The organism is Kribbella sp. NPDC051620 (assembly GCF_044453825.1).
Taxonomy (GTDB): Bacteria; Actinomycetota; Actinomycetes; order Propionibacteriales; family Kribbellaceae; genus Kribbella.
This window is the reverse complement of record NZ_JBITDB010000003.1, coordinates 1,000,714-1,113,935: the sequence shown is the minus strand read 5'-3', so window position 1 is coordinate 1,113,935 and position 113,222 is coordinate 1,000,714. Positions and strand designations below refer to the sequence as shown.

The following is a 113,222-nucleotide window of genomic DNA, read 5'->3' as shown; positions in this document are numbered from 1 at the left end:
GGGCCGCCCGCGGGAAGTGCAGGGTACGGATCAGCGACATGTTGAGGGCCAGTGATCGCGACCCCTCGGTCATCGAGCGCTGCGTGTAGGTGAAGACGAACATCCCGCAGATCAGGAAGGCGGCGTAGTTGTGGATGCCGTTCTTGGTGCCGAGCAGGACGCCGAAGGCCAGGTAGTACACAGCCGCGTTCATCAACGGCGTGAGTACCTGCCAGACGGAGCCGAGGCGCGCACCGGCGTACAGGGCATAGGTGCGCGCTCGCGCATAGCTGACGATGAACTGCCGGCGTCCCCACAGTTCCCGCAGGTACCCGCCGAGTGGTGGTCTGGCGGAGCTTCTGGTCAGGCCATGTCGCTCTGCCAGCGCCGCCAGATCGACGGTCTCGGCCGGCCCGGCCGCGTTAGACATGCGGGCCAATCTAGCGGCCCCGGTTGTCGGCCCTCACATCGGCGGGCCGGTAGCTGTCGCGGTGCGCCCGGTTGGGCCATAGCGTAGGCGGGTGAAGCAGAGCCGCCCTTCTGATCTTTCCGAGGAAGAACTCGGATTCCGCATCCGTGGCCCAGTGCGCTGGCTGCTGCCGTCGGTGCTCGGCAGCATCGGCGTCAAGGCTGTCCTGTCAGGCATCTTCGGCGCGTACGCCGACAAGCGCGAGCTGCAGAGCTCCTTGCCCGCGGACTTCTACCAGCACGGTACCGACGAGTTGTGGTTCGACTTCGTCGCCGATCTCGGGGACGGGTTCGACGCGACGTACACGGTCGCGTCGTTGCTGGCCGCCCCCGTCCTGGAGCCGGTCGACGGGCTGCGCCTGCCGCGCGCGTCGCTGCTCGTGATGGGTGGCGACGAGGTCTACCCGGCGGCGTCGTCGACGGCGTACGAGGACCGTACGAAGGGCCCGTACGGCGCCGCGCTGCCGGACCCCGTCGACCCGCCAACACTGTTCGCCTTGCCGGGCAACCATGACTGGTACGACGGGCTGACCGCCTTCCTCCGCGTCTTCGCCCAGCAACGCGCCGTCGGCGGCTGGAAGACCGAGCAGGGCCGCAGCTACTTCGCGATCGAGCTCCCGCAGCACTGGTGGCTCGTTGCCATCGACACCCAGTTCGGCAGCTACATCGACGCGCCGCAGCTCGCGTACTTCCGGGCCGCGCTGGCCGGGATGCAGGCCGGCGACGGTGTGATCCTCTGTACGCCGACGCCCGCGTGGGTTCATGCCGGCGCCGGCGGGGACACGCACGAGTACGACACCATCCGCTTCTTCGATCGCGAGATCATCCAGCCGCTCGGTGGAGTGACGCGCGTGATGCTGTCGGGCGACTCGCACCACTACGCCCGGTACGCCGAACGCGACGGCAGCGGTCAACGCATCACCAGCGGTGGGGGAGGGGCGTTCCTCTCGGCGACCCATCTGCTGCCGGAGTCGCTGACCCTGCCGCCGAAGGTCTCCCGGGTCGCCGATGTCAACGAGGTCGCGACCTTCGATCAAGTTGCTCTGTACCCGACCGCGCGCGAGTCGAAGAAGCTGGCGAAGGGCATCTACCAGCTTCCGTTCCGCAACGTCGGCTTCTGGGGACTCACGGCCGGTCTGCAGACCGTACTCGCCTTGCTGGTGCAGTTCGGCCTGGCGTGGTCGCCGCCGGATGGCGTCTTCGCGGTGATGGCCGTCTGGACTCCGGCTGCTTTCGGCGTGGTCTTCACGATCTTCGCCGGAATCCTCTTCGCCCGCTTCGGCCTGAAACGCAGCGGCCGAGCCGCCGGCGTCGCCGGCTTCCTGCATTCCCTGGCCCACTTGGCGTTGATGGTCGCCTGGGCCGCCGTCCTTTATCGTCTCAGCCAATCCGCGGCCGACTGGATAACCGTCGTGGTCACCCTCGTCGTGACGCCGGTCGTCGTCGGCTTCATCGATGCCGAACTGGTCGCCGCGTACCTCCTCATCGCCGGCAAGTTCGGCTTCAACATGAACGAACTCTTCGCCGGCCAGAGCATCGAGGACTACAAGGGTTTCCTCCGCCTCCACATCTCCCGCAACGGCGACCTGACCATCTACCCCCTGAAGGTCCCCAAGGTCTGCCACACCTGGAAAGCCGCCCCCGACGCCGCCCCGGAAACCCCCTGGCTCATCCCCACCCGAGGCACCCTCCACACCTCCCTGATCGAACCCCCCATCTCCGTCCCCCGCAAACGCAACCCCACCACCGCCGTCCTGTAAAAAGCACCCCACGCCAGCTCAGACGTCGTCGCAGGCTGCAGATCGCCACCCGCCAAACGGTTGCCACTCCGGGGTCGGATCGCTACAGTCAGGTTCTGTTAGGAAGGTTTCCTAATAGTTGCTGTTCACCGAGCCCCGCCCCTCAGGCCGGAAGGAGCGCGACATGTTGCAGGTTCGTCGTACTGCCGTGTACGCCGCGGTTGCCGCGGTACTGATCTCATCCCTGGTGTCCGCCTCGGCCGGAGCCGCGAGCCGGGCCGCTTGGCCGGGTGGGTCCGGAGTGTCTGTTGCTGATGGCAAGAACGTGTTCGGGGAGAATCTCAGCGGGCTGTCGTTCGAGAGCCCCGATGTGTTGTGGGCGGTGAAGAACGGGCCGGGTACGTTGTACCGGCTCGTTCGGGACGGTGCTCTCTGGAAGCCGGACTCGGTCGGCGGTCGTGCGCTGAATTATCGCAACGGCAGTGGTGATCCTGACGCCGAGGGTGTGGTCCGTACGCCGGACGGATTGCTAGTGGCAACCGAGCGCGACGGTGACGACAGCGGTACCAGTCTTGCGAAGGTACTCCGGTACGACCCGGCGTCCACCGCGAACTCGATCAACGCGACCGCCGAGTGGGATCTCACCGATGACCTGCCGGAGGTGGAGGACAACAGCGGTCCCGAGGCGATCTCGTGGATCCCGGACTCGTTCCTCACCGCGAAAGGCTTCCGGGACGAGCGGACGAAGGCCGCCTACAACCCCAGCTCCTACCCCAACCACGGCACCGGCCTGTACTTCGTCGGGCTCGAGGACAACGGGATGGTCTACGCCTACGCGCTGAACCAGTCCGGCGGGTCGTTCACCCGCGTTGCCGCCTTCGCCGGCGGGTTCGCCGCGATCATGGACCTCGAGTTCGACCCGGAGACAGGCCTGCTGTGGTCGACCTGCGACGACACCTGCCACGGGCGCAGCGCGACGCTGTCGATCGCGGCCGGCAGGTTCACCGTCGCCAAGACCTACGACCGGCCGGCGCAACTGCCCGACTACAACAACGAGGGCTTCGCGATCGCGCCGCAATCCACCTGTACTTCGGGACGCAAACAGGTCGTCTGGGCCGACGACGACAACGACGGCGGCCATGCTCTGCGGGCCGGGACGCTGGCCTGCACAGCCGTCGCCATCGGACAGGCTAAGGGGCCGGAGGCAACGAGTGCCCGGCTCGCCAAGAACATCATCTACATCCAAGGCGATGGCATGGGGCTGGGCCAGCGTGACCTGATCCGGCTCGCCCTCAAGGGCCGGTACGGCGAACTGGAACTCAACAAGCTGCCGGTCGCCGGACTGGTCCGCACGACCTCGGAGGACCCGGAAGAGATCGTGACCGACTCGGCGGCCTCGGCGACAGCGCTGGCGACCGGGCACAAGACCCGCAACGGCGTCGTCGGTATGGACTCCAAGGGTCGCCCGGTCGAGACGATCCTGGAGCGCGCGAAGCGGGCGGGGAAGTCGACCGGCCTCGTCACCACGGCCCAGGTGACCGGTGCCTCGCCGGCGGCGTTCGCGGCGCATGTGCCGAGCCGGGATCTGCAGAGCGACATCGCCAGGCAGTACATCGAGAACAGCCGGCCGGACGTCCTGCTCGGGGGCGGCGAGGACTGGTGGTACCCGAAAGGCAACCCCGGGCTGTGGCCGGACAAGCCCGGTGAGGAGGAGAGCCGGAGCCCGTACGGCAATCTGGTCGAGAAGGCGCAACGTACGGGGTACACGTATGTGCGCAACGCAGACGAGCTGCGCGCTACCCGCTCGAGCCTGCTCCTTGGGCTGTTCTCGAACGAGGACATGGTCGACTACGGCCCAGATGGTGTCGGTCGCTACGCGCCGCGGGTGCCGCTGCAGTTGATGGCGCGCAAGGCGCTGGACGTGCTCTCTCGCAAACCGCGCGGTTTCTTCCTCTTCCTCGAAGAAGAGGGCATCGACGGCCTGTCGCACGAGAACAACGCCCATGGGGTGATCGACGCGGGCCGGGCGCTGGACAGTACGGTCGCCGAGGTGATGCGCTTCGTCGCCGCCCATCCGGACACGCTGGTGATCATCAACGGCGACCACGAGACCGGCGGCCTCAGCATCGAGAACTACGACAGCGACGAGACCGACCCTCGCCAGGACGGCCCGTTCCCGATCCCGGGCTCGAAACTGCGCTTCACCGTCGACTGGACCACCAACAGCCACAGCGGCTCCGACACTCCGCTGACCGCCAGCGGTCCGGGTTCGGCTCGGCTGGGCCGGGTTCAGGACAACACCGAGGTGTACTACGCGATGCGCGCCGCCTCCGGGCTGTGACGGCCGGCCGGTCGACAGCTATCACCTTGAGTAGTTCATCTCATGCGCCGACGCCACGCCCGCGCCGACGATAAGCGCATGACGAAACCCATCCAGCCCTCACAGACCTCAGCGTTCTACCTCCAGGCGATCCTGTCCTTCGCCCTCTCGATGACCGCCATGACGATCGCGATCGTGTACCTCCCCGCCGCAGGCTGGATCCGCGCCTTCCTGGGCCTCGGCCTCCTGTACCTGGTCACGTCAACCGTCACGCTCTGCAAGGTGGTCCGCGACCGCCAAGAGCTCTCCGAAGTCACCAACCGGGTGGACCAGGCCCGCCTCGACAAGCTGCTCTCCGAACACGACCCCTTCAAGGTCGACGCCTGACTGGGGCCGTACCGTTGGGGGGTGAATACCTTGGCGGGGCGCGTCGACTCCGTTCAGCGCCGGCGTCGGGGGCTGGGGTTTCCGTTGGCCGTGGTCTACAAGTTCTTCGACGACCAGGGCAGCTATCTGGCGGTGATCGTCACGTACTACGCGTTCGCGGCGATCTTTCCGATGTTGCTGATCTCGTCGTCGGTACTCGGCTTCGTGCTGCAGGGGAACGAGGATCTGCAGAAGGCCGTGTTGCAGTCGGCGCTCAAGGAGTTCCCGATCGTCGGGACTCAGTTGGCGACGCCGCAGGGGCTGCAGGGGAGTACGGCGGCGGTGGTCATCGGAACGCTGGCCGCGCTGTACGGCATCATCGGGCTCGGACAGGCGGTACAGAATGCTGTCAACGTGACCTGGGGAGTACCGCGCAACGGCCGGCCTGATCCGTTCCGCGGGCGGCTCCGATCCGGGGCGTTGCTCACGCTGGCCGGTTTGACAGTGCTCAGCTTCGCGACGCTCACCGTACTGGCCTCAGGTAGGGCGCCGCTTCCTGGCGGCGTGGCCGAAGGTATGGGGTGGCTGGTCTCGATCGCCTCGGTGCTGGTCCTGACGGCCATGCTGACGCTGGTCCTGCGCCCCGGCGCCCGGCCCCGGCCGCCGCTCCGGAAGGTCGTTCCCGGAGCGTTCTTCACCGCGATCGGCTGGCACGTGCTCGAACGACTCGGTGGCATCTACGTCGACGACGTCCTCGCCAAGGCCAGCGAAGTGAACAGCGTCTTCGCCCTCACCCTCGGCCTGATCGGCCTCATCTACGCGGCATCGGTCATCGCCGTCATCGGCGCCGAACTCAACTCGGTGATCGTCCACCGCCTGTACCCGCGCTCGCTCCTGGCCCTCTTCACCGACTCCGCCGTCAACCTGACGCCGGCCGACCACCGCGCCTACGCCATGTACGCCCAAGCCCAACGCCACAAATCCACCGAAACGATCGACGTAACCTTCAACCACCCCGACGTAGACCCACCCCACAACCCAGACCCCTCAGCCGACTGAATCCGCTTCCCACGCGATTCCCCCACGCGGCCTGGCTACGCCGGCTCCTTCGTCGCCCGCTCCGCATACCGCTCCCACCCACCCAGAATCGCGTGCTGCGCCCGCTCGGTACGCGTGCTGCGCCCGCTGAGGTGCGCGTGCTGCGCCCGCTTGGGAATGCGTGCTGCGCCCGCCCGGCGACGCGTGCTGCGCCCTGCACAACTGTTGCCTGGGCGGGCTCGGTGAGGGGACTGTAGCGTCGGTCTTCTAATCCGTTGGTCGTAGGTTTGGATCCTGCCGGGCGCAGTCTGAAAGCTGAACCCGATCAGCTGATTTGTCAGGGGTCAGCGTCACCAGCTCGAAGCCATCGGTGGCTCAGCCACGCAGTGTCAGCTCAACCCTTCGATCGTCTCGAAGATGTCAGCGTCGGTTTCTTGCTGCCAGGTTGGCATTTCATCCCAGTCCGCTACGTAGCTGGGCTTGGGCTCAGGAATATGGCGGTAGATCTGGGCAATCCAGCACAGCGCCACGAAGCGTCCCTTCTGCTCTCGGCTGAGCTTGGCCGTGCTGCCGTCCGAGAGCTCAATGAACGTCCGAACCTGCCTGTAGACGGCGGCTGCGCTCTCCCGCTCCCAATCCGGGGTGCTCTCCCACGGAGTGACGTAGCCCGGCTTCGGGTCGCCAGGGTAATGCCTGGTCACGCCTGCAATCCAAGCCTCGCGGAAGATCCGGCCTTGTTCGTTCGACAACAGTTCACTCCTCAGCAGGTCGGACGGAAGATCACAGCGGAGAACGTTCGACGGCCAAAGATGCCGAGATGTCTTGACGCAACTCCGACAGACGCAGCTCGCCATCCAAAGCACTCAACTGCTGGTTCAGGCCGGCCAACTTTCGAGCGATGACGCCGGAGCCAGACTCTCCCGTAAGTTCCAGGGCGGCCGTCGCATAGCGCACTGTTTGCTCCACATCTCGCCGCATCACGCCCACCCTGGCTAGATCCACCAGCACACTACCCCGGCGCCGAAGCGACACCGGTAGACGTAGCGCCTCTTGCAACGCCGTCTCGGCCTGGTCCGGTTTGCGCAGGAGGGTGTAGCAAGTACCCCGTTGCTCCGGGAGCCTCGATCCGTCGAAGCGCAGCCATCCACCGGTCTGACTGTTAGCGCCCAGGACACGCACATGTTCCGCCTGGTCGAGGGCTCGCTCGCAGCCTGTGAGGTCACCGAGCCCGGCCAAGGCTTCCGCCTGTACCGCGCTCACCCAATACCGAGTGGCTAGAGCGCTGTCACCGCGGATAGCCAGGTCGGCGGCTGAGGCCAGCATCGGGACAGTGTCCGCGAATTGACGCTCGTACACGCTAATGAAGGCGTGCCGGGTCAAGGCACAAGCCCACAGATCCCGAGAGCTTGCCTCGCGAGCCGCTTGAGCCGCCAGGGTGTAGCAGTGAGCGGCGGAGGTGTACTGGTCGTTGTCAAAGAAGACCTCGCCTGCCATCTGGAACAGGTCACAGGTCAGCTCGCACAGCGCCTTGCGCGTCGCCGCATGATGGGTCCGCTTCAGTCGCTCTACCAGAACGCCAAGCTGTCCTGTCACCAGTGGATACACCGCCTGTTTGGCCGTAGCCATAACGAAGATCCGCCATAGCTGCTTGTTGAAGCTATGCAGCTCGGCCACGGCTCGGTCATCAGCCGGGCCGCCGGCTGGCGCGGACTCACTCCACTCTCCGCCTAGTTCCGTTCCGGCAATGACTGTGCCCGCCAAGCTCAAGAGGCGTAGTAGATCCCGACGCGGCAGATCGACTTCCGCCAACTGTCCAAAGGCCGCAGCCCTCGTAGCCGGCCCCACTCCTGCTGTCTCGGAGTCGCCCAACGCTGCGTTCAGCTCTGCGCCGGATACTCCCAACGCCTCGGCCAAGCGAGGGCGGGCAAACGGTACCGGCGCAGTCCCGCCGGATTCCCAGCGCGCCACGGTCGAGCGATCCACGCCCAGGTGCTCAGCCAAGCGTTCCTGGCTGTATCCAGCGGCGCGGCGCCACTGTGCCAAACGGGTCCGCTTGCCTGTCACCGTCGTTCCCCATCTCTACCGATCGCCCGGGCGGGGTGCGCCTCCGGGCGGTATCCGTCATGGATGCGCCAAAGATGCGTCAAACGTGCCATGTCGTGTACCCAGCGTAAGCGATGCAATTGGGTCTAGGCCGGACCACCCGGCACGTCTCGGGGCCCATCCGCCCCGGCGGTCGTCCCGAACGTAGGAGTTGGAAGCATCATGACCGGTACATGGGTCCTCACGCTCATAGCGGAAGCTCCGTTGCCCACTGACCGGTGCGTGCGGGTCTGGTTCGGCGAGCATGTCATCGCCGAGTACACCGCTGAGCCCGAGACAGCAATCCGGTACCAGGCTGCCATGACTCGGCGCTTTGCCAGCCTGCGCGTGACCATCGAGCCGGTGGTGGTGGCAGATGAGCAGCCGTGAAGGGGAAGCGTCGTCGGCGCTGGTGGATGGTGCTGTGGGAGCGACTGGTCAACGCTTTCCGGCGCTGGCGGGTCGAGGAGATGGAGTGACCGACTACACCCGTCCCTTGCTGCTGGGCTATGTGGTCAAGCACTTGCTCATGACCGACGGCGAACTGGCCGACATCAAGGTCCAGCTAGAGGAGTTCGCTCGGGTTGAGGGCTATGCGATGGGGACGATTTACGTGGAGGACAACTCCAGCAGCCCGGCTGCTTTCGAGGCCCTGATTGAGGCGGTCAACCGTTACGAGGTGACGACGGTCATCATCCCCAGCCGCCTCCACTTTGCAGCGCTGGCAGTGACCCATGACGTCAAGGACACCTTCGAGCGCACAACTGGCGCGCGGGTCGTCGTCGGGAGTACCTCTCCCTAAAGCTGGCGGGACCGGTGAGGAGTCGTCCTCAGCCTCTCAGTGCGGTGGATCGCCGCACACCTCACCGGTTCCGTCACCAATCGTCCCTGTCTGAGCCAGTCCCGAGTCCCCTGGCTCCCTCCCGGCTCAGACAGGGACCTCAAAGACCGGCTGGCGCGGAACACCCGAGCGAGGCTGCCTGCGCCAGCCGTTCCACCTCTTCGGCACGGCATGGACGGATGCCACCGAAGTGAGCCAGCCAACTCACGCCTAACCGACAAGAGTGAGGCTTACATATGTCCGACATCCAGCGCCTGAAGGCTCAGCTCTACCAGCTCATGACCGAAGCCCAGCAGGGCGCAGGCAGCCTCGGCGGTTTCCGCCAGAAGTTCGGCCAGACCAGCGGTCCCTCGAGCAGGCGGCCGAATCCTTGCAGATAGCGGCGCAAGGCTGCCGCAGCTACGCCGACCAGATCTAGACCACCCACTCATACATATGCCGTCCGAGCTGCAACGTGTCGCGCAAGGACTGGTCGCCGCCCTCGATGAGATACCCCGCGTCATTGGCTACCTGCAACGCACCGCTCAGAAATGCCGCGAGCAGGCGGGACTCGTAGGCGGGATGTCGGGCAACCCCGCCGCCCAGCGGGCGGCCATGCAACTAGACGACGCCGCCCGCCACTGTGACGAGGCCGTTCACTACCTCAGCCAGGCCCCGCCCAAGGCCCGCGACTGGGCCGAGCAGATGGTCAGCGGTGTACGTACAGCCGAACCTAACAACCGACCCGCCGGCGCCAGACCAACTACAGGAGGTGGCAGCCCGCCAGCGCCGGGAGGCCGGCGTGGGGACGACTCCGAGAAGCCGGAAGGCGAGAAGGCGTCCAAGGCCGCGAGGCCGGCGAACGATCAGAGTCCCGAGCCGCCCGACGACTTCGACCCATATGCTCGCGAGATCCTGGAGCGCCTGCCCGAACGTAAGGTCAGTCGGGGCTACAGCCCCAAAACCCGAGGCATCTGGCACGACGATGAGGGCATAGACCACGACTTGATCAGTGGCCGCCACGATCCCGAGTTCGGGGAGGCCCAGCGCCACGCCGAACGGCTCGGCCTGGTCGAGCCGCCCTACATGCTGTCCACCGCCGCCGATGTCGAACTCAAGTTCGCCATGCGCATGCGCCGCGACGGTATCCGCAAAGCTTGCATCATCTTGAACAACCGCCCATGCCCCGGTGATCTGGGCTGCAACAAACTTCTGCCAAGCTTCTTGCCACCTGGTAGTCAGCTCACGGTCTACGGACCTAACAACTTCAAGCGCACCTATTACGGAGAGACGGACCAGCAATGAGCATCGTCAAGGCCTACTACAAGCATGAGCACGACGCCGAGCCCTTGCGCCTCGAGACGGCCGCCGACGTCGACCGTCTCATCGACGGGCTGCTCGCTGAGGATTATGAGCACTCCGTGGCAGCGCTTTACGTCGAAGGCCAGATCAACGCCGCCGGAGCTCCCGACCATGAGCTACTGGTCGCCATCAACAACGAGGACGGCGACGTCGGGGCGCTGCGCTATATGGGGGGCGGTGGCAACTACTTCAGCCGCGGCCAGGCCGGTGGCGACAAGGAGGTTACCTACTACTACACCGGCAGCGACCGCGAGTTCCCGGCTGACGCCGAACTACCCCTGCCGCAGATTCGAGAGGCTGTGAAGGAGTTCCTGGACACCAGCGAGCGGCCGACTGTGGTGGAGTGGCAGGACGAGGTAACGAGCTGACCGGACATCGCCCGTGACCACGCCGGGTAACTGACCGCCTGAAGCATGGGCTCCGGCTTCGGTCGAAATGCCCAGCTTCGCCAGCAGTTCAGGATCAGGAGCGGCGGGCCGGCTGCGAGCCACCTCTCCATCGCGGTGACGCCCGGCCGTTCCCGCGGGGCTGAGACGAAAGCGTCGAGCACCTTGTCGAAGGCCGTCGCCTCGCAGGGGCTGGCGTGCGGCATCCGCTGGGGACGCATGTCCACGCCCCGCGCGACCCTCGCAGGCATCCTCCGCCTACGCCGTGCGGTCAAGCGGTGGGGTCAGGACTCAATGGGGTTGTCGCCACGCGTCCACGGAGCAGGAGTTCGACCGCTGCCGGTGAATGGCCGCTGGGGTCGCTCGCGAGCCGGGTGTTCTCGCAAAAGTGCGCGACGCAGGAGCGCGCGCTCAGGGTGGGTGGGAGCTGCCGAACGTGGTCGCGGCGTAGGAGCGGCCGGCGGAGGCTGCGTGGGGAGTGACGGAGCGCCCGCCGAACGAGTCGGCGGGCGCCCGGCGTACCAGGTGCGGGGTTAGGGGACCCAGTGGTTGTGGGTGACGGTGATCATTACCTGGAGTTGGATGCTGGCGGCGTAGTAGCTGTTGGTGGATATCGGGGTGGCCAGCATCTTGTTCCAGATGGCGTCGAGCCAGGCTTGGCTGGAGGAGTCGGTCATGGCGGGGACGGCGAACGGGGCGAAGAAGGCGGCGTCGCTGCTGGGGTCGATCGCGGTGCCGTTGAGTTTGTAGCCGGTGGCGATGGAGTTGGCGTTGCCACCGGTCTTGGACTTGATCCAGGTGTTGAGTTTGCGGGCGGCGGTGAGGGAGGCGCTGTCGCCGCTGGTGACGGCGTCGGCGCCGATTCGCCATGGGTCGCGGCACGCGTTCCACCAGAATGCGCCGTCGTTCGGGTCTTCGAGGACCTGGCCGGTGGCCGGCTTCGGGGTGGTGTTGGTGTTGATCACGAAGTCGGGCAGCAGGCCGGTGTTCGGGGCATACCCCGACTGCAGGGAGGCGGTGACGCTCTGGTGCTTGGTGCGGATGGTGTCCCAGACCGAGTTGCCGGTGGCGGCCCGGAAGGCGCGGAAGTGGTCGATCATCCAGTCCGACGTACGGGACATGTTGTACGTCGAGTCGCCCGAGGTGCTCCAGTCGCCGAAGGTGAGCAGGTTGGTGTTCGGGTTGAGCTCGCTGGCCTTGATCGCGTTGATGTGCCTGATCGCGAGCTGCTTGTAGTTGTACGTGCCGGCGCTGCCCCATTGGCGGTCGGCGAGCAGCAGGCCGAAGGCGACGTCCATGTCGCCGTCGGTCGCGCTGTCGGAGCCGTTGACGCTCTTGCACGAGGTGTCCTGCTCGGCGGCCAGCAGGTCGGCGTTGTTCACCGAGGGGTGGGCGAGCATGTACTTGACCAGCCCGTCGAAGATCGTCTTCGCGGCCGGGTCGGCGCCGGCCATGGTCGCGGTGATGACCATGCCGTAGCCCTGCGCCTCAGCGACGTACGGGTGGTCGGCGTCGGGGGAGATGATCTGGTACCAGCCGTTGCCGCAGTTCTGCTTGACGAACGCCGACTTCCACTGCTGGTAGTAGTCGATCACCTTCTGGTCGAGTACCGACTGGCTGCCCGACGGCGTCAGCATCCCAGCCGCGTAAGGGATGGTGTGGCTGCCGAACGGAACGGCCGGTCCGCTGCCACCGGCCTGCGTGGTCGCGGTGACCGTGTTGCTCGCACCGGACGTGTTGCCGGCCGCGTCGCGCGCCTTGACCGTGTAGGTGTAGGAGGTCGAGGCCGCACGACCGGTGTCGGTGTACGTCGTACCGGAGACGGTCGCGACCTCCGCGCCGTTGCGGGAGATGACGTACCCGGTGACGCCGACGTTGTCCGTGGATGCGTTCCAGGCAAGGGAAACGCTGCTCGAGGTGGTACCGGTGGCCGCGAGGCTGCCCGGCGTACTGGGTGGTGTGGTGTCGGGGGTACCGCCGCCGATCGAGCCGTAGACCTCGAGCTCGAAGAGCGAGTATCCGTACGCCGTACCGCGCGCCGTGCCGTAGACGCGAACGTACCGGCCGCTGCCCGCCAACGTCAGGTCGTCGGTAGCGCCGTTGCCGGTCGTGGTCGAGAAGACGTCCGTCCAACCCGTCGAGCCGTCGGCCGAGGTCTGGATCTTGTACGACTTCCCGTACGCGGCCTCCCAACTCAACTTGACCCGCGAGATGGTCGCCGTGGCGCCGAGGTCGACCCGGATCCACTCGGGATCGTGGCCCTCGACGCTGGCCCAGCGACTGCTGGCGCTGCCGTCCACGGCCTTCCCGGCCTCGAATCCGGTGCCCTCGATCGACGACGCGGTAGCGGGCTTGCCCTGCGAGAGCAGGGTGTCGGCAGCCACTGCGTCAGTCGACGCCGAACTGGCCACCATAGGTATGGCGAAGAGTAGTGAGGTGGCGACCGCGGCAGCAGTCAACCCTCGAGTCAGATACGACATCAGCGTCCTCCGGGCGGTGGGGGAAAGGACTGCAACAGCTCAACCGATAGGAAACCTTCCTAACGATTAGCTGAAGGTAAATCCCCACCCCGAGGAGCGCAAGACCTCGACGCAGATCAGTACGCGGGCGCCCAGCGCAGGCGCCAGAAGAAGCCGCGTGGGCTAGGTGGTGAGTCGGGCGCGGAGGGTGTCGAGGTCGGCGGGGGTCAGGCCGGCCTGTTCCAGGTAGGGGAGTGCGCCGCCGTACTTGGTGTCCAGGTGGCGGAGGATGGCGGTGAGGGAATCGGGGCGGGTGTCGCGGTACTCGATCATTGCCGGGTGCAGTGACTCGTCTGGTTCGGCGGCCAGTTGTTCGGCGAGCATGCCGGCCAGGCGGGATTGGGTGAGGGCGTAGTCGGCGATGATCTCGGGTTCGGGGACACCGGCGATGATGAGGGCGAGGGCTACCAGTACGCCGGTACGGTCCTTGCCGCCGTAGCAATGGACGATCACCGGCCCTTCGGGGGCTTCGGCGATGGCGCGGAGGGCGGCGGCGAAGCTGGTGGGGTGGAGGTCGAGCATCTCGATGCACGCGCCGACGATGGTGTTGTGGTCCTGTGGGTCGGCTGGGTCCGAGAGCGGGATGTGGACGGCGATCGGGTCTTCGGTGAACGGTGTCGGGAAGCTTGAGACCTCACCGCGCGACCGCAGGTCGATGATGCGGCTCACGCCGGTACTGCGGACCGCCGCGACCCCCTCGTCCGACAGGAACTGCAGGCAGTCCGAGCGGATCAAGGCGCCGACCCGGATGGACCCGCCGTCCGCCGTCGGCAGTCCGCCGAGGTCCCGGGCGTTGCGGCAGTCCGGCCAGTCGAGATGCCGATCGACGGTCACTTGTCCTCCAGTGCGGTGATCACGAGCCGCGAGTACTGGTCACGGCGACCCCAGCGCAGAGCTGATCCGGTCGTTGAACGCGTTCACTTTCGCCGTGATCCGGGACGGGGTCAACGCGGACTCTTCGAGAACCGTGAAGCGGCCGGGGCGGGTTTGCGGTGCATAGCCGACCACCGCCTCGAACTCCTCCAGGCTGAAGCCGAGATCCGACGGGCGTACCGGCAGACCGTGGCGGTGCAAACAGCGGATGGTTGCGTCGAAAGCCGACGACTCCCCGCGCAGGAACCAGGCGAAGGCAGCCCCGACGCCGACCTGCTCGCCATGGAACGAACGACGCGATGGATGCAGCAGATCGATGGCATGTGAGATCTCGTGGCACGCCCCCGACGACGGCCGCGAAGTCCCCGCGACGACCATCGAGATCCCCGACAGGATCAGCCCCTCGGCCAGTACGGCCAGAAACGCGTCGTCGGCGACAGACCCAGGATGGTTCATCACCGCCTCGGCGGCAGTACGAGCCAACGAGATCGCCAGCCCGTCGATCTCCTCGCCCCGCAAGGCATGCGCCGCCTGCCAATCCGCGATCGCCGACAGATTCGACACGATCTCGCCGATCCCCGAGCGCACCGACCGCACAGGCGCGGCAGCGATCAGATCGAGATCGACCAGCACGGCCAGCGGCGCCGGTACGCCGTACGATCCGCGCCCCGCGTCGTTGTCCAAAGTACTGATCGGTGACGCGATCCCGTCGTGCGCGAGATTGGTCGCCACGGCAACCATCGGCAGCCCTAGTCGCGCGGCCGCGAACTTGGTGACGTCGAGCACCGTACCGCCACCGATCCCCACCACCGCGTCGTACCGTTCCCGCCGGATCTGCTCAACGAGCTTGATCGCCGTGTTGATCGTCCCGCCGTCCACGGTGAACCAGTCGGCCCCCGCCAGCCCGTCGCGGAAGGTCGCCTGCACGATCGGCCCGTACGTCGAACCGACGGCGATCGCGACCCGCCCCGACGTCGAGATCCGCTGGTCGGCCAGGATCGACCCGAGCTCAGCCAGCGCCCCGCGCCGTACGTCGACCACCAACGGCGCGGGAATCATCCGCGCGAGCAAAGGCATGCGGGCCTAACCGAACCCGAGAATGCGGCGAGCCTTGGCGAGATCGTCGTGGTTGTCGATCTCCACCCAGTCGACCGTGCCGATGCCCGCGACGTCGATCCGATGCCCCTGGTCGACCAGCAGCTGATACCCGTCCTCGTAGTACAGGTTGGGATCCCGCTCCCAGGTCGCCTTCAAAGCGTCGGTCAGCACAACGCCGGCTGACGGCTCGAGCAGTGTGACGCCGATGTATTCACCGGTCGCGGAAGCGGGATCCATCAGCTTGGTGATCCGCTCGACACCACCCGAGGCAGAGCAGATCACCTTCATCTCCTCGTCGGCCAGCGACTTCTCGGTGTCCAGAGCCAGGATGATCGACCGATCGCCACCCCGAGCGTCGAGCAACGCCTGCTGCACCGACACGGGATGCACGGTGTCCCCGTTCGCCAGCATCACGCCGCCACCGAGCAGGTCACGCGCGCACCACAGCGAGTACGCGTTGTTCCACGTCTCGGCCTTGTCGTTGAAGACCAGTTCCAGCCGTACGCCGTACCGCTCCTCGAACCCGGCGACCCGCGACTCGATGGCCGCCGCCGCGTACCCCACCACGATCGCCACGTCGGTGATCCCGACCGCCGCGTAGTTGGCCAGCGTCAGGTCGAGCACCGTCGTCTCCGGATCGATCGGGACGAGTGCCTTGGGCAACGTGTCCGTGTACGGGCGCAGGCGGCGGCCGGTACCGGCGGCAAGAACGAGTCCGATCATCCGCGCATCCTAGGTGGGCCCGGCCCCAACCCATGCCACGCGAAGGAAGATGATCGATTATGTTTAAACGTGAGTAGTTGTGTGGTTAAATGGCAGCTGAAGAGACCACGCGGCGAATGGGAGTATCGGGACATGACATGGCTGGTGACTGGCGGAGCCGGATACATCGGATCGCACGTGGTGCGGGCCTTCAAGGCGGACGGGATCGACGTCGCGGTGATCGACGACCTGTCCAGCGGCAAGGCTGAGTTCCTGCTCGACGGCGTGCCGTTCACGCACGCCAACCTGCTCGACGGCGACGCCACCCGCCGGGCCCTCGAAGGGGTCAGCGGCGTCGTCCACCTCGGCGGTTTCAAGTACGCCGGCGTCTCGGTCGAGCGCCCGATGCACACCTACACGCAGAACGTGACCGCCATGGTCAGCCTGCTCGACGCGATGGCCGACCAAGGCGTCGGCAACATCGTCTTCTCCTCCAGCGCGGGCGTCTACGGCACGCCCAAGGACGAGGTGGTGACCGAGCAGACCGCGCCGGACCCGCAGAGCCCGTACGGCGAATCGAAGCTGATCGGCGAGTGGCTGCTCAAGGACCAGGCCAAGGCCGTGCACCTCAATCACACAGCCCTGCGCTACTTCAACGTGGTCGGTTCCGGCGACCCCAAGGTCTACGACGCCAGCCCGTACAACCTGTTCCCGATCGTCTGCAACCTGCTCACCCAGGGCAAGGTCCCGCAGATCTACGGCACCGACCACCCGACCCCGGACGGCACCTCGGTCAAGGACTACGTCCACGTCGCCGACCTGGCCCGGGCACATGTCGCCGCCGCGCGGATCCTCGACGACGGCAAGACCCTCGAGCCCGTCTACAACCTCGGCAGCGGCACCGGTACTTCGGTACGCGAGATCATGGACGCGGCCCGCCGGGTCACCGGCATCGACTTCACCCCGACCGAGGGCCCTCGCCGCCCCGGCGACCCCTCCCGCGTGGTCGCCTCAGGCGAGCTGGCCGCCCGCGACCTGGGCTGGAAGAACACCTACACCGTAGACGAGATGTTCGCCACCGCCTGGGAAGCCTGGCCGCGGTCCTGACCCCCAACTCGTGACCTCCGCACGGCGGCCGGGAAATCATGGTCGAGCGGTCCTCTGCGGTTGTAGCCTGTGCCGCAGTTCACTGTGTTGTCCGCCTGGCGGACACCGATCGAGGGGTGCGGTCCATGAGTCACGAGAGCCTGCCGAGTTTCCTGGCGAAGGTCGACCTCTTCGCGGGGCTGTCCAAGGAGACGCTGTCCGACCTGATCGCCCGCGGCTCCACGCTGACCATCAACCCCGGCGCCCACGCCACCGAGCAGGGCAGCAACGACGCCGGGCTGCAGGTCGTCCTGGACGGTTCCGCCGAGGTCTCGGTCAACGGGGTGGACCGCGCGCCGCTCGGCCCGGGCGACTACTTCGGTGAGATCTCCCTGATCGACGGGCTTCCGCGGTCGGCGACCGTCGTGGCCGGTCCGGACGGGCTGACCACGTTCGCACTGTCCTCGCTCGCCTTCGCGCCGGTGGTGAAGGAGAACCCTGAGGCGGCGTACGCGCTGCTCAAGGCTCTGGCCGCGCGCGTCCGGTTGCTCGAGTCGCAGGGCTGACCCACCGCCTCATGCCGCCGGCGGAGGAGCGCAAGGTCGTCTCGGTGCTGTTCTGCGACCTGGTCGGGTTCACGGCCGCGGCCGAGGCGGCTGATCCGGAAGACGTCCGGCGTTGGCTCATGCCGTACCACCGAACGCTCAAGACAACGGTCGAGCGGTTCGGCGGTACGGTCGAGAAGTTCGCCGGCGACGCGATCCTGGCCGTCTTCGGCGCGCCGCTGTCCCGCGAGGACGACGCCGAGCGCGCGGTCCGGGCCGGCCTGGCGATCCTCGAGGAGCTTGCCGCCGGCACCCTTCAGGTCCGGATCGGCATCGAGACCGGCGAGGCGCTGGTGGAGGTCAACGCCAGGCCGGAGCTGGGCGAGCCGTTCGTGACCGGCCTGGTGGTCAACACGGCCGCCAGGCTGCAGACCTCCGCCCCGATCGGCGCGGTCGTCGTCGGCGCCGGGACGTACGCGGCAACGAGTCGGGTCTTCGAGTACGAACCGCTGGAACCCGTTGCCGCCAAGGGGATTCGCCGCCCGCTGCAACGGTGGCAGGCCGGTGAGCCGCGCGCTCGCGTCGGCGCAGACGTGATCCGCGACCTCACTACGCCGCTGGTCGGGCGCCGACGCGATCTCTCGCTGCTCCGTACTGCGTTCGACAAGGCCGTCGCCGAGCGCTCACCGCAATTCGTCACCCTGCTGGGCGAACCGGGCATCGGCAAGTCCCGCCTGGTCGCCGAGCTCGGCGCGGAGCTGGACAAGCTCGACGAGATGATCATCTGGCGTGAGGGTCGCTGCCTCCCGTACGGCGAGGGCCCGTTCTGGCCGATCGCCGAGATCGTCAAGGCGCAGGCCGGTATCCGCGAGAGCGATCCGCCCACGCGGGCCGCCGAGAAGCTCGAAGCCATCCTGCCCGAGGCCGACCGCTCCTGGTTGCGCGCTCGGGTGCGCCCACTCGTCGGCGCCGAGTCCGACGGCAAACCGGCCGCGGTGGCGCAGGAGGAGTCGTTCGCCGCCTGGCGTGAGCTGCTGGAGAGCTTCGCCGAGTCGTACCCGACCGTACTGGTCCTGGAAGACCTGCACTGGGCCCGCGACGCGCTGCTGGCGTTCGTCGACCACCTCGTCGAATGGGTCAAGGAGCTGCCGCTCCTCGTCGTCATCACAGCCCGCCCCGAACTGCTCGAACGCGGCGCGCACTGGACCCGCGGCCAGCAGAACGCGTGGATGATCGGCCTGGCCCCACTGTCCGGCGACGAGACCGACCAGCTCTTCGGCGAACTCCTCGTCGGCGACCGGCTCCCGGCCCGGACCAGAGCAGATCTCGTCGGTCGCGCCGACGGGAACCCCTTGTACGCCGAGGAACTGGCGCGAATGGTCAACGAGCTGGGCCCTGGATCGGTCGCCCTGCCGTCGGGGATCACCTCGATCATCGCCGCCCGGCTGGACACGCTCGAGCCTGATCGCAAGGCGCTGCTCGCGAACGCGGCGGTGATCGGTCGCGTCTTCTGGGCCGAGGCGGTCGCCGCGCTGGTGGATCGCGACCCGGCGGACGTAGTACAGGAACTGCAGGAGTTGGCGCGCAAGGAGTTGGTCCGGCCGATCCGGCAGTCGTCGCTGGAGGGGCAGCGGGAGTACAGCTTCTGGCATTCGCTGACTCGCGACGTCGCCTACAGCCAGGTGCCGCGGGCAGCGCGATCGGCGAGGCATGTCGCGGCCGCCGACTGGCTGGAGTCGCAATGCAGTGCAGGGCAAGGCGATACGACGAGTGTGATCGCTCATCACCTCGGAACGGCGTTGCAGCTTGCTGACGCCGTTGGCGATCTCGACTTGGTGGAGCAGTTGGCGCCTCGGACGCGCGGGTACCTGCGACGGGCGGCCGAGCAGGCGATGAACCTGGACGCCACCGAGGCGATGGACTTGCTGGACCAGGCGCTGGGGCTCACGCCGGAGGGCGATCCCGATCGGCCCGAGGTGCTGGCGCGATGGGGTTGGGCGGCGTTCTTGACCGGGCGACTGGACGATGCGCTCGCGGCGTACCGGTCGGCCGTGGCCGGATTCGATGCGGTCGGCGACCTTGTCGGAGTGGCCCGGGCGCTGAGGTTGTCGACGTACGCGATGAGCAGTATGGAAGAGAGCCTGGCGACGATCGACCGGGTGGTGTCGATCTTCGAGAGCCTGGGGCCGAGCGAGGACCTGGTCGGCGCGCTGGCTGGGCAGGCGGTCATCCTGACGGTCGCCAGCCGGCGCAACGAGGCGATCGCGGCGGCCAACCGGTCGCTGCGGATGGCCGAGGAACTCGGGTACGGCGTACCGAACCGGGCGCTGGAGGCACGTGGGCTGTCGCGGGTCGGCAACGGTGACACCGGTGGTGTGGTCGACATGAAGGACGCGCTGAGCGCGCTGCTCGACCAGGGTAAGGCGCGCGACGCGGCGGTGACGTGGCTGAACTACGGGTTCGTGGTCTGGCAGATCGAGGGCCCGCGGGCGGCGCTGGAGACGCTCAAGGAGACGGAGGAGTTCACCCAGCGGCGACGGCTGGCGGAGTTGCGGCAGCAGCTCAGTTGCACGGTGCTCGAGCTGATGATGGAGCTGGGGCAGACCGAAGACGTCATCGCTGCTTGCCGTGCGCAACTTGATGATCCGGGGCCGGCCTTCATCACGTTGCGGCGGATCGAGGTGCTCGCTGCGCTGGCTCGCGCTGAGCTGGAGTTGGGGATCCCGGGGGCGCGTGCGTCGGCAGAAGAGGCTTATCGGCTGGGGATCGAGACCGATTGGCCGGACTTCCAGGCGATCGGTGGGGCGCCGGCGGCCACGGCTCGCGCTGCTGATGGGGATCGGACCGGCGTACAGGAGGTTCTGGAGCGGTTGCTCGGGTTGGAGGTGCTTACTGGGAGCCACGAGTTCGCTGCCCGGTTGCCGACCTTTGTGCGTGCGGGGTTGGCGGTGGACCTGCCTGAGCTGGCAGAGCGGGTTGCTGGGTTGATCGTCCCGCTGCTGCCGATGCGGGAGTATTCGCTGGCGACGGCGGGCGCGCTGCTGGCGGAGTACCGGGGTGATACCGGTGCGGCGATTGCGGGGTTCGGGAAGGTCGCGGCGGACTGGAGAACCTTTGGCAACCTGCTGGAGGAGAAGTACGCGCTAGCAGCTGTGGAGCGTCTCCGCGATCAGCGAACCGACCTGGTCTAGCTCGATCAGGAAGCCGTCGTGGCCGTACGGGGACTTGATCAGGTGGAGCGGGCCGGCGTCTTTGCTTGCATCGATGAGCTCTGTCGAGAGTCTGCTCGGGTAGAGGCGGTCGGAGTCGACCGCGGCGACTACCAGTCGGGCTTTGAGGCTCTGTAGTGCGTTTGTGAGGCCGCCGCGGTTGCGGCCGATGTCGTGGGTGTTCATCGCTTTGGTGAGGACGACATAGGAGCCGGGGTCGAATCTCTTGGCTAGTTTGTGGGCGTGATGGTCGAGGTATGACTCCACAGCGAACCGGCCGTCGCCTTGCGGGTTGCGGCCGAAGCGGGTGGCCAGCTCGTACTCCGAACGGTAGGTGACGTGCGCGATTCTTCTGGCGATGCCCAGGCCTGTGGTGGGTGCTGTGCCGGTGTCGTAGTAGTCGCCTTGGTTCCAGGCGGGGTCGGACTCTATCGCTTTGAGTTGGGGTGAGCACCAGGCGATCTGTTCGGCCGAGGCGTAGCCCGTTGAGGCCAGGACGATTGCCGTGTTGACTCTTTGTGGGTAGAGCAAGGGCCATTCGAGGGCGCGCATGCCGCCCATCGAGCCGCCGATCACTGCTGCCCACTGGTCGATTCTGAGCTGGGTGGCGAGGGCGGCCTCGGCGGCTACCTGGTCCCTGATGGTGATGGCGGGGAACCGGCTGCCCCACGCTTTGCCGTCCGGCGCTGTCGATGATGGGCCGGTGGTGCCTTGGCAACCACCCAGGACGTTCGCGGCGACGACGTACCAGTCGGCGGGATCGACGTACCGGCCGGTGCCGATCAAGCCGTCCCACCAGCCCGGGGTCAGTTGCCCCGGGCCGGCCGGGCCGACCACATGTGCGTCCCCGGTCAGGGCATGACAGATCAGGACGGCATTGTCCCGGGCCGCGTTCAGCCGGCCCCAGGTCTCATACGCAACCAGTACTCCGGGCAGCGCGGCGCCGGACTCGAGTGTTAAGTCACCGATTGCTGCAAATCGCCGCCCCACAACCGGATCCCCGAGCCGCCAACCGCCGACGGGACGGGTGAGAGTCGGCTCAGGATCGCCCGCTCCCTCCGCACCGGCCACCTGACCAGGTGCGGAGGGGGCTCCCGTAGTACGGGGAATGCCTGCCGCGGTGCCGATGTCCCGCCCCCGGGCATCGACGTTCGCGGTTGGCGGACGATCCTGAGCCATCGGGTCGGCCGTCAGGCCGACTTGGCCGCGGCGAAGCCGACCTCTAGGTCCGCGAGGATGTCGTCGATGTGCTCGAGGCCGACCGCGAGCCGGACCAGGCCGGGGGTCACGCCGGACGCGAGTTGGTCCTCGGCGGACAGCTGGCTGTGTGTGGTCGACGCCGGGTGGATGACGAGCGACCGGACGTCGCCGATGTTGGCCACGTGGCTGTGCAGCTGCAGCGCGTCGACGAATCGCTTGCCCGCATCGACGCCGCCCTTGATCTCGAACGCCACCACGGCTCCGGCTCCCCGGGGTGTGTATTTCTGTGCCAACTCGTAGTACTGGCTGGACGGCAGGCTCGCGTACGCGACGCTGTCGACCTCGTCGCGGGCTTCGAGCCACTGGGCGACCTTGAGGGCGTTGTCGAGGTGGCGTTCGATCCGCAGCGACAGGGTTTCCAGGCCCTGGGCGATGAGGAACGCGTTGAACGGCGAGACCGCGGTACCGAGATCACGCAGCCACTGGACACGTGCCTTGAGGATGTACGCGAGGTTGCCGAGGTCCGAGCCGACACCGAGCGCGGTCGCGTAGGTGAGCCCGTGGTAGCTGTCGTCGGGCTGGTTGAAGCCGGGGAACCGCTCGGGGTTGGCGGCATAGTCGAACTTGCCGGAATCGACGATCACTCCGGCGATCGCAGTACCGTGACCACCCAGGTACTTCGTTGCCGAGTGCACCACCACATCCGCGCCGTGCTCGAGCGGGCGCAGCACGTACGGAGTGGCGACGGTGTTGTCGACGATCAGCGGTACGCCGAACTCGTGGGCGACACCGGCGATGCCTTCGATGTCGAAGATCTCGCTCTTCGGGTTGGCGATCGTCTCGCCGAAGAACGCCTTCGTGTTCGGCTTGATCGCGGCCTTCCAGGACTCCAGGTCGCTCGGGTCCTCGACGAAGCTGACCTCGATGCCGAGCTTGGGGAAGGTGTAGTGGAACAGGTTGTACGTACCGCCGTACAGGCTCGGGCTGCTGACCACATGGTCGCCGGCCTCGGCGACATTGAGCAGCGCGAGCGAGGTCGCGGCCTGGCCGGAGCTGACCAGGAGCGCGGCCGTACCGCCTTCCAGGCTTGCGATCCGCTGCTCGACGGCGTCCTGCGTCGGGTTCTGGATCCGGGTGTAGATGTTGCCGAACTCCTGCAGCCCGAACAGGCTCGCGGCATGATCGGTGCTGTCGAAGGTGTACGACGTGGTCTGGTAGATCGGCAGCGCCCGCGCGTTGGTGGTCGCGTCGGACGTCTGCCCGGCGTGGATCTGCCGGGTCTCGAAAGACCAGCTGGGGGTGTTCTGGCTCATCACGGTCCTGTTCTCGGGTACGACGGCACAGCCGACTCCGCGGTCGTCGTGCTGGACCTCGCGAACGATCGGCATGCCTTGCGGTCAAAGGTTTTTCAGCTCACACAGGCGCTAGCGGCAACAACACTCGCCCATCACAACTCCCGCCTCCCCGGGCCGCCACTGCCGGACCGCCCTCCTACGAAAGACGATAAGGCCACTAGACATTCACCCCCGGTAACCGTCCACATACTGACCACCCGAAACACTTGGTGTCACCTCGCCACCAGACGCGGCACGGGAAAGCTACTCCCACTGCGCGGGAGGCCCGGCTTCGCACGCGAGTGCGTCGGCGTCCGGCTCGTGACGCTAGGCGGTCTTCATTCGGTTCGAATGCGTTGTTGCGCGGGTCTTCGGTGGCAGTCGAGACTTGGTGTCCCGGAACCAGGAGGTGTTCGGCGATGTCTGAGCGGCTCAGCGTCAGTCGGTGGGGTGACGTCGTCCAGCCGGATGTTGTTCTGGTGCACGGATCGCTCACCTGGGGCAGTGAGACCTTCGCGGCTCAGCGGCCGCTGGCCGACCGGTACTACCTTGTACTGCCCGACCGTTACGGCTACGGCGGCAGCCCGGACGCGACCGGGGACTACCCGAGCGACTACCGGCAGGACGCCACTGCGGTTGCTGATCTGCTCGGCGGCGGCGCTCACCTCGTCGGCCATTCGTACGGTGGTGTGGTGGCGCTATTGACCGCGGCCCAGCGGCCTGACCGGGTTCGGTCGCTCACTCTGATCGAGCCGGCAGCGCATCAGGGCGCGATCGACGACCCGGTGGTGGCCGATGCGGTTCGTGAGATGCGGTCGGTGATGGATGAAGCACGCCGGCGTGGTGCCGACGAATATCTCAGCCTCGCGTTCCCGTCCGACGAGCCGCGTCCTGGTCCGCCGGGGTGGCTGCACCGCGCCGCGGGCAGCGCTCTGCATGAGCTGCCCGCCTGGCTAGCGCCGCTGCCGTTGCAGGAAGTGGCCAATGCCAACTATCCCAAGCTAGTGATCAGCGGCGCCTGGGATGTGATGGCACCGGAGCACCTGCCGAGCACAGCCACCGCGCTCCGGCTGGTGGCACGCAAGGTGGCCACCACGATCGGCGCCGAATGGCGGGAGGTGCCAGGCGCGGCCCACGACGTCCATCGCGAGCAGCCCGACCTCCTCAACACCATGCTCGCTGACCTGTGGTCGCGGATCGGACAACCATCGCCGCCACGACGCCAGTAGACGTGCGGCACAACGTAGTACTGCCTGCTGCTTGATATATCCCGCCGTGGTTCACAGCCGGTCGCCTAACTCCGCTTCCAGTAGTTCGATGCTGGGTAGGGCGGACTCGAACTCGGCGGGGAGGGACTTGTTGATCGCGCTTGTCCACTCGGCCACTCCGATCGGTGCCTTGAAGCCGCGCAGGGCGTACTCGGCTACGACCTCGTTCTTGTTCTTGCACAGGAGGAGGCCGATCGTTGGTTTGTCGCCTTCCTTCGTGAGGATGTCGTCGACGACTGCCGTGTAGAGGCCGAGTTGTCCGAGGAAGGCCGCGTTGAAAGGTACTGCCTTCAGTTCGACCACGACGTAGCAGCGCAGGTGCAGGTGGTAGAAGAGCAGGTCGCAGAAGAACTCGTCACCGGCCAGCTCGAGGCGCACCTGCCGGCCGACGAAGGCGAAGCCCTGGCCGAGTTCGAGCAGGAACTTCCCGACGTGCTCGACGAGCTTGTCCTCCAGTTCGCGCTCGCGCCATCCATCGGTCGAGCCGAGGAAGTCGAACAGATACGGATCCTTGGTCGCCTCCTGGGCGAGATCGGATCGCTCGGCCTCGATCGCCGTCGCGAAGTTGGAGACCGCCTTGCCGGATCGCCGGTGGAAACCACCTTCGATCTGGAGGGCGAGCACGGCACGACTCCAACCGCGCTCAACTGCTGCCGCGGCGTAGAACAGCCGTAGCGGGGGCTCGTCAAGTTTGTCGAGCAGCAGCATCTGATGGCCCCACGGCAATTGTGCAACAGGCTGCTGCACAATTGCCGGCTCTGTCCAAGCAGCTGCGAAAGCGCGCATGTACTTGAGGTTTCGGGGCGAGTAGCCCTTGGCGCCCGGGAAGCGGGACTTCAGGTCGGCGGACAGGCGGTCGATGACTCGGGTGCCCCAGCCTTCGGATTCCTGGCGGTTCAGGATCTCCGAGCCGATGGCCCAGTAGCTGCTCAGTGCTTCGGTGTTCGCGGCCGAGACGGCTCGGCGGTGACCGGTGGTGATGTGGCTGGTGACGCGGTCGAGCAGATCCGGGTACCAGTCCGGAAGGATCGAACGGGCCGGGGTACTGGGGAAGCGGGGAACGGCATCGTCATTGGGCATGGTGACCAGGATCTGATGAACGGGCGGCGCGACACGAAGGCCTTTGTGGGGCAGTTTGGATGCCCCGTGAAGGCCCGTTTCAGGAGCTCTGTGCGCCGCTGGTGGGGTTGGATGGGGGGATGGCCAATCCGGAGACATTTGAGGTTGTTCGAGCCGATGGGGCGGTGCTTCGGTACTGCTTGTATGGGCCGGAGGGTGGGTATCCGGTGGTCTCGCACAACGGGACGCCCAGTAGTCGGTGGAAGTGGCCGGCGTTGGTGGAGTCGATGGGGCGGAGCGGGTTCAGGCATCTGGTTTATGACCGGCCTGGATACGGCGGGTCTACGCGGCGGGCCGGGCGGACCGTCGTTGATGCGGTCGAGGATGTTCGGGCGTTGGTGGATGCGCAGGGGTGGGAGCGGTTTGCGGTCAGTGGTGGGTCGGGTGGGGCGCCGCATGCATTGGCCTGTGCGGCGTTGCTGGGCGATCGGATCAGCGCATGTGTGGTGATCTCTGGCGTGAAGCCGGCGGAGGAGGGCACGGCTGCGCCGGAGGAGGCCAAGTTGCGGGAGCAGGTTGCTGCGGTGGCGGCGGAGATCATGGGAGGGATCGAGGAAGGGGCGCCGGAGTTGCCTGGTGGGCCGGGGCCGGCGGCGCGGGATGATCCGGAGGCGATGGCGCGGCTGCGGGTGACGTTCACCGACAGTACGGACGGCTGGGTGGACGACAGTGTCGCGCTCGCGCGGCCGTGGGGATTCGAGCTGTCAAAGATCAAGGTGCCGGTGGGGCTTTGGCGTGGGACGAGCGACGCCAACATCCCCTCGGAAGACGCCGACTACCTCCTCGAACACATCCCGGGAGTACAGGGTCATGTCTTCACGGGCGGGCACCTGCCCGCGCCGGCCGTGTACGAGGAGATCTACGACTGGCTGAAAGGTCAGGTTGCCGGGTAGTCCTTGCGGAAGGGGCCGGTGGGGGTCAGGTCCAGGAGGCCGGGGCCGGTGAGGACGCCGCCTTCTACAGGGAGGGTGTGGCCGGTGATCCACGAGGCGTCGGACGAGGCCAGGAAGGCTACGGCGGCGGCGATGTCTTCGGGGACGCCTACCCGGCCGAGCGGGTAGAGGGCTTTGAACTTCTCCAGGGTGTCCGGCTGGTTGTCCCAGTTCGGGGTGTTGACGGTGCCGGGGGCGACGACGTTGAAGCGGACGCCCATGCTGCCGTAGCGGGCGGCGAAGTTCTGGCTCATCGCGATCTGCCCGGCCTTGGCGGCGGCGTACTCGATGTTGCCGAACGCAGCGACCCCGTTCACCGAGCTGATCGTCACCACATTGCCGCGCGTCTTCACCAGGTGCGGCAGCGACGCCTGGATGCAGCGCGCGGCGCCGACCAAGGTGAGGTCGAGCTGCCGGTGCCACTCGGAGTCGCTCGTGTCCTCGGGGACAGTACTGACGATGCATCCGCCCGCATTGTTGACCAGTACGTCGAGCCGCCCGAACCGCTCGACAGCCGCCGCGACGGCCGCGTCGACCTCCTCGCGCACGGTCACATCAAGCCGGACAGCAAGCGCGTTGCCGAGCTCCGCGGCGAGCGCCTTGACCTTGTCCTCCTGCAGATCGGTGACCACCACCGACCCACCCTCAGCCGCGATCCGCCGTGCAACCGCCGCACCGATTCCCTGCGCCCCCGCCGTGACGAGCGCGACCTTGCCTTCGAAACGCTCCATCTAGAACTCCTCCAGAACGCGGTCGACCTTCTCGTCCGAGATCCGCCGGTCGAGCTTGGCGGGGTCGAGGTTGCGGCAGAGCACGATCGAGCCGCCGCCGGCGATCACGCCGACCAGCGTCTCGATGCCGGCCGGCGCGACCAGGGAGGTCGTGGTGAGCACCCGGTCGGAGATCGGTTCCGCCGCGGCGATCAGTTCGTCGTGGGTCTTCTCGTCGTACGCCGTACTGCCACCGCTCGGCGGATCGAACGGCACGAAAAGGTCCGGATGGTTGTAGACCTCGGCCCCGTAGTCGTGGATCCCCGCCGGCAACGGCTCGCGGAACCGTCCGCCGAGCGGCAGCAGCGCCGACGCGACTGTCTCGCGGGACCCGCGGATGGCGAAATCGGGCCCGGTGATGGCGAGCGTACCGACGCCGGTGGTGACGGCCGCGCCGACCGACCAGGTCGACAGCGCCCAGACGACGCCGAGCCAGTGCTGCGGCAGGCCGATCGCGACGGTCTCGCCGGCCTCCAGGTCGTACTCGTCGGCGAGCAGGTTGGCCGTTTTCGCCACCCAGTTCGCGGTGGTGACCGCGCTGAGCTCGATCCGCTCGCCGGTGACGTCGTCGTAGTAGGTCAGGAACGGGTTGGCGCCATCCCGTCGTACCGCGGCGCCGAACAGCTCAGGAAGGGTCACAGGATGAACCCTACGTTCGGGCCGAAGTACCTTGGTACGGGACACCTGGAAAGAAGGATCGTCATGGCTTCACTGCTGGCGCTGCCCGAGGGCGGCGAGTGGATCGTGCTGCTCGTCATCGTCGTGCTCATCTTCGGCGCGAACAAACTCCCCGACCTGACCCGCAACGCGGCCAAGGCCCTGGTCGAGTTCCGCAAACTCTCCGCCAAGCCGGACCATCCCGAGGACAGGCCCCAAACCACACAAGAACAAAAACCACAGCTCTGACAGCCGCTGGTACTACCTACCGAGCCTGGGCGGTCTCTTGGGCTGCGGTTCGGAGGGCGTTGGCTACTGCTTTGGTGGGGTCGGGGAGGTTTCCGGGCAGGTGGGCCAGCAGGATTCGGCGGAGTTCTCGAGGGCCGCCTCGGACGGATACGACCCGGACGCCTGGTGGGGCGGCTTGTTCGTGGGAGGTCGAGATGGTGGTGATGCCGGCGCCGGCGGCGACCAGGTGAAGTTTGGCCAGCCAGTCCCGGGCGATGTGAGCTATCTCGGGTCGCTCGTCCAGCCCCGGCCAGACGCCCATCTGGTCCGCGGAGGGACCGGCGATCCAGCGCTGGCCCCGGAGGTCCGCGACGTCGACGGAGTCAGCAGAAGCCAGCGGGTGGTTGGCCGGTACTGCGAGGCGCAACGGCCGCTCGGCCAGCGTTTCCAGCTTCAGCGCGGGCGTCTCGCTGTCCGGCGGGCGGAAGGGTGGCGCAGCCGCCAGCAGCGCCAGATCCACAGTGCCCGCACGGAGCGAGCGCACCAAGGAAGGCGTCGTCCCCTCCCGGGTGACCAGGTTGATCCCTGGGTGCGTTCGCCGCAGCGCACTGATGGCCAAGGGCAACAACAGGGCGCCTGCGCCTGGGAACCACCCCAGCCGGACGGTCCCGCCCTCGACCGGCAACCCGGCGAGATCCCGGGCGGTCGCGTCGATCTGGTCGAGGACGCCGGCCGCGCTCCGCAGTACCAGCTGGCCGGCAGCCGTCAGCCGGACGCCTTCACGCCGCCGCTCGAGAAGCTGCGTCTGCGCGGCACGTTCGATCGACGCGATCTGGCGGGAGACGGCCGACTGCGTGTAGCCGAGCGCGGTCGCCGCGGCCGTGAAGGTGCCGCGCTCGGCGACCTCGCGGAAGACCCGCAGCGCGACCAGGGAGACATCGGAGAAGTCCATGACGTTTACGCATAGTACCTGTGCCGAAGTCTCGTTTGAGTCATGCAACAGCCGTTCCTAACCTGGCGACATGAGACCGCAGAGAATCGCCCTCGTCACCGGGGCCAACCAAGGGATCGGCTTCGCTTTGGTCGAAGGACTGGCCGCCCGCCTCGAAGCCACCGACCTCGTCCTGCTGACCGGCCGCAACCCCGAGCGGGTCGCCGCAGCGTCCGAGCGACTCAACGGCACGGCACAAGTCGAAGGCCGGGTCCTCGACGTCACGGACGCGAAGGCAGTCGCGGACCTGGCGGCCGAGTTGCAGGCGCAGTACGGCGGAGTCGACATCGTCATCTCCAACGCGATCGGCCCGCTGAGCCCGGACCGCACCCAGGCCGAGCAGGCCGACCAGTTCATCGCAGTCGCCAACGGCGGCACAGCCGCCGTACTGCGTTCGTTCGCCCCGGTACTGCGCCCAGCCGGTCGCCTGATCGTCGTCGCCAGCTCACTCGGCACCCTCGACAACCTGGACGCCAAGGTCCAGCCCCTCTTCGAAGACGGCCGCACCTTGGACCAGATCGAGCAGGCCGTCGAGGACTGGCGCCAGTCCATCCATGCCGGCACCCATGCGGACCAAGGCTGGCCGGATTGGATCAACATCCCGTCCAAGGTCGCGCAGGTGGCCGCGGTCCGGGCGGTCGCCGCGACCCGGCGTACCGAAGACCTTGCCAACGGCACCCTGATCGCCTCGGTCTGTCCCGGCCTGGTGGACACCCGAGCGTCCCGCCCGTGGTTCGACGACTTCAGCCAGGCCCGCAGCCCCGACGAGGCAGTCCAGCCCATCCTCGACCTGATCCTCACCGACCACGTCGACCCATCCACGTACGGCGAACTCATCCGCGATGGCAAAGTCCTGCCCTACTGACCCCGCGGTGGGTTGGGAGCCGGAGTTCTCGTAAAGTCACTGCATGTTGATCGTGATCGGCCTGGTGCTGATCCTGGCGTTGACCGCTGCCACCGGGTACTTCGTGGCCCAGGAGTTCTCCTACGTCGCGGTGGACCGCAACCGGCTGCAGAGCCTGGCTGACGGAGGTAACGCCGCCGCGGCCCGGGCGCTGAAGGTGACATCCCGGCTATCCTTCGTACTGTCCGGCGCACAGGTCGGCATCACCGTCACCGCGCTGCTGGCCGGCTATGTCGCCCAGCCCTACCTGGGCGCCGGTCTGGAGGACCTGCTCGGTACTGCGGGCCTGCCGGCCGGCGTCAGCCTGACCATCTCCGTCATCCTGGCGTTGCTGCTGGCAACCATCATCCAGATGGTGTTCGGCGAGCTGGCCCCGAAGAACCTGGCGATCGCCCGGGCCGAGGCGATCGCGCTGCGGCTGTCCCGGTCGACGCTGATCTACCTGACCGTGGCCGGCCCGTTGATCCACGTCTTCGACGCCACCTCGAACCGGATCCTGCGCCGGGTCGGGATCGAACCGGTCGAAGAGCTCCCGCAAGGCGCTACCGCCCAGGATCTGGACCGGATCATCGCGACGTCGTACGAGCAGGGCCTGCTGGACGAGGACACGATGCGGCTGCTCGATCGCGGACTCGACTTCCGGTACCGCAACGCCGACGAGGTGATGACGCCGCGCGTCGACGTGATCACCGTGCACCGGGACGAGCCGCTGACCCGGGTGGTCGAGCTGCTCGACACCGGGCACAGCCGGTTCCCGGTGATCGGCGAGTCGGTCGACGAGGTGGTCGGGGTGATCGCGATCGGCGACGTGGTGGAGATCGAGCCGGCCCAGCGGGCACGCTTCATGGCGGTCTCGCTGGCCTCGCCGCCGGTCGTCGTACCGTCCACTTTGCCGCTGCCCGCAGTACTGCAGGCCCTTCGTACCGCCCATCGGCAGCTCGCGATCGTGGTCGACGAGTTCGGCGGGTTCGCCGGAGTGCTGACGTTGGAGGACATCGCCGAGGAGCTGGTCGGCGAGATCCGCGACGAGGACGATCTGCCGGAGCCCGAGCTGATGTCGAACCAAGATGGGTCGTGGACGTTGCCCGCGCGCTGGCGGATCGATCAGGTGGCCGAGGCGATCGGGATTCAGCTGCCCGAGGACGACGACTACGACACCGTGTCGGGGTTGATCATGGCTCGGCTCGGCCGGATTCCCGTGGTGGAGGACGAGTTGGTGGTGGAGCTGCCTCGGCGCTTCGACCATGACGGGCGGCCGGTGCCGATCGAGTTGGTCCGGCTTCGCGTTCAGACCGTACTTCGGCACGTGCCGGGCATCGTCGTACTGGAGCGTCTCTCGTGAGTACTACGGTCGCGCTGCTGATCTCTTTGTTGCTGCTGATCCTCAATGGGTTCTTCGTGTCGGCGGAGTTCTCGCTGGTCGCGTCGAAGCGGCATCGACTGGAACAGGCGGCCGCGTCGGGTTCGCGGGCGGCACGGGCGGCGATCGCTGGAGTGAGCGAGCTGTCGTTGATGCTCGCGGGCGCTCAGCTCGGGATCACGCTGTGCACGCTGGGGCTCGGATCGTTGTCGGAGCCGGCGGTGGCGGACTTGCTGCATCCGCTGTTCGAGCTGGTCGGGATACCGGAGGAAGCCGGGCACGTGATCGCGCTGATCATCGCGGTCGGCGGGATCGGTCTGTTGCATGTGCTGCTTGGTGAGATGGCGCCGAAGTCCTGGGCGATCAGCGATCCCGAGCGGTCGGCCTTGCTGCTGGCGCTGCCGTTCCGGGGTTTCACGTACCTGGTACGCCCGTTGCTGATCGTCCTGAACTGGATGGCGAACCTCTGCCTCCGAGTGCTGAAGGTGACCCCGCAGAACGAGTTGGCCAACGCCCACGGCCCCGACGAACTCCGCCTGCTGATCGAGTCCTCCCGCGAACACGGCACCCTCGAGGCCCCCGAACACGACCTCCTCACCGCGATGCTCGCCTTGCAGAACATCACCGTCGCCCAGGTGATGACCCCCACCGCGTCGGTGTCGACGGTTCCCGCGTCGGCAGGCGCGCGTGAAGTCGAACTCACCAGCCGGCGCGAGGGCCACTCGCGGCTGGCGGTCGTAACCCCCGGTACCACCGCAGTCTGCGGCATAGTCCACGTGAGCGACGCCGCCCGGGCAACCACTCGCGGCGGCACCACCCTCCAAGCCTCCCAGCTGATGACCGAGCCGCTGCGCCTGCCGGCCGCCACCCCGGTTGCTGCCGCGATCCGCCTGATGCGGGAGAAGCGCTCGCAACTGGCCGTCGTCCAGGAAGGCGATGTTCCCCTGGGTGTGGTCGCCCTCGAAGACCTCCTGGAGGAGGTCATCGGCGAATTCGACGACGAAACCGACCCGATCATCACGGCGGCCCGCCGCCCCACCCCACCCCCGGCAGGCAGCTAGCGGGCGGCGGTGATGCGCTCCGCGGCTGGAGGGTGGAGTGGTAGTCGGAGGGTGAAGGTGGAGCCTTTGTCGAGGGTGCTGGTTGCGGTGGCTGTGCCGCCGTGGGCTTCGATCAGGCTGCGGACGATCGGCAGGCCGAGGCCGCTGCCGCCGGTGTGGCGGTTGCGGGACTGCTCGGCGCGCCAGAACCGGTCGAACACCTTCGGCAGATCCTCCGCGGCGATCCCCGCACCGGTGTCGACCACATCAATGACAACCTGATCGCCCTCGCCCCGGCCACCGCCCCGGCCGTCAACTCCGCCGTCGGTCCGGCGCTCGATTCGGCCTTCTATCCGGACGGTGCCGCCGGCGGGGGTGTAGCGGAGGGCGTTGGCGAGGAGGTTGCCGACGGCTTGGCGCAGGCGTACCGGGTCGGCTTCGAGTTCGATGTCGCCGATGGTTGCCGAGGACAACGTGATGCCGGCGTGCTCGGCCTGGCTGCGGAACGTACCGGCGACCTGGTCGAGCAGCAGGCCGAGGTAGACCCGCTCTGGGTGGATGCGCAGGTTGCCGGCGTCGGCGGTGGCGAGGTCGCGCAGGTCGTCGAGAATGTGTTGCAGCAGCGCGGCCTCCTCGCTGAGTGAGGCGATGAAGGTCGCGTCAGGCTTGGCCACGCCGTCCTCGACGGCCTCCAGCCAGCCGCGGATGTTGCTCAGCGGCGTCCGCAACTCGTGCGCGATGTCGCTGACCATTGCCCTGCGCAACGATTCGGTCCGGGCCCGGGCGTCGGCCAGCTCGTTGAACGCAAGCGAGAGCTGGCCGATCTCGTCGAAGCCCCGGACCTTCACCCGGACGTTCTCGTCGCCGCTGGTCATCTGCCGCGACGCCTTGGTGAGCGCCCGCAGCGGTTGGACCAGCCGGATTCCACCGACGGCCGCGATCAGCACGGTGATACCGAGGATCGCAGCGGCGACCCCGGCGATGCGCTTCTGGTTCGCGGGGGACAGATCGAACTCCGCTGATGCCTCGCTGTGCGTGCTGACGAACAGGAGGGCGGGCGGAGCGACGTACGGGGTGAGCAGAGCGCGCCGCGAGACGGTCATACAGGCCTCGACGGCGGCGGGGTCGGGCAGCGGGGGCGCCGCGGAGGATTTGACGGACGGCCGCTCGCCGGGCCTGCTGGCGGGGCCGGGCTGCAACTGGCTGGTGGTGACACCGAAGTACGGTGTCCAGCTCAGGTCGACCTGGAGTTTGATCGGCGTGGTCGGCCCGCGTTTGGCCAGGCAGGCGTTGACCCGGCTCTGCAGGTTTGAGTACGCCTTGGCCTGCTGGCTGTCGATCTCGTCGAGCGCGGTCGACGGGCACTGATCCAGCGCGTACTGCGACGCGCCCTCGATCCGCGGCCGACCGGTCGGGTCGTAGGTGATCTTGCCGAGCCCACCCGAGTTGTCCTGTACGCAGCTGAGAACCCTTGTCGCCACGTCGTCGAGCCTCGACTTCGCGGCGTCGGAGAGCCTGAACGGGCCGACCACCCGGGAATCGATCTGCCCGGTCGCGTCGGTCGGCGTACCGCCGAGGCCGGTGCTGAGGTCGAGGGGCCAGACGACCGCGGACGGGGTCTGGGTGGCCGGGACCGGCTGGCCGGAGATGAGCTGGCGGTCACGGGTGGTGAGGCTGATCTGCCGGCCGGTGTCCAGCGCCAGCTTGGAGATCTCCTTGCCGATGCCGGACCAGGTGCGATGGGTTGCGGCGAACCCGACCAGGGTGTTGTAGATCTTGGCGTCGTCGGCGAGGGCCTGGCCCTGTTGCTGCTGGATGGCGACCGTCGTACTGCGAGCCGCCAGCCAGGCGGTCGCCGCGATCGAGCAGAGCGCGATCAGGACGGCGCCGGCCAGCAGCCGGACGAGCAAGCTCCGCCGGGCGGTCATCGCGGGCCGATCCGTCGGACTGTCATCGCGGGCCGATCCGCCGGGTGCTGATCAGCGGTCTCATCCGTCGGTCAGCTTGTAGCCGACGCCGTAGACGGTCAGCAGGCGGATCGGCTTGCGGGGGTCGGGCTCGATCTTCTTGCGCAGGTTGAGCACGTGCGTGTCGATCGTGCGGGTGGTGATGTATTGGTCGATGCCATGCAGTCGCTCGAGGAGCTGGGCTCTGGTGAAGACCCGGTGCGGACGGGCGGCCATCGTGGCGATCAGGCGGAACTCGCCGGGCGTACAGGTGACTTTGGTGCCGTCGGCAAACAGTTCGTGGCGTTCGGGGTCGACGGCGACGCCACCTACCCGGAGCATGGTGTCCGGCTCGGTGGCTGGTGATGGTCTGCCGTTGCTTCGTCTCAGCAGGGTGCGTACCCGGGCGGCCAGTTCGCGCGGGCTGAAGGGTTTGGTCATGTAGTCGTCGGCGCCGAGGTCGAGGCCGAGCAGCATGTCGTCCTCCTCGGTACGGGCGGTGAGCATCAGGACGGGGATGTCGGACTCGCGGCGCAGGATCCGGCAGACATCGAGGCCGTCGACGCCGGGGAGCATCACGTCCAGTACGAGCAGATCGGGCCGCCGGCGGCGGACCTCCTCGAGCGCGGAGCGGCCGTCGTGGACGACGGTGACCTCGTGGTTCTCGCGTTCGAGGTAGCGCCGGACGAGCTCGGCCTGCTTCTCGTCGTCCTCGGCAAGCACGACCTGGGCACACATGGCTTCGACTATAGGTCGGGTGGTCGTCGCTCCAGGTGATGTCTGGCCGGCCGGGACAAGTTCCTGACATTTGGTACTCAATCTGAGGCCAGGGCTTCTGTTGGAGTGAGCAACGATGCCCGGATTGCTGGGTAGACGCCGGCTAGGACGCCGACGGTGATGGACGCGGCCAGGCCGGCCAGCACGGCGGCCGGTGGGATGACGATGGGCCAGCCTTGCGCATCGGCGTACCCGATCACGCCGAGGACGCCGAGGATGGCGCCCATCAGGCCGCCGATCGTGCAGAGGACGATCGACTCGGTGAGGAACTGGCCGCGGATCTGGCGGCGGTTGGCGCCGAGGGCGCGGCGGAGGCCGATCTCGCGGCGGCGTTCGAGGACCGAGATGACCATCGTGTTGGCGACGCCGATGCCGCCGACCAGCAGGGCGACGCCGGCCAGGCCGAGGAACAGGGTGGAGAACGCGTTCTGGGTGATGCGTTTGGCGGCGAGCGCTTCGGAGGGGCGGCTGACCTGGACCATGCCGGGTTGCTCGGGGCTGAGGGTGCGGCCGAGTACGGCGCGGACGTCCTCGACTGCTGTGTCGGTGGAGCGAACGTAGACGACGGATGGTCGGCCGTCGAAGCCGAGGGTCGTCTTGGCCGCGTCCCAGCCGATCAGGACGGACTGCTCGACGTCTGCGGCGAGGGGGGTGGTCGAGAGGATGCCGATGACGCTGAACCAGGTGTCGTTGAGCAAGATCCGGGGTGCCGGTTGACCGGCAGGCAGGTCGGTGATGCCGAGCCAGGTGGCGGCTTTGGCGCCGAGCACGACGGTCGGGAACTGGTCGGTTGCCTGAGACAAAAACTTGCCTCGGTAAACCTTCGCCCCCAACAGGTCGAGCAGGTTCGGCGTCCCGGCGAGCACGGTGATCCCGCTGCTGTTGGTGGTCCCGTCGATCTTGTCCGACCGCCGCACGCTCGCATGCACATTGGCCACCCCACTGACCTCCCGCACCGGCCCGATCCGCTCGGCCATCCCCACCGCCTCAACCGGCAACCCCGCCGCCTGACCCGGCTCACTCGAGTCCGGCACAGCCGCGGCCCGCAACAAATCCGGCCCCAACGTCGACAACTCCTCCACCACAGCCCGCTGACTGGACGCCGGAATCCCCGTCACCACGACCATCGTCGCAATCCCAATAGAAATCCCCAGTGCCGAAAGCGCGGCCCGCATCGGCCGCGTCCGCACCCGGGTCAGCCCAAGCAAGAGCAGATCGCTAGGAGCCAGCCGCACAGGCTGGGTCAAGCCGCCCCCACCGGAACGTGAGCGACCCAAGCGCCGGCGGAGCCAGCCACCGCCAGTGCGATGTGCTGGGCGGGCGCCGCTGCCGCTCGGCTGGCTTGCCGCCACGCCGCTCGTCTCCGCCCGACGCAGCCGGGCGACGTCCTCGGCGGATAGTTCGCTGGCGCTGGCGCTGGCGCTGGCGCTGGCGCTTGTGCCGGTGTCGGGCACTGCTCCTGCTCTCGCGTCGGGTGGGTGGCTCGGCGCTTCGCTCTCCTCCTTCGTCACCGTCCGACGCAGCCCGCCGCCGGCGGCGGCATGCCCGGAGCCGGGATGACTTGCTCCATCCCCTTCCATCCCTGCCCGGCTCGACCCGGCGCCGTCGTTGCCGGGTGGCTGGCTGGGGCCGGGGTGGGGTACTGCTCCTGCTTTCGCCTGGGGTGGGCGGGGTAGTGGCTCGACCGGGTCCTCGCCGTTCTTCCCCGGTCGGCGGAGCCGGGTGGCTTGGGGTGGGTCATTTGTCTCCTACTAGGTGGCCGTCGCGCATTGCTAGTTGGCGGGGGAGGTGGGCGGCTATTTCTTGGTCGTGGGTGATGACGGCGATGGTGGTGCCGGTGGAGTGGAGTTGGTGGAGGAGGTCCAGGACTGCGTGGCCGTTGGTGGTGTCGAGGGCTCCGGTGGGTTCGTCGGCCAGGACTATGGCGGGGGAGTTGACCAGGGCTCGGGCGATGGCTACGCGTTGGCGTTCGCCGCCGGAGAGTTGGTGGGGGTGGTGGTCGGCTCGGTGGGAGAGGCCGACTTTGGCGAGGGCTTCGAGGGCCAGGGGCTTGCGGGTGCGGCGGGGCGTACCGGCGTACAGGAGGCCGGTGGCGACGTTCTCGGTGGCGGTGTGGCCGTCGGAGAGGTGGAACTGCTGGAAGACGAAGCCGATCGAGCGGCCGCGGAGGGCGGAGAGTTCGCGGTCGGAGAGGCCGGCGACGTCGTGGCCGGAGATCGCGACCGTACCGGCCGTCGGGCGGTCGAGCGTGCCCATCAGGTTGAGCAGGGTGGATTTGCCGGAGCCGGACGGTCCGACGATCGCGACCAGCTCACCTGGTTCGATCCGCAGCGAGACGTCGTCGAGCGCGCGGACGCCACCCGGGTACTCCTTGACCGCATGGGTCAGTTCGACGACCGCAGTCATGAGGTGGTCACCACCTTCTGGCCGGCCCGCAGTCCAGCGCCGGTGATCTCGACGTTGCCATCGGCAAACATCCCTGTCTTCACACCGATCAGCGCGGTCGTAGTACCGGTGACAACCTGTACTGCGTAACCGCCCTCCCGCAACGCAAGCAACGCGGCAACCGGTACTACGAGCACGCCCTTCCGCGACGCCCCCGGCACCGTGACCGTCACCGGACCCGAATCGACCCCGGCGCTCGCGGCCTGGTGGTCGAGCGTGATCAGCGCCGTCACCTGCGCCTTCTTGCCACCGTCGGCCGGATTGCCGTCGCTGGGCGGCGGTGTCGCGTCAGTGCCGACGCTGCGAATCGTGCCGATCGTCGCCTTACCGTTCGGCAGCGCGAGCTTCACCTTCGCGCCGACGCTGATGCCCTGCGTGGAATCGGCGTCGACCGGCAGCGTGACCACCTTGTCGGTTGCGGTCACGCCGAGAATCTCCGCCGTCGCAGGATCACCGAGCGCCGCCTTGATCGAGTCGACGCGGACGGCGCCGGGGAGGACGGCAACACTGGCCGGATCGATCACCCCCGTCTCGTCCAGCTCGAGCGACTTCTGCCACTTCTTGATCGCGTTGGTGGTTGCTGAGGTCAACTTGTCGGTCGTTGTCTGAGGCAAGAACCCGAGCGCGGTCAGGTTCTCCTTCACCACCCGCACATCCGGCCCCTCGATCGGCTTGTCCGCACCCTTGGCCGGGGGCGCGGTGGGCGGCGTCGACGGCGAGTCGGGCGGGGCCGAGGGTGGGCTGCTAGGCGCGCCGGCCGGCGGAGTCGTCTTGCCGATCGTTCGGAACAGCGGCGTACCGCCGTAGAACAGCAGCGCCGGCTTGTTGTCGACCCGGAACAGCACGTCGCCCTGCTCCAACGTCGCGCCCGGCTTCGGCAGCCAGGTGATCGTCCCCTCCGCATGGCTTTTGACCGTATGGCTGACGCCGTACCCGAGCTGCCCACCCAGATCCTTCGCCTGCGACAGATCGGTACGCACGATCTCCACCGTCTGCGCGGGATCAGGCCCGTCCGACGCCACCGCCTTCTCCGGCCTGTCGACGATCCGGAACCCCACCACTCCCGCCCCGGTCACAACAACAGCACCGATGACCAACGCGATCACCCGGCGAGAACGCTTGCTCACTTGCCGGCCACCTCGCGCTGGCACTCCGGCATCAGATCCATGCCCTTGGTGATCGACTGCATGTCGTTCTGCGGTCCGCCGAGCGCCGGCCCGACGATGCCCGACGAGGTGTCGGTGGACAGTTCGACGTACTTGACGCCCTTGTCCCTGAGGCACTGCACGACCTTGCGGCCGAAATCGAGCGCGTCAGGATTGTTCGCGTCGATCTCCCAGGCTGGCAGCGGCAGCTTCGGCTCGCAGACCTTGCCCGCGTTCTTGGCCTTCTTCGGGTCGGTGGTCGGGCCACTGCCGAGTACGCCCGGCTCCTGGCCGCGCTTGGAGGTGTCGATGCCGTTGTCCTTCAGGCAGGACAGGTACGGCGCGTACAACCGTTTGCGGTCGGCATCGGTCATGTCGATCCGCTCCCGCGGCCGGCCGGCATCCGGGTCCTTCGGCGTCGCCTTGCCAGTCGTCTTGCCGGCCGTTTTGCCGGCCGGCGGGGTGGTCAGGGTGGCGATCTCCGGGGCCTTGGCGGCGTCATGGATCTGCGCCTGGCTGTCCGCCTTCGAGGACGAGCAGCCGGTCGCCACGACGGCGAGCAGGACCAGCGGGGCCCACTTGAGGAGTTTGGTGGTCATACCGGCCACGGTGCCTGCCGAATGTCAGGGAAATGTCGGCTGACGGTGGTGATCCGGTCCGCACGACATACGGTGGTCGACAGCGTCGTACAGGCGCCAGGCAGTCGTCGTACCGGAGGAGTCGCACAGTGCCCGTCAGCCGTCTCGGCCTTGTCGTCCACCAAGCACGCCCGCTCGCCGTCCAGGCCGCCGGGGTGGTCCGTGAGTGGTGCAAGAAGAACGACATCGGCTGCACCGACATCGACGTCTGGAAGGACCACGAGCACCGTCGCGGCGGGATGGCGGAGATGCAGCACGCAGGCAACCCCGACCTGGTCGTCACCCTGGGCGGCGACGGTACGTTCCTGCGCGGCGCCCGGATCGCCGCCAAGAACGGTGCCGCCGTACTGGGCGTAGACCTCGGCAAAGTCGGCTTCCTCACGGAGGTGGCCTGCAGTGACGTCGAGGAGGCGCTAGAGGCGGTCCACCACGACCAGGCGACCATCGAGGAGCGCATGACGCTCACCATGCGCGCATCCCGGCCCCTGGAGATCCCGAGCGGCATGGAGGCCCTACTGCGGTACGGGCACGGCCCGTCGCTACCCCCTCCCGCCGTACGCGAGGAGAGCCCGGGAGCCGACGGGTGGGGCGTGGCACTCGACGTGACGGCGCTGAACGACGTAGTAGTCGAGAAGCTCTCCCGCGACCACCAAGTGAGCGTCGGCGTCTACCTGTCCGGCCGCCTGCTCGCGTCGTACTCCGCAGACGCCCTCATCGTGGCCACCCCGACCGGCAGCACGGCGTACAGCTTCGCCGCCGGCGGCCCGATCCTGTCGCCGAACATGGAAGCAGTCGTCTTCACCCCCGTCGCCCCGCACATGACCTTCAACCGCACGGTCGTAGCCGCCCCCGACGAACCAGTGGGCCTCCGAGTCCTCCCACACTCCGGCCAGGCCGCAGTAAGCATCGACGGCCAACTACGCGGCGTACTGGACCCAGGCGACTGGATAGGCGTCTACGGCTCAGTCCGCCGCCTACGCCTGGTCCGCCTCCGCCCCACCGACTTCTACGGCCGCCTCCGCGACCGCTTCCGCCTCACCGACGCCCCCGCCACCGGCATAGACGGCGACCCAGACCCCTTCTTCCGCCCCAGCAGCCCAGCACCCCCGGACATGGCCCACCTACGCCTGCCCCTAGCCCCTGACGCGCGCCCCGAGAACCCGGCCTGCGAAGTAGAGCCCGCCACGGAGCCGGTGGAGTAGTCCCAGCCCGGTAGGCTCCCTCCCCATGCGAAACGTGGTGATCCTGGCCGGCGGCTCGGGGACGAGGCTGTGGCCGCTGTCCCGGGCGGACAAACCCAAGCAGGTGCTGCCCCTGGCAGCAGGCAACTCCCTGCTACGAGTGGCCTACAACCGGCTGACGGGTCTGGTCGATCCGGCCAACATCTATGTCTGCACGGTGGCAGCGCACACCGACCTGGTCCGCGAGGAGCTGCCGGAGCTCGGTGAACACAACATCATCGGCGAGCCGGTCGGCCGGGACACGGCCAACGCGGTCGGCCTGGCGTCGGCCGTGGTCGCCCGCAACGACCCGGACGCCGTCTTGGCGATCGTCGGATCGGACCACCTGATCACGCCCGAGGACGAGTTCCGCGCCGCGATCGAGGCCGGGTTCGAGGTGGTGGAACAGCGGCCCCGATCGCTGGTGACGTTCGGGATCGAGCCGACCCATCCCCACACGGGACTCGGCTACGTGGAGCGCGGGGACGCGATCGAGGGCACACCGGCGTACGCGGTGGACCGGTTCCGGGAGAAGCCGGACCGCGCGACGGCCGAGGAGTACCTGGCCACCGGCCGGTTCTGGTGGAACTCCGGAATGTTCGTCTGGCGCGCCGAGACGGTGCTGGACCTGCTCGACAAGCTGCTGCCGGAGTCGGCCGCGCAGCTCCGCCAGGTCGCCTCCGTCTGGGACACCCCGGAGCGCGACGCGACGCTGGCCGAGATCTACCCGACGCTGCGCAAGATCAGCATCGACTACGCCATGCTCGAGCCTGCTTCACAGGGCAAGGTCGACGCGGACGTCGTCGTCCTCCCGATGCCGGTGCACTGGCTCGATGTCGGCTCCTGGGCCGCGCTCGCCGGTACGTACGAGGTCGATGCCGATGGCAACCGGCACGAGCCGTCGGCGCTCAGCTGCCTGCTCGACTCGCACGACAACGTGATCGTCACCGACGACCCGGACCACCTGATCGCGGCGGTCGGGCTGAGCGGGCACATCATCGTGCACACCAGGGACGTCACCCTGGTCTGCCCGCTGGCCGACGGCGAACGGATCAAGGATCTGGTCGCGATCGTCCAGTCCGACCACGCCGACCGCTACGTCTGAACCCGGCACAGCAAGAAGCCCCGGACCTCAGGTCCGGGGCTTCTCGACGTGTTGGGGAACTCAGCCGCCGTTCGGCTCCTGGGCGTCCGTGGATGGGTACTTGTCCATGAAGTTTTTCAGGGCTTCGCCGGAGACTGTGCTGCAGAACTGGCGGTGGCCGAAGGCGGTTTTGCCGTCTTGGCCCATGCCGGACCAGTGCGAGAAGGCGATGTTCTTGCCGGCCGGCCAGGCGGCGCCGTCGGAGGCCTTGAAGGGGGCGGCGATGAACTTGCCGTTGGAGCTCTCGGGCAGCTTGGCCTTGGAGATCTTCTCGATCAGGTCGACCTGGTCCTTCTTCTTCATCGTCTCCTCGTTGTACCAGAGGATCGTGTATCCGTGTTCCAGGTTGTGGACCAGGTTCGGGACCGGCGGGCGGTCGCTGTCGGCGTAGAACTTCTTCGACAGCGGGGCCCAGACGGCGTAGTGCGGGCCGGAGGAGGGCGGCGAGACCGGGTACGGGATCACGGTGCCGTCCGGCTTGTGGTCCTGGGTGCCGGAGGCCTTGTCCTCGGTCGGTGTGTCGCAGGACGCGGCCGAGGCGGCGACACCGAGCTCGGTGATCGCCTGGTTCTTGGTCCTGGAGTCCTGGATCAGTTTGACCGCCGGGTAGGCGATGATCGCGAGACCGACGACCATGCAGCCGGCGATGATGAGCCGGGTGCGGACTTTGTCGCCGCGGGCCTGATCGCGCTGCATCTTTTCGACGAGCTCGCGGCGTGACTGCTTCTGAGACTTACCCACAGTGATGGTCTTCCCGGATCAGGGGCGGTCTCGGAGCCGCCGTGCGGATGCAGTGTACGCAAGGTGCCTGAGAAGTTGCCTAGAAAGCTACCGAGACCGTGAGCCGAACGTGACCGTCGCCTCACTCCCTGGCCCGGTCGCAACCGAGACCCCGTAACCCTCCGCGTGCAGCACCAAGGCCAGCCGCTCAGCGGCCATCCCGACGGCGACGCCGTCAGCCCCAGTGACCTTCACAGCATCGCCGTCAAGCTCCACCTGTACGCCGTCCAGCGGCACGGCCGCCCAGAGCTCGGCAGAAGCCTCCCGAGGACCGCTGACAGCCTTTCGATCCAGTACTGCGGCCAGCGCCGCCTCCCGGGTCCCCAGGCTGAACAGGTCCATCTCTGCATCCCGCACCAGCGCCCGAGCCCCATTACCGTGCTCACCGGCCGGCAGCACCACATCAGCCAGCCCACGCAGCACTGCGACCGGTACGCCGTCCGCCTTGCCCTTCACCAACTCGCTGGCCGCAGCGATCTCATCAGCCAGCGCAGGCTCGGTGACGGCCAGCACGTTGCCGTGGCTGTCCGTAGTACCGCGCAGATCCTCGATCACCTGTACTCCGGCCGCGCCGATCGCCAGGTCGACCTGCCCGTTGCGCCACGGCCGCCCGAGCGTGTCAGTGACGACCACACCCACGTTCACGTCGTACCGGTCCTTCAGGGACTCCCGCAGCAGCCGGGCGGACAGGTCCGGGTCAACCGGCAGCAGCAGCACGGTGCCGGGCGCCGTGTTGGACGTATCCGTCCCAGCAGCCGCCATCACCAGCCCATGCCGCGTCTGGACGATCCGGGTGTCGCCACGCGACGCCACCACCCGCACGAGCTCGGCATCGATCGCCTCGTCCCGGGTGCCGGTGGTCAGCCGCCCCTCCGCCTTGCTGACGATCTTCGAGGTCACCGAGACCACATCGCCGTCATGCAGGTCAACCGCCGACCCGATCAGCCCGGCCAAGTCATCCCCGGCCGCGACCTCGGGCAGGCCGACCACCGGGAAGACCTCGAGGTGCTTCCTCACCGGCGGACCGCCTCGGCCAGCGTCAGCGCAGCGGAGGCCAGCGCGGCCGTCGTGTCCTCGTCGGTCATCCACAGCGGTACCGCCTGGGCGTGGATGCCGGCCGTCGCGATCGACTCCAGCTGAGCCGCATCCGACGTGTCGATCAGCCAACCGTCCAGTACGCCGTCCGCCGCCCGCGACCCGTAATGCCGGGCGACGGCACCCGCCGTCGACTCCACGCCGATCGCAGCCAGCACCTTGTCGGCCATCCCGCGGACCGGGCTGGTGCCGATGATGGGGGAGATCCCGATCACCGGCGCGGAAGTCTCGCGGACCGCGTCACGGATGCCGGGGACGCCCAGGATGGTGCCGATCGAGACGACCGGGTTGGACGGCGGCAGCAGCAGCGCGTCGCACTCGGCGATCGCGTCCAGCACACCCGGCGCCGGCTTGGCCTTCTCCGAGCCGACCGCCACGATCTGGTGCGCGGTCACCTCGGCGTGCAGCCGGACCCAGTACTCCTGGAAGTGGATCGCCTTCTTGGTACCGGGGTTGTCCGGGTCGTCGACCACCACATGCGTCTCGACCCGGTCGTCGCTCATCGGCAGCAGCCGGACCGGCAGCTTCCACCGGCTGCAGAGCGCCTCGGTCACCGCGGCCAGCCCGTAGCCGGCGTCGAGCATCTGGGTCCGGACCAGGTGAGTGGCCACGTCGCGGTCGCCCAGACCGAACCAGGTGGGCTCCACGCCGTACGCCGCGAGCTCCTCCTTGATCACCCAGGTCTCGTCCTCCCGGCCCCAGCCACGCTCCTTGGAGATGCCGTTGCCCAGGGTGTACATCACCGTGTCGAGGTCGGGGCAGACCCGCAGCCCGAACAGGGTGATGTCGTCCGCGGTGTTCCCCACCACGGTGATCTCGGCGTCCGGGCGGGCCTTCAGCAGGCCGCGCAGGAAGGTGGAACCGCCGATGCCACCAGCAAGCACTGTCAATCGCATGGGAACAGTTTCCACGAGTCGTCAAAGCAGTCGACCACCGCACGACTATGCTGCCGAGGGTCCGATGTGTGTCAACGTCAGTTGAACGGCCCCCAACATCCCGAGGAGCCCTCGTGGTCACCGACGCAACCAAGAAGCTCAGAGAGCCGGTCGCGTACATCTTGCTCGCCTTCGCCGGCCTCGTGGCGCTGGCCTTGCTGATCCGGCTGTTCGTCGGCAGCGCGGGCTTCACCAACGCCGCTGCTGTCGTGCAGGGCCAGGTCACCCCGCCCACCCTCCAGCCACTCGTGCTGCTGGTCGCGCTAGCGGCGTCGGTCTGGCTGGTGAACGAAGCGGGTGAGCGGACCCCGAACGCCCGCACCGTCACGCTGGCGGCGCTCTCCATCACGGGCCTGCTCGTCCTGATCGGACTGATCGTGGCCTTCGCCAGCTTCGGCGAGACCAGCACGGCCGGCCTGAAGATCTCCAGCTTCATCTTCGCTCTCGGCGGCCTCGCGCTGTACGGCGTCGTCGGTCTCTACATCCTGAAGACGTTCCAGAGCCTGCCGGCTCCGGTCCGCGTTCCCAAGGCGGCCTCGCAGGGCCAGTTCGCCGGCCAGCAGGGTCAGTACGGCGCTCCGGGCCAGTACCCCCAGCAGGGCGGCCAGTACGGCACCCAGCAGGGCCAGTACGGGCAGTACGGTGCTCCGCAGGGCCAGTACGGTCAGAACGAGCAGTACGGCGCGTACGGCGCCGGCGCGGCCGGTGCCGCTGCAGGTGCAGCTGGTGGCTACGCCGCAGCACAGGGCGGCGAGCAGCAGTGGCCGCAGGAGCAGAGCTGGAACCAGGGCGAGCAGCAGCAGACCTGGCCCGTCAGCGACGCAGAGGCCCAGCCGCACGCCGAGAGCCCGGCCGCACAGCCGGTAGAGCAGGCATGGTCCGCTGAGGGCCACGCAGCCGAGCCGACGCAGCAGTGGAGCCCTGAAGGCCAGCAGCAGTGGGGCGGCCAGGAGCAGGGCCAGCAGTGGCCGCAGGAGCAGCAGCAGTGGGGCGGCGCCGACTCCGGTCAGCAGTGGGGCACTCCGGGTCAAGAGCAGTACGGCCAGCCCGCACAGCAGGAGTGGCCCGCGCAGGAAGCCGCGCAGCCCGAGCAGCAGCACCAGACCTGGCCGCAGGAAGGCCAAGCCTGGCAGGCAGAAGCGGCCCCGGCGGCCGAGCAGCCGGCCGAGGCAGCGGTTCCCGAAGGGGCAGACGAAACCCGCGTGGAGACGCCGGTTTCCGATGCTCCGAAGGACCAGGAAGCACAGCAGCAGCAGGATCAGCAGGGGCAGGGCGGTCAGCAGGGCTGGTGGTCACAGCCTTCCTGACCAGGAAGTTACTCGCCCTGACAGGGCGACGAAGTAGACCGAGAGGCCTGTGCAGACAGGCCTCTCGTTCTTTTGCAGCCGTGTTGCGGATGATGCCAATAGCAGACCACGGCTTGACTTTCGTGGATTGCAGGAATGTAATTTCAACCGTGTCGTTCGTTGGACACTCGGTATCGGGGACCGCTTTCAGCACACAGAGCGGTCGAGGTCAGGCATGTGGGACCGCAAACCCACATGTACAGGGGAACGAACAGGGTCGAGGAGGTCGTACCGTGACAGAAACGCTGCTGGCGATTGTCGACGGTGAGGCGATCGAGGAGGAGCCGAACTGGCAGGAACGGGCGCTGTGCGCCCAGACCGATCCAGAGGCTTTCTTCCCGGAGAAGGGTGGTTCCACCCGCGAGGCGAAGAAGGTGTGCCTCGGGTGCGACGTTCGGGGCGAGTGCCTCGAGTACGCACTGCACAACGATGAACGCTTCGGAATCTGGGGCGGGCTGTCGGAGCGGGAGCGCCGCAAGCTGAAGAAGAAGGCTGTCTGACAACGGCCTGATTCCTTGAGTTGACAAGTCCATACGATCATCGGCGTGAGGCCCCGGAAGGACTTTGTCCACCGGGGCCCGCTGCTGTGTACGGGGCGACTCTCGGGGTCGCGTAAGGTGAAGCCTCGCTGTACCAGGTCGTCACTTTCCCCTGAGGTGTCACTGCTCCGCATGGAACCAGAAGCTCCGGCCGGCTGGGAGTTCTTCGACTCAGTCGACTTCCCCACCGACCTCACCAACGATCCGATGGGTCGCGCGCCGATCCGGCACGTCGTCACCGCGGTCGTGGTCGGCCACGAGGGAGCCGCCTGGCTGCCCCGGCTGACCGAGGCGCTGTGGGCGCTGGGCCGCCGTCCCGAGCGGCTGATCGCGGTCGATACCGGTTCCACCGACGAAACCGCCGAGCTGCTCGCCACCATGCCCGCCGTCGAACCCGTCGTGAGCCTGTCGGCCCGTACCGGCTTCGGCACCGCGGTCGCCCGCGGCATCGAGACGGTCGGCTTCGCGCCGGTACCGTCCGCAGTCGGCCCGTACGGCGACGATCAGCACATCCCGGTGGTCGAGTGGCTCTGGCTGCTGCACGACGACTGTGCACCGGCCCCGAAGGCGCTGGAGCAGCTGCTGCTGCAGGCGACGATGTCGCCGGACACCGCCGTCTGGGGTCCCAAGCTCAGGATGTGGCCGCGTGACCGGGAGCTGCTCGAGGTCGGTGTCACGACCTCGCTCGGTGGCCGCCGCGACACCGGGATCGAGAACGGCGAGCTCGACCAGGGCCAGCACGACCAGCCGCGCAACGTGCTCGCGGTCAGCTCGGCGGGCATGCTGGTCCGTCGCGACGTGTGGGAATCGCTGCGTGGCTTCGATCCGCGGCTGCCGATGTTCCGCGACGACATCGACTTCGGCTGGCGCGCGAGCCGGGCCGGGTTCAAGGTCGGCGTCGCGCCCGACGCGGTCATCTACCACGCCGAGGCCGCGGCGACCGGCGAGCGGGCGCTGGCCGGCACCCGTCGGCACGCGTACCAACTCGACCGCGCCCACGCGTACTACACCGTCCTCGCGAACGCACCTGGCAAGCTGCTTCCGCTGCTGGTGCTCAGGTTCCTGCTCGGGACCTTCGTCCGCTCGGTCTGGTTCATCATCGGCAAGACGCCGTCCGGCGCGGTCGACGAATGGACCGCACTGCTCGGGACCTTGCTGGCCGGCGGCTGGACGCAGGCGCGCAAGGATCGCCGCCGGCTCGACCAGGTTCCCTACGAAGACATCAAGCCGCTCTTCTCGCGCTCGGTGCACGCACTGCGGCACAACCTCGAGGAGACCGGCAGCACCATCACCGAGCGCCTCCGCGAGGCGTGGGCCGACGAGCCCGAGGAGCAGGTCGTCACGACCGCTCGCCGGGCCAAGAGCACCGCCCGGGTCGCGCAGGACCAGCCGCGCTGGCGGCGGCAACTGATCCGTCGTCCCTTCTTGGTGACGTGGGTTTTCCTTGCTCTCGGTACGTTCGTCGCCGCACGCAGTCTGATCGGCAGCGGCGTACTGCGTTCCACCCTGTTGCTGCCTCCGCACGAGAGCCTCGGGTCGCTGTGGCACGCGGCCGCGGCGGCACCGCCCGGTGTGACTCCGCCGGCTTGGCTCGCTCAGTTCTGGGCGTTGTCGACGGTGACGTTCGGACCGTCGGGCGCGACGAACGTCATCCTGCTCGGCGCGATTCCCCTTGCTGCGCTGGCCGCTTGGGGACTGCTGCGCGCCTTCGTGGTCGACCGCGTCGCGCGAGCCTGGGGCGCGGCGGCGTACGGGTTCGCGGTCTTCACCAACGGTGCGATCACGCAAGGCCGGATCGGGACGGTTGTCGCGGCGATCGCGCTGCCGCTGCTCGGTGCCGCGGTGCATACGGTGGCCAGGCGTCGACGCGTGGTCATCCAGGGCAGTTGGCGTGCGGCCTGGTTCGCCGGCATCTGCCTGGCCGTGCTGATCGCGTTCACGCCGGCTTTGGGTCTGCTGGTCGGGATCACCTTGGCTGTCGGTGCGCCGCTTGGTCTCGGCTGGCGTCGTCAGGGTCGGCAGCTGGTTTTCTCCGTCGTACTGGGCCTGGTGCTCGTGCTTCCGTGGACGATCGAGCTGGTGATGCACCCGTCGAGGCTCGGCCAGGAAGCTGGTGGCCCGCCCACGGCAGCGATCGGCCCGGGCGACAGCCTCACCCACCTGCTGACCGGTACGCCGGTTGGCGCGCCGGTGCCGTGGTGGTTCGCAGTACCGCTGATCCTGGTGGCTCTGTTGAGCTTGCTGCGTGAGTCGCGGCAGCGGTACGAGCTGATCGGCTGGTTCGCCGCACTGGCCGGATTGGCGGGCACGTTGATCGCCAGCCGGCTCGGGGGTGGCAGTGGTCCGCTGATGTTCCTGATGACGGCCGGCTGGATCATCGCGATCACCGTCGCGTGGGACTCGGTCGGCAAGTCGCGCGATGTCATCGTCCAAGCCGTACTCGGCCTGGTGCTGGTCGCGACGCTCGTCACGGCCGGCTTCTGGCTCGTGCGGGGTGACGACGGCCCGTTGCGGCGTGGACCTGAGCAGGACCTGCCGGAGTACCTGATGTCGTCGCAGGCGCCGCCGGAGAACGCGTCGATCCTGGTGGTCCGCAAGGACGCGACGACGGCGATGCGCTTCTCGCTGGTCCGCGACGGCGGTCCGCGGATGGGGTCGCTGGAGGCTGCGCCGAAGCCGGCGCAGACCAAGCCGATCACCGACATCCTGTCCGCGCTGGGCGGCGGTGGTACCGGTGAAGAAGGCCGGCAACTCGCAGCACTCGCGGTCGACTATGTGTATCTGCCCGCACCCGTCGACCCGACGCTGATGGCGACGCTCGACTCGCTGCCCGGCCTGACCAGGGCCAGCGCTGCCGACGGCGACGCCTCCTGGCTGGTCGACCGGACGAAGATCGAGGGCAAGACGCCGCTGCAGGACGACGTACGCGACATCTGGCGGGTCCTCGGCATCATCGCCTGGATCATCGCGCTGATCTCGTGCATGCCGACCGCGCGGCGCACCGTCGCGACACCGCGCGGGACACATGCAAGGAGGGTGTCGTGAGCGGCATGTTGTCGGACGTCCGGATCAGGGTCGGCGCCTGCGTGCTCGCGATGGCGGCCGCGGGCGGCCTGGGCGTCGTGACGCACGCCAAGGAGCCGGTCACGCGTCCCGAGGGCGCCGGCGGGGTGACCCGCACGATCGTGAACCGTACTGCGCTGAGCTGCCCGGCCCCGGGCCCCGGCGGCAAGATCCAGAGCGCGATCGACGCGGTCTCGCCACAGCTGCCTGAGGGCACTCCGGTCGCTCCGGGCGCGGCGACGCCGTTGTCGATCGGTCCGCTGCCCGCCACGTCGGACCCGATCGGGTCGGTCCTGGTCCGCGGCAAGATCGCCTCGACGGCCAAGACCGCAAAGCCGGTACCGCTGTCCATCCGCGGCATCGGCCCGCTCGCGGCCGGCACCGTCGGCACGAGTACCTCGGTGTCGACCGAAGGCGTGAACCGTGGCATGGCGAGCGTGCCCTGCCAACTGCCCGGGTCGGACTTCTGGTTCGTCGGGGCGAGTGGCGCCGCCGGCCGGCGCGACATCCTCGAGCTGACCAACCTCGACAGCGTCAACGCCGAGGTCAACGTCACCGTCTACTCGGCCAACGGCGCGCTCGACCTGCCCAACGCGCGCGGGATCGTCGTACCGGCCCGTGGGACCACCGCGGTGTACCTGAGTCTGGTGGCCCCGAAGGTCCGGGACCTGGCGTTGCACGTCGAGTCCACCGGCGGCCGGGTCGCGGCGGTTCTGCGGGACAACGCGAGCGACGGCAAGAAACCCGCCGGCGTCGACTGGATCAATCCGTCCGCCCCGCCGGCCACGTCGCTGGTGATTCCCGGGCTCGCCGCGGGCAAGGGCATCCGGATCATCACGCTGGCCAATCCGAGCGACCTGCAGGCGACGGCGACGCTGACCATCAACGGGCCGAACGGGCCGTTCAAGCCGGCCGAACTGTCGACGATGCAGATCCCGGCGGGCACGGTGAAGTCGATCCGGCTCGACTCGGTCCTGCTCGGCGACCCGTCCGCGGTGACCGTCAGCTCGGACCAGCCGCTGACCGGCTCGACCCGCACGATCGACGCGAGCGGCGAGGACTTCGCGGTGCTCGGATCGGCCGAGGCACTGACCGGACCGGCCTATCTCGTGCTGCCGGCGCATTCGCAGCCCGCCCAGTTGCAGATCACCGCGCCGAGCAAGACGGCGACGGTGAAGTTCGAGCTGCGCGACGTGGCCGGCAAGCTGCTCGCCGCGAGGTCGCTCGACGTGATCAACGGCGGGACGACGATGATCCCGTTCAAGGCGCAGCCGCGACCGACCTACCTGATGGTCGAGCAGATCAAGGGCTCGGCGGTGGCGGCGGTGACGTTGATGCCGCCGGCCAAGCTCGGTGACGACGAGGTGCCGTTGGTGGCCGCGTGGCCGTTGACCACGTCACTGGTGTTCCGGGCCCAGCTCGGCGCGCAACCGGACGTACGGGCTGCCCTGAAGTAGGCAGATCTTCAGTCGTCGTCGGTGTCGAACTCGGGGTCGATCTGCTCCGGCGACAACGCCAGTACGTCGGCGAGCTCGAGCACCAGCGCCGACCGGACCAGCCAGGCCAGGCTGGTGCCGGACCGTTCGGCGCGCAGCTCGATCGGGCGGCGGAAGACGACGATCCGGTAGGGCTCGTGCGACGTGCCGCCGGTCGAGTGCGTCAGCGGGATCTCGCCCGCGTGCAGGTCGAGGTTCGGCACGTCCTCGATCGCGAACTCGACCCGCGCGACGACCTGCGGCAGCCGCTTCTCCAGCCGGGTCACCTCGATCGCGACGACCTCGTCGAACTGGGCCGCGGCGGACCGCTGCAGGGGGAGTCCGCGCGGGGCGAAGCTGCTCGGCCGGCTGATCGGTCCGAGCATGCCGCGGCCATGGCGGTCGATGTGCCGTCGATGACGGCGAGCCTCGGTCACGCGATCAGCCTAGTGGGGGTAGCGTCTGGACGTGAGCATCGCCAGGATCTGTTCGCGCGCCGCGTGCCATCGGCCGGCGGTGTCGACGCTCACTTATGTCTACGCCGACTCGACCTGTGTGCTGGGCCCGCTCGCGACGTACGCCGAACCGCACTGTTACGACCTCTGCGCCGACCACGCCGACCGGCTGACCGCGCCGAACGGCTGGGAAGTGATCCGGCTCGCTCCGGATCCGGCCGCCTCCGGTCCCTCCGACGACGACCTCGAAGCGCTGGCGAACGCAGTACGCGATGCCGCCCGGCCGTTGCCGTCGCCGAGTCGTGAGTCCGTCCCGGGCGCGCCGGTCGAGATAGCCCGCCGCGGCCATCTGCGGATGCTGCAGGATCCGGGCTCGACGGCCGCCGACACCACAGAGCAGGCCTGAACCTCACCCCGTTCCACAGCGTGGGATGAGGTTGACCACGTTGTCAGGTACTGACAAGACTCCTGACTTGTGAACGATCAAAAACTACGGGTCGGAGTGGTCGGCCTCGGCTTTGCCGGGCGGACCGCACTGGAAGCGTTCTCGGAGCTGCCCGACGTCGAAGTGGTGGCGCTCGCGGGGCTCGAGACGGACATCCTGAAGAGCCTGGGCGCCGAGCACTCGGTGCCCAACCTCTTCGAGAAGTGGGAGGACCTGATCGCCGTCGACGGCCTGGACGCCGTCAGCATCGGTACGCCGACGCAACTGCACGCCCCGATCGCGCTGGCGGCCCTGGAACGCGGGCTGCACGTGCTCTGCGAGAAGCCACTGGCCCGTACGGTGGCCGAGGGCACCGCGATGGTCGAGGCCTCGAAGAAGGCCGGCCGGGTGCTCAAGGTGGTGTTCAACCACCGCGAGCGCGGTGACGTCGCGACCCTGAAGCACCAGATCGACGAGGGTCTGCTCGGCCGGATCTACTACGCCAAGGCGCACTGGATGCGCCGCAACGGCATCCCCGGGATGGGTGGCTGGTTCACCAACCGCGAGCTGTCCGGTGGTGGTCCGCTGATCGACCTCGGCGTACACATCCTCGACATGGCCCTGCACCTGATGAACGAGCCGAAGGTGACCACGGTCAGCGCGAACACCTTCGCGGAGCTCGGCCCGCGCGGTCGCGGCAGCGTGAGCAGCGTGATCCGGCCGACCGTCGACACGCTCGGCGCCAAGTTCGAGGTGGAGGACCTGGCCACGGCGTACCTGCGGCTGGAGGGTGGCGGGGCGTTGCAGCTGGAGACCAGCTGGGCGACGTACCGGGCGCCCGGCGACAACTTCGGGATCGAGCTGTTCGGCACCGAGGGCGGCGCCAAGATCGACGTCCAGAACTACACCAACACCGACACGCTGAAGATCTTCACCGACGTCGGCGGCATCCCCGCCGAGGTCCGTCCGGCCACCGGCGCCGGGCTCGGCCACCGCGCGGTGGTCAGCGAGTTCGTCGCCATCGTGCTCAGCGGCGACTGGTCGGCCCACAACGGTTCGGAGGCGCTCGCGCGCACCCGGATCATCGACGCCGCCTACGCCTCGGCGCAGGCCGGACGAGAGGTAGTACTCGATGCTTAAGGTCACCGTCTGGGGCGAGAACGTCCACGAGCAGGACGACGCCGCTGTCCAGAAGATCTACCCCGACACGATGCACGAGACGATCGCCGCCGGGCTGCGTTCGTCGCTGGGCGAGGAGGTCAAGGTCCGTACTGCGTGGCTGCAGCAGCCCGAGCACGGCCTGACCGACGAAGTACTGGCCGACACCGATGTGCTCACCTGGTGGGGGCACCGCGCGCACGGCGACGTGGACGACGCCGTGGTCGATCGGGTGCAGGAGGCGGTGCTCTCGGGCATGGGCCTGATCGCGCTGCACTCGGCGCACTTCTCGAAGATCTTCAAACGCCTGATGGGTACTACGTGCTCGCTCGACTGGCGTTCTGACGACGACCGGGAGCTGCTCTGGACCGTCGCCGCCGGGCACCCGATCGCGGCCGGCGTACCGCATCCGCTGGTGATCCCTCAGGAGGAGATGTACGGCGAGCTGTTCGACATTCCCCAGCCGGATGAGCTGGTCTTCGTCAGCTCCTTCTCCGGCGGCGAGGTGTTCCGCTCCGGCTGCTGCTACCGCCGCGGCCAGGGCCGGGTGTTCTACTTCCGCCCCGGCGACCAGGAGTACCCCACCTACCACCAGCCCGAGATCCAGCGCATCCTCGCCAACGCCGTCCAGTGGGCCGCACCGGCCGTCGACCGCAAGCTCCCCGACGTCCACCACCGCCCCACCCCCGGCTGGTTCGAAACAGCCTGAAACACACCGAGGAGGTCGGATGGAGGACACCTTCGCCGACCTCCTGGTCGGTGCCATCCAGCAGAACGGCGGAGTCACCGCCGACATCACCGCCGGCCGCCTGACCCCAGCCCGCGACGCCTGGCTCCTACCGCGCTACCCGGCACTGACCCGAATCGTCCCGCTCGCCGGGTTGAGAGCGTCGGTCGTCGACTTCATCGAAACTCACAAGTCGGTGTTCGACGGGGATCTCGTGCAGTTCGGCGGCTGGATCAATCCGGTCGGCCGGCGGTGCTACCTGGACCTCATCGTCCAAGCCGAGTCGCAGGCCGAGGCGGAGCGGCTGGCGGGCCGGTACGGGCGGGAGGGGGGTCGCCGGATCGAGGCGATCCACAATCCCGCGCTCGGACGGACCGTCCGGCTGGCGGACGACCTGTAGGCGTGGTGGCTCGGGCGGTGCTCCGGTCGGCTGGGCTGGACCGATAAGGTCCACGCATGGCTGATGTGGCTGCGATCTTCAAGGCGTACGACGTGCGGGGTGTGGTTCCGGATGAGCTGGACGAGGCGGTGGCCCGGGCGACCGGGGCGGCGTTTGTCGAGGTTCTGGATGTGCTCGCCGGTGCTGGAGCCGTGGTGATCGGCTACGACATGCGTCCGTCGAGCCCGGGGCTGGCCGCTGCCTTCGCGGAGGGGGTGACCAGCACCGGGGCCGACGTGATCGACATCGGGCTGGCCTCGACCGACCAGCTGTACTTCGCCTCCGGCCGCCTGCAACTGCCCGGTGCGATGTTCACGGCCAGCCACAACCCGGCGAAGTACAACGGGATCAAGATGTGCCGCGCGGGTGCTTCGCCGGTCGGCGCGGAGTCGGGCCTGCGGGACATCGCGGACCTGGTCGCCAAGACGCTGATCGACGGGCTCTCCCCGGTCGCGGTCCCCGGGCACGTCAAGCAGAAGGACCTGCTGACGGCGTACGCGGACCACCTGAACGACCTGGTCGACCTGAGCGGCATCCGCCCGCTGAAGGTCGTCGTCGACGCCGGCAACGGGATGGGCGGCCACACCGTGCCGGCCGTCTTTGCCACCGGCCCGGTCGAGATCCTGCCCCTGTACTTCGAGTTGGACGGCAACTTCCCCAACCACGAGGCCAATCCGCTGGACCCGAAGAACCTGGTCGACCTGCAGGCCAAGGTGCGCGAGACCGGCGCCGACCTGGGACTCGCCTTCGACGGTGACGCCGACCGCTGCTTCGTGGTGGACGAGAAGGGCGACCCGGTCTCGCCGAGCGCGATCACCGGCGCCGTCGCCGTCCGTGAGCTGGCCAAGCACCCCGGCGCGACCATCCTGCACAACCTGATCACCTCCAAGGCGGTCCCGGAGCTGGTCGTCGAGCACGGCGGGGTGCCGGTCAAGACGCGGGTCGGGCACTCCAACATCAAGCAGAAGATGGCCGAGACCGACGCGGTCTTCGGTGGCGAGCACTCCGCGCACTACTACTTCCGCGACTTCTGGCGCGCCGACACCGGCATGCTGGCCGCCTTGCACGTGCTCGCGGCGCTCGGTGAGCAGGACAAGCCCGCCTCGGAGTTGTTCTCGATCTACGAGCGGTACGTCGCCTCCGGTGAGATCAACAGCCGGGTCGATGACGCCGCCGCCACGGTTGCGGCGATCGAGGACACCTATGGCGACCGTGAGGGCATTACCGTTGGTCACCTGGACGGTTTGACGATCGACGCCGGAGATTGGTGGTTCAACGTCCGCACGTCGAACACCGAGCCGCTGCTGCGGCTGAACGTCGAGGCCGGGGACGCCGCCACCATGGAGCGTGTCCGCGACGAAGTACTGGCCCTGATCACCGGTGCACCGGTGGAGGAGAAGAACTAGATGCCTGTGAACCTGGACCCAGACCTGCTGAGCATCCTGGTCTGCCCGAAGTGCCGGTCGGAGTTCCGCGTGGACGACGAGGCGAGCGAACTGGTCTGCACCAACCCGACCTGCGCGCTGGCCTACCCGGTCCGCGACGACATCCCGGTGCTGCTGATCGACGAGGCCCGCGAGACCAAGGATGCCGAGGCTCCCCAGAACTGATGAGCGTCTTCGACGATTCGCGACTGGACGACCCCGCCGCCCTCGAGGCTTCCGACCACCTGCTGCGCCGGCTGGCCGGGGCTGGTGCCCGGGTGCGGGCCGAGCTCGAAGCCTCCGAGGAGGCACTGTCGCAGCTCTCCACCGACGGCTTCCGCCCGCGCGCGATCGTCGCCGCCGGCCGGGATGCCCGCCTGGTCCGTGCGGTGCTGGAGCCCGTCTGCCCGGTGCCGTTCGTGGCCTGGCCTGGTCCCGGTCTGCCGGGCTGGACGAGCCCGCTCGACCTAGTAGTCGTGCTGGGTGGTTCCGACGATGACCCCGGTGCCGTGGCCGCCGCGTCTGAGGCTGTACGACGGGGTGCTGGTCTCCTCGTCGCTGCTCCGCCGGACTCGCCGGTGGCCCAGGCCTCGGCCGGCTCGCGGCACGCAGTACGGCTGCCGTCGCAGTCGGATGACCAGCTGGCTGCGGCTGTCGCAGTGCTGCAGGGGTTGCACCAGATGGACCTCGGGCCGGCTGTGGACGGCAAGGCCGTCGCGGAGATGCTCGATGAGGTAGCGATCGAGTGCTCGCCCAACAACGACGTAGCGTCCAACCCTGCGAAGGACCTGGCGCTCATGCTCGCCGACGCGCTTCCCCTGGTCTGGGGCGGCTCAGTGCTCGCTGCGCGCGCTGCACGTCGGGTGGTGGAGGCCGTGCGGCTCGCTAGTGGTCGCCCTGCGCTTGCTGCCGACTGTGGGCATCTGCTGCCAGTACTGGCGAACCAGCCGCCGCGAGACGTCTTCGCTGACCCCTTCGACCAGCCGGAGGAGTTGCGGCCGGGTCTGGTCATCCTGGACGACGGGGTGGAGGACGCGGGCGTCGCCGAGCACCGTCGCCAGCTGGAGGACAAGGCTGAGCGTCACGACGTACGCGTGCACGTCGTGCGGCAGGCAAACGGGACCGATGTCGCCCGGTACGCCGCGCTGACGCAGCACGGCCGGTATGCAGCGGCGTACCTGGGGATCGGACTCGGCCGCTACGGCACGCCTCGGCCGGACCAGGCTCCGGGAACGGCGGGCAACCCCGCGGAGGACCCGGCGTGGTAGTTCGGCTCCAGAACACGATCCGCGACTACGCCTGGGGATCGCGGACCGCGATCCCCGAGCTGATCGGGGTGGAACCGGACGGCAAGCCGCAGGCCGAGCTGTGGATGGGCGCGCACGAGTCGGCGCCGTCCGTACTGCCCTCAGGCGACTCGTTGTTCGACCTGGTCTCGGCGGACCCCAGCGGTGTGTTGGGCGAGGAGACGGCTGCTGAATTCGATGGCCGGTTCCCGTTCCTGGCGAAGATCCTGGCGGCGGAGCAGCCGTTGTCGATCCAGGCTCATCCGTCCCGGGCGCAGGCAATCGACGGTTATGCGCGCGACGAGGCGGCGGGAATTCCGCGCGACGCGGGCGATCGCAATTACAAGGACGCCTGGCCGAAGCCGGAGATCCTGATCGCCTTGGGTGAGTTCGACGCCTTGGTGGGATTCCGGCCGCTGGCCGATTCCGTCGCCTTGCTCGAGGCGCTGGGTGTGCTGGACGAGCTGCGGGCTTTGTTGCTCGACGGGAAACTGCAAGAGGCGTTCACCGCCTTCATGAGCACCGACCGGGATGCGATCCGTCCGCTGGTCTTTTCGCTCGGTGAGGCCTGCCGGGCTTATCAGGGCTCGGAGTTCGCCCTCGAGACCGAGACGCTGAGCCGGTTGTGTGAAGAGTTCCCCGACGATCCCGGCGTACTGGCCGCATTGTTGCTGAACCGGGTGCGGCTGGAACGGTTCGAGGCGGTCTACCTGCCGGCCGGCAATGTGCACGCCTATCTGCACGGGACCGGGTTCGAGGTGATGGCGAACTCGGACAACGTGTTGCGCGGTGGGCTGACCCGCAAGCATGTCGACGTACCGGAGCTGGTCTCCGTGGTCGACTTCGAGCCACTGGCTTCTCCGGTGCTGCACGGGGTCGAGATTGCACCGGGCGTCACGGAGTACGAGACGGGCTGTGAGTATTTCGCCGTCCGGCGGTTCGACCTGTCCGTGGGGCCGACCAAGACGCCGGGCAGCGGGCCGCGGATCGTCGCGTGTGTTGACGGAACGGTCTCGGTCGATGCCGACGGCACCGAAGAAACCGTGCGGTTGTCCGCCGGACAGTCCGCGTTCGTCCGCGGAACCGAAGGACCCTGTACTCTGCGTGGTTCCGGCACGGCGTTCGTCGTGTCCGCTCGCTGACCCCCTTTAGATGGCTCCGGAGGACAACGGAAATGGCTGGTGGCGGTAACAAAGCCGTCGTCGCGGCACTGCTGGCGAACACCGGTATCGCGGTCACGAAATTCGCTGCCTGGGGGCTGACCCAGTCCGCCTCGATGCTCGCCGAGGCGATCCACTCACTGGCCGACGCCGGGAACCAGGTGCTGCTGCTGGTCGGCGCCAAGCGGGCCAAGCGCGAGGCCGACGAGCTGCACCAGTTCGGCTTCGGCCGCGAGCGGTACGTGTACTCCTTCATCGTCGCGATCGTGCTGTTCAGCGTCGGCGGGCTGTTCGCGCTGTACGAGGGCTATCACAAGGCGCACGACCCGCACCCGATCGAGAACTGGAAGTGGGTGCCGGTCGCGGTTCTGCTGGCCGCGATCGTGATGGAGTCGCTGTCCTTCCGGACCGCGATCATCGAGGCGAACAAGCTCCGCGGTACGACGCCGTGGGTGCGCTTCGTCCGCAACGCGCGGGCCCCCGAGCTCCCGGTCATCCTGCTCGAGGACTTCGCCGCGCTGACCGGTCTGGTGCTGGCCCTGATCGGCGTCGTCCTGACCCTTGCCACCGGCAACGGAATCTTCGACGGCCTCGGCTCGATGGCGATCGGCGCCCTGCTGGTCTGCGTGGCCATCTTCCTGGCGATCGAGATGAAGTCCCTGCTGCTGGGTGAGTCCGCCACCCGCGACGCCCAGCAGAAGATCATCTCCGCGATCGAGAACACCCCCGGCGTCAACCGGCTGATCCACATCCGCACCCTGCACCTGGGTCCGGAGGAGGTCCTGGTCGCCGCCAAGGTCGCGGTCGAGCCAGGCGCCGACGCGGCTGCCATCGCCGCCACCATCGACGCCGCCGAACGCGCCATCCGCGAAGCCGAGCCGATGTCCCAGCACGTCTACCTCGAACCGGACATCTACTCCGACAGCTACACCCCCGACGAGCGCCCCGCAGTACCCGAGGCGCCCTCCCACTAGTTGGTGATCAGCTCTGCGGGGCGTGTCAGCGAGTGGCGCGTGTCGCAGGCTGCCATCATCTCGTCGTCGTGGGTGGCCACGATGACCGTGCAGCCGCGGGTGGCCAGGTTGCGGAAGAGGTCGATGACGCGGGTGCGGTTGGCCTCGTCCAGGGACGCCGTGGGCTCGTCCACGAAGACTGCTTTCGCGTTCTTGTAGATGGCCCGGGCGATCGACAAGCGTTGCTTCTCGCCGCCGCTGAGATGGGCGGCGAGTTCGTTGTTGCGGCCTTGCAGTCCGGTCAGTTCCAGCGCCTCGGTCAGCGCGTTCTGGTCGCCCAGCACCCGGGAACCGAAGATGCTGGCCTTCATCACCACGTTGAAGGCGACCGACTCTTCCTCCATCACGCCGTAGTCCTGCAGGACGAAGGCGCCGGAGTCCTTCCAGAAGCGCCGGCGCCGGCCCGCCTTCCAGTCCGAGGTGTCGACGCCGTCGACCAGGACCTTGCCTGAGGTGGGTTGCTGGAGCAGTCCGAGGCAGTGCAGCAGCGTCGTCTTACCGCAACCGCTTGGTCCGACGAGCGCGGTCATCGTCCCTGGTTCGCAGGTGAGCGATGCCTGGCGGACGATCTCGCGACCGTCGATCACGACCGAGACGGCTTGGGCTTCTATGGTCATGGTTCTTCCCGTCTACAGTCTGCGTCGGCTGACGTTCTCGAAGGTCCAGCGGGTGGCCAGCAGGTGCGTCACCGGCGCCGCGAGCAGGCCGACCAGGGCGGCTGCCGCGATCAGCAAGGCGCCGTCGCCCCGGCGGAGCAGAATGATCATCGCGGCCAGCCCGATCCCTACGCACCACTCGACGATCACCCGGTCGGCCAGGATCTCGCGCCACTGCTGGCCGGCCAGGCGCAACGGGAAGTCGCGCTTGGCCCGGAGTACGGCGGTGATGAAGGCGGCGATCAGCGACGACACCACCAGGGCGATGATCAGCGCGATCAGCGAGACGGCCTGCAGCCAGGCGAACCACGCCGTGAACTGGGCCAGCAGCACGCCTTCCTCAGCGGCGTACCGGACTGTGGTCTTGTACTGCAGCCCGTGCTGGGCGATCAGCGCCTGCGTCGGCCCGAGCCCGGTGAACACCAGGTTCCGGGTGGAGGCGGCCGAGGCGAGGAAGTCGTCGTTGAAGGTGCTGTGCAGGTTGGGCACGAACATCACGATCGCGTCCTTGGGGAAGATCAGTTCACCGCTGCCGCCATCGGCCAACGGCAACTTGCCTGGCTCGCTGAAGTGGTAGAAGGACACCTTGCGCAGGGCGGCCTCCCCGGCCGACTTGTCCCGGGTCCACAGCCCGAGGGTGCTGCTGAGGTACTGCTTGGTGCCGGCCGGAACCTGGTCGACGGGTAGTGGCGTCAGCCCCGGGGTCTGACCGGTCCCGCCCTTGTTCATCAGCCGCAGCCAGCCCGGACTCAGGACGGCCAGCGTGTCGTACTTCCCGAGGTCGACGCCCTCGAGCGCTTCGTCGTCCCAGGTGTAGGACAGCGCGACGGCGTCTTTCTTCTCGGCGTCGTCCACCACGTCGCCGACCTGCTTCAGGATCTGCTCGAAGCCCTTTTCGCCCATCCCGCCCTGGAACGAGATCGTCACCTGGTCGGCCAGCGCCTTCCAGTGGGACTGCTGTTCGGCCGACCCACGAGCATTCGTGTACGCCGTGAAAGCCGGCGCGACCGCGGCGAGGACCAGCACGAAGGTCAGCCCCTTGAGGACCATCGACACCTTCCGCAGTGACTTGACCGCCGGCTCCCGCCTGGCCAGCATCGCCGGACCCGGCCAGGACGCGGCCGACATGACCACCGCGAAGACCATCGTCGCGACCAGCACGATCACGTCGAAGGTCGCCAGGATCGACAGGTACTTCGGCACGAACGTCCAGCCCTGGGAGAACCCGGTCCACGCCACCGCCAGCACGTCGACACCGAGCGCCCCGATCAGTACCGCGACCAGGAACCCGGCCAGATCCTCGTACTGGATCCGCCAGCCGGAGACCCCGGCGAGCGCGCGGAGCGCCCGGCCACGGGCCTTCACGGACAGCCAGTACAGCACCAGCGACACCATCAGCGCGGTCGCGGCGAGCAGGCTGGTGGCGAAACTGCCTTGTTTCACGACGAGTCTGAGCGTCTCGGCGAGGTTGTTGTCGTGCCACTTGGTGATCACCCGGTGCTCGCTGAGCCAGCCGCGGAACTCTGCCTGCTTGGCGGTCGAGCCGGTGACCAGGTACTCACCGCTGGCGTAGGAGTGGGCGAGCGCGTCCTGGTTGCGGATGGTCGCGTCCTGGTCGTTCCCGAAGCGGCGGATCCGCTCGGGGTACGAGCCGTCCGCGCCGACCTTCACGTAGACCTGGCCGGTCTGGTCGCCGCCGAGGTCGGGCGCGACCTTGACCAGCCCGAGGCGCAGCCGGTCGCTCAGCGCGCCGAGCTCGTGGATCGCGGCGGCGTCGTCCATCCCGGCGCTGCTGAAGTCGAGGTTGACGATCGCCTTCGTCGAGAGCTGCTCGGGGTACGACCGGTCGTGCATGGTGGCGACCAGCGTGACCGCCACGGCCAGCAGGGCGAACAGCAGCGCCGACACCGCGACGGCGATTTTCCTGTGCACTGCGGATCTCCAGGCGGGATAAGAGCGGGTGGGGCGGGATACGGCGGCTCATCTTCGCACGCAGAGCAACGTCGCGCGACTCTCCGCGACCTGCCCGGACGTGCCCGGACGTGCAGCGCGCCCGGCCGGTGATGGCCGCCCGGGCGCGTTGCGTCACGCGGGCGAAATCAGCAGGTGCGGTAGTAGTACGAGTCGTCGGCGCCCGGGCTGTTGATCGCACCCTTCTCGGCGATCGACTTGTAACCGGAGGCCGTGTTGATGCTGCGGACCAGGCTGCCGTTGAGAATGACCGACGAGCCGTGGCACTTGTTCACGGTGTAGTAGGAACGGATCTTGACGTTCCAGAAGCCGTACTCCCAGGTGCCGCCCTCGGCCGGGTGACGGGTCTCCGAGCCGACGTGCAGCCAGGCGTTGGCGGCCGGCGCCGCGATGCCGATCCCGGTGAATCCCAGCCCGGCCATCAATGCGACGGCGAGACCCTTGCGTGCTTTGTTCATGACTTTCCCTCTCCTCGGAAAAACAGGGCGGAAAGGAATTACGGAAAAGCGCAGAACACCCCGAAAATACGCACGGAGAAGTTCACTCCGCAACCCCCTTGTGACGGAAAAGCTACGAGACCTACACAATCCGAAGCAATCCCAGGGGTGGTCACGAAATCATAACGGCGCAATTCGTTGCAGGAACCTGCAACGAAAATGACAGATTCCCGGAATGGTGAAATCGTGTCGTTTTTTCGTCGGCTTTTATTGAAGACTGAATGGTTTCTGTATTCAACGCGGCCGGTTGTGCGGTGGTGGCAGCATGCCGCTGCGGCCGAGCCAGCGCAGCGCGCGCTCGCGGTCGATCTCGGCGGCGCTCGGCGGGGCGCTCAGCCGGCCGGTGCGGTAGCCGAGGTTGCGCAGGTCGGCGGCGACCGACGGTTCGGCGAGTGCGCGCAGGGCGAAGGCGAGCGCGGCCGGCGTCACGTCGTACCGGCGTTCGAGCTCGAGGGCGAGCCGGACCGCGGCGAGATCGCGGTCGTCGTACTGGCGCTGGCTGTTGCGCGCGGCCCGGGAGCTGGGCAGCAGCCCGAGGGCCTCCCGGTAGCGGAGCATCCGGGGGGTGGTGCCGAGGCTTCTGGCTGCTTCCGTGATGCGCATGACAGCAATCCTGACATTTCGGTGTCAGAAATGCCGACCCACCCGACCCCGACCATGGTCTCGACCCCTAGGCTCGACCTCGGCAGGAAGCACAACGAATCCCCAGGGGAGCGGCAACGGTATGACGTTCGACTACAAGGTGGCAGACCTCGGCCTGGCCGAGTTCGGGCGCAAGGAGATCCGGCTCGCCGAGCACGAGATGCCGGGTCTGATGGCGATGCGCGCGCAGTACGGCGAGAGCAAGCCGCTGGCCGGCGCGAAGATCATGGGCTCGCTGCACATGACCATCCAGACCGCGGTGCTGATCGAGACGCTGACGGCTCTCGGCGCCGAGGTGCGCTGGGTGTCCTGCAACATCTTCTCCACCCAGGACCACGCGGCCGCCGCGGTCGTAGTCGGCCCGAACGGCACCGCCGACGCTCCGGCCGGCGTACCGGTCTTCGCCTGGAAGGGCGAGACGCTCGAAGAGTACTGGTGGTGCACCGAGCAGGCGCTGACCTGGCCGGGTACTGACGGCCCGAACATGATCCTGGACGACGGCGGCGACGCCACCATGCTCGTCCACAAGGGCACCGAGTTCGAGAAGGCCGGCGCCGTTCCGGACCCGAAGACCGCCGAGTCCGAGGAGTACGGCGTCGTGCTGTCCGTGCTGACCCGGTCGCTGGCCGAGGACAACCAGCGCTGGACCAAGATCGGCGCCGGCATCCTGGGTGTCACCGAGGAGACCACCACCGGCGTGCACCGGCTGTACGAGATGCACAAGGCCGGCACGCTGCTCTTCCCGGCGATCAACGTCAACGACTCGGTCACCAAGTCGAAGTTCGACAACAAGTACGGCTGCCGGCACTCGCTGATCGACGGCATCAACCGGGCCACCGACGTGCTGATCGGCGGCAAGGTCGCGGTCGTCTGCGGGTACGGCGACGTCGGCAAGGGCTGCGCGGAGTCGCTGCGTGGCCAGGGCGCCCGGGTGATCGTCACCGAGATCGACCCGATCTGCGCGCTGCAGGCGGCGATGGACGGCTTCCAGGTGACCACGATCGAGGACGTCGTCGGGATCGCCGACATCTTCGTCACCACGACCGGCAACAAGGACGTCATCACCGCCGACCACATGGCGCAGATGAAGCACCAGGCGATCGTCGGCAACATCGGCCACTTCGACAACGAGATCGACATGGCCGGGCTGTACAAGACGGCCGGTATCGAGCGGGTCAACATCAAGCCGCAGGTCGACGAGTTCAGGTTCCCCGACGGCCACACCATCATCGTGCTGTCCGAGGGCCGGCTGCTGAACCTGGGCAACGCGACCGGGCACCCGTCGTTCGTGATGTCGAACTCGTTCACCAACCAGGTGCTGGCGCAGATCGAGCTGTTCGCGAAGACCTCGGAGTACCCGACCGACGTCTACGTGCTGCCCAAGCACCTCGACGAGATGGTCGCCCGCCTCCACCTCGACTCGCTCGGCGTCAAGCTGACCGAGCTGTCCAAGGAGCAGGCCGAGTACCTCGGCGTACCGGTCGAGGGTCCGTACAAGTCGGACGCCTACCGCTACTGAGTCATCACTGACGAAGGCCCGTCGTGCTCTCATTCCCTGCTGGGAATTGAGGGTGTGGCGGGCCTTCGTCAGGATCAGGGGTGTTGAGAAAACGCTTCTGCGCAAGGAGAGAACGATGACTGACAGTACGACCCGCGACCTGGTTGCCCGCTATGTCGGAGTGTGGGGTCTGAGCGACGCCGGCGAGCGGCGCAAGGCGATCGAGATGCTGTGGGTGGAGTCCGGCACGCATGTGCTGCAGCCGTCGGAGGAGATCCGGACGGCGGCGGCGGGGTTGGGGTTCGTGGCTAGCACGCTCGAGGCGACGGGGTACGACGAGCTCGAGGCGCGGGTCGCGCGGACGTACGAGGAATTCGTTGCCGGGGGTGAGTACTCGTTCCGGCCGGGAGCGTATGCCGTCCGGTTGAAGGATGTGGTGCGGTTCGACTGGGAGATGGTCGCTGCCGCCGGCGGTGAGGTGGTCGGCGGTGGGCAGGAGGTCGTGGTGGTCGGCCCTGATCAGCGGATCATCGCGGACTATCAGTTCCCCAACCCTTGAGCAGGGCTGCTGTTGCGGCGTCGGCGGGGAGGAATGCTTCCAGCTTGAGCTCGGCGACGGTGACGTCGAGGGCGGTGGCGAAGGTGGTGATGGTGGTCGTCAGGTGCAGGTCGCCTTTGGCGGAGCGCAATTGCATGGGGGCCGCGAAGCCGACGTGTTCGGGGCCTGGTTCGACGTACGGGACGTAGGCGGCGAGTTCGTCGCGGAACTCGCCGGGTGGCAGCCGGTCGAGGATGTGCTGGGCCCACTGCGACAGGTTGACGATGCGCGGGGCGACGCCGTCGGGGTGGAGTGACAGGCGCAGGACGTTGATGGGCGGTTCGAGCAGCTTCTCGGCGATGCCGTCGGTGAAGAGGGTGAAGGCGTCGTTCGCCAGGACCAGGTCGTGGTTGGCGTCGACGACGATCGCGGGGTACGGCTGGTGGCCGGTGAGGATGTGGCCGAGTGCTTCCCGGACGTGGTGCAGGGCGGGATCGTCGAGGCCGGTCTGCGGGTAGACGGGCGCGAACCCGGCTGCCAGCAGGAGGTCGTTGCGCTCGCGGAGGGACAGCTCCATCGACTCGCCCAGGCGGACGACCATGGTGCGGCCGGGGGTGGAGCGGCCGGACTCGATGAAGCTGAGGTGGCGCTGGGTGGTGCCGGCGCGCAGGGCCAGCTCGAGCTGGCTCAGGTGGCGGCTGTGCCGGGTGGTCCGCAGGGTGTCGGGGAAGTTCACACCAGCCAGTCTGACGTGGGGATCAGACAGTTTTCAGGACCACTGGTCGGGTTCGCTGCCCGGTGCATGCCAGCCCTCAGCGTTGACCTTGGTGGTCTCCGGCGCGGGCGCCTGCGGTCGGCGGTGCGGCGGCGGTGGAGGGGCATATGCCGGCGGCTGCGCGCCATACGGGCTGGGCGGAGCAAACGGCCCAGCGGGCACGGCGTACGGGTTGGTGCTGTAGGTGGCTCGGGTCGTGGCGAGGCGGGCCAGCTCTCGGCGGCGGCGTTCGGCCAGTACTGCGGACAGGAACGCCGGCGCGATGATGTGGACCGGCGGAGCAGGAGCAGTCACCTGCCCGACCCGGTAGGCGAGCGCGTCGCCGATGGCTACCCGGGCAGAGACCTCCAGCTCCATGTAGCGGGCCAGGTACTCGCGACAGGTGTTGGCCAGGTCGTCAGACAGCCGCGACAGCTCCAGCGACTGCGCCCAGATGACCAGATGCCCCGGTACGAACAGCGGCGGCGACGCCATCGGCTGGTGCCGTTCGCGGATCACGACCGTGCCCGCGACCATGTCACCGATCCGCTTGCCCTGCTTGTTCATCAGGCTCGCCACGATCCCCGGGCTGGCCGCGAACCAGGGCGCGAAGTCCACGAACAGCCAGAGCAGCCCGCGGACCAGCGCATGCCGGAACCGGATCGAGCTACCGTCGTCGCGAACCACCTTGAGCCCGAGGATCATCTTGCCGAGCGTCTTGCCCCGGGTCAGCGTCTCCATCACGACCTTGTACCCGACCAGGACCAGCAACACGGTGATGATCGCCAGCGCCGCACCCAGCGCCGGGCTGGCCTCCACGATCAGGAACCCGAGCAGGAAACCGAGCAGCGTGCCCAGCACGATCATCTGGATGACGAAGTCGATCGCGCACGCCAAGGCACGGGTCGGCATCCGCGCGATCCGCACCTGGAGGACGACCGCTTCCCCCGTGACCAGCTGAGACACCCGCGCCCCTCCCTGTCCAGACACCTCGGACAGCTAGTGTGACCTAGCCAAGAGCCAGCTGGAGCCAAGGGAGGGCTGATGGACGTCGAGGCGTTCGTATCCGTGCATCAGCCGCAGTGGGATCGGCTGGCGGCGCTGACCCGGCGGCAGCGCCGGTTGACCGGTGCAGAGGCCGATGAGCTGGTCTCGCTCTACCAGCGCGTCGGTACCCATCTGTCGGCGCTCCGGGCGAGTGGAGCCGACCCCGTGACGATCGGCCGGCTCTCCGGGCTCATCGGCGACGCAAGAGGCGCAGTGACAGGTGCACAGGCACCTGTCTGGCGTGACATCTCCCGGTACTTCCTGGTCAGCTTCCCCGCAGCCCTCTACACGTCCCGGCGCTGGTGGCTCACCATCGGCCTGCTGTTTTACCTGGTGGCGGCCTGGATGGCGTGGCGGATCATCGCGCACCCAGAGGTGCTCGATTCGGTCACCACCCCGGCACAGATCCAGCAGCTCGTCGACAAGGACTTCGCCAACTACTACTCCGAGAACCCGGCCCAGGACTTCGCCCTGCGGGTCTGGATCAACAACGCGACGGTATCGGCCGCAGTACTGGCCATCGGCGTGCTGCTGGTGCCCACGATGTTCGTGCTCTGGAGCAACGCGATGAACCTCGGCATCAACGCCGGGGTGATGATCGGCCACGACCGGGCGGACGTGTTCTTCGGCCTGATCACACCGCACGGCCTGCTCGAGCTGACCGCGGTGTTCGTCGCGGCGGCGGCCGGGTTGCGGCTCGGCTGGTCGTGGATCGCGCCCGGCCCGCGAACCAGGATGCACGCCCTGGCCCAGACCGGCCGGGCCACCGTCGGGATGGCGATCGGCCTCGCGGTCATCTTGTTGATCACTGGTTTGATTGAAGCGTTCGTCACCCCGTCACACCTGCCGACCGCGGTCCGGGTCGGCATCGGCGTACTGGCCGAGATCGGCTTCTTCGTTTACGTCTGGACGCTCGGCCGGCGGGCGGCGAGATCCGGCGAGTACGGCGACGTCGAGCTGTCCGAGCGCGAGGCGAGCGCGCCGGTCTCCGTCTGAACGAGGCGTTTCCGGGGCGGGTACAAGTTTTCTCATGAGAACCGCCCAGCAAGCCCAGAACAGTCGCCTGTACGCCGTCGCGATCACCGTCGGCCTGATCGCGTACGGCGTGGTCCACCTGTTGATCGCGTGGATCTCCCTGCAACTCGCCTGGGGAAAGAGCTCGGAGGGCGCCGACCAGCAAGGCGCCCTGCAGGAGCTGGCCGGTAAACCCTTCGGTGAGGTGCTGTTGTGGATCGTCGCCGTCGGGCTGCTGGCGCTGGTGATCTGGAAGGTGCTGGAGCTCGTCTACGGTCACCTCGACACCGAGAAGAAGGTGTCGGCCGTCGGTCGTGGGATCGTCTATCTCGGCTTGTCGATCAGCGCTGCCAAGGTGGCGATGGGTTCGTCTCAGTCGGGCCGCAGCCAGTCGAGCGGGATGACCGCGAAACTGATGCAGAACGGCGCCGGCCGGGTGCTGGTGGTGATCGTCGGTCTGGTGATCATCGGCGTCGGCATCCGGCAGATCTACAAGGCCGTGACGAAGAAGTTCCTCGAGGACCTGACCGGCGGAGTCTCGGACTCGACCATCCTGCTCGGCCGGATCGGGTACGCGGCCAAGGGGATCGCCTTCATCATCGTCGGTGGCCTGTTCGTCTACGCGGCGCTCGACTACGACCCGAACAAGGCCGGCGGCCTCGACGCCGCGTTGCGCACGATCAAGGACCAGCCCTTCGGCTCAGTGCTGCTCACCCTGATGGCCGTCGGCATCGCGTGCTTCGGTGTCTACTGCTTCGTCTGGTCCCGCAACGCCAGGCACTAGCGGGAGCCAGGCCTTGATCGTCGTACCGTCGCCAGGCGATGCCATGATCTCCAGCGTGCCGTGGTGGATCCGGACGCGCTCGTTCATCCCGGCCAGCCCGTGCCGGTAGCCGGTCGAGGCCGCGGCGACGTCGAAGCCGGATCCGTCGTCGCGGATCTCGACCGAGACACCTCTCGCCCGTACGTCGACCAGCAGTCGCGCCTTCTCCGCCCTCGAGTGTTTGGCGACATTGGTGAGCGCCTCCTGCGCCAGCCGGTAGACGGTCAGCTGCACGCTGTCCGCAAGCGCGGCCGGGTCCCCACGGACCTCGAGCTCGACCGGGATGCCTTGCTCGGTAAGGCTCTCGGCCAGCGCAGGCAGCTGGCCGAGCCCCGGCATCGGTGCCTGTACCGGCGAGCCGGGCTCACCACGCAACGCCCACAGCATCCGGTCGAGTTCGGTCAGCGCCCGCCGGCCGGTGTCGCCGATCCGCTGGAAGCCCTGGACGGATTCCTCCGTCTTGTGAGCCTCGGCCTGGATGACCATCAGATTGACATGGTGAGCGACCACGTCGTGCAGGTCCCGGGCGATCTGGGCCCGTTCCTCCAGCAGTACCTGGGTCTGCTCGTGTTCCTGGTTCCGCTTGAGCAGTTGCTCCTCGCGGACCGAGGTCTGCTGGCTTCGGCGTACGGTCCGCACCAGCAGCCCGAGGCACCAAGGCGCGACCAGGGCAACGGAGTACGAGAGCGGCCAGACCCGATCGAACGCGGTCTCGAGCAGCCTGAGCCCGGTACCGAGGTCCTGGTGGAACAGCCACACCGCCGCCTCTTGCTGGTTTGAGTAGACGATCCCGACCAGCTCATGGCTGCCGAGGCCCTTGCTCGCCAGATACATCGCTGCCAGTACGCCGCCGGCCACCGCCGCGGAGTAGGCGGGCCTGCGCCAGGCCGCTGTCGAGTACAACGCCACCGCGAGCGCGACGATCAGCACCCAGGGAGTTTGGCCGGTGGCGTACCCCGCCGTCGCGGCCACGCCGAGTGCGGCGCAGGGTACGACCGGCAGCCGCCGGCGTAGTACCAGCGACAGCGGTGCGAGCAGGAGAAAGACCGTCAGCGCCCCGCTGATCCCCACTCGGTCGTCGGCCTCGATCTGCGAGTGGTCCCACAGTTCCAGCAGGGCGAAGCTGACGGCGAGCAGTCCGTCGAACCGCCACGGGCTGCCTCGATCTTCGACCCGTACGACGTCGTCGAGCAACGGGGCCAGCTGGGACCGGAGGTCGACCGAACGCAGCAGGTAGCCCGCCAGCCAGATGGCGGCCAGTACCAGTGACAAGGCCACCGGCCAGTGCTGGATCGTGTCGTGCTCGGTGTAATCCGAGGCCGCGATCCTCGCGTAGTTCGGGAAGAGCCAGGTCGGTGTGTCCGGGCGGCAGTAGACGAGGTCGATCACCTTCGGCCAGATGGTCGTGGTGACCACCAGCGGCAGGAAGACGATCACCGGCGCCGCCCAGCGGATGGGCGATTGCTGGGAGCGGGCCGCCGGGAAGAGCGCCACGGCCAAGCACACCAGCAGCACCGGCTGGGTGTTCGTCGGGAGATAGGCCAGCGTGATTGCGACGGTGAGCGTGACGCAGGGGATCAGCGGGCGGCTCAGCCGGAAGGCCAGGGTGGCCGGCGCGAGAATGATGCCCAGGGCAACCCACGGATCGACGAAATTCCAGCGCTCGATGCCGCCGATCAGGAAGATGTCGGCCACCATCGCGCTGACGCCGAGCAGCGCGATCAGCAGGTCGGCGACCGGGGCAGTCGTCGGCAGCGGCCGCGCGGGCAACAGGCGGATGCTACTGGTCTGGACACTCACCTCTACATTCTGTGACCCCCAGGGGCCGCCAGACGTCACTCCTTCGAGTGATGCTCAGCCACCCGATGCTGCTCCGCCGCCACAGCGGGCAACTCGGCGAGGGTGACGATCTCCGCGTCGGGCTGATGACCGGCCGGGCACGCGCTGGCGCTGCGATTGAGCCAGACGCCCATCCATCCGGCACGCTGCGCGGCGCTGACGTCGTTGACGAGCGAGTCGCCGATCATCGCGATCGAGCCGGCGGCGGAGCCGATTCGCTGCGCGGCGATCTCGAACAGTCGCCGGTCCGGCTTCGAGACCCCATGATCCTGGGCGAAGACGACCGCGGTGAAGATGCCATCCAGGCCGAGCCGATCCGGATACCCGTTCCCGTTGGACAGCAGGCCAAGCCGGTACGTCGACCGCAGCGCCTCCAGCGTGGTGAGCGTGTCGGCGTACAGGTCGGCCACGCTGAACCGCTGCTCGAGGTACCGGAGTGTCAACTGCTCGGCGAGCTCCTCCGGTCGGCGATCATCGACTCGACGTCGAGGCCTGTCGTCGGCAGTTCAGGTCGCTGGACTCTGAGCTCGTCGAGCGTTGCTTGCAGGGCCCGGCGCATCTGGCGGTCGAAGTCCCAGAGGGTCTGGTCGCCATCGAAGTACAAGGTGTCGAGCACGCAGCAGTCTATTGCCTGGTCACGTTCGGGTGACCCGGCACAACGATACTGTGACGAAAGTTCGTCAATCATTGACGAGCGGTAGTCAAATGGTGTGGTTTTCTCCCTAAACCATCAGGGCGGAAGGTGCGTGGGGCGGATGCGGAGATGGATCGGCGCGGCGGCGGCAGTCGGGATGCTGGCGCTCGGAGGACTACCGGGAGCGACCGCCCAGGCGGCCCCACAAGCTGACCCGGCGGCGCCCAAGGTGATCAGGGTCGGCGCCACCCAGTCGGTGGACTCGCTGAATCCGTTCCTGGCCGTCCGGCTGGTCTCGTCGTCGATCCACCGCTGGATGTACGGGTTCCTGACCGTGCCCGACGCCAAGACCCTGCAGCCGAGTCCTGACCTGGCCGAGTCCTGGACGACCTCGCCCGACGGGCTGACCTGGACGTTCAAGATCCGGCAGGCGAAGTGGTCCGACGGCCAGCCGATCACGGCCGACGACGCGGCCTGGACGTTCAACAAGATGATCACCGACGACGGCGCCAAGACCGCGAACGGCCCGGCGGTCGAGAACTTCGCCAGCGTCACGGCCAGCGGCCAGAACCTGACGATCAAGCTCAAGACCCCGCAGGCGTCGATGCTCGACAACCCGGTGCCGATCATGCCCAAGCACGTCTGGGAGAAGGTTGCCGACATCGCGAAGTACGAGGCCACCGACTTCCCAGCGGTGACGAGCGGGCCGTACATCGCGGTGGAGCAGAAGAAGGACCAGTACGTGAAGCTCAAGGCGAACCCGGACTACTGGCGGGGCGCGCCGAAGATCGACGAGCTGCAGGTGATCTTCTACGACAACCCGGCGGCCGCGATCGTCGGGCTGAAGAAGGGCGACATCGACCTGATCGGCCGGCTCGCGCCGCCGGACTTCGACGCGCTCAAGGGCGACAGCAACATCGTCCAGTGGAACGAGCAGGGCCGGCGGGCGACGTACCTGCAGATCAACCACGGCGCGACGACGAGCGACAACAAGCCGATCGGCGACGGGCATCCGGCGCTGAAGGACCCGAAGGTGCGGGAGGCGCTGCACTACGCGATCGACAAGCAGAAGCTGGTCGACGAGGTGCAGAACGGGCTCGCGGTGCCGGCCGACGGATCGATCATCCCGCCGATGTACAAGGACTTCTTCTGGCAGGCGTCGGGCGCCGAGAAGGTCAGTTTCGATCTCGCGAAGGCCAACCAGATCCTCGACCAGGCCGGGTACAAGAAGGGCGCCGACGGCATCCGGACGATGCCGGACGGGTCGCGCAAACTGCAGTTCCGGTTCAGCATCCACACCGATACGCCGATCGAGGAGAAGCTCGCGGAGTACCTGACCGGCTGGTTCAAGGAGATCGGGATCACGCTGACCACCAAGCGGCTGGACTCCAGCAAGTTCACCGAGGAGACCGGGACGACGGCGCTGTTCGACATCGCGATCAGCGGCTGGTCGGTGAACCCGGATCCGGAGGAGGTGCTCGCGACGCACCTGTGCAGCCGACGGCCGACGGCATCGGGTGAGGGCGGCGGTACCGAGTCGTTCTACTGCGACCCGCAGTACGAGGCCCTGTACCAGCAGCAGCTGAAGGAGCTCGACCGGCCGAAGCGCGCCGACATCATCAAGAAGATGGAGGAGCGGCTCTACACGGACGCTCCGGTGATCGCGCTGTACTACCCGAACGACCTCGAGGGCTACCGCAAGGACCGGATCGCCTCGATCACGCCGATCCCCGAGGACAAGGGCATCCTGTACGGCGGCAGCGGCTACTGGCCCTTCTACACCCTCCAAGCGGTTTCGAAGGACGCCGGTACCGACGAAGACGGCTCCAACACCGGCGTGATCGTCGGCGTCGCCGCGGCCGTCGTCGTCCTGCTCGGAGCCGGCTTCTTCCTCACCCGCCGCCGCAAGACCGTCGCGGACGACCGCGAATGACGATCGCCCCGCCGGCCGTCGAGGCAATCGACGAGCAACCCGCCCGCGGCGGACTGCTCCGGTACGCCGCCGCCAAGGTCGGCGGGGCGCTGCTGAGTATTGCGATGGTGATCGTGGCGACGTTCTTCGCGTTCCGGTTGCTGCCGGGGGATCCGGTCAGGGCGCTGGCGCAGGGGCGGAACATGACGCCGGAGCAGCTCGATCTGGAGCGGCACCGGCTCGGGCTGGACAAGTCGCTGGCTGAGCAGTTCGTCCATTTCGTCAACCAGACGGTGCATTTCGACCTCGGTACGTCGTACGAGTACAAGCGCCCGGTACTGGACCTCATCGGCGAACGCCTCGGCGCCACCCTGCTGCTCACCGGTACCGCGCTGGTGATGGCCGTCAGCCTCGGCATCTGGCAAGGCGCGCGCGCCGGGTGGAAGCCGGGCAGCCGGTTCGACAAGTTCTCGACCGGGGTGTCGCTGGTGCTGTGGTCGGTGCCGACGTTCTGGCTCGGACTCCTGCTGCTGATGGTGTTCGCCGCCGGGATCGGGCCGATTCCGGGCATCTTCCCGACGCGCGGGATCGAGAGCGTCGATGCGCCGGACGGGTTCCTCTATGTGCTGGACGTTGCCAAGCACATGGTCCTGCCGTGCTTGACGATGGTGGCGGTCGTCTACGCGCAGTACCTGCTGGTGATGCGCTCGTCGGTGCTCGACGAGGTGGGGCAGGACTACGTGACGACGGCCCGGGCCAAGGGGTTGCGGGATGACGAGATCCGGCGGCGGCACGCAGTACCGAATGCACTGCTGCCGACGGTGACGCTGGTGTTCATGCGGATCGGGTTCGTGGTCGGCGGGGCGGTGACGGTCGAGGCGATCTTCAGCTGGCCGGGGCTGGGACAGTTGTTCTACGAGGCGATCCGGGTGCCTGACTTCACGTTGATGCAGGGCACGTTCCTGTTGATCACGGTCTCGGTGATCTTGATGAACACGCTCGCCGATGTCGTGTACCACCTGCTCGACCCTCGGGTGAGGTCGGCATGAGCATCACTTGGACGCGTCGGCGCCGTTCCTTGGAAAGGTTCTGGAGCGACTTCCGTGGTCACCGCGCCGGTGTGATCGGCCTCGCGATCCTGCTGCTCGCCGTCCTGCTCGCTGTGATCGCGCCGCTGTTCATCGATGCGGGGGTGACGAACGTCGTCAGTGGGACCCGCGCGAAGCTCGCGCCGCCGAGCTGGGACGACCCGCTGGGGACGGACGAGTCGGGACGGTCCGTGCTGCTGATGATCTGGTGGGGATCGCGGACCTCGTTGCTGATCGGGTTCCTCGCCGCGTTGCTGAGCATGGTGATCGGGACCGTGCTCGGGATCGCGGCCGGGCACTTCCGCGGCTGGATCGGTGCGATCGTCATGCGGATCACCGACTGGTTCCTGGTGTTGCCCTCGTTGGTGACGGCGCTGGTGCTGGCGGCGATCCTGGGCGGCAGCACGGTGACGATCATCGCGGCGATCGGCGTGACCTCTTGGCCGTCGACGGCTCGGCTGATTCGCGCGCAGACCTTGGCGGTGGAGGCACGTCCGTACATCGAGCGGTCGCAGGCACTGGGCGGCGGGCACTGGCACATCACCACGCGGCACGTGTTGCCGAACGTCGCACCGTTGCTGTTGGCAAGTACGACGCTGGAGGTGGCGAGCGCGATCGTCACGGAATCGACGCTGGCCTTCCTCGGGGTCAGTGCGAACAAGACGTCCTGGGGGACGATGCTGCGTGGCTCGTATGACTGGGGCGCGGCGACGTCGGGTGCTTGGTGGTACATCCTGGTACCGGGTTTGTGCATCGTGATCGTGGTGATGGCCTTCACGCTGTGCGGGCGGGCGCTGGAAACCGTCCTGAATCCGCGACTGCGGAGGGCCGCCTGATGAGTCTGCTCGAATTGGACTCGTTGTCCGTGACGTACCGGATCGCATCGGGGGACGTGCCCGCGGTACGGGATGTGTCGTTGTCGCTCGAGGCCGGCGAGGCGCTCGGTGTGGTGGGCGAGTCAGGGTCGGGGAAGTCGACGCTGGCGATGGCTCTGCTGCGGTTGCTGCCTCGTGATGCCCGGACTACGGGGCGGATCATGCTCGGTGGCGAGGATGTGCTGGCGATGAAGTGGGGGCGGTTGCGGGCGGTTCGCTGGGCCGAGGCGTCGATCGTTTTCCAGGGGGCGCAGCACGGGCTGAACCCGGTGCAGCGGATCGGTGATCAGATCGCGGAACCCTTGCTGGTGCACAAGATTTGCTCTTCGGAGAAGGCGCGTGGTCGGGTCGCTTCGTTGCTCGCCCAGGTGGGGTTGCCGGCGTGGCGAGCGCGCAGCTATCCACATGAGTTGTCCGGTGGTCAACGGCAGCGCGTGATGATCGCGATGGCGCTGGCGTGTGAGCCGCAGTTGATCATCGCCGACGAGCCGACCACCGCGCTCGACCTGATGGTGCAGGCGCAGGTGCTGACGCTGATCAAGTCGCTGATCGCGTCGCAGGGGATCTCGCTGCTGATGATCTCGCACGACCTGTCGGTGCTCGCTGACACCTGTGACCGATTGGCCGTCATGTACGCCGGGCGACTGGTCGAGACCGGTCCTGCGGATGGTGTCTTCCGGCATCCCTACAGCCAGGCGCTGGCGGCCGCCTTTCCGACCGTTGGTGATCCCGCGTCACGGCTCGCGCCGCGGGGTCTCGGAGGCGATCCGCCCGATCCGCAGCAGTTGCCGTCGGGATGTGTGTTCCATCCGCGCTGCCCGGTGGCGCTGGAGTCGTGCTCGACGGTCGACGTCGAGTTGCGGCCGGCGGGCGATCGGCGTACGGCGGCCTGTGTTCTGGTGCTGGAGGAATCTTGCTAGAGGCAACCGCTTTGGAGGTCTCGTTCGCCTCTCGTGGCCGGCGAGCCGCCCGGGCCGTGGACGGCGTCAACCTGGCCGTCGGCGCTGGTGAGATCGTGGCGCTGGTCGGCGAATCGGGCTGCGGCAAGACGACGCTCGCCCGAACACTGCTCGGCCTCGAACGCCCAAGCTCGGGCACGGTCTCGTACGACGGTACGCCGCTCTCTTATCGGGCCAAGGCGCTCAAGGCCTACCGCCGCCAGGTCCAACTAGTCCTGCAGGACCCGATGGGCTCACTCAACCCACGCCAGACGGTCTACGAAGCCGTTGCCGAAGGTCCCCGGATCCACGGGCTGCCCGACGAGGAGAAGGTCGTCGCCGAGGCCTTGTCGCGGGCGGGCCTCCGGCCACCGGAACGCTTCTTCCTGCGCTACCCGCACGAGCTCTCCGGCGGCCAACGCCAACGCGTCGTGATCGCCGGCGCCCTGGCCCTCAACCCGAAGGTCCTGATCGCCGACGAGCCGGTCGCCTCCCTCGACGCCTCCGTCCGCGGCGAGATCCTCGCCCTCCTGCTCCGCCTCCGCGACGAACTGGGCCTGTCCGCCCTCGTCGTCACACACGACCTCGGCCTCGCCTGGAACATCGCCGACCGGGTAGCCGTCATGTACCTGGGCCGAATCGTCGAATCCGGCCCCACCGAACAGATCCTGAAGTCCCCCCAGCACCCCTACACCCAAGCCCTGCTCTCGGTACTCCCCGAGTCCCCAACCCGCATCGTCCTCACCGGCGAACCCCCAGACCCCACCCGCATCCCCACCGGCTGCCGCTTCCACCCCCGCTGCCAGGTAGTAGCCGCCGGCAACCCCATCGCCGACAAGTGCCGCAACGACCTACTACCGGTCCTACCGTCGTCGACGAGCGCGCAAGCAGCCTGCCACCTGCTCTAAGACAGATCCGCGCTAGAGGCGGCCGGCCTTCTTGAGTGCCAGGTAGGTGTCGGCTAGGGCGGGGGCTATTTGGTCTGGGTTGGCGTCTACGACCGTGGCGCCGGCTCGGGTGAGGACGGCGGTTACTCGTTCTCGGTCCAGGCGGGTTCGGGCGGCCGAGGCGGCGCCGTAGATCTCGATCATGTCGGAGAGGGTGGATTCCATCTCCGTCAGGCGGGGGTCGGCTACGGAAGCCAGTACGACGACGTGGCGGCGCAACAACGGGCCGATTACGGGGAGGAGGGACTCCTCGATTACTGCCGGGTCCAGGCCAGTGAGGAGGACTACTAGGGAGCGTTGGCCCAGGCGTTCCAGGACTTGGGAGACGACTACGCGGAAGTCTGTCTGGACCAGTTGGGCGTCTACGTTGGCCAGGGCGTTGACGAAGGACGGTAGGACGTCTTGGGGTGCGGGCCGGCGGACGTCGGCGCGGACTTCGGAGTCGCAGGCCAGTAGGGAGACTCGGTCGCCGGCGCGGGTGGCCAGGGCGGCCAGGAGGAGGGCGGCGTCCATGGCGTGGTCGAGGCGAGGTGCGTCGCCTACGCGGCCGGCGGACATCCGGCCGGAGTCGATGACGATGGCTACCTGACGGTCGCGCTCGGGGCGCCAGGTGCGCAGTACTACGGAGTTGCGGCGAGCCGTCGCCCGCCAGTCGATGCTCCGGACGTCGTCACCAGGCACGTAGTCGCGCAGTGAGTCGAACTCGGTCCCCTGACCCCTTACCAGCAAGGCGGTTCGGCCGTCGAGCTCCCGCAGCCGGGCAAGCCGCGACGGCAGGTGCTTGCGGCTGTTGAACGGCGGCAGCGCCCGTACCGTCCACGGCACCTTGTGTGCCCCCTGTCGCCCAGCAAACCCGAGCGGCCCGATCGACCGCACAGTCACGCGATCAGCATGCCGATCCCCACGCCTGGTAGGCACCAGGTGCGTGGTCAGCCGCCGCCGCTCGCCACCTGGCAGGTCCAGCTTGTGCGGGGGATCCTGTACTCCGGCCGAAGGCGGCCAAGCATCACGTAGCAGCCCCTTGACCCGCCGCCCGGGGTTGGCCACCAGCAGCGTCACCACAGCCGGCTGCCCCAGCCGCACCGCAGTATCGCCCTCCCGACTCAACTGCAGCCGTCGAGGCGACCCAGCCAGCAACAGGTCGACTACGCACACCACCAGCACGACAGCGACCACTACACCGACCCCAGCCCACCTGGGCATGAGTACGGCGACGAAGAGCACCCCTGCCCCGGCCAGTACGCCGGCCCGGCCAGTGACGACCATCAGCGTGGCACTGGCACCGTGGCCAGCACACTCTCCAGTACCGCGTCCGCCGTGACACCTTCCAGCTCTGCCTCAGGCCGGATCTGCACCCGGTGCCGCAGGCAAGGACGTGCCATCGCCTTGACGTCATCCGGGATCACGTAGTCGCGCCCGGACAACCAGGCCCATGCCCGCGCCACCGCAAGCAGCGCAGTAGCCCCACGCGGCGACACCCCAAGCTGCAGCGACGGCGACTGCCGAGTGGCCCGGCACAGGTCGACCACATAAGCAAGTACGTCCTCCCGTACTGCGACCCGCCGCACCGCCGCCTGCCCCGCCAGCAAGTCCTCCGGCCCAGCCACTGGTCGCAACCCAGCAGCCACCAGATCGCGCGGGTCGAAGCCGGCGGCGTGCCGGGCCAGTACCGCGATCTCAGCGTCACGCGGCGGGATGTCCAGCGTCACCTTCAGCAGGAACCGGTCCAACTGGGCCTCGGGCAACGGATAGGTGCCCTCGTACTCGATCGGGTTCTGGGTCGCGGCAACGACAAAGGGGACCGGCAGCAGCCGCGGCTCGCCGTCGACGGTGACCTGTCGCTCCTCCATCGCCTCGAGCAGCGCGGCCTGCGTCTTGGGCGGCGTCCGGTTGATCTCGTCCGCGAGCAGGATGTTGGTGAACACCGGCCCCTTGCGGAACTCGAACTCGCTGGTCTTCGCGTCGTACACCAGCGACCCGGTGACGTCGCCGGGCATCAGGTCAGGAGTGAACTGGACCCGCTTGGTCTCCAGCCGCATCGCCATCGACAGCGCCCGCACCATCAGCGTCTTCGCCGTACCGGGGACTCCTTCCAGCAGGACGTGGCCGCGGCAGAGCAGGGCGAGGACCAGGGCGGTGACGGCTGTCTCCTGGCCGACCACCGCCTTGCCGATCTCGTTCCGCAGCTCGACCAGAGCCTGCCTGGCCCGTTCGGGGGTGACCTCGATAGCGGTCGTCACGGGTGTCGTACCTCCAGCGTCAGCAGGTCCAGCTGATTGGACAAAAACATGAGGGCGGCGTCGTCGAGTGGTGGTTGACCATAGAGCAGTTCGTACAGCATTGCCGGATCCCTGCCCGTCCGGGCGGCGATTGCGGCCACCACCGCGGTCGGCTCGGCTCGGCGAGGGATGCCGTGTGCAGTGTGGAGCTTGCCGAGCGCTGACTCACGCAGAGCGGCCGCAGCACGGTCCCGTGCCCGGGACCGCCGGTAGAGGCGAGCCCTGCCCTCAGTGGTCTCCGCTGCATGCACGATGACCGGCAGCGGCTCCGGTACTACGGGTCCGAGCCGCCGCCCACGCCAGATGGCCACCACGAAGGCGGCGAATGCCAGTGCCCAGGCGATGTACCGGACGTCCGGCGGGACCAGGGGCGGCCCATCGCTGTCGTCGTCATCGCCGTAGTCGTAGCCGTCGTCCTCGTACTGCGGCAGGTACCAGACCACCTCGGAGTTCGTACCGATCAGGTTCAGCGCGAGGGCCGCGTTGCCGTCGTCGGCCAGGTACTCGTTGGTGAAGGTCTTCGGCGAGCCGACCACGTCGACGATCTTGCCGCCGGTCTCGAGCCGGATGAGCGTGTGGTGGATGCCGTCGCCATAGCAGGCGGCGGACGCGCCGGCGGAGGAGTACGAGACGCCGCTGACCGTCGCCGTGCCGGCCTTGACCGCTGCAGGGAGGTCGCAGTCGGGGGAGCGGCTGTCTTCGGGCAGTGTCGAGCTAGCGTTCAGTACGCCGGGCGCGATGAGCTCCAGTGCCCTGGTGCCCGGCCGGATGAGCACCACATGGCCCCAGCCGGCCATGGCGATGTCCTCCCAGTCCGAGCGGCTCAACGAGCCACCGGGCGCAATCAGCAGCGTCTTGTCCGCACTGCCGTCGATAGCGTCCTCGTACGCCGTGGTGCCTGTGACCTCGACCTGGTGGTTCTCCAGCAGCGCAGCGAGGGCTTTGGCGCCCGCCGGGTCGGCAGAGTCAGGGCTGAACGGCCCGGACGTTCGAGCGGCTCCTGCAATGAGCAGTACGAGCAGGCCGAGGACCACCAGCCCGGTGACCAGCAACGGCACCCGCAACGCTCGCCAGGCCTCGGTACCGCTCCGGCCGACCGCGGTACTAGTGCTACTCATTCCTGCACCAACTGCCGCGTCGATACATGCCTGGCAGCCTCATCAGCGGTCACCACAAGCGCATAACGCTCGGGCGTCCCAGGTCGGTTGCCGTAGACAACCTCCGTGAACACGAGCGCCGCCGGCTGCAGTGGCTCCCGCAGAGCGGGTACTACCCGCCCAGCGTCCGCCACAGCCTCGTACGCCGTCCGCCCCGGCCGCTCGTCGAGCACAGTGCGCTCGGTCAGCTCCGCAACGCAAGCACGGAAGCGACTCCGCACCGCAGCCGCGTAGTCACCCCTGGCCGCCTCCTCCACAGACTGCGAGCGGTAGGCAGACGCTCCAAGCGGCCGATCGCTCTCGAAGACAGCCTGACCCTTCGTGCCGCGCGTGGTCCGCAGTACGCCGGCCCGCCAGAGCACCACGATCACGACCAGCACGATCAGCCCCAGCAGCATCGCCAGGCCTGCTCGGCCATCGGTGGACTGGCCGGTCAGGTTGCTCAACAGGTCGCCGATCCAGTCCAGGATGTGACCGATGATCCGCGAGATGACGTTGTCGCCGGCCTGGCCGTAGGCGGGCTTGGCCAGCTCCTTGGCGGCCTCCCGCGCCGCCTCGTCGCGGTTGACGTCGACCGGCGGCTCCAGGAACACCAGGGCCCTCACAGAGTCGGCCCGGTCGGTGCCTTGAGCGCCGGACGCATCCACAGGTCGAGCCCCTCGCGCCGGACCCGCAGATCCAGGTAGATGAGCGCCTGGACGGCCGACATGAAGGCGAGGCTGGCGATCAGGGTCAGGACTGTCGCGAGCCCGGCGGAGATGGCCAGGACGACTGTGACGATGGTGGCCGTGTTGTCCCCGCTGCCGTCGGCCCAGGAGCCGAGCGTGGCGGCCAGCGTACCGATGCCGAACTGCAGCGCGTAGCTGACGATGTTCACCACCAGTCCGCCGAACAGCAGGATGCCGAGCACCCGCCAGAACTTACCGCGTACCAGTCGCCAGGACCGCTTCAGCGATCCCCAGACGCCAACCCTGGCAGGGATGTAGAGCCCGATGTCCGGAGCGTGCTTGCCCTCCATCAGCACCACAGTGCCCGCCAGCACGAGCCGTATCCCGAAGATGAGCACCAGGACGCCACCGACCAGCACCAGCAGTACTGCGACCAGCCCGGCCGCCTCGGACGAGATCAGCGCGTCCGTACCGGCCCCGATGGCGAAGACGCCCAGACCCCAGCCGGCGATGATCACCCCGAAGCAGAGCGACTGGACGATGCCCACGGCGGCCAGAGCCGGCAGGGACCGGCGTACCAGCCGGAGGAGCTCGCGTGGGCCGACCCGGTTGGCCAGCTGGCTGCGTACGGCGGCCAGGGCGATGATGCCCGACAGCATGCTCGACACCACCGCGAACAGGATCAGTTCCACTCCGTACATGACCAGCATGGCGATGCCGGCCTGCTCGAAGGGGGAGTCGGCGTTGAAGAAGCCACTGATCCCACCGGGCACGGTGAGCTGGGTCAGTGCGGCCTGTACAGCGGTCAGCGCGATCCCGGCCAGCACCGGGAGCCCCAGCATGATCGCCTTGTTCTCGGAGATGGTCCGGGCGGCGTTGTCGAGCAGGTCGGCGGGCAGCCACGGCCGCAGCGGTTCGGAGTACTCCGAACTCTCGTAGACCCCGATGTCGTCGCTCATCCCGCCCCTCCCAGGTTGTCCCGGACCCCCGCAGTGCACCATGATCACAGGCCGGACGGCTCATACCGCTATTGCCGCGGTTCCGCCCGGCGATCCGGCGTGTGCGTTGGCCGGGGAATGGGACACTATCCGTAGTGCGTACGACCGGCGCCCGCTGGGCGCGTAGTACATCCGGACCGGCAAGGAGCAGGCGTGGCAGAAGGTAACCGGACGATGCGGGGCCGAGTCCTCATCGTCGATGACGACACGGCGTTGTCCGAGATGCTCAGCATCGTGCTGCGCAACGAGGGCTACGACACCTACCTGGTCGCCACCGGCGACAAGGCGGTGCCTGCTTTCCGTGAGTTCAAGCCCGATCTGCTGCTGCTCGACCTGATGCTGCCCGGGATGGACGGGATCGACGTCTGCCGGGCGATCCGGGCCGAGTCCGGTGTGCCGATCGTGATGCTGACCGCCAAGAGCGACACCGTGGACGTGGTGCTCGGCCTGGAGTCCGGCGCCGACGACTACGTGGTGAAGCCGTTCAAGCCCAAGGAGCTGGTGGCCCGGATCAGGGCCCGGCTGCGCCGGATGGACGAGCCCGGGCCGGAGTCGCTGACCATCGGCGACCTGACCATCGACGTGGCCGGCCACTCGGTCAAGCGCAGCGGTGAGACCATCCAGCTCACCCCGCTGGAGTTCGACCTGCTGGTCTGCCTGGCCTCCAAGCCCTGGCAGGTGTTCACCCGTGAGGTGCTGCTCGAGCAGGTCTGGGGCTACCGGCACGCGGCCGACACCCGGCTGGTCAACGTGCACGTCCAGCGGCTGCGCTCCAAGATCGAGAAGGACCCCGAGCACCCGGAGATCGTCGTGACCGTCCGTGGCGTGGGTTACAAGGCTGGTGCGGACTGATCGAGTACGGACGCGACGGCCAGTCGCAAGGGGACAAGCCGGCCACCGAGCCGGAGCCCCGCGGAACCGAGATCGAGCTCACCGCCGCAGGGGCTGACTGGCATGCCATGCCGCAGCCGCTGTGGCGCACGCATCCTCGGCACTGGCCGGACGTCTGGCGCCGCTCGATCCAGGCGCGGATCGTCACCGGCACCCTGCTGATGTCGACCATCGTGCTGATCCTGGTCGGCTGGGTGATGATGAGCCAGGTCACCGACGGCATCCTGGAGTCCCGCCGCGACAGCGCCAAGCAGGAGGCCGTCGCGCAGCTCGCGTCGCTGACCGGCTCGATCAACGCGGCCGACCCCGGCACCCTGCAGAACAAGCTCTCGCTGCTCGTCGCGGGTTCGAACCGTCCCGGTCTGTACGAAGTGGTGCTGATCCCGAGCGACAGCGCCGACTCGAACGCGATCCGGAGCACCGGCCTGGTCGAGAGCGAGTCGATCCCGCCCGAGCTGCGCGCGTCCGTCTCCCAGGACGAGACGAAGCTGTTCGACACGTACATGCGGATCGACTACCGGGGCAACCGCAGCGAGCCGGGCCTGGCCATCGGCTCCCAGCTCCGCGTGCAAGGCTCCAGCGCCCAGCGGTACGAGGTGTACTTCCTCTTCCCGCTGACTGCGCAGAAGGAGACGCTGGACGTCGTCCAGCGCGCACTGGTCACCGCCGGGCTCCTACTGGTCGTCCTGCTCGGCGCAGTCGCCTGGCTGGTCACCCGGCAGGTCGTCACCCCGGTCCGGATGGCCCGGCGGATTGCTGAGCGGCTCGCCGCCGGCCGGCTCGAGGAGCGGATGCAGGTCCGCGGTACCGACGACCTGGCCCGCCTGGCTGTCTCCTTCAACAAGATGGCCAGCAACCTGCAGCAACAGATCCGCCGGCTGGAGGAGCTGTCCAGGCTGCAGCGCAGGTTCGTCTCCGACGTCTCGCACGAGCTGCGGACACCGCTGACCACCGTCCGGATGGCGGCCGACCTGCTGCACGAGACCCGGGACGACTTCGACCCGATCACCCGTCGCTCGGTCGAGTTGCTGCAGGGCGAGCTCAACCGGTTCGAAGGCCTGCTTGCCGACCTGCTCGAGATCAGCCGCTTCGACGCCGGCGCTGCCGCCCTCGACCTGGAGGACGTCGACCTGCGCGACATCGTCTCCCGGGTGCTGGAGAACCACGAGACCCTGCTGGAACGCAAGGGCTGCGAGGTCCAGCTGGACATGCCCGAGCCTTGCCGCGCCCAGGTGGACTCGCGCCGGATCGAGCGGATCCTGCGCAACCTGATCGGCAACGCGATCGAGCACAGCGAAGGCCGGCCGATCCGGATCAGCACTGCGTACGACGAGGATGCCGCCGCAGTGGCCGTCCGGGACCACGGTGTCGGCTTCCGGCCCGAAGAGGCCGACATGGTGTTCAGCAGGTTCTGGCGAGCCGACCCGGCCCGGGCACGGACCACCGGTGGTACCGGGCTGGGCCTGTCCATCGCGCTGGAGGACGCCCGGCTGCACGGCGGCCGACTGGACGCCTGGGGATCGCCGGGAGATGGCGCGTACTTCCGCCTGACCGTGCCGCGCCGCCCGGACGTCACCCTGACCGGCTCGCCGCTGCCCGCCCGCCCCGCGGACGCCGTGAGAGTGGTGAGCGAGATGTCGCTGGTCGACGTCGGCGCGCCGTACCAGAAGCTCACGGGTGGTGATGAGGCATGAAGGCCCGACTGCTCGCCGGTGCCCTGGCCACCGCACTCCTGGTGGCCGGCTGCGCGACCGTACCGACCAAGGGCCCGATCCGGAACAGCAGCCAGGACGCGCCCGCGCCAGGCCTCGGCGGCATCGGCGTCGAGGCGCGGCCACCACGGCCCAACGCCGCCCCGCAGCAGCTCGTGAACGGCTTCGTGGAGGCGATGTCGGACTCGAACGCCTTCGACGTGGCCCGGGAGTACATGACCCCGGAGGCCGGTGACGCGTGGAAACCCGAGTCCAAGATCCTGGTCTACGACCAGAGCTCCAGCTCGGGGATCGCCAAGGAGGCCGACGGCAAGTTCCATCTGGCGGCTCCGCTGATCGCCACCATCGACGGTCGCGGCTCGTGGACGCCGGCCCCGCCGGACAGCTCGCTCGACTTCGGCTTCGACCTGATCAAGGTCGGGGACCAGTGGCGGGTCGCGAACCCGCCGCCCGGGGTCTTCCTGGGCAGCAACCAGTTGGTCCCCAGGCTGACCCCCTACGCCCTCTACTTCTTCAACCCGACCAAGCACCTGATGGTGCCGGACCCGGTCTACCTGCCGCGCAACCTGCCGTCGGGCCAGGCGGCGACCCAGCTCATCCAGGAGCTGCTGAAGGGCCCGACCACCCGGCTCGGCAACAGCGTCGTCTCCAACGCACCGCCCGGCACCACCGTGGACGTGTCGGTGCCGGTCGAGTCAGGCGTCGCGACGGTCGCCCTGAGTGGTACGGCCTCGTCGCTGACCGATGCGACCGACCGCGAGCAACTGGCCGCCCAGATCACCTGGACGCTGCAGCCGATCACCACCCGGGTGCGGATCACCGTCGAGGGCGCTCCACTGCTGCCGGACCGGCCGGAGGAGTTGTCGTACACCAACTTCACCCAGTACGACCCGGCGGTGCCGACCGGACGGCTGAAGGATCTGTACGGCGTCCGCGGCGGCAGGATCCAGCGGATCCAGGGGCAGGACGACGGCCAGACCATCGAGGCCAAGGCGATCGTCGACAGCCAGCTCTACCCCTTCCGGGCACAGTCGTTCGCGGTGAACCTTCGCGGTGACACCGGCGCGGTGGTCAGCACCTCCAAGGCCGGCCGCCCGATCGTCGTCGTCGGCCGGCTGGACGCGCCGAAGAACGAGGCGCCCCCGTCCGTCATCGAGGCCGACGGCAAGGTGCTGCGGCCGAGCTTCGACGGTGAGGACAACCTGTGGATCCTGGACCGCGCGGACAGCGCGAAGCCCAGACTCCGGGTCCGCACGGCGGACGGCAAGGTGTCGAACGTGTTGACCAACTTCGGCGCGAATCGGCCAGTCGTTCTGCGGATGGCTCCGGACGGCGTCCGGGCGCTGCTGGTGATGGAGCGCAAGGGCGTCAACTCGGTGATGACCGCGTCGGTCGCCACCAGCGACAGCAAGCTCACGCTCAGCCGGTTCATGCCGTTGCAGTTGCCGCTGGTGGACATCACCGACGCGTCCTGGAACAACCCGGGCATCCTGGTGGCCGGCAACTCGCCCAAGCGTGACGGGGCGCGGCCGTGGCAGGTCAACGTGGACGGTTCGCAGCCGCAGGTGATCCCGGGCGCCAGCAGTTCGTTCGAGACGATTCACGTGGCCTCCAACCCGAACCGCGACACCCTGCCGGCAGTCCAGGACGCCGGCAAGCAACTGCACTGGCAGGGCAAAGACCTCAACTGGGTCGACATGGCCGAGGGGCCGGAAGGCCAGATCACTCCGGTCTATCCCGGCTGACTTATCCACAGCGCCGCCCCGCCTCGGTTGCGGCCCAGGCGGGGATCGCGGATCGTGGTCCGGGTGGTTGCTGCGGGACGCCCTCGTCGACCTCGTGCTGGGCGGGCGCTGCGCAGGGTGTGGCCGCCCAGGGGTGTCGCCCTGCCCCGATTGCGGGCGAGCCCTTGCCGTCAGTACGCCGTACCGGGCCTGGCCCGAGCCGGTGCCCGTCTGGTTGCGTCCGACAACGGCCACGACGGAGTACGCCGGGGTCGTGCGCTCGCTGATCCTTGCCCACAAGGAAGACGGCCGGTACTCGCTGGCCCGCCCGCTGGGTGAGGCGCTCGCCGGTGCAGTCGAGGCTGTCCTGGAACCCGGGCGTGCCGCGTGGCTGTGCCCGGTTCCATCGTCGCCGTCGACGGTCCGGCAGCGCGGCCATGACCCGCTCGGGCGGATGACGGCGGTTGCGATTCGGCAGTTGCGCAAACGTGGGTACGACGTGCGCCGGGCCGACGCGCTGGCCGTGGTACGGCGGCCGGAGGACCAGGCCGGACTGTCCGCTGAGCAGCGTGCCGCCAACCTGGCCGGGGCTTTCGCGGCTCGTTCGCGCTGGGCTGAAAGGCTGACGGATCAACCGGTGATCGTGGTCGACGACGTGCTGACCACCGGATCCACGCTCGCCGAGGCCTGCCGCGCCTTGGCATCACGGGGAATTCCGGTGCTCGGCTGCGCGGTACTGGCCGCGACCCGGCGACGGGCGGCGTCTGGTTCATGAGAACTTCCCTACCGGTTTTCGCGGAAGCCGACTAGCGTTGGCGTATGACACCCGCTTGGGCTTGTCGAACGAGGATGTGGGCGAGGACCGGATCAGCCGGATTCCTTCCCACGGAGTTCGCCGGGCCGGACAGCGGGTGTTCTCGTTTCGGGCATCCGAACCGTGGTTACGGGGGTCCGAAGACGTAACAGAGTCGCCGATCGATGGAGGTTTCCGTGGACGTCGTTGTCAAGGGTCATCACTGCGAGGTCAGTGACCGCTTCCGGCAGTACGTCGAGGAAAAACTCGAGCGGATCGAGAAGGTCGATCACCGGGTACTGCGATGCGAAGTAGAAGTCAGCCAGGAGAAGAACCCGCGACAACACGACCGGGCGATGCGCGTCGAGCTCACCATGTACACGAAGGGACCGGTGGTCCGCGGCGAAGCCTGTGGTGAGACCAAGCAGGCCGCCTTCGACGTCGCGCTGGACCGGCTCCAGGCCCAGGTCCGCAAGGCCGCCGACCGCCGCCGGGTGCACACCGGCCAGCACGCCCCCGAAGGACTGCGGCACATCGCCGCCAAGCTGTCCGACAACGGCGCCGCCGCGGCGCCGGTGGAGCCGGTCGCCGAGGACGAGGTGACCACCCAGAAGTTCGGCTCGCTGACGGTGACCGGTGACGGCCCGCTGGTGATGCGCGAGAAGACCCACACCGCCAAGCCGATGTCGCTGGACCAGGCGCTCTACGAGCTCGAACTGGTCGGCCACGACTTCTACCTGTTCGTCGACGCCGAGGAGAACCAGCCGAGCGTCGTCTACCGCCGCCGTGGCTACGACTACGGCGTGATCCGGTTGGCCGTCTGACTTCGGGAGGATCCACAAAGATGAAGGGCCCGGTCCTCGCCGACCGGGCCCTTCATTGTGTGCTGGAGAGCTAGCCGTCGATCTGGGCCTGGAGTTCGGTGGCGTAGGCGGCCACCTCGGCGTAGACGCCAGGGTTGCCGGCGTCGGCGCAGCCGATGCCCCAGGAGACGACGCCGAAGAGGCGGCCGTTCAGGACGAGCGGGCCGCCCGAGTCACCCTGGCAGGAGTCCTTGCCGCCCTGGTCGTAGCCGGCGCAGATCTCCCCGGCGCCGGTGTAGCCCTCGCTCGCGTAGGCCTTCTCGCAGACGGCGTCGCCGAGTACAGGCACCTCCACCTTCAGGAAGGTGTCGGCCGGGCCGGTCCCCTCGGTCTCGCCCCAGCCGTAGACGACGGAGGGCGCGCCTGCCGTGTCTGCGGCGGTACTGGTCTCCAGTGCGAGCGTCGGTACGCCGGTAAAGGGCGTGGCCAGCGTCATCACCGCGACGTCGTGCCCGGGCGACTTGCCGTACTCCGGGTCGACCCAGATGCTGCTGATCTTGGACTCCTTGCCGGTCGACTTGTCCGTCAGCACGTCCCGGCCCTGGATCGCCGTGTAGGTGCTGGCCGCCTGGTCGGAGCAGTGCGCCGCCGTGACGATCTTGTTCGCCGCTACCAGGGTGGAGCCGCAGTACTCCTTGGACGGGACCGGCGAGCCGCTGTTCGACAGCTGGATCGCCCAGGGGAAGTCGGCCGTGTGGGCGACGTCGCCACCGACGATCGGCGCGGGCGGCCCTTCCGGTGCCGGGGCGGCGGACGCGGATACGGCGCCGATGGAAGCCGCGGTCAGGACACCAGCCGCCAGAACGGCGCGAACAAGTCTTGCCATGCCTCACACTCCAGGGTGATAGGGGCCGCGCGGGCGGCGCGGCCTACCCGGACCCTCTCCCGGCTACCCCAAGTAGCACACCTCTCACTTCCGGTAACTCCAAAGTTATGACCGCCCCGATCCCTACACTCTGACCGGACAGGGGGAGGGACTGATGGGGACTGGCATAGCGCCGTACGTATCGCAGGAACCGCAGCAGCCGTCGCGGTGGAAGCGGGTGGTGCTCAAGCTGCTCGGTGCGGCGGTACCGGTGGTGACCATCGGGTTCGGTGGCTGGCTGGTGATCGGTGTGCTGGCGATCAAGCGGCGCAATGCGTTGCTCGGGCTCTCCGCAGTGGGCTATCTGGCTGTCGTCTTGTTCTACGTCTTCTACGTGCTCGAGTCGGACGCCGCCACGCTCAGCGGTGGTCAGGCCTTCGCCACCCTCGGCTACCTGGTCGCGAGCGTGCTGTGCGCCGTCCAGGCCGCCATGGTGATCGGCAGTCCTACCTACAGCAGGCCGAAGCAGAACCCGTACTTCCTCCAGGCGCAGCAGCCGCCGCGGGTGGGTCATCCGCAGGCGTCCGGGCTCTCGGTCGAGCCCCTGCGGCGGAGTCAGGCGCGGCAGTTGGCCGCTGAGCAGCCTGCTCTGGCGCGGAGTCTGGGGATCGGCCGGCCCGACCTGCCTCGGCAGTACGACGACGGCGGGCTGATCGATCTCAACGACGCTCCTGCCGACCTGATCGACGCCCTGCCCGGGATCACCGGCAAGCAGGCGGCGGCGATTGTGGTGAGCCGGATGCAGCATGGGCGGTTCCGGGTGGTCGATGAGTTGTGGACGCGGGGGCTGCTGCCACCGGGCGCCGCTCCGGAGGTTGCTGAGTATTTGGTGGTCATCGGCGTACAGGACTCTGGGCGATGAGTTTTTGTCGGTGGGGTCCGGCAGACTTCGTGGGGTGATCAGCGAGGTGTTGTCGACGGCTCAGGCCCGGCGGATTGCGCTCGCCGCCCAGGGGTTCACCGATCCGCGCCCGAAGGGGGTGCCGGACATGCGGGCGCTGACGCGTGTGCTCGGGCGGATCGGGCTGATCCAGATCGACTCGGTGAACGTGCTGAGCAGGGCGCAGTACCTGCCGCTGTACTCCCGCCTCGGACCGTACCCGCGTGAGCTGCTCGACCGGGCGGCCGGGAAGTCTCCGCGCAAACTGGTGGAGTACTGGGCGCATGAGGCGTCGCTGATCCCGGTGGAGACGCATCCGCTGATGCGGTGGCGGATGGCTCGGGCGAGTACCGAGGCGTGGGGTGGGCCGCGGTCGATCGCGGTCGAGCGGCCGGATCTGGTGAAGCAGGTGCTGGCGGATGTACGCGATCATGGGCCGCTGACCGCGCGGGAGATCGACGACGACGTGGAGCGTGACCGGACCAACTGGGGGTGGAACTGGTCCGATGTGAAGCGGGCGCTGGAGTTCCTGTTCTTCGCGGGTGAGATCACGGTGGCGCGGCGGAACCAGCAGTTCGAGCGGATGTACGACATTCCCGAGCGGGTATTGCCGGCAGCGGTGGTTGCCACACCGACGCCGAGCTTGGAGGAAGCCCATCGCGGGCTGGTGTCGATCGCGGCGCGGGCGCACGGGGTGGCGACCGCGCAATGCCTGAAGGACTACTTCCGGACGTCGCCCGCCCCGACCGCTCAGGCGATCGCCGAGCTGGTCGAGGAGGGGGAGCTGCTGCCGGTCACCATCCAGGGCTGGAAGCGCCAGGCGTACCTCCACCGCGACGCGAAGCTGCCGCGCCGGGTCAACACGCGCGGCCTGGTCAGCCCCTTCGACTCGCTGGTTTTCGAGCGCACCCGCACCGAGTTCCTCTTCGACTTCCGCTACCGCATCGAGATCTACGTCCCCGCCGACAAGCGGGTCTACGGCTACTACGTCCTCCCCTTCCTCCTAGGCGACCGCCTCGTCGCCCGAGTAGACCTGAAGTCAGATCGAACCGCTGGGGTCCTCCTGGTCCAATCGGCCCACGCCGAACCCGGCGCCCCAGTAGAAACACCCGAAGAACTAGCCGCCGAACTAGTCCAGCTAGCGTCCTGGCTAGGACTGGACCAAGTCCGAGTAGTCGGCGGCGGAGACCTGTCCCCAGCCCTGAGCGTCGCCCTCCGCGCCCAGTAACCGACTGCCGGAGCATCGGCGGCTCCGCCGCCTCGCTCCGGGGAAGAAGCGGAGGGCGTGCGCCGTGTGCGCCTGCACCATGGCACTCCACCCCGGTTCTGGGTGATCGGCTCGGCCTCCACCGCCCCGCGGCGGGGCGTAGTACTGGAACTTTTTGGGGGGCTCGCTCGTGGGTGGGGGGAGGGTGCGACGTACGCCGGGGCGTGGGATGACGCTCGCCGCCCAGTACCATGGGTGACGCCCGCCAGGCGGGCGGGCTGTGTTGTGTCCGTTACCGGATGAGCACGGTCAGGCACCCGCCGCATTGAAGGCTGCACAGTCAAGGAGTGGACCCCCCACGATGAAGGCGTTCGACAAGTTACTGCGGATCGGCGAGGGCAAGATCGTTCGCAAGCTCGAGAGCATCGCCAAGGTGGTGAACTCGATCGAGGACGAATTCACCGGCATGTCCGACGAGGAGCTGCGCGCCCAGACGGCCGACTTCAAGCAACGCGTCGACAACGGGGAGTCCCTGGACGGCCTGCTGCCGGAGGCCTTCGCGGTCGTCCGCGAGGCGGCCAAGCGGACCCTGCACCAGCGCCACTACGACGTCCAGATCATGGGTGGCGCCGCGCTGCACCTGGGCAACATCGCCGAGATGAAGACCGGTGAGGGCAAGACCCTGGTCGGCACCCTCCCGACGTACCTGAACGCGCTGTCCGGCAAGGGCGTGCACGTGGTCACGGTGAACGACTACCTGGCCCGCTTCCAGGCCGAGTGGATGGGCCGGGTGTACCACTTCCTCGGTCTCGACTACGGCGTGATCCTGCCGGAGATGTCGCCGGCCGAGCGCCGGATCGCCTACGCCAAGGACATCACCTACGGCACGAACAACGAGTTCGGCTTCGACTACCTGCGCGACAACATGGCCAACTCGATCGAGGACTGCGTCCAGCGCGAGCACAACTACGCGATCGTGGACGAGGTCGACTCGATCCTGGTCGACGAGGCCCGGACCCCGCTGATCATCTCCGGCCCGGCCGAGGACTCCCAGCGCTGGTACGTCGAGATGGCGAACCTGGCCAACCAGCTGAAGCCGCGCTTCGCCGACGACAAGATCGCCGAGGACCAGCGCCCGGTCGCCGACTACGAGGTCGACGAGAAGAAGCGCACCGTGGCCATCCTCGAGCGCGGGATCGAGAAGGTCGAGGACCGGCTCGGCATCGACAACCTGTACGAGTCGGCCAACACCCCGCTGATCAGCTACCTGAACAACGCGCTGAAGGCCAAGGACCTGTTCCGCAAGGACAAGGACTACGTGGTCGTCGACGGCGAGGTGCTGATCGTCGACGAGCACACCGGCCGGACCCTGCACGGCCGCCGCTACAACGAGGGACTCCACCAGGCGATCGAGGCCAAGGAAAAGGTCGAGATCAAGGAGGAGTACCAGACGCTGGCGACGATCACGCTGCAGAACTACTTCCGGCTGTACAGCAAGCTGGCCGGGATGACCGGTACGGCGATGACGGAGGCGGCCGAGTTCTCCAAGATCTACGGCCTCGGCGTCGTCCCGATCCCGACCAACAAGCCGATGGTCCGGCAAGACCAGCGCGACCTGATCTACCGCACCGAAGAGGCCAAGTTCGAGGCGGTCGTCGAGGACATCGCCAAGCGGCACGAGACCGGTCAGCCGATCCTGGTCGGCACCACCAGCGTGGAGAAGTCCGAGCGGCTGTCCAACCAGCTCCGCAAGCGCAACATCGCGCACGAGGTGCTGAACGCGAAGCAGCACGCGCGAGAGGCCGCGATCGTCGCCGAGGCGGGCCGCAAGAACGCCGTCACGGTGGCCACCAACATGGCCGGCCGTGGTACCGACATCATCCTCGGCGGCAACCCCGAGCACCTGGCCGACAAGGACCTGCGGGCCCGCGGCATCGACCCGGTCGAGTCCGCGGAGGAGTACGAAGCGGAGTACCCGAAGGTCCTGGAGAAGTTCGAGAAGCTGGTCAAGGACGAGCAGGTCGAGGTTCGCGAGGCCGGCGGTCTGTACGTGCTGGGCACCGAGCGGCACGAGTCGCGCCGGATCGACAACCAGCTGCGTGGTCGTTCCGGCCGGCAGGGCGACCCGGGCGAGTCCCGCTTCTACCTGTCGCTCGAAGACGACCTGATGCGCCTGTTCAAGCGCGAGATGGTCGACTGGGCGATGTCGCGCAACGACGACGACACGGTGCCGCTGGAGAACAAGGTCGTCACCAAGGCGATCGCGTCGGCGCAGTCCCAGGTCGAGGCGCAGAACTTCGAGACCCGGAAGAACATCCTCAAGTACGACGACGTGATGAACCGGCAGCGGCACGTCGTGTACGCCGAGCGCCGCCGGGTGCTCGAGGGCGCCGACCTGCAGGAGCAGGTACTGGACATGCTCGACGAGACCGTCACCGGCTACGTGCAGGGCGCGACCGCCGACGGGTTCGCCGAGGACTGGGACCTCGACCAGCTGTTCACCGCGCTGAAGACGCTGTACCAGACCGAGATCACCGAGGCCGAGCTGATCGAGGAGGCCGGCGGCGACCGCACCGGGCTCACCCAGGACTTCCTGATCGACACCTTCATCACCGACGCCCGCGAGGCGTACGCGCGGCGCGAGGAGAGCCTCGGCAGCGAGGCGATGCGCGAGCTCGAGCGCCGGGTGGTGCTGAGCGTGCTCGACCGCAAGTGGCGCGAGCACCTGTACGAGATGGACTACCTGCGCGAGGGCATCGGCCTGCGCGCGATGGCACAGCGCGACCCGCTGGTCGAGTACCAGCGCGAGGGCTACGACATGTTCGCCGCCATGATGGAGTCCATCAAGGAGGAGTCGGTCGCGTTCATCTTCAACGTCGAGGTCGACATCGAGGCGATGCAGGCCGACCTGGCCGCGCAGGCGGAGCTGGCCGAGCTGGAGGAGACCGAGGCCGAGGACATCTTGGTGCCGGGCGCTCCGGTCGCCGAGTTCCCGGGCCGGCAGGCGGCCGTCGACGAGGACCGTCCGCAGGACTCGCCGCGGCCGCAGGACACCCCGAAGCTGCGCGCCAAGGGCCTGTCCACCGAGAGCCGCCCGCAGCGGCTGACCTACTCGGCGCCGACGATCGACGGCGACGACGAGGTCTCGGTGCACGCCGACGCGGTCGAGGGCGGTTCGCTGGAATACCCGGGTACGCCGCGCAACGCGGTCTGCCCGTGTGGCTCCGGCAAGAAGTACAAGCGCTGCCACGGCGACCCGGCATCGGACGTCTACAAGAACTGATCGCAGGTACCGTCGAAGGCCCGCCCCTGTTGCTCGGGGGCGGGCCTTCGCCGTTGTCTTGAGAGGAAGTGGACCGATGGGTACCTGGTTGACCGAGACGTTCGGGTTGTCGGTGCCGGTGGTCGGCGCGCCGATGGCGAACGTGAGCGGCGGACGGCTGACCGGCGCGATCTCGGCGGCGGGTGCGCTCGGGATGCTCGGAGCTGGGTCGGCGGTATCGGCCGAGTGGATCCGTACTGAAGGAGCCATCGCGGCGGAGTCTGGCCGGCCGTACGGCGTCGGGTTGATGGCGTGGTCGGTGAAGGACCATCCTGAGCATCTCGAGGCGGTGCTCGAGTTGAAGCCCGCGCTCGTCTCGCTCAGCTTCGGCGACTACAGCCCGTACGTCGAACCGCTGCGCGCGGCCGGCATCGTCGTCGCCACCCAGGCCGGCACGGTCGCCGACGCCCGCGAGGCGATCGACGCCGGAGTCGACGCGATCGTCGTCCGGGGCGCCGAGGCCGGTGGGCATGGGCGTAACTCGGTCGGCACTCTCCCTTTGCTACAGGCGATCCTGGACCTCACCGACCTCCCTGTACTAGCCGGAGGCGGAATCTCAGGACCCCGAGGACTGGCCGCCGTACTGGCTGCTGGCGCCGCCGGAGGCTGGATAGGCACCGCCTTCCTCACCTGCGAAGAGGCCCTGACCCCCGAGCCGTCTCGCCAACGCCTGATGGAAGCCACCGAAACCGACACCGTCTACGGCACGGTCTTCGACGCCGCCTCCCGAGCCGGCTGGCCCGACGAATACGGCGGCCGAGCCCTCCGCAACACGTTCTACGACACCTGGGAAGGCCGCGAAGACTCCCTGAAGTCGGACGACGAAGGCCACAACCAGTACGTAACCGCCACCAGAGCTGCCGACCCGACGGCGGCCTCCTTGTACGCCGGCCAAGGCGTAGGAGCCCTCCACTCAACCACTACCGCGGCAGAGGTGGTCGAACACCTAGCCACCTACAAAACCCACCTACGCACCGCCGCAGACCTCACCTGACCAACCGCGGCGGGCGGCGCAGCCGCCCGCCGCAGTTACAAGGAGAGTTTAGTGCGGAGCGCCGGTGCCAGATAGTTGCTGTGAGCACCTACCAGGTCGTTCGCCAGCGCCCAGATCTCCGGTGCGGTCAGCGCTGCGGACGTTGCGGGGTCGACCATCATCGCCTGACGGATGGCCCGGGGGTCGTCTTCGAGTGCGGCTTTGACGACCAGTTCGTTGACGTTGATGTAGGCGCGGTTCAACGCCGCGCATTGGGGTGGGAGGGCGCCTACTGAGGTGGGTTGGACGCCCAGGGAGTCAACCAGGCAAGGGACTTCGACTACCGCGCCGTCGGGGAGGTTGGAGATCAGGCCGGTGTTCACCACATTGCCGTAGATGGTTCGGGGGGTGCCGGTGACGATGCTGTGGATGACCTGGGGGGCGTACTCCATCGTGCCTTCGACCGGTAGCGGGTCGCCGGACTTCAGCGCGTCGCGGGTGCCTTCGTAGAGGGCGACGTTCTCCTCGACGATTCGCAGGTAGTCGCCGACGGGCAGCCGCAGGCGCTCCACCTCGGACGCGTCATGCAGGTACCACGGCACGTACTCCGACGAGTGCTCGCTCGTCTCCGTCGGGTAGTGACCGAGCCGCTTGTACATGTCCACCCGCACCCGCCGAGCCAGCTCCGGGTCCCGCGCGATGACCTCGTCCAGTACCGGATACAGATTGCGCCCCTGGTGCTCGAACCGCAGCACCCACGCCTGATGATTGACTCCGGCAGCCAGATAGGACACCTCGCCCAGAGGCACGCCTACCAGCGCCGACAGGTCGTTCATCGTCCAGTAGACCGAGTGGCACAGACCGACGACATTCCGTACGCCGAGCGCCGACAGGTACCAGACATTCATCGCCATCGGGTTCGTGTAGTTCAGCAGCCACGCATCCGGGCAGAGCTCCGCGATGTCGGCCGCCAGCCCCCGCAGTACCGGGAAGGTCCGCAGTGCCCGGAACACCCCGCCGACGCCGAGCGTGTCCGCGATCGTCTGCCGTACTCCGTACCGCGCCGGGATCTCGAAGTCGATACGGGTGGCCTCGTTCATCCCCACCTGGACGATGTTGATCACGAAGTCGCACCCGTCCAGCGCCGCGCGCCGATCGAGATGCGCGCTGATCCGCGGCGAAACCCCCAACGAAGCAGCGATGGCGGCCGCAGCCCCCGCCGCAGTGGCGAGCCGCTCAGGATCGATGTCATGCAAGGCGATCCGCAGCTCACCGAGATCCTTGAAGCTGAACAGATCAGCCAGCAACCCCTGGGTGAAGACGACGCTCCCAGCGCCGATGAACGCGATCTTCGTCATCGCGCACTCTCCACGGCGATCGACAACGCCCGATCCCGGCCGAGCCCGCGCAGCATGGCGGCCAGATACCCGGCGTCGAAGCCGTCGCCGGCCGCGTCCACAGCAAGACCACCGACCTCCACCGCAAGGCCACCGACCGATCGCACCTTCGACCCGTCATGAGTCAGCGCCCCAGCAGCACCATCCCGTACCACCACCAGCGGCCCACGCCGAGCCAGGATGCCGGCCGCGTCGGCCAGTACGGGATGTCCTGTCAGAGCATGGGCCGCAGCAGCGTTGAGGAGCAGTACGTCGGTCACCCGCAACACCCCGTCCAGTACTACGCGGTCCCAGCGCCCCGACGGGTCGTCATCGATGGCGAGAGATGTAGACGCCTTGTGGTTCTTCGCGTCCTTGAAGATGACCGCCAGCCGGGATGCCAGCTTGGGCGTCCCGTAGAACGAGGTCGCATGCAGATGCCGCGTCGACTGCAGCAAATCATCTGGTTGGGCCGAGACCTGAGCGCTGAGCCCAAGCCGCGCCGCGCCACTCGCCAGGATGCCGGCAGAGTCGGCGTCGCCGATTACTAGTAGGTCCCACTTCATATGTATCAACCTTTGAGTCCGGTAGAAGCCAGCGAGCGGATGAACGCCTTCTGGGCCAGCAGGAAGCCCAGCAACACAGGCACGACCGTGATGACGTTGCCCGCCATCACCGCCGCCCACTGGGTGTGGTGCTGGCCCTGGAAGGTCGTCAGGCCGAGCTGGAGCGTGTAGTTGGTGTCGTGGTTGATGGCGATCAGCGGCCAGGTCAGGTCGTTCCAAGTGCTCAGGAACGTCAGCACCGCGACCGTGCTGAGCGCAGGCCTGGCCAGCGGAAGTACAACGGACACGAGGATCCGCAGCCGCCCGCAGCCGTCCAGCCAGGCCGCCTCCTCCAGCTCACGCGGCAAGGAGACGAAGAACTGCCGGAACAGGAACACCGAGAACGGCGTCACCAGCGACGGCACGATCAGCGCGCCGAGGGTGTCGATCAGCCCGAGTTCCTTCATCACCAGGAACGTCGGGATCATCGTCAGCTGGAACGGGATCACCATCGTCGCCAGCATCAGCCCGAGCATCAGCTTCGACCCGGCGAACCGCATCCGCGCGAAGGCATACCCGCCCAGCGACCCGAGCACCAGATTGGCACTCACCGCGACCGCCGAAACGATGAACGAGTTGAGGAACCACCTTGGGAACAACGCGTTTCCCAGCACGAAGCGATACCCGTCCAGCTTGATGCCAGAAGGAATCAGTGCCGGCGGGAACCGGTTGATCTCCGCATTGCTCATCACCGAGCTGACCAGCAGCCAGAGCAGCGGCAACGCGAACAACGCAGCCAGCGGCGCCAGTACGAGATGCCAAGGACTGAAGGGCAGTCTCTTCATCGCGCGACCCTCCGGCGGTAGATCTGCAAGGCGAGCCCGATGACGAGCAACGCGACGGCCAGCGCGTACGCCGCGGCCGCGCTGTAGCCGGCCGTGAAGGTCTTGAACGCCTTCTCCCAGATGAAGTACACGATCACGGTCGTCGAGCCGAGCGGCCCGCCCTTCGTGGTGACGAAGACCAGATCGAACACCTGCAACGCGTTGATCGTCTGGAACAGCACCAGGAAGATCGTCACCGGCGTCAGCGTCGGCAGCACCACGTGCCGCAGTACGCCGGAACGCCCCGCCCCATCGATCCGCGCCGCCTCGACCAACTCGTTGGGCACCCCTTGCAGCCCCGCGAGATAGACGATGACGCAGAACCCGGTACCGCTCCACAACGAGATCGCGACGAGCAGATACAGCGCCTGCCCCGGATCGCTGAAGAAGCCCTGCGCCGGCAGCCCCAGCTTGTGCAGCACCGAGTTGGCCGCCCCGAACTCCGGGTCGAGCACGAACGAGAACAGCACCCCCTGCGCGGCCGCCGAGACGACGAACGGCACGAACACCAACGTCCGGTAGAGACTGATGAACCGGATCTGCCGATCCAGCATCAACGCGATCGCCAACCCGCCGACCACGCTGAGCGGCACATACAACACGGTGTAGAGCAACGTGTGCTCAACAGCTGACGCAAAAGCCGGATCAGCCGCCAGCGCCTTGTAGTTGGCCAGCCCGACCCACGAGCTCGGCGAGACCAGATCGTTCGACTGGAACGACAACAGCAGCGACCACAGCACCGGTACGACGCTGAGCCCGATGATGATCAGCACGGACGGACTCACGAAGGCCCAGGCGGTCGCCCCTTCACCCCGGGTACGCCGCTTCGCCGCCGCCCGCCGCGCTCGAGGGTCGATCGTGAAGGTACCGACGACGCTGGCCATCAGCTCGGCACAGCCAGCAGAGCGTTGCATGCCTTGACGCACTCACCGAGCGCGTCGGCAGGCGACTTCTTGCCCAGCAGCACGGCGACCGTCGCCTCACCGAGATGCTGCGAGATCTGCGGGTACTGCGTGATCGTCGGCCGTACTCGCGCTGTCTGGAGCGAATCGACAAACACCTGCAACCCCTTCGTCGCCGTCGCGTGCTTCTTCCACGCGGGCAGGGCGGCCGTCGTCGTGCTGACCGGGAGACTGCCGGCCTGGATGTCCCAACGGACGTCCTGCTGGGGATCGTTCAGCCACTTCACGAACTCGGTCGCCGCCTTGACCCGCGCCTTGCCGTTGTCGAACACGGTCCAGGTGTCGGGACCCGAGATGGTGACGGGCTTACCGGAGTAGGTGGGAATTGGTACGACGCCGTAGTCGATGCCCTTGTCAAGGACATCGGGGAGCTGCCAGGGGCCGGTGGCAACCATTGCCATCCGGCCGCCGAGGAAGACCTGGTAGAGCTGCTCACTGCCCGGTTTGGGGTCGATGTACAGGGACTTGTCGGAGCGCAGCTTGTCGAGCGTGCCGAGCACCTGCTCGCCGACCTTGTCGAAGGCGACCGACTTGCCGTCCTCGGTGACCACGTCGCCGCCGAGGTCCCAGATCATCGGCCAGAGCCGCCAGACCGTGTCCTCGTCGCCGACGCCCGGCCAGCCGGTCCCGAAGATGCCCTTGGCCGGGTTGTTCAGCCGCTGGGCGGTGCTGACGAAGTCGTCCCAGGTCCAGTTCGCCTTCGGTTCCGGCACCCCGGCCGCGGCGAAGAGCTTCTTGTTGTAGACAACGCAGAGCGAGTCGAGCAGGGCCGGCATCGCCCGGACCTTGCCCTTGACCGTGACGGCGTCGCGGGCGGCCGGCCAGGCGTCCTTGAGGTCAACCGTGCTTGACAGGTCCACCACCTGAGGGCTGCGGGTGATGCTGGCGAGGTCCGACCCGAAGATGTACGCGATATCCGGGAAGGACCCCGCCGCCAGGCCAGCGGTGACCTTCTGCAGCATGCTGTCCGCCGTCACCCCACCGCCACCGCCGACGATCTTGATCTGTGGATGCGTGTCGTTGAACTGCTTGATCAAGGCATCGAGCGCCTTCTTGCCGGTGTCGGTCTGGCCGTGCCAGAGATCGACGGTGACGACGCCACCGGCTGCCTCGTCATCGCTTGACTTGCCGCAGGCTGCGAGAGTGCCGACGGCGGCCAGGGCGAGGGAGAAGCGAAGGATGTCGCGACGGGTTGGTGCAGACATGGGTTACCCCTAGGGCTGGGCTTCTGGGAGGGTGATCAGCAGGTCTTGCGGACGTAACCGCTGGTACCGGGCGTGGAGACGTCGACGTCGCGCTGGACGATGCTCAACGTGGATCCGAAGCCGGAGCAGGCTTTCGTACGGCCCGCGTTGGTGTACTCGATCACGATGACGTTGTTGCCGAAGTAGTCGACGTAGTCGCCGCACTCGTTGTACTGGCCGCACTCCTCGGCGACCGCGAAGTCCAGGCCGACACTGGTCCGGTACTGCGCCAGGTCGACGGTGTTCTTCTGTGCGATGGCCAGGTTCTTCAGATGCGCGTGGTCGGCCAGCAGTTTCAGGTACGTCCGCGCCTGGGCCGTGGTGAGCAGGCCCTTGGAGCGCTCGTAGCTGTCGTAGTTGTCCGGCTCGATCGCCTTGTAGCCCTTGGCGGCGCAGCCGTCGATCCAGCCGTTGACCTTGGCGGCGACGCGGGCGGCCTTGGCGCCCCGGATGTCGAGCAGCGCTTCGCCCCAGTCCTCATCGATGACGAGGTTGCCGGAGGCGTCGCGGAGCAGCAGGTCGGAGTCCCACTGGCCCTGCTCGCCGGGCTGGACCTGGAAGGCGTTCACGTAGCAGATGTTGTAGAGGCCGGCGGCCGGGGAGGCGGTCCGGTCGCGGGTGACGACCTGGACACCGGCGGGTGGCGTGTAGGCGCCACCGATCTGGTAGTCGAACTTGGCGTGGGTGGGCGGACGGGTGACGGCCGCTTCGGCGGCCGTCGGCATGAGGATGAGGGCGGTAGCGGCTGCGATCGCGGCGGCCGCGGCGGCTGCGATCAATTTGGAACGGGACACGATTTGCTCCATCGGTCCTGGGGACGCTACCCCGCCTCGGGCCGTCGCCCTGGCGCCTGAAAACCGGACTCCGAACTGCGTTCGCTACCGGCTGGGTGCGTCACTGCAGCGGGGGCTGGGTGGCCCGGCGCTGATGGCTTAGTTAAGCGACCAGGTGACGCACCGTCAAGAGAAACTGCAAACGAGTGCGCGGAAACCTTCGGTTAGCGCATTCCCGTGCATCCAGCCCGAACTCTTGACGCCGACCGTTTATACCGGTTTAGTGAGCCATTAAACCGGTTTAAACACTCACCGAAGGACGCAGATGAGCAAGGAACGGCCGACGATCGCGGATGTCGCGAGCCGCGCAGGCGTTTCCAAGGGCGCGGTCTCGTTCGCGCTGAACGGCCGCCCCGGGCTGGCGCAGACCACCGTCGACCGGATCCTGGCGGCTGCCGACGAGCTCGGCTGGCGGCCGAGCAACCGGGCCCGTTCGCTCTCGGTCTCGAAGGCGTTCGCGCTCGGCCTGGTGATCACCAGGGACCCGGCCGTACTGTCCTCGGACCCGTTCTTCCCGGCCTTCATCGGTGGGGTCGAGAGCGTGCTCGCACCGCGCGGGCAGGCCCTCGTCCTCCAGGTCGTCGCACCCGGCGAGGGTGAGGAGGCCGGGTACCGGCGGCTCGCTCAGGACGGGCGCGTCGACGGGGTCTTCCTCTCCGACCTCCGGCACGACGATCCCCGGATCGACCTGCTCACCTCGCTCGGCCTGCCGGCCGTCACGCTGAACCGCCCCGAGGGTCCCTCGCCCTTCCCCGCGGTCTGTCTGGACGACCGGCCGGGCACGATCGCGGTCGTCCAGCACCTGCTCGAGCTCGGCCATCGCCGGATCGCGCACGTCGCCGGTCCGCAGGTCTTCGTGCACGCGACGGCCCGTACCGAGGCCTTCGTCTCTGCCCTCGCCGCGGCAGGTCTGCAGCCTGCCGCGATCGAGATCAGCGATTTCACCGCCGTCGGCGGGATCGAGTCGACCAAGCGGTTGCTCGCCCTGCCGGATCGGCCGACCGCGATCGTCTACGCCAACGACCGGATGGCGATCGCGGGCCTGGGCGCCGCGCAACAAGCCGGCTTGCGGGTGCCCGACGACCTCAGCGTGGCCGGCTTCGACGACAGCGAGCTCGCCGAGTTCGTCCATCCCGGTCTGACCACCGTGCGCGCCGATCCCTACGCCTTCGGCGAGGCGGCGGCGCGCACCCTCAACCAGCTCATCGACGGCGACGGGAGCGCAGTACCGGATGTGGAACTGCCGCCGGCCCGTCTGATCATCCGGCGTTCAACTGCCAACCTGGAGGACTCATGAAACGCAAAGTCATGGCCGCTGTAGTGGCCCTCGGCCTGGCCGGCACTACGGCCTGCGGCAGCGGAGGCGGCGGTGGCAGCGCCGACGAGGCCGCCCAGGCTCGTGGCGAGATCACCGTCTGGCTGTCGAACAACGCCGAGGAAGTGGCCTGGGGCAAGCAGATGGTGGCTGCTTGGAACACGGCTCACCCGGACCAGAAGGTCACCGCACAGGAGATCCCGACGGGTAAGAGCTCCGAAGAGGTGATCGGCGCCGCGATCACCGCGGGCAACGCGCCCTGCCTGATCTTCAACACCTCGCCGGCGTCCGTCTCGCAGTTCCAGAAGCAGGGTGGCCTGGTGGCGCTCGACAGCTTCAGTGACGGCAAGTCGTACGTCGAGGAGCGGTCCGGCAAGGTCGCCGAGCAGTACAAGTCGACCGACGGCAAGTACTACCAGCTGCCGTGGAAGGACAACCCGGTGATGATCTTCTACAACAAGAAGGCCTTCACCAAGGCGGGACTCGACCCGGCCAAGCCGGCACTGTCGACGTACGACGAGTTCCTCGCCACCTCGCGCAAGCTGGTCTCGTCGAAGGCCGCGAAGTTCGCGATCTACCCGGCGCCGAGCAACGAGTTCTACCAGTCCTGGTTCGACTTCTACCCGTTGTTCGCGGCTGAGACGGGCGGCAAGCAACTCGTTGCCGACGGCAAGGCCCAGTTCGCGTCGGAGGAGGGCAAGAAGGTGGCCGGGTTCTGGCGGACGCTGTACGCCGACAAGCTCGCGTCGCAGGAGAAGTACACGGGTGACTCGTTCGTCGACGGCACCGCGGCGATGGCGATCGTGGGTCCGTGGGCCATCGCGACGTACAAGGGCAAGGTCGAGTGGGGCGCAGTACCGGTTCCGACCCCGACGGGTAAGCCGGCCGGCGAGACGTACACGTTCAGCGATGCGAAGAACGTTGCGATGTACTCGGCGTGCAAGAACCGGGGCACGGCGTGGGATGTGCTGAAGTTCGCCACCAGCAAGGAGCAGGACGGCAAACTGCTGCAGGGCACCGGTCAGATGCCGCTGCGCGCTGACGTGGCCGGCGCCTATCCGGAGTACTTCGCGAAGAACCCTGACTACAAGCAGTTCGCCGACCAGGCGGCTCGTACGGTCGAGGTGCCGAACGTGCCGAACTCGATCGCGATCTGGCAGACCTTCCGCGACGCGTACTCCAAGTCCGTGATCTTCGGTCAGCAGGACCCGGGCGCAGCCCTCGACGGTGCCGTCCAGAAGGTCGACCAGCTCGCTGCCGGATCATGAGTCGCCGCTTTTCCGCAGTACTGGGCAAGCAGCCGATCGGTACCGCGTTCGTCACGCCGTACGTCGTGTTCCTGGCGGTGATCTTCGCCTATCCGCTCGGCTTCGCCGTCTACATGTCGTTCCACGACTACTTCTTCACCGCGCCGGGCGCGATCGTGGACCGGCCGTGGGTCGGCTTCGCGAACTACGCGACGGTACTGTCGGATCCCGCCGTCCGGCGCTCGTTCGTGAACGTCGGGATCTTCCTGGTGATCAACGTCCCGCTGACCGTCATCTTGTCGCTGGTACTGGCCTACGCCCTGAACAGCGCGATCCGCTGGCGGACGTTCTTCCGGGTCAGCTACTACGTCCCGTACGTCGCGGCGAGCGTCGCCGTGGTGGGGGTCTGGCTGTTCCTGTTCAACTCGAACGGCCTGGTCAACTCGGTCCTCGGTCCGCTCGCGCCGGATCCGTCCTGGTTGGTGAACTCGAACCTGGCGATGCCGACCGTGGCGTTGTACGTGACCTGGAAGCAGCTCGGATTCTTCATCCTGCTCTACCTGGCCGCGTTGCAGAACGTGTCGAAGGACCTGTACGAAGCGGCGTCGATGGATGGCGCCGGGCGGCTGAAGTCGTTCTGGAACGTCACCGTGCCGGGGGTACGGCCGGCGACCACGTTGGTCGTCCTGCTCGCCACGGTGACCGGGGCGAATCTCTTCACCGAGCCGTACCTCCTCACGGGTGGCGGCGGTCCGGACGGTCACTCGGCCTCGCCGGTGCTGATCATGTACCAGAAGGGAATCGAGCAGGGGAATCCTGACATCGGTTCCGCGATCGGAGTGCTGCTCGTGATCGGCGTACTGCTGCTGGCCGTGGTCGAACGCCGCTTCGTGGGGCGGGAGGACCGATGAGAAACAAGTCTCCGCTGCGGTTCGTGCTCCTGCTGGTCGGCGCGTTCGTCTTCCTGTTTCCCTTCTACTACATGCTGATCGGCTCGCTGCAGGCGGAGCCGGATCCGTCGATCAAGGGCGCATTCCCTGACCCGTCGAACCTGACGGGGCACAACTACGCCGAGATCAACGCGGCGATCCATCTTGGCAAGTCGTTGCTGAACTCGGGCATCTTCACCGGTGGCGTCATCCTCGGCACGCTCGTCTTCGGGGTGCTGGCCGGCTATGCGCTGGCACGGCTGCAGTTCCGGGGCCGGGGGATGGTGTTCAACCTGATGCTGCTCGTCCAGGTGGTTCCGTTCCAGCTGCTGACGATTCCTTTGTACGTGATGATCGTCCGCAGCTACGGCCTGGCCGACTCGTACCTCGGCATGATCGCTCCCTTCGCGATCAACTCGACGGCGGTGTTCGTCTTCCGGCAGTACTTCCTGCAGTTGCCGCAAGAGCTGTTCGACGCGGCCCGGATCGACGGGGCCAACGAGCTGAACATCCTCTGGCGGGTGGCGATCCCGCTGGTGAAGCCGGCCTTGCTCACCGGCGTACTGCTGACCTTCATCGGGCCGTGGAACGAGTTCCTCTGGCCGTTCCTGATCACCAAACAACAAGACCTGCAACCGCTGGCGGTCTCCTTGTCGAACTACCTGACCACCGTGTCGGCACGGGCGGCGAACCCGTTCGGCGCCGTGCTGGCCGGGGCCTGCGTGCTGGCCGCTCCGGCGGTCGGGTTGTTCATCGTCTTCCAGCGCCGCTTCATCTCGTCCAGCCTCGAATCCGGGGTCAAAGGCTAGTTCTTCTGAGAGGTTTTCCGCTGTGACTGTTCCCTATACTTTGACGCGCCTCGGTGTCGTGATGACGCCGGAGCCGGGCAACTCGCTCGAGTCCGAAGGGGTGCTCAACCCGGCCTCCGGTCACACTCCTGACGGACAGCTCTACCTGCTGCCGCGTTTGGTTGCTCCGGGCAACGTCTCGCGGGTCGGCCTGGCTGCTGTCGAGCTGACTGACGGCGTACCGACCGGGGTTCGTCGTGAGGGCATCGTGCTCGCGCCGGACGAGGGCTGGGAGCGTGGGCTCAACAACGCAGGCGTCGAGGACCCGCGGGTGACGTGGATTCCTTCGCTGGGCAAGCATGTGATGACGTATGTGGCCTACGGACCTCTCGGACCCAAGCCTGCGCTCGCTGTCTCGGATGACCTGCGTTCCTGGCAGCGGCTCGGACCGTTGCACTTCGAGTACCAGGCGTCGCTGGACACGGATCTGAACCTGTTCCCCAACAAGGACACGGTGTTCTTCCCGGAGCCGGTGCCGGGTCCGGACGGGTCGCCTTGTTACGCGATGTTGCATCGGCCGATGTGGGACCTCGGGTGGTTCCGCGAGGGGGAGGGCGTGCATCTTCCGGCTGGGGTGAAGGACGACCGGCCCGGGATCTGGGTTTCCTTTGTGCCGGTTTCCGAGGTCGAGCGGGATCTGCGCAACCTCGTGCACCTGCGGTCGCACACGTTGGTGGCGATGCCGGAGTTCGCCTTCGAGGAGCTCAAGATCGGTGCGGGGCCGGCGCCGCTGCGGGTGCCGGAGGGGTGGCTGGTCATTCATCACGGCGTGACGGGGGAGCAGCCCAAGGGGTTCGATCCGACCACGCAGAAGGTCAGCTATGCGGCTGGTGCGCTGTTGCTGGATCCGTTGGACGTGACGCGGGTTCTCGACCGTACGGCGGAACCGATCCTGGTGCCGGAGACCGAGGAAGAGCGGATCGGCACGGTCGGCAACGTCGTCTTCCCCACCGCCATCGAACAGGTCGATGGCGTCCACTACGTCTTCTACGGCATGGCCGACGCAAAAATCGGCGTTGCCAGACTGGACCGACTCCCATGACGCTCACCCGCCGAACCGTCCTCGGCGGCTCCCTCGCCGCTGCCACCGCCGGCTTTGCAGCCACCGCCTCGGCCACGGCCGTCTCGGCCACCGCGACCGGCGTTGCCGCCTCCGCCTCCGCCAGTGCTCTGCCGGGTGCGCCAGCCGCCTCATCGGGTGCCCTCACCAACCTCGCTCACCTCGACTACCTCGGAGCCCTGGTCTCACCGCCTTTGACCGAGGGGCACTCGACCTATGGGTCAGGCCCGGTCGGTGTGTTGTGGACGTATGCGGACCGCCGCGACGACGGCTCCTATGCCCGCATCGGTGGCGGTACCTACGACCCAGCCACCAACACCTACGGCCAGGGCGCCTTCAACGCCGACGACCTGGCCCGGGCTGCTGTCGTCTACCTGCGCCACTTCCAGCTCCGAGGCGACGCGCACAGCCGAGCCGCGGCATACGGGTTACTGCGCGGATTGACCTTCCTGCAGACGGCTAGCGGCCCCAACGCGGGCAACGTGGTGCTGTGGATGCAACCGGACGGCACGCTCAACCCCAGTGCCGACCCGGTGGAGCTGCCTGACCCATCGGACTCCGGCCCGGCGTACTGGCTGGCCCGCACGGTCTGGGCGCTGGGGGAGGGCTACGCCGTCTTCCGGGCGGTAGACCCAGGGTTTGCCGCGTTCCTACGTGAGCGACTCGAGCTGGCGATCGCTGCGCTCGAACGGCAGGTACTGGTCCACTACGGCACCTGGAACATCGTCGACGGCCGCCGCGTACCGGCCTGGCTCATCGTGGCCGGTGCCGACGCCACCTCGGAAGCCGTCCTCGGCCTGGCCGCCTATGTCCATGCTGGCGGATCCGCCCGGGCCCGCCGCGCCCTGGAGCGGTTCTCCGAAGCAGTAGCCGCCATGGCGGCCGGGGACAGCCAGACCTGGCCCTTCCGCGCACTGCTCCCGTGGGGCGAGTCGATCTCCGACTGGCACGCCTGGGGCGCCCAGATGCCCTCCGCCCTAGCCGCCGCGTCATCCGTACTCCGCAAGCAGCGTCTGCTGGACCCTGCTCTTGATGACGCGGCCGGCTTCACCCCACTGCTCATGACCGCCGGCGGCCCCGACAACGGCTGGCTCCCAGCGCCGATCGACCGGACCCAGATCGCCTATGGCGTCGACGCGCGCCTACAAGCCCTGCTCGGAGTAGCATCCGCCGCCAACCGCCCCGGCCTGCTACAGGTCGCCGCCTTCGTCGCAGCCTGGTACTTCGGCGCGAACCGCGCAGGCACAGCCATGTACGACCCCGCAACCGGCCGTACCTATGACGGCATCTCCACCGAGGGAGTCGTCAACCGCAACTCGGGTGCCGAATCCACCATCCACGGCCTGCTCTCCATGCTCGCCCTGGACGCCCACCCGACGCTGGCAACCCAAGCTCGCCTCCTAGGCCCCACCACCCGCACCCTCTCCGGCCTCCACACTGTCGAAGCCGAATCAGCAACCCTCACCGGTGGCGCCACGGTCATCACCCCACCATCCCCCTGGACCGGCGAGTCCCAATGGAGCAACAACTCCTACGTAGCCTTCCCGCCAGGCAGCAAAGCCCAATGGTCACTCCCACCCAGCGACCAGCCCCAACTAGCCCTACCCATCATCGACACAGTCCCCGACCGCCAAGCGGGCCGAACCACCTGGTCAGCCAACGCCCACCCCCTAGGCACCCTCAACCACGGCACCGCCGGCCCCCAAGGAGTTTCTGCCGCCCCCGGCGCCCTACTCCCACGCACCCTCCCCACCTACATCCCCTCCGGCACCACCCAGCTCACCGCCACGGCCTTCTCTGCCAGCGCATCCACCCTGCGCGTGGATGCTGTTCTGCTTTTGCCTTTGATCTCGAAGCTCCAACTGAGCTCGGCATCGGCAACTGCAGTTCTGCTCACGAGCGTCGACACCCACCCGCGCTCGCACGCGGTGACGGTGGGATCGGCTCGCCGCAGTACCGTCTCCGCCTACGACAAGTCCGGCGCCCTCAAAACCCGCTTCACCACCACCGCCCGGACCTTCGAAGCCCCCGTCCAACCCGGAGGCTTCACCACCGTCCTTTGAGCGCCTCCGCACATTGTCAGGCCAGCAGAGTCCGCGGCGGCACCCCGGCAAGTGCCTTCACCTCGCGGGTGAAATGAGCCTGATCCGCATACCCGCTCCGCGCCGCCACCTCCGCCAGCGACAGTCCCGTCCACGCCCGCTCCAGCGCGAGATTCAACCGCAGTACCCGATCCAGCATCTTCGGCCCGTACCCGAACGCATCCAGGCACCGCCGGTACAACTGCCGCTCGCTCAACCCCACGCTCCCCGCCAGCGCCCGTACGCCGACCCCGCGCCGAACCTCACGCAGTACCTGCCCCACCAACCGATCACCCGCCCCGTCGAACACACCACCCGCAGCCTCCTCCAAGGCCAACCCCGGATCGGCGCCCCTCCCGATCCGATCAGCCAGCCGCCGACTCCGCGCCGGCGACCAAACATCGGCCAACGGCACCAGCGAATCCACAACCTCCCGAGCCGGTACGCCGAAAAACCCCGGCCCTGTCCCCGGCGCAAACCGCAACCCGGCAAACCGAACCCCCGCCTCGGCCACCCCCACATGAGCACGCCGATCCGGCCCAGCCACCGCCAACTCGCCCTCGATCCAGAGCAGGTCCATGCAGCCGTCGGGCAGCACCCGATACGGCTCCCCATCCGCCGTACGGGTCCACAGCACGGCCCCGGGCAGCGCCGCCGCCCGCTCGCGATATGCCCCTACGTCCACCCCCCGAGTCTGCAACGCCGCACCGACATTTTCAGCTGGCCGGCGGGTACTGCCGCAGATCGACGTCGATGACGTTCACGCCGGTCGGCACGTACTTGACCACGGCAACGTTCTCCTTGATCAACTCGTCGCCGATCGCCGCGCCGGTTCGGCGGTCGATGACCGTGCGCCAGATCTCGTTGCGGCGGAAGTACTCGGCGCCCGCCCGGAGGAAGCGTTCGCCGCGGGCGAAGACCCGGTACGACGAACTCGTCGATCGCTCGGCCAGGATCTCGCCTTCGAGGTACCGGTCGCCGACGCCGACGCGGAGCTGGAAGGTCTGGTCGGTGTCGTTGCGGAACTGCAGGTCCACATAGTTGTAGACGATGCTGCAGCCGACTCCCCAGGGAAGTACGCGGCCGTTGTCCGGGAACGGGTCGAAGCTGTGGTTCGAGCGTTGCGTCACGGTGAGGGGCGAGTGCAGGACCATCCAGTGCAGCAGGTTCGCGAGCTGGCAGATGCCGCCGCCGATCCCCGGCTTGGCCTGGCCGTTGGACAGCCGCATGCCTTTCAGATAACCCTTGCGACGGGTCGCGTTGCCGACGAGCTTGTTGAAGGAGAAGGTCTCGCCGGGCTTGATCAGCACACCGTCGACCTGCTCACAGGCGAGCTTCAGATTGGTCACCTTGTTGTGCTGCATCCACATCTCGGTCTCACCGAGTTGGCGCAACAGCAGCGACTTGTGCCGCTTCACCCGCACCGGCAGGTCAATCGCCTGCCCGTCCCGCGCGTACGGCGTACTGGATCGCATCCACTCGATCCGCCGCCGGGCCCGGTGATACCGGACAGCAACCGGATAGAGCGCGGGAATCCGTTGCGACCATCGCCGCTCCCCGACCCGCGGCAACATCCGAGCCAACTCCGCAGGAGTCAATTCATCCCACTCGTCCAACGCCCCGCCCGGCTCGAAGGCGGTGCTGGCGGTGCTCTTCTGCATTCGTTCCCCCGGAACGGACTGGATCGATCCCCCTGACCGATCTCGCAACGCTACGCCCGGCCGTGCGACAGCTCAGTGACAGCGACTGCACGATCGGGTTGCAGGGAGTGTGACGCCGCGAACCTCAGCCAAGTTCGAGAGCAGTGCAGACCCAGCGGTTTCGGTGCACCTCCAGGCGCAGCGCCATCGCGCGGGAGCGGTCGCCGTACCGGACGTGGGCCGAGACCTCGGCGACCTCGGTGGCGGGCGTGGACAGGTGAACCGATCGCACCGCACTGCGCTCCTTGGAACCACGACCGGTCGCCGTCGTGGTCAGCCCAAGCACCCGAACCCGCCGATTGAGATCGCTGAACACCACCGTGTCGGTGAACCGAATCAACTGCCCAATCGGCCGATCCCCCGCAAGAACCTCAGCAACCGCCTGCACCAGCCGCGTAGCCCAGGCCTGCGCATCAGGCAACGACGGCCCAGTCGGCACCAACCGAAGCACAGGCGGAGCCACCACCGGCTCGCACTCCGGCATCTCCTGATACCGAAGAGCCAAAGCCCCGTGAGTCATCGGCGCCCCCGCCCCCGCCACCCGACCACCCAACCGCCGCCCCGCAACCACATCCCGCCCACCCCCACCACCCAGACCCCCCTCAACAGCAGAGCCCGTCCCAACGCCCGAACCCCCTCCAACAGCCGAACCCCCTCCAGCAGAGCTCGTCCCATCGGCTGAGCCCGTCACAACGGCAGACCTCTTCCCAGCGGCCGAGGTCATGTCAACGGCAGAGCTCCTTCCGTCGGCCGAGCTCTTCTTAGCGGCACGGCTTGTCGCGTCGGCGGAGGTCTTCTCCGCGGCAGAACTGTTTCCGCCGGCGCTGGCGCGCTGAGCGCCCAGAGTGTGCTTGCCGGTGAGGGGGGTGTCCGTAGCCGTGGAGGTGTTCTGAGCTGCGAGAAGGCCTTCGACCGCAGATGCGTTCTTGGCTGTGAAGGTGCCCCCTGCGTCGACGGCTTCTTGAGCTGGGACAGTGCCTGTGGCCGCAAGCTTCGCCTTGGTGGCAACGGGTTTCGGTGCAGGCGAGGTGTCGGTGGTCGGAGTGGGGTTGGGGTTGATTGCCGGGCTGGGGACGGCGGTGAGTTTGGCGTGGTTGCTCATGTCACTTCTCCTGGTGGGTTGGCGGCACGGGATGGCTGGGTGCCGGCGGGTTGAGCACCTGGCCGGGAAGAACCGGTGGGTTGAGCACCTGGCCGGGGAGGATCAGGTTGGGGTCGGGACCGATGAGGCGGCGGTTGGCCTCGTACCACTGCGGCCAGCGGGCTGCGATCGCGTCGGTGGTTGCGTGGGGACCGAGTTCGGCGGCGGCAATTGACCAGAGCGAGTCGCCCGTCTCGACCACATGCGAGGCCGCACGCGCCAGCCGCCCGGACTGCAGATTCGTATACCGAGTAGGAGCCCCACTAGTAGGCCGATCCGGAACCGCAACCTGCCCACCCGGCACCCCCCGTCGCCCACCCGCATCCAAACCCCCGGCACGCCCCCTAGCCGCACGCTCGCCTTCCGAACCGCCAACACGTCCCGCCGCCAAACCACCAACCTCCGGCACTGCGCTACGCCCGGTGGAGGCGTGCCCGGTTCCCGCTGCTCCGGTACGTCCGGTGGTGCTCTGTCCGGTTGCCGGTGTCCCGGCGCGGCTGGTGGTGAGGTGCCCGGTTGCTGGCGCGTCGGTACGGCTGGTGGGGTTTCTGGGCTCTGGTGCTCCGGTGCGCCCGGTTGTGGAGTGTTCGGTTTTCTCTGGTACTCCGGTAGGCCCGGTTGTGGCGTGCTGGGTCTTGTCCGGTGCTGCGGTGGGTCCGGGTGAGGTGCTGCTCCGAGTGGCTGGCTGGGCGGGCTGGTGTGGGTTGCCAGGGCCTGCCGGGGTGCCTGGTACGCCTAGCTGGATGGAAGACGGCTGCTCGGTCGCTCGCCAGTTGCCGGGCGTCCCATCGGTCACGTCGATGGTCGAGCGCGGCTCGACGGAACTCCAAGAACGGGAACCGGCTCGCGCCGCCGCCGCTCCGCTCTCCTGCGTTGCCATCGCTCGGGTGGCCTGCGTCGCCTCCGTCGTCTGCGGGTGAGCGGACTGTGCTTTCGCCAAGCCCGAGCCCGAGCCCGAGCCGGGGCCCGAGCCCGAGCCCGAGCCCGAGCCGGAGCCGGAGCCGGAGCCGGAGTGGGTCGAGGTGGCAGGGAGGGCTGCAGCGGGGGCAGTGGGGGTGACCTCGATCGTTGATTGAGGTTCGACTGCCCTCCACGGGCGGGTGTCGGTGGGCCGGACTTCGACGGTGGAGCGGGGCTCGGTTGACGCCCAGCGGCGGGTGCTGGCGCGGGCGTCGGCGGTAGGGCCGGGCCGGGGGTTGGCGGTGGTGCTGGGCCGGAGAGTGGAGGTGGTGCCGGTACTGGGGGTTGTACCGGCACCGGATTGGTGGGTGGTGTGGGTTGGGGTGGCGTGGGCTAGGCCGATGGTTAGTGGGGTTACGGCTGCTACGCCTAGTGCCGAGCGGAGTAGGGCTCGGGAGCCTTGGGACGTGATGTGGGTGGCTACGAGGGCGGCGCTTCGGCCCAGGGCGCCTGGGAGTTGTTCCAGGACCGTGGCCAGTACGGCTACGGCTAGCCAGCAGTAGGCGAGCCAGGCGACTGCGTCGATCGCGACGGTGGCCATCGAGGTGAGGTCTTGGGTGGTGGCCGCCTCGATCGAGTCTGTGGTGACCCAGTGCAGGAGGAGGCCGAGGCCGGCCAGCGCGAGCAGCGCGATCAGCCCTTTCAGTCCACGGATCGTTGGGTTCATCCGCTTTGGCCTCCGACCTATGAGTTTGCTCGAGTTTGCTTTGGCTTGATCAATATAGACCTGACTAGACCGGCTTTGGCAAGTCGAAAACCGCTGATTGGTGTCACGGAGTGCGATGGTGGTCGACGCAGAGTGGTGCTGGGGTAGGTTCGCGGCATGCGTCTGGAAGCCCTGTTCGAGGACCTGGAGTCACAGTTCGAGGCCCTGCAGGAGGGCGATCTGTACGGCGAGGTGGCGGACCGGATCCGCGCCGAGGTCGGCAAGATCACCGTCCTGGACCGCCTGCGGGGTGCCGTCGGCACGGTGATCCGGGTGGAACTACGGCATGCCGAGCCGGTACAGGGCACGCTCAGCCGCGTCGGCAAGGACTGCTTGTTGCTGGAGGCGGAGCGCTAC

At 67.9% G+C, this 113,222-nt stretch carries 106 protein-coding genes and 1 pseudogene (2 of these 107 only partly in view); 58 read left to right on the top strand and 49 right to left on the bottom strand.

Annotated elements, in window-relative coordinates; all coding sequences use genetic code 11:
• On the bottom strand, positions 1-409 hold the start of the coding sequence (locus ACIA12_RS18180; protein ID WP_396368144.1) for an ABC transporter permease. Its footprint begins 482 nt before the window's first position; 409 of the gene's 891 nt are visible here — the first part of the coding sequence; it begins with the start codon at positions 407-409; its stop codon lies beyond the left edge, outside the window.
• A gap of 91 nt (positions 410-500) precedes the next feature.
• Between ACIA12_RS18180 and ACIA12_RS18175 the strand changes: the two genes are divergently transcribed.
• The 4 genes from ACIA12_RS18175 to ACIA12_RS18160 all read left to right on the top strand — a co-directional run bounded on the left by ACIA12_RS18175 (position 501) and on the right by ACIA12_RS18160 (position 5,931).
• Positions 501-2,207 (top strand): metallophosphoesterase family protein, encoded by a 1,707-nt coding sequence (locus tag ACIA12_RS18175; RefSeq protein ID WP_396368143.1) that lies wholly within the window; start codon positions 501-503, stop codon positions 2,205-2,207.
• A 163-nt stretch (positions 2,208-2,370) separates the two neighbouring features.
• Complete coding sequence (locus ACIA12_RS18170) at positions 2,371-4,527, top strand: alkaline phosphatase (RefSeq protein ID WP_396368142.1); 2,157 nt, start codon at positions 2,371-2,373, stop codon at positions 4,525-4,527.
• A gap of 78 nt (positions 4,528-4,605) precedes the next feature.
• Positions 4,606-4,893, top strand: a complete 288-nt coding sequence (locus tag ACIA12_RS18165) for a YiaA/YiaB family inner membrane protein (protein WP_396368141.1) — start codon at positions 4,606-4,608, stop codon at positions 4,891-4,893.
• Positions 4,894-4,914: 21 nt separating this feature from the next.
• Complete coding sequence (locus ACIA12_RS18160) at positions 4,915-5,931, top strand: YihY/virulence factor BrkB family protein (protein ID WP_396368140.1); 1,017 nt, start codon at positions 4,915-4,917, stop codon at positions 5,929-5,931.
• Between the two features lie 368 nt (positions 5,932-6,299).
• Here the strand turns inward: ACIA12_RS18160 and ACIA12_RS18155 are convergent, their stop codons facing one another.
• The 3 genes and pseudogenes from ACIA12_RS18155 to ACIA12_RS18145 all read right to left on the bottom strand — a co-directional run.
• On the bottom strand, positions 6,300-6,659 hold the full coding sequence (locus tag ACIA12_RS18155; protein WP_396368139.1) for a hypothetical protein: 360 nt from the start codon (positions 6,657-6,659) through the stop codon (positions 6,300-6,302).
• A 31-nt stretch (positions 6,660-6,690) separates the two neighbouring features.
• Entirely contained in the window at positions 6,691-7,584 is an 894-nt protein-coding gene (locus tag ACIA12_RS18150; RefSeq protein ID WP_396368307.1) for a hypothetical protein, read from the bottom strand.
• A 210-nt stretch (positions 7,585-7,794) separates the two neighbouring features.
• Positions 7,795-7,974: pseudogene (locus ACIA12_RS18145) on the bottom strand (helix-turn-helix transcriptional regulator); the annotation flags it as partial.
• Positions 7,975-8,175: 201 nt separating this feature from the next.
• Between ACIA12_RS18145 and ACIA12_RS18140 the strand changes: the two are divergent.
• From ACIA12_RS18140 to ACIA12_RS18125, 4 genes are all read left to right on the top strand, one after another.
• Positions 8,176-8,382, top strand: a complete 207-nt coding sequence (locus ACIA12_RS18140) for a hypothetical protein (protein WP_396368138.1) — start codon at positions 8,176-8,178, stop codon at positions 8,380-8,382.
• Positions 8,383-8,467: 85 nt separating this feature from the next.
• Entirely contained in the window at positions 8,468-8,794 is a 327-nt protein-coding gene (locus ACIA12_RS18135; protein ID WP_396368137.1) for a hypothetical protein, read from the top strand.
• 474 nt (positions 8,795-9,268) lie between these two features.
• On the top strand, positions 9,269-10,117 hold the full coding sequence (locus ACIA12_RS18130; protein ID WP_396368136.1) for a DddA-like double-stranded DNA deaminase toxin: 849 nt from the start codon (positions 9,269-9,271) through the stop codon (positions 10,115-10,117).
• Entirely contained in the window at positions 10,114-10,542 is a 429-nt protein-coding gene (locus ACIA12_RS18125; RefSeq protein WP_396368135.1) for an Imm1 family immunity protein, read from the top strand. The genes ACIA12_RS18130 and ACIA12_RS18125 overlap by 4 nt, the downstream gene beginning before the upstream one ends.
• 551 nt (positions 10,543-11,093) lie before the next feature.
• Here ACIA12_RS18125 and ACIA12_RS18120 read toward each other — a convergent pair.
• The 4 genes from ACIA12_RS18120 to ACIA12_RS18105 form a co-directional block, all read right to left on the bottom strand.
• On the bottom strand, positions 11,094-12,944 hold the full coding sequence (locus tag ACIA12_RS18120; RefSeq protein WP_396368134.1) for a glycosyl hydrolase family 8: 1,851 nt from the start codon (positions 12,942-12,944) through the stop codon (positions 11,094-11,096).
• A gap of 258 nt (positions 12,945-13,202) precedes the next feature.
• Positions 13,203-13,913: a tyrosine-protein phosphatase gene (locus ACIA12_RS18115; RefSeq protein ID WP_396368133.1), complete on the bottom strand. Its 711-nt coding sequence runs from the start codon at positions 13,911-13,913 to the stop codon at positions 13,203-13,205.
• 39 nt (positions 13,914-13,952) lie between these two features.
• Complete coding sequence (locus ACIA12_RS18110) at positions 13,953-15,029, bottom strand: iron-containing alcohol dehydrogenase family protein (protein ID WP_396368132.1); 1,077 nt, start codon at positions 15,027-15,029, stop codon at positions 13,953-13,955.
• 6 nt (positions 15,030-15,035) lie between these two features.
• Complete coding sequence (locus tag ACIA12_RS18105) at positions 15,036-15,773, bottom strand: sugar phosphate nucleotidyltransferase (protein ID WP_396368131.1); 738 nt, start codon at positions 15,771-15,773, stop codon at positions 15,036-15,038.
• Between the two features lie 132 nt (positions 15,774-15,905).
• Here ACIA12_RS18105 and galE point away from each other — a divergent pair, with 132 nt between their 5' ends.
• The 3 genes from galE (at position 15,906) to ACIA12_RS18090 (ending at position 20,574) form a co-directional block, all read left to right on the top strand.
• Positions 15,906-16,859 carry a UDP-glucose 4-epimerase GalE gene (galE, locus tag ACIA12_RS18100; protein ID WP_396368130.1) on the top strand — a complete coding sequence of 318 codons (954 nt, stop codon included), beginning with the start codon at positions 15,906-15,908 and terminating at the stop codon, positions 16,857-16,859.
• A gap of 125 nt (positions 16,860-16,984) precedes the next feature.
• A complete protein-coding gene (locus ACIA12_RS18095; protein ID WP_396368129.1) occupies positions 16,985-17,404 on the top strand; it encodes a cyclic nucleotide-binding domain-containing protein in 420 nt (139 codons plus the stop codon).
• 11 nt (positions 17,405-17,415) lie between these two features.
• A complete protein-coding gene (locus ACIA12_RS18090) occupies positions 17,416-20,574 on the top strand; it encodes an ATP-binding protein (protein ID WP_396368128.1) in 3,159 nt (1,052 codons plus the stop codon).
• Here ACIA12_RS18090 and ACIA12_RS18085 read toward each other — a convergent pair.
• Both ACIA12_RS18085 and ACIA12_RS18080 read right to left on the bottom strand, forming a co-directional pair.
• A complete protein-coding gene (locus ACIA12_RS18085) occupies positions 20,527-21,771 on the bottom strand; it encodes a homoserine O-acetyltransferase (protein WP_396368127.1) in 1,245 nt (414 codons plus the stop codon). The two genes, ACIA12_RS18090 and ACIA12_RS18085, sit on opposite strands and share 48 nt — an antisense overlap.
• An 11-nt stretch (positions 21,772-21,782) precedes the next feature.
• Positions 21,783-23,105, bottom strand: coding sequence for a bifunctional o-acetylhomoserine/o-acetylserine sulfhydrylase (locus tag ACIA12_RS18080; RefSeq protein WP_396368302.1), 1,323 nt, complete (start codon positions 23,103-23,105; stop codon positions 21,783-21,785).
• A gap of 440 nt (positions 23,106-23,545) precedes the next feature.
• Here ACIA12_RS18080 and ACIA12_RS18075 point away from each other — a divergent pair, with 440 nt between their 5' ends.
• Complete coding sequence (locus ACIA12_RS18075) at positions 23,546-24,355, top strand: alpha/beta fold hydrolase (protein WP_396368126.1); 810 nt, start codon at positions 23,546-23,548, stop codon at positions 24,353-24,355.
• Positions 24,356-24,406: 51 nt separating this feature from the next.
• On the opposite strand, the gene ACIA12_RS18070 is transcribed toward ACIA12_RS18075, so the two are convergent.
• Complete coding sequence (locus tag ACIA12_RS18070) at positions 24,407-25,474, bottom strand: YhcG family protein (RefSeq protein ID WP_396368125.1); 1,068 nt, start codon at positions 25,472-25,474, stop codon at positions 24,407-24,409.
• A gap of 59 nt (positions 25,475-25,533) precedes the next feature.
• Between ACIA12_RS18070 and ACIA12_RS18065 the strand changes: the two genes are divergently transcribed.
• On the top strand, positions 25,534-26,406 hold the full coding sequence (locus ACIA12_RS18065) for an alpha/beta fold hydrolase (protein ID WP_396368124.1): 873 nt from the start codon (positions 25,534-25,536) through the stop codon (positions 26,404-26,406).
• Here ACIA12_RS18065 and ACIA12_RS18060 read toward each other — a convergent pair.
• Both ACIA12_RS18060 and ACIA12_RS18055 read right to left on the bottom strand, forming a co-directional pair.
• A complete protein-coding gene (locus ACIA12_RS18060) occupies positions 26,391-27,176 on the bottom strand; it encodes an SDR family NAD(P)-dependent oxidoreductase (protein WP_396368123.1) in 786 nt (261 codons plus the stop codon). The genes ACIA12_RS18065 and ACIA12_RS18060 overlap by 16 nt on opposite strands.
• Entirely contained in the window at positions 27,177-27,854 is a 678-nt protein-coding gene (locus ACIA12_RS18055) for a TIGR03089 family protein (protein ID WP_396368122.1), read from the bottom strand.
• A 63-nt stretch (positions 27,855-27,917) separates the two neighbouring features.
• On the opposite strand from ACIA12_RS18055, the gene ACIA12_RS18050 reads away from it, so the two are divergent.
• Positions 27,918-28,121 (top strand): twin-arginine translocase TatA/TatE family subunit, encoded by a 204-nt coding sequence (locus ACIA12_RS18050; RefSeq protein WP_396368121.1) that lies wholly within the window; start codon positions 27,918-27,920, stop codon positions 28,119-28,121.
• 16 nt (positions 28,122-28,137) lie between these two features.
• On the opposite strand, the gene ACIA12_RS18045 is transcribed toward ACIA12_RS18050, so the two are convergent.
• Complete coding sequence (locus tag ACIA12_RS18045; protein WP_396368120.1) at positions 28,138-29,052, bottom strand: LysR family transcriptional regulator; 915 nt, start codon at positions 29,050-29,052, stop codon at positions 28,138-28,140.
• A 70-nt stretch (positions 29,053-29,122) separates the two neighbouring features.
• Between ACIA12_RS18045 and ACIA12_RS18040 the strand changes: the two genes are divergently transcribed.
• Genes ACIA12_RS18040 through ACIA12_RS18030 form a run of 3 tightly spaced genes read left to right on the top strand, consistent with a single transcriptional unit; the run spans position 29,123 to position 32,416 of the window.
• Positions 29,123-29,956, top strand: a complete 834-nt coding sequence (locus ACIA12_RS18040; protein WP_396368119.1) for an SDR family NAD(P)-dependent oxidoreductase — start codon at positions 29,123-29,125, stop codon at positions 29,954-29,956.
• A gap of 43 nt (positions 29,957-29,999) precedes the next feature.
• The gene (locus ACIA12_RS18035) at positions 30,000-31,337 is read left to right on the top strand and encodes a hemolysin family protein (protein ID WP_396368118.1); all 1,338 of its coding nucleotides are present in this window, start codon (positions 30,000-30,002) and stop codon (positions 31,335-31,337) included.
• Positions 31,334-32,416, top strand: coding sequence for a hemolysin family protein (locus ACIA12_RS18030; RefSeq protein WP_396368117.1), 1,083 nt, complete (start codon positions 31,334-31,336; stop codon positions 32,414-32,416). The genes ACIA12_RS18035 and ACIA12_RS18030 overlap by 4 nt, the downstream gene beginning before the upstream one ends.
• Here ACIA12_RS18030 and ACIA12_RS18025 read toward each other — a convergent pair.
• The 3 genes from ACIA12_RS18025 to ACIA12_RS18015 all read right to left on the bottom strand — a co-directional run bounded on the left by ACIA12_RS18025 (position 32,413) and on the right by ACIA12_RS18015 (position 36,353).
• Entirely contained in the window at positions 32,413-34,323 is a 1,911-nt protein-coding gene (locus ACIA12_RS18025) for a sensor histidine kinase (protein WP_396368116.1), read from the bottom strand. The genes ACIA12_RS18030 and ACIA12_RS18025 overlap by 4 nt on opposite strands.
• Positions 34,324-34,383: 60 nt before the next feature.
• Positions 34,384-35,079, bottom strand: a complete 696-nt coding sequence (locus ACIA12_RS18020; RefSeq protein WP_396368114.1) for a response regulator transcription factor — start codon at positions 35,077-35,079, stop codon at positions 34,384-34,386.
• Positions 35,080-35,156: 77 nt separating this feature from the next.
• Positions 35,157-36,353 carry an ABC transporter permease gene (locus ACIA12_RS18015; RefSeq protein ID WP_396368301.1) on the bottom strand — a complete coding sequence of 399 codons (1,197 nt, stop codon included), beginning with the start codon at positions 36,351-36,353 and terminating at the stop codon, positions 35,157-35,159.
• Between the two features lie 67 nt (positions 36,354-36,420).
• Between ACIA12_RS18015 and ACIA12_RS18010 the strand changes: the two genes are divergently transcribed.
• The gene (locus ACIA12_RS18010; RefSeq protein WP_396368112.1) at positions 36,421-36,678 is read left to right on the top strand and encodes a hypothetical protein; all 258 of its coding nucleotides are present in this window, start codon (positions 36,421-36,423) and stop codon (positions 36,676-36,678) included.
• 177 nt (positions 36,679-36,855) lie between these two features.
• On the opposite strand, the gene ACIA12_RS18005 is transcribed toward ACIA12_RS18010, so the two are convergent.
• From ACIA12_RS18005 to ACIA12_RS17995, 3 genes are read right to left on the bottom strand one after another with little or no spacing between them, the layout of a single operon-like run.
• The gene (locus ACIA12_RS18005) at positions 36,856-37,524 is read right to left on the bottom strand and encodes an ABC transporter ATP-binding protein (RefSeq protein WP_396368111.1); all 669 of its coding nucleotides are present in this window, start codon (positions 37,522-37,524) and stop codon (positions 36,856-36,858) included.
• The gene (locus tag ACIA12_RS18000; protein ID WP_396368110.1) at positions 37,521-38,690 is read right to left on the bottom strand and encodes a peptidoglycan-binding protein; all 1,170 of its coding nucleotides are present in this window, start codon (positions 38,688-38,690) and stop codon (positions 37,521-37,523) included. The genes ACIA12_RS18005 and ACIA12_RS18000 overlap by 4 nt, the downstream gene beginning before the upstream one ends.
• The gene (locus ACIA12_RS17995; protein WP_396368109.1) at positions 38,687-39,307 is read right to left on the bottom strand and encodes a hypothetical protein; all 621 of its coding nucleotides are present in this window, start codon (positions 39,305-39,307) and stop codon (positions 38,687-38,689) included. Before ACIA12_RS17995 ends, ACIA12_RS18000 begins: the two co-directional genes overlap by 4 nt.
• 128 nt (positions 39,308-39,435) lie before the next feature.
• Between ACIA12_RS17995 and ACIA12_RS17990 the strand changes: the two genes are divergently transcribed.
• Both ACIA12_RS17990 and ACIA12_RS17985 read left to right on the top strand, forming a co-directional pair.
• The gene (locus ACIA12_RS17990; RefSeq protein ID WP_396368108.1) at positions 39,436-40,548 is read left to right on the top strand and encodes an NAD(+)/NADH kinase; all 1,113 of its coding nucleotides are present in this window, start codon (positions 39,436-39,438) and stop codon (positions 40,546-40,548) included.
• 25 nt (positions 40,549-40,573) lie between these two features.
• Positions 40,574-41,671, top strand: a complete 1,098-nt coding sequence (locus tag ACIA12_RS17985) for a mannose-1-phosphate guanylyltransferase (RefSeq protein WP_396368107.1) — start codon at positions 40,574-40,576, stop codon at positions 41,669-41,671.
• A gap of 60 nt (positions 41,672-41,731) precedes the next feature.
• On the opposite strand, the gene ACIA12_RS17980 is transcribed toward ACIA12_RS17985, so the two are convergent.
• The 3 genes from ACIA12_RS17980 to cofD all read right to left on the bottom strand — a co-directional run bounded on the left by ACIA12_RS17980 (position 41,732) and on the right by cofD (position 44,481).
• Positions 41,732-42,406 (bottom strand): DUF3105 domain-containing protein, encoded by a 675-nt coding sequence (locus ACIA12_RS17980; protein ID WP_396368106.1) that lies wholly within the window; start codon positions 42,404-42,406, stop codon positions 41,732-41,734.
• Positions 42,407-42,538: 132 nt separating this feature from the next.
• Positions 42,539-43,507, bottom strand: a complete 969-nt coding sequence (locus tag ACIA12_RS17975; protein WP_396368105.1) for a coenzyme F420-0:L-glutamate ligase — start codon at positions 43,505-43,507, stop codon at positions 42,539-42,541.
• Positions 43,504-44,481 carry a 2-phospho-L-lactate transferase gene (gene cofD, locus ACIA12_RS17970; protein WP_396368104.1) on the bottom strand — a complete coding sequence of 326 codons (978 nt, stop codon included), beginning with the start codon at positions 44,479-44,481 and terminating at the stop codon, positions 43,504-43,506. The genes ACIA12_RS17975 and cofD overlap by 4 nt, the downstream gene beginning before the upstream one ends.
• 113 nt (positions 44,482-44,594) lie before the next feature.
• Here cofD and ACIA12_RS17965 point away from each other — a divergent pair, with 113 nt between their 5' ends.
• The 4 genes from ACIA12_RS17965 (at position 44,595) to ACIA12_RS17950 (ending at position 50,925) form a co-directional block, all read left to right on the top strand.
• Complete coding sequence (locus ACIA12_RS17965; protein ID WP_396368103.1) at positions 44,595-45,827, top strand: hypothetical protein; 1,233 nt, start codon at positions 44,595-44,597, stop codon at positions 45,825-45,827.
• A gap of 287 nt (positions 45,828-46,114) precedes the next feature.
• The gene (locus tag ACIA12_RS17960; protein ID WP_203589828.1) at positions 46,115-46,366 is read left to right on the top strand and encodes a WhiB family transcriptional regulator; all 252 of its coding nucleotides are present in this window, start codon (positions 46,115-46,117) and stop codon (positions 46,364-46,366) included.
• A gap of 171 nt (positions 46,367-46,537) precedes the next feature.
• Positions 46,538-49,450, top strand: coding sequence for a glycosyltransferase (locus tag ACIA12_RS17955; RefSeq protein WP_396368102.1), 2,913 nt, complete (start codon positions 46,538-46,540; stop codon positions 49,448-49,450).
• A 5-nt stretch (positions 49,451-49,455) separates the two neighbouring features.
• Entirely contained in the window at positions 49,456-50,925 is a 1,470-nt protein-coding gene (locus ACIA12_RS17950) for a DUF5719 family protein (protein ID WP_396368300.1), read from the top strand.
• An 8-nt stretch (positions 50,926-50,933) separates the two neighbouring features.
• Here the strand turns inward: ACIA12_RS17950 and ACIA12_RS17945 are convergent, their stop codons facing one another.
• On the bottom strand, positions 50,934-51,380 hold the full coding sequence (locus ACIA12_RS17945; protein ID WP_396368101.1) for a metallopeptidase family protein: 447 nt from the start codon (positions 51,378-51,380) through the stop codon (positions 50,934-50,936).
• A gap of 31 nt (positions 51,381-51,411) precedes the next feature.
• Here ACIA12_RS17945 and ACIA12_RS17940 point away from each other — a divergent pair, with 31 nt between their 5' ends.
• The 9 genes from ACIA12_RS17940 (at position 51,412) to ACIA12_RS17900 (ending at position 58,990) form a co-directional block, all read left to right on the top strand.
• Positions 51,412-51,804 carry a DUF3499 domain-containing protein gene (locus ACIA12_RS17940; protein ID WP_396368100.1) on the top strand — a complete coding sequence of 131 codons (393 nt, stop codon included), beginning with the start codon at positions 51,412-51,414 and terminating at the stop codon, positions 51,802-51,804.
• 69 nt (positions 51,805-51,873) lie between these two features.
• Positions 51,874-52,962 carry a Gfo/Idh/MocA family protein gene (locus ACIA12_RS17935; protein ID WP_396368099.1) on the top strand — a complete coding sequence of 363 codons (1,089 nt, stop codon included), beginning with the start codon at positions 51,874-51,876 and terminating at the stop codon, positions 52,960-52,962.
• Entirely contained in the window at positions 52,955-53,689 is a 735-nt protein-coding gene (locus ACIA12_RS17930; protein ID WP_396368098.1) for a ThuA domain-containing protein, read from the top strand. The genes ACIA12_RS17935 and ACIA12_RS17930 overlap by 8 nt, the downstream gene beginning before the upstream one ends.
• A 19-nt stretch (positions 53,690-53,708) precedes the next feature.
• Positions 53,709-54,107, top strand: coding sequence for a hypothetical protein (locus tag ACIA12_RS17925; protein WP_396368097.1), 399 nt, complete (start codon positions 53,709-53,711; stop codon positions 54,105-54,107).
• Positions 54,108-54,163: 56 nt separating this feature from the next.
• Positions 54,164-55,552, top strand: coding sequence for a phosphomannomutase/phosphoglucomutase (locus ACIA12_RS17920; RefSeq protein WP_396368096.1), 1,389 nt, complete (start codon positions 54,164-54,166; stop codon positions 55,550-55,552).
• A gap of 6 nt (positions 55,553-55,558) precedes the next feature.
• Entirely contained in the window at positions 55,559-55,756 is a 198-nt protein-coding gene (locus ACIA12_RS17915) for a Trm112 family protein (protein ID WP_396368299.1), read from the top strand.
• Positions 55,756-56,838 carry an SIS domain-containing protein gene (locus tag ACIA12_RS17910; protein ID WP_396368095.1) on the top strand — a complete coding sequence of 361 codons (1,083 nt, stop codon included), beginning with the start codon at positions 55,756-55,758 and terminating at the stop codon, positions 56,836-56,838. The genes ACIA12_RS17915 and ACIA12_RS17910 overlap by 1 nt, the downstream gene beginning before the upstream one ends.
• On the top strand, positions 56,832-57,998 hold the full coding sequence (gene manA, locus ACIA12_RS17905; protein ID WP_396368094.1) for a mannose-6-phosphate isomerase, class I: 1,167 nt from the start codon (positions 56,832-56,834) through the stop codon (positions 57,996-57,998). The genes ACIA12_RS17910 and manA overlap by 7 nt, the downstream gene beginning before the upstream one ends.
• 32 nt (positions 57,999-58,030) lie before the next feature.
• Positions 58,031-58,990 carry a cation diffusion facilitator family transporter gene (locus tag ACIA12_RS17900; protein WP_396368093.1) on the top strand — a complete coding sequence of 320 codons (960 nt, stop codon included), beginning with the start codon at positions 58,031-58,033 and terminating at the stop codon, positions 58,988-58,990.
• Here the strand turns inward: ACIA12_RS17900 and ACIA12_RS17895 are convergent.
• From ACIA12_RS17895 to ACIA12_RS17880, 4 genes are all read right to left on the bottom strand, one after another.
• Positions 58,987-59,646: an ABC transporter ATP-binding protein gene (locus ACIA12_RS17895; protein ID WP_396368092.1), complete on the bottom strand. Its 660-nt coding sequence runs from the start codon at positions 59,644-59,646 to the stop codon at positions 58,987-58,989. The two genes, ACIA12_RS17900 and ACIA12_RS17895, sit on opposite strands and share 4 nt — an antisense overlap.
• 12 nt (positions 59,647-59,658) lie before the next feature.
• Positions 59,659-61,617, bottom strand: coding sequence for a hypothetical protein (locus ACIA12_RS17890; protein WP_396368091.1), 1,959 nt, complete (start codon positions 61,615-61,617; stop codon positions 59,659-59,661).
• A gap of 167 nt (positions 61,618-61,784) precedes the next feature.
• Complete coding sequence (locus ACIA12_RS17885) at positions 61,785-62,114, bottom strand: lactococcin 972 family bacteriocin (RefSeq protein ID WP_343983591.1); 330 nt, start codon at positions 62,112-62,114, stop codon at positions 61,785-61,787.
• 273 nt (positions 62,115-62,387) lie between these two features.
• A complete protein-coding gene (locus ACIA12_RS17880; RefSeq protein ID WP_396368090.1) occupies positions 62,388-62,756 on the bottom strand; it encodes a MerR family transcriptional regulator in 369 nt (122 codons plus the stop codon).
• A gap of 121 nt (positions 62,757-62,877) precedes the next feature.
• Between ACIA12_RS17880 and ahcY the strand changes: the two genes are divergently transcribed.
• Both ahcY and ACIA12_RS17870 read left to right on the top strand, forming a co-directional pair.
• Complete coding sequence (gene ahcY / locus ACIA12_RS17875) at positions 62,878-64,314, top strand: adenosylhomocysteinase (protein ID WP_396368089.1); 1,437 nt, start codon at positions 62,878-62,880, stop codon at positions 64,312-64,314.
• 115 nt (positions 64,315-64,429) lie between these two features.
• Positions 64,430-64,852, top strand: coding sequence for a hypothetical protein (locus ACIA12_RS17870; protein ID WP_396368088.1), 423 nt, complete (start codon positions 64,430-64,432; stop codon positions 64,850-64,852).
• Here ACIA12_RS17870 and ACIA12_RS17865 read toward each other — a convergent pair.
• Positions 64,821-65,567, bottom strand: a complete 747-nt coding sequence (locus tag ACIA12_RS17865) for a helix-turn-helix domain-containing protein (protein ID WP_396368087.1) — start codon at positions 65,565-65,567, stop codon at positions 64,821-64,823. The two genes, ACIA12_RS17870 and ACIA12_RS17865, sit on opposite strands and share 32 nt — an antisense overlap.
• A gap of 33 nt (positions 65,568-65,600) precedes the next feature.
• A complete protein-coding gene (locus ACIA12_RS17860) occupies positions 65,601-66,551 on the bottom strand; it encodes an RDD family protein (RefSeq protein ID WP_396368086.1) in 951 nt (316 codons plus the stop codon).
• Between the two features lie 78 nt (positions 66,552-66,629).
• On the opposite strand from ACIA12_RS17860, the gene ACIA12_RS17855 reads away from it, so the two are divergent.
• The gene (locus tag ACIA12_RS17855) at positions 66,630-67,628 is read left to right on the top strand and encodes a stage II sporulation protein M (RefSeq protein ID WP_396368085.1); all 999 of its coding nucleotides are present in this window, start codon (positions 66,630-66,632) and stop codon (positions 67,626-67,628) included.
• Positions 67,629-67,662: 34 nt separating this feature from the next.
• On the top strand, positions 67,663-68,430 hold the full coding sequence (locus ACIA12_RS17850) for a DUF1206 domain-containing protein (protein ID WP_396368084.1): 768 nt from the start codon (positions 67,663-67,665) through the stop codon (positions 68,428-68,430).
• On the opposite strand, the gene ACIA12_RS17845 is transcribed toward ACIA12_RS17850, so the two are convergent.
• Genes ACIA12_RS17845 through ACIA12_RS17835 form a run of 3 tightly spaced genes read right to left on the bottom strand, consistent with a single transcriptional unit; the run spans position 68,347 to position 70,924 of the window.
• Positions 68,347-70,269, bottom strand: coding sequence for a sensor histidine kinase (locus tag ACIA12_RS17845; protein WP_396368083.1), 1,923 nt, complete (start codon positions 70,267-70,269; stop codon positions 68,347-68,349). The two genes, ACIA12_RS17850 and ACIA12_RS17845, sit on opposite strands and share 84 nt — an antisense overlap.
• A 35-nt stretch (positions 70,270-70,304) precedes the next feature.
• Positions 70,305-70,751 carry an HAD family hydrolase gene (locus tag ACIA12_RS17840; RefSeq protein ID WP_396368082.1) on the bottom strand — a complete coding sequence of 149 codons (447 nt, stop codon included), beginning with the start codon at positions 70,749-70,751 and terminating at the stop codon, positions 70,305-70,307.
• Positions 70,748-70,924 carry a hypothetical protein gene (locus tag ACIA12_RS17835; protein WP_396368081.1) on the bottom strand — a complete coding sequence of 59 codons (177 nt, stop codon included), beginning with the start codon at positions 70,922-70,924 and terminating at the stop codon, positions 70,748-70,750. Before ACIA12_RS17835 ends, ACIA12_RS17840 begins: the two co-directional genes overlap by 4 nt.
• Positions 70,925-71,063: 139 nt before the next feature.
• Here ACIA12_RS17835 and ACIA12_RS17830 point away from each other — a divergent pair, with 139 nt between their 5' ends.
• Genes ACIA12_RS17830 through ACIA12_RS17810 form a run of 5 tightly spaced genes read left to right on the top strand, consistent with a single transcriptional unit; the run spans position 71,064 to position 76,663 of the window.
• Entirely contained in the window at positions 71,064-72,875 is a 1,812-nt protein-coding gene (locus ACIA12_RS17830) for an ABC transporter substrate-binding protein (protein WP_396368080.1), read from the top strand.
• A complete protein-coding gene (locus ACIA12_RS17825; protein ID WP_396368079.1) occupies positions 72,872-73,903 on the top strand; it encodes an ABC transporter permease in 1,032 nt (343 codons plus the stop codon). Before ACIA12_RS17830 ends, ACIA12_RS17825 begins: the two co-directional genes overlap by 4 nt.
• The gene (locus tag ACIA12_RS17820; RefSeq protein WP_396368078.1) at positions 73,900-74,778 is read left to right on the top strand and encodes an ABC transporter permease; all 879 of its coding nucleotides are present in this window, start codon (positions 73,900-73,902) and stop codon (positions 74,776-74,778) included. The genes ACIA12_RS17825 and ACIA12_RS17820 overlap by 4 nt, the downstream gene beginning before the upstream one ends.
• Positions 74,778-75,737 carry an ABC transporter ATP-binding protein gene (locus tag ACIA12_RS17815; protein WP_396368077.1) on the top strand — a complete coding sequence of 320 codons (960 nt, stop codon included), beginning with the start codon at positions 74,778-74,780 and terminating at the stop codon, positions 75,735-75,737. The genes ACIA12_RS17820 and ACIA12_RS17815 overlap by 1 nt, the downstream gene beginning before the upstream one ends.
• Complete coding sequence (locus ACIA12_RS17810) at positions 75,731-76,663, top strand: ABC transporter ATP-binding protein (protein WP_396368076.1); 933 nt, start codon at positions 75,731-75,733, stop codon at positions 76,661-76,663. The genes ACIA12_RS17815 and ACIA12_RS17810 overlap by 7 nt, the downstream gene beginning before the upstream one ends.
• A 12-nt stretch (positions 76,664-76,675) precedes the next feature.
• Here the strand turns inward: ACIA12_RS17810 and ACIA12_RS17805 are convergent, their stop codons facing one another.
• Genes ACIA12_RS17805 through ACIA12_RS17785 form a run of 5 tightly spaced genes read right to left on the bottom strand, consistent with a single transcriptional unit; the run spans position 76,676 to position 81,765 of the window.
• Positions 76,676-77,968, bottom strand: coding sequence for a DUF58 domain-containing protein (locus tag ACIA12_RS17805; protein ID WP_396368075.1), 1,293 nt, complete (start codon positions 77,966-77,968; stop codon positions 76,676-76,678).
• A complete protein-coding gene (locus ACIA12_RS17800) occupies positions 77,968-78,942 on the bottom strand; it encodes a MoxR family ATPase (RefSeq protein WP_343983645.1) in 975 nt (324 codons plus the stop codon). The genes ACIA12_RS17805 and ACIA12_RS17800 overlap by 1 nt, the downstream gene beginning before the upstream one ends.
• Positions 78,939-80,099 carry a DUF4350 domain-containing protein gene (locus ACIA12_RS17795; RefSeq protein WP_396368074.1) on the bottom strand — a complete coding sequence of 387 codons (1,161 nt, stop codon included), beginning with the start codon at positions 80,097-80,099 and terminating at the stop codon, positions 78,939-78,941. Before ACIA12_RS17795 ends, ACIA12_RS17800 begins: the two co-directional genes overlap by 4 nt.
• On the bottom strand, positions 80,096-80,743 hold the full coding sequence (locus ACIA12_RS17790) for a DUF4129 domain-containing protein (RefSeq protein ID WP_396368073.1): 648 nt from the start codon (positions 80,741-80,743) through the stop codon (positions 80,096-80,098). Before ACIA12_RS17790 ends, ACIA12_RS17795 begins: the two co-directional genes overlap by 4 nt.
• Positions 80,740-81,765, bottom strand: a complete 1,026-nt coding sequence (locus ACIA12_RS17785; protein WP_396368072.1) for a hypothetical protein — start codon at positions 81,763-81,765, stop codon at positions 80,740-80,742. The genes ACIA12_RS17790 and ACIA12_RS17785 overlap by 4 nt, the downstream gene beginning before the upstream one ends.
• A 213-nt stretch (positions 81,766-81,978) precedes the next feature.
• Between ACIA12_RS17785 and mtrA the strand changes: the two genes are divergently transcribed.
• The 5 genes from mtrA (at position 81,979) to hpf (ending at position 87,748) form a co-directional block, all read left to right on the top strand.
• A complete protein-coding gene (gene mtrA / locus ACIA12_RS17780) occupies positions 81,979-82,656 on the top strand; it encodes an MtrAB system response regulator MtrA (protein ID WP_026163715.1) in 678 nt (225 codons plus the stop codon).
• A 107-nt stretch (positions 82,657-82,763) separates the two neighbouring features.
• Positions 82,764-84,389, top strand: a complete 1,626-nt coding sequence (mtrB, locus tag ACIA12_RS17775) for an MtrAB system histidine kinase MtrB (protein ID WP_396368071.1) — start codon at positions 82,764-82,766, stop codon at positions 84,387-84,389.
• A complete protein-coding gene (locus ACIA12_RS17770; RefSeq protein ID WP_396368070.1) occupies positions 84,386-86,152 on the top strand; it encodes an LpqB family beta-propeller domain-containing protein in 1,767 nt (588 codons plus the stop codon). Before mtrB ends, ACIA12_RS17770 begins: the two co-directional genes overlap by 4 nt.
• A 253-nt stretch (positions 86,153-86,405) precedes the next feature.
• Positions 86,406-86,906 carry a ComF family protein gene (locus ACIA12_RS17765; RefSeq protein ID WP_396368069.1) on the top strand — a complete coding sequence of 167 codons (501 nt, stop codon included), beginning with the start codon at positions 86,406-86,408 and terminating at the stop codon, positions 86,904-86,906.
• A gap of 215 nt (positions 86,907-87,121) precedes the next feature.
• Complete coding sequence (gene hpf / locus ACIA12_RS17760; RefSeq protein ID WP_396368068.1) at positions 87,122-87,748, top strand: ribosome hibernation-promoting factor, HPF/YfiA family; 627 nt, start codon at positions 87,122-87,124, stop codon at positions 87,746-87,748.
• A gap of 70 nt (positions 87,749-87,818) precedes the next feature.
• On the opposite strand, the gene ACIA12_RS17755 is transcribed toward hpf, so the two are convergent.
• Positions 87,819-88,613, bottom strand: a complete 795-nt coding sequence (locus ACIA12_RS17755) for a S1 family peptidase (protein ID WP_396368067.1) — start codon at positions 88,611-88,613, stop codon at positions 87,819-87,821.
• A gap of 154 nt (positions 88,614-88,767) precedes the next feature.
• Between ACIA12_RS17755 and ACIA12_RS17750 the strand changes: the two genes are divergently transcribed.
• The 4 genes from ACIA12_RS17750 to ACIA12_RS17735 all read left to right on the top strand — a co-directional run bounded on the left by ACIA12_RS17750 (position 88,768) and on the right by ACIA12_RS17735 (position 95,055).
• The gene (locus tag ACIA12_RS17750) at positions 88,768-89,514 is read left to right on the top strand and encodes a ComEA family DNA-binding protein (protein WP_396368066.1); all 747 of its coding nucleotides are present in this window, start codon (positions 88,768-88,770) and stop codon (positions 89,512-89,514) included.
• A 34-nt stretch (positions 89,515-89,548) separates the two neighbouring features.
• A complete protein-coding gene (locus tag ACIA12_RS17745) occupies positions 89,549-90,760 on the top strand; it encodes a winged helix-turn-helix domain-containing protein (protein WP_396368065.1) in 1,212 nt (403 codons plus the stop codon).
• Between the two features lie 340 nt (positions 90,761-91,100).
• Positions 91,101-94,022 (top strand): preprotein translocase subunit SecA, encoded by a 2,922-nt coding sequence (gene secA, locus ACIA12_RS17740; protein ID WP_396368064.1) that lies wholly within the window; start codon positions 91,101-91,103, stop codon positions 94,020-94,022.
• A 76-nt stretch (positions 94,023-94,098) separates the two neighbouring features.
• Positions 94,099-95,055, top strand: a complete 957-nt coding sequence (locus tag ACIA12_RS17735) for an NAD(P)H-dependent flavin oxidoreductase (protein WP_396368063.1) — start codon at positions 94,099-94,101, stop codon at positions 95,053-95,055.
• Between the two features lie 35 nt (positions 95,056-95,090).
• Here the strand turns inward: ACIA12_RS17735 and ACIA12_RS17730 are convergent, their stop codons facing one another.
• The 6 genes from ACIA12_RS17730 to ACIA12_RS17705 are packed head-to-tail and all read right to left on the bottom strand — an operon-like array spanning position 95,091 to position 100,839.
• A complete protein-coding gene (locus ACIA12_RS17730) occupies positions 95,091-96,392 on the bottom strand; it encodes an alpha-glucosidase/alpha-galactosidase (RefSeq protein WP_396368062.1) in 1,302 nt (433 codons plus the stop codon).
• Positions 96,389-96,976 (bottom strand): PfkB family carbohydrate kinase, encoded by a 588-nt coding sequence (locus ACIA12_RS17725; RefSeq protein ID WP_396368061.1) that lies wholly within the window; start codon positions 96,974-96,976, stop codon positions 96,389-96,391. Before ACIA12_RS17725 ends, ACIA12_RS17730 begins: the two co-directional genes overlap by 4 nt.
• A gap of 5 nt (positions 96,977-96,981) precedes the next feature.
• Positions 96,982-97,800: a carbohydrate ABC transporter permease gene (locus ACIA12_RS17720; RefSeq protein WP_396368060.1), complete on the bottom strand. Its 819-nt coding sequence runs from the start codon at positions 97,798-97,800 to the stop codon at positions 96,982-96,984.
• Positions 97,797-98,753: a carbohydrate ABC transporter permease gene (locus tag ACIA12_RS17715; RefSeq protein WP_396368059.1), complete on the bottom strand. Its 957-nt coding sequence runs from the start codon at positions 98,751-98,753 to the stop codon at positions 97,797-97,799. The genes ACIA12_RS17720 and ACIA12_RS17715 overlap by 4 nt, the downstream gene beginning before the upstream one ends.
• Positions 98,723-100,006, bottom strand: coding sequence for an ABC transporter substrate-binding protein (locus ACIA12_RS17710; protein WP_396368058.1), 1,284 nt, complete (start codon positions 100,004-100,006; stop codon positions 98,723-98,725). The genes ACIA12_RS17715 and ACIA12_RS17710 overlap by 31 nt, the downstream gene beginning before the upstream one ends.
• A 35-nt stretch (positions 100,007-100,041) precedes the next feature.
• Positions 100,042-100,839 (bottom strand): endo alpha-1,4 polygalactosaminidase, encoded by a 798-nt coding sequence (locus ACIA12_RS17705; RefSeq protein WP_396368057.1) that lies wholly within the window; start codon positions 100,837-100,839, stop codon positions 100,042-100,044.
• A gap of 304 nt (positions 100,840-101,143) precedes the next feature.
• On the opposite strand from ACIA12_RS17705, the gene ACIA12_RS17700 reads away from it, so the two are divergent.
• Genes ACIA12_RS17700 through ACIA12_RS17675 form a run of 6 tightly spaced genes read left to right on the top strand, consistent with a single transcriptional unit; the run spans position 101,144 to position 108,340 of the window.
• Positions 101,144-102,175: a LacI family DNA-binding transcriptional regulator gene (locus ACIA12_RS17700; RefSeq protein WP_396368056.1), complete on the top strand. Its 1,032-nt coding sequence runs from the start codon at positions 101,144-101,146 to the stop codon at positions 102,173-102,175.
• Complete coding sequence (locus tag ACIA12_RS17695) at positions 102,172-103,461, top strand: extracellular solute-binding protein (RefSeq protein WP_396368055.1); 1,290 nt, start codon at positions 102,172-102,174, stop codon at positions 103,459-103,461. The genes ACIA12_RS17700 and ACIA12_RS17695 overlap by 4 nt, the downstream gene beginning before the upstream one ends.
• Positions 103,458-104,351 carry a carbohydrate ABC transporter permease gene (locus ACIA12_RS17690; protein ID WP_396368054.1) on the top strand — a complete coding sequence of 298 codons (894 nt, stop codon included), beginning with the start codon at positions 103,458-103,460 and terminating at the stop codon, positions 104,349-104,351. The genes ACIA12_RS17695 and ACIA12_RS17690 overlap by 4 nt, the downstream gene beginning before the upstream one ends.
• On the top strand, positions 104,348-105,178 hold the full coding sequence (locus ACIA12_RS17685) for a carbohydrate ABC transporter permease (RefSeq protein WP_396368053.1): 831 nt from the start codon (positions 104,348-104,350) through the stop codon (positions 105,176-105,178). The genes ACIA12_RS17690 and ACIA12_RS17685 overlap by 4 nt, the downstream gene beginning before the upstream one ends.
• 22 nt (positions 105,179-105,200) lie before the next feature.
• Positions 105,201-106,259, top strand: a complete 1,059-nt coding sequence (locus ACIA12_RS17680; protein WP_396368052.1) for a glycosidase — start codon at positions 105,201-105,203, stop codon at positions 106,257-106,259.
• Entirely contained in the window at positions 106,256-108,340 is a 2,085-nt protein-coding gene (locus ACIA12_RS17675; RefSeq protein ID WP_396368051.1) for a hypothetical protein, read from the top strand. The genes ACIA12_RS17680 and ACIA12_RS17675 overlap by 4 nt, the downstream gene beginning before the upstream one ends.
• A 16-nt stretch (positions 108,341-108,356) precedes the next feature.
• Here ACIA12_RS17675 and ACIA12_RS17670 read toward each other — a convergent pair whose 3' ends face one another.
• The 4 genes from ACIA12_RS17670 to ACIA12_RS17655 all read right to left on the bottom strand — a co-directional run bounded on the left by ACIA12_RS17670 (position 108,357) and on the right by ACIA12_RS17655 (position 112,826).
• Positions 108,357-109,043: a helix-turn-helix domain-containing protein gene (locus ACIA12_RS17670; RefSeq protein ID WP_396368050.1), complete on the bottom strand. Its 687-nt coding sequence runs from the start codon at positions 109,041-109,043 to the stop codon at positions 108,357-108,359.
• Positions 109,044-109,074: 31 nt separating this feature from the next.
• Positions 109,075-110,019 carry a VanW family protein gene (locus tag ACIA12_RS17665; RefSeq protein WP_396368049.1) on the bottom strand — a complete coding sequence of 315 codons (945 nt, stop codon included), beginning with the start codon at positions 110,017-110,019 and terminating at the stop codon, positions 109,075-109,077.
• A 124-nt stretch (positions 110,020-110,143) separates the two neighbouring features.
• Positions 110,144-110,497 (bottom strand): Rv3235 family protein, encoded by a 354-nt coding sequence (locus ACIA12_RS17660; RefSeq protein ID WP_396368048.1) that lies wholly within the window; start codon positions 110,495-110,497, stop codon positions 110,144-110,146.
• A gap of 664 nt (positions 110,498-111,161) precedes the next feature.
• Positions 111,162-112,826 (bottom strand): hypothetical protein, encoded by a 1,665-nt coding sequence (locus tag ACIA12_RS17655; RefSeq protein WP_396368046.1) that lies wholly within the window; start codon positions 112,824-112,826, stop codon positions 111,162-111,164.
• Positions 112,827-112,982: 156 nt separating this feature from the next.
• Between ACIA12_RS17655 and ACIA12_RS17650 the strand changes: the two genes are divergently transcribed.
• Positions 112,983-113,222, top strand: the beginning of a protein-coding gene (locus tag ACIA12_RS17650) for a hypothetical protein (RefSeq protein WP_396368045.1). 306 nt of this gene lie beyond the right edge of the window; only the first 240 of its 546 coding nucleotides appear in the window; its start codon is at positions 112,983-112,985; its stop codon lies off the right edge, out of view.

What these genes read in the sequence shown, in the direction of transcription:
- ACIA12_RS18170 (WP_396368142.1), top strand. Translation starts at nt 2,371, where the DNA reads ATGTTGCAGGTTCGTCGTACTGCCGTGTACGCCGCGGTTGCCGCGGTA.
- ACIA12_RS18165 (WP_396368141.1), top strand. Translation starts at nt 4,606, where the DNA reads ATGACGAAACCCATCCAGCCCTCACAGACCTCAGCGTTCTACCTCCAG.
- ACIA12_RS18140 (WP_396368138.1), top strand. Translation starts at nt 8,176, where the DNA reads ATGACCGGTACATGGGTCCTCACGCTCATAGCGGAAGCTCCGTTGCCC.
- ACIA12_RS18130 (WP_396368136.1), top strand. Translation starts at nt 9,269, where the DNA reads ATGCCGTCCGAGCTGCAACGTGTCGCGCAAGGACTGGTCGCCGCCCTC.
- ACIA12_RS18125 (WP_396368135.1), top strand. Translation starts at nt 10,114, where the DNA reads ATGAGCATCGTCAAGGCCTACTACAAGCATGAGCACGACGCCGAGCCC.
- ACIA12_RS18110 (WP_396368132.1), bottom strand. Translation starts at nt 15,029, where the DNA reads ATGCCTTTGCTCGCGCGGATGATTCCCGCGCCGTTGGTGGTCGACGTA.
- ACIA12_RS18105 (WP_396368131.1), bottom strand. Translation starts at nt 15,773, where the DNA reads ATGATCGGACTCGTTCTTGCCGCCGGTACCGGCCGCCGCCTGCGCCCG.
- galE (WP_396368130.1), top strand. Translation starts at nt 15,906, where the DNA reads ATGACATGGCTGGTGACTGGCGGAGCCGGATACATCGGATCGCACGTG.
- ACIA12_RS18095 (WP_396368129.1), top strand. Translation starts at nt 16,985, where the DNA reads ATGAGTCACGAGAGCCTGCCGAGTTTCCTGGCGAAGGTCGACCTCTTC.
- ACIA12_RS18090 (WP_396368128.1), top strand. Translation starts at nt 17,416, where the DNA reads ATGCCGCCGGCGGAGGAGCGCAAGGTCGTCTCGGTGCTGTTCTGCGAC.
- ACIA12_RS18085 (WP_396368127.1), bottom strand. Translation starts at nt 21,771, where the DNA reads ATGGCTCAGGATCGTCCGCCAACCGCGAACGTCGATGCCCGGGGGCGG.
- ACIA12_RS18080 (WP_396368302.1), bottom strand. Translation starts at nt 23,105, where the DNA reads ATGAGCCAGAACACCCCCAGCTGGTCTTTCGAGACCCGGCAGATCCAC.
- ACIA12_RS18075 (WP_396368126.1), top strand. Translation starts at nt 23,546, where the DNA reads ATGTCTGAGCGGCTCAGCGTCAGTCGGTGGGGTGACGTCGTCCAGCCG.
- ACIA12_RS18070 (WP_396368125.1), bottom strand. Translation starts at nt 25,474, where the DNA reads ATGCCCAATGACGATGCCGTTCCCCGCTTCCCCAGTACCCCGGCCCGT.
- ACIA12_RS18065 (WP_396368124.1), top strand. Translation starts at nt 25,534, where the DNA reads ATGCCCCGTGAAGGCCCGTTTCAGGAGCTCTGTGCGCCGCTGGTGGGG.
- ACIA12_RS18060 (WP_396368123.1), bottom strand. Translation starts at nt 27,176, where the DNA reads ATGGAGCGTTTCGAAGGCAAGGTCGCGCTCGTCACGGCGGGGGCGCAG.
- ACIA12_RS18050 (WP_396368121.1), top strand. Translation starts at nt 27,918, where the DNA reads ATGGCTTCACTGCTGGCGCTGCCCGAGGGCGGCGAGTGGATCGTGCTG.
- ACIA12_RS18045 (WP_396368120.1), bottom strand. Translation starts at nt 29,052, where the DNA reads ATGGACTTCTCCGATGTCTCCCTGGTCGCGCTGCGGGTCTTCCGCGAG.
- ACIA12_RS18040 (WP_396368119.1), top strand. Translation starts at nt 29,123, where the DNA reads ATGAGACCGCAGAGAATCGCCCTCGTCACCGGGGCCAACCAAGGGATC.
- ACIA12_RS18035 (WP_396368118.1), top strand. Translation starts at nt 30,000, where the DNA reads ATGTTGATCGTGATCGGCCTGGTGCTGATCCTGGCGTTGACCGCTGCC.
- ACIA12_RS18025 (WP_396368116.1), bottom strand. Translation starts at nt 34,323, where the DNA reads ATGACCGCCCGGCGGAGCTTGCTCGTCCGGCTGCTGGCCGGCGCCGTC.
- ACIA12_RS18020 (WP_396368114.1), bottom strand. Translation starts at nt 35,079, where the DNA reads ATGTGTGCCCAGGTCGTGCTTGCCGAGGACGACGAGAAGCAGGCCGAG.
- ACIA12_RS18005 (WP_396368111.1), bottom strand. Translation starts at nt 37,524, where the DNA reads ATGACTGCGGTCGTCGAACTGACCCATGCGGTCAAGGAGTACCCGGGT.
- ACIA12_RS17995 (WP_396368109.1), bottom strand. Translation starts at nt 39,307, where the DNA reads ATGACCACCAAACTCCTCAAGTGGGCCCCGCTGGTCCTGCTCGCCGTC.
- ACIA12_RS17985 (WP_396368107.1), top strand. Translation starts at nt 40,574, where the DNA reads ATGCGAAACGTGGTGATCCTGGCCGGCGGCTCGGGGACGAGGCTGTGG.
- ACIA12_RS17980 (WP_396368106.1), bottom strand. Translation starts at nt 42,406, where the DNA reads ATGCAGCGCGATCAGGCCCGCGGCGACAAAGTCCGCACCCGGCTCATC.
- cofD (WP_396368104.1), bottom strand. Translation starts at nt 44,481, where the DNA reads ATGCGATTGACAGTGCTTGCTGGTGGCATCGGCGGTTCCACCTTCCTG.
- ACIA12_RS17955 (WP_396368102.1), top strand. Translation starts at nt 46,538, where the DNA reads ATGGAACCAGAAGCTCCGGCCGGCTGGGAGTTCTTCGACTCAGTCGAC.
- ACIA12_RS17950 (WP_396368300.1), top strand. Translation starts at nt 49,456, where the DNA reads ATGTTGTCGGACGTCCGGATCAGGGTCGGCGCCTGCGTGCTCGCGATG.
- ACIA12_RS17930 (WP_396368098.1), top strand. Translation starts at nt 52,955, where the DNA reads ATGCTTAAGGTCACCGTCTGGGGCGAGAACGTCCACGAGCAGGACGAC.
- ACIA12_RS17925 (WP_396368097.1), top strand. Translation starts at nt 53,709, where the DNA reads ATGGAGGACACCTTCGCCGACCTCCTGGTCGGTGCCATCCAGCAGAAC.
- ACIA12_RS17920 (WP_396368096.1), top strand. Translation starts at nt 54,164, where the DNA reads ATGGCTGATGTGGCTGCGATCTTCAAGGCGTACGACGTGCGGGGTGTG.
- ACIA12_RS17910 (WP_396368095.1), top strand. Translation starts at nt 55,756, where the DNA reads ATGAGCGTCTTCGACGATTCGCGACTGGACGACCCCGCCGCCCTCGAG.
- ACIA12_RS17900 (WP_396368093.1), top strand. Translation starts at nt 58,031, where the DNA reads ATGGCTGGTGGCGGTAACAAAGCCGTCGTCGCGGCACTGCTGGCGAAC.
- ACIA12_RS17895 (WP_396368092.1), bottom strand. Translation starts at nt 59,646, where the DNA reads ATGACCATAGAAGCCCAAGCCGTCTCGGTCGTGATCGACGGTCGCGAG.
- ACIA12_RS17885 (WP_343983591.1), bottom strand. Translation starts at nt 62,114, where the DNA reads ATGAACAAAGCACGCAAGGGTCTCGCCGTCGCATTGATGGCCGGGCTG.
- ACIA12_RS17880 (WP_396368090.1), bottom strand. Translation starts at nt 62,756, where the DNA reads ATGCGCATCACGGAAGCAGCCAGAAGCCTCGGCACCACCCCCCGGATG.
- ahcY (WP_396368089.1), top strand. Translation starts at nt 62,878, where the DNA reads ATGACGTTCGACTACAAGGTGGCAGACCTCGGCCTGGCCGAGTTCGGG.
- ACIA12_RS17870 (WP_396368088.1), top strand. Translation starts at nt 64,430, where the DNA reads ATGACTGACAGTACGACCCGCGACCTGGTTGCCCGCTATGTCGGAGTG.
- ACIA12_RS17855 (WP_396368085.1), top strand. Translation starts at nt 66,630, where the DNA reads ATGGACGTCGAGGCGTTCGTATCCGTGCATCAGCCGCAGTGGGATCGG.
- ACIA12_RS17850 (WP_396368084.1), top strand. Translation starts at nt 67,663, where the DNA reads ATGAGAACCGCCCAGCAAGCCCAGAACAGTCGCCTGTACGCCGTCGCG.
- ACIA12_RS17830 (WP_396368080.1), top strand. Translation starts at nt 71,064, where the DNA reads ATGCGGAGATGGATCGGCGCGGCGGCGGCAGTCGGGATGCTGGCGCTC.
- ACIA12_RS17825 (WP_396368079.1), top strand. Translation starts at nt 72,872, where the DNA reads ATGACGATCGCCCCGCCGGCCGTCGAGGCAATCGACGAGCAACCCGCC.
- ACIA12_RS17820 (WP_396368078.1), top strand. Translation starts at nt 73,900, where the DNA reads ATGAGCATCACTTGGACGCGTCGGCGCCGTTCCTTGGAAAGGTTCTGG.
- ACIA12_RS17815 (WP_396368077.1), top strand. Translation starts at nt 74,778, where the DNA reads ATGAGTCTGCTCGAATTGGACTCGTTGTCCGTGACGTACCGGATCGCA.
- ACIA12_RS17805 (WP_396368075.1), bottom strand. Translation starts at nt 77,968, where the DNA reads ATGGTCGTCACTGGCCGGGCCGGCGTACTGGCCGGGGCAGGGGTGCTC.
- ACIA12_RS17795 (WP_396368074.1), bottom strand. Translation starts at nt 80,099, where the DNA reads ATGAGTAGCACTAGTACCGCGGTCGGCCGGAGCGGTACCGAGGCCTGG.
- ACIA12_RS17785 (WP_396368072.1), bottom strand. Translation starts at nt 81,765, where the DNA reads ATGAGCGACGACATCGGGGTCTACGAGAGTTCGGAGTACTCCGAACCG.
- mtrA (WP_026163715.1), top strand. Translation starts at nt 81,979, where the DNA reads ATGCGGGGCCGAGTCCTCATCGTCGATGACGACACGGCGTTGTCCGAG.
- mtrB (WP_396368071.1), top strand. Translation starts at nt 82,764, where the DNA reads ATGCCGCAGCCGCTGTGGCGCACGCATCCTCGGCACTGGCCGGACGTC.
- ACIA12_RS17770 (WP_396368070.1), top strand. Translation starts at nt 84,386, where the DNA reads ATGAAGGCCCGACTGCTCGCCGGTGCCCTGGCCACCGCACTCCTGGTG.
- ACIA12_RS17755 (WP_396368067.1), bottom strand. Translation starts at nt 88,613, where the DNA reads ATGGCAAGACTTGTTCGCGCCGTTCTGGCGGCTGGTGTCCTGACCGCG.
- ACIA12_RS17750 (WP_396368066.1), top strand. Translation starts at nt 88,768, where the DNA reads ATGGGGACTGGCATAGCGCCGTACGTATCGCAGGAACCGCAGCAGCCG.
- secA (WP_396368064.1), top strand. Translation starts at nt 91,101, where the DNA reads ATGAAGGCGTTCGACAAGTTACTGCGGATCGGCGAGGGCAAGATCGTT.
- ACIA12_RS17735 (WP_396368063.1), top strand. Translation starts at nt 94,099, where the DNA reads ATGGGTACCTGGTTGACCGAGACGTTCGGGTTGTCGGTGCCGGTGGTC.
- ACIA12_RS17730 (WP_396368062.1), bottom strand. Translation starts at nt 96,392, where the DNA reads ATGACGAAGATCGCGTTCATCGGCGCTGGGAGCGTCGTCTTCACCCAG.
- ACIA12_RS17725 (WP_396368061.1), bottom strand. Translation starts at nt 96,976, where the DNA reads ATGAAGTGGGACCTACTAGTAATCGGCGACGCCGACTCTGCCGGCATC.
- ACIA12_RS17720 (WP_396368060.1), bottom strand. Translation starts at nt 97,800, where the DNA reads ATGAAGAGACTGCCCTTCAGTCCTTGGCATCTCGTACTGGCGCCGCTG.
- ACIA12_RS17715 (WP_396368059.1), bottom strand. Translation starts at nt 98,753, where the DNA reads ATGCAACGCTCTGCTGGCTGTGCCGAGCTGATGGCCAGCGTCGTCGGT.
- ACIA12_RS17710 (WP_396368058.1), bottom strand. Translation starts at nt 100,006, where the DNA reads ATGTCTGCACCAACCCGTCGCGACATCCTTCGCTTCTCCCTCGCCCTG.
- ACIA12_RS17700 (WP_396368056.1), top strand. Translation starts at nt 101,144, where the DNA reads ATGAGCAAGGAACGGCCGACGATCGCGGATGTCGCGAGCCGCGCAGGC.
- ACIA12_RS17695 (WP_396368055.1), top strand. Translation starts at nt 102,172, where the DNA reads ATGAAACGCAAAGTCATGGCCGCTGTAGTGGCCCTCGGCCTGGCCGGC.
- ACIA12_RS17690 (WP_396368054.1), top strand. Translation starts at nt 103,458, where the DNA reads ATGAGTCGCCGCTTTTCCGCAGTACTGGGCAAGCAGCCGATCGGTACC.
- ACIA12_RS17685 (WP_396368053.1), top strand. Translation starts at nt 104,348, where the DNA reads ATGAGAAACAAGTCTCCGCTGCGGTTCGTGCTCCTGCTGGTCGGCGCG.
- ACIA12_RS17675 (WP_396368051.1), top strand. Translation starts at nt 106,256, where the DNA reads ATGACGCTCACCCGCCGAACCGTCCTCGGCGGCTCCCTCGCCGCTGCC.
- ACIA12_RS17665 (WP_396368049.1), bottom strand. Translation starts at nt 110,019, where the DNA reads ATGCAGAAGAGCACCGCCAGCACCGCCTTCGAGCCGGGCGGGGCGTTG.
- ACIA12_RS17655 (WP_396368046.1), bottom strand. Translation starts at nt 112,826, where the DNA reads ATGAACCCAACGATCCGTGGACTGAAAGGGCTGATCGCGCTGCTCGCG.